This window comes from Cesiribacter sp. SM1, assembly GCF_020178975.1.
GTDB lineage: Bacteria > Bacteroidota > Bacteroidia > Cytophagales > Cyclobacteriaceae > Cesiribacter.
The window spans coordinates 1-115,343 of record NZ_JAHXBU010000043.1 but is presented as its reverse complement, the minus strand read 5'-3'; the positions used below and the strand labels follow the sequence as shown (position 1 = coordinate 115,343).

Annotated in this window: 106 protein-coding genes (1 of these 106 running past the window's edge); 48 read left to right on the top strand and 58 right to left on the bottom strand. The window is 48.2% G+C overall.

Going from position 1 to position 115,343, the window contains the following annotated elements:
- On the top strand, window positions 1-120 hold the end of the coding sequence (locus tag KWJ01_RS07700; RefSeq protein ID WP_224995854.1) for a hypothetical protein. 819 nt of this gene lie to the left of the window's left edge; only the last 120 of its 939 coding nucleotides appear in the window; the start codon falls outside the window, past its left edge; the stop codon is at window positions 118-120.
- A complete protein-coding gene (locus tag KWJ01_RS07695; RefSeq protein WP_224995853.1) occupies window positions 101-3,889 on the top strand; it encodes a metallophosphoesterase in 3,789 nt (1,262 codons plus the stop codon). Before KWJ01_RS07700 ends, KWJ01_RS07695 begins: the two co-directional genes overlap by 20 nt.
- A gap of 59 nt (window positions 3,890-3,948) precedes the next feature.
- Here the strand turns inward: KWJ01_RS07695 and mtaB are convergent, their stop codons facing one another.
- Window positions 3,949-5,280: a tRNA (N(6)-L-threonylcarbamoyladenosine(37)-C(2))-methylthiotransferase MtaB gene (gene mtaB, locus KWJ01_RS07690; RefSeq protein WP_224995852.1), complete on the bottom strand. Its 1,332-nt coding sequence runs from the start codon at window positions 5,278-5,280 to the stop codon at window positions 3,949-3,951.
- Window positions 5,281-5,673: 393 nt separating this feature from the next.
- On the opposite strand from mtaB, the gene KWJ01_RS07685 reads away from it, so the two are divergent.
- The 3 genes from KWJ01_RS07685 to KWJ01_RS07675 all read left to right on the top strand — a co-directional run bounded on the left by KWJ01_RS07685 (window position 5,674) and on the right by KWJ01_RS07675 (window position 8,501).
- Window positions 5,674-6,318, top strand: coding sequence for a response regulator transcription factor (locus tag KWJ01_RS07685; protein ID WP_224995851.1), 645 nt, complete (start codon window positions 5,674-5,676; stop codon window positions 6,316-6,318).
- Window positions 6,319-6,402: 84 nt separating this feature from the next.
- Window positions 6,403-7,416, top strand: coding sequence for a sensor histidine kinase (locus KWJ01_RS07680; RefSeq protein WP_224995850.1), 1,014 nt, complete (start codon window positions 6,403-6,405; stop codon window positions 7,414-7,416).
- Window positions 7,413-8,501, top strand: a complete 1,089-nt coding sequence (locus KWJ01_RS07675; protein WP_224995849.1) for an ATP-binding protein — start codon at window positions 7,413-7,415, stop codon at window positions 8,499-8,501. The genes KWJ01_RS07680 and KWJ01_RS07675 overlap by 4 nt, the downstream gene beginning before the upstream one ends.
- Here KWJ01_RS07675 and KWJ01_RS07670 read toward each other — a convergent pair.
- Both KWJ01_RS07670 and KWJ01_RS07665 read right to left on the bottom strand, forming a co-directional pair.
- Window positions 8,473-8,856: a response regulator gene (locus KWJ01_RS07670; RefSeq protein ID WP_224995848.1), complete on the bottom strand. Its 384-nt coding sequence runs from the start codon at window positions 8,854-8,856 to the stop codon at window positions 8,473-8,475. The genes KWJ01_RS07675 and KWJ01_RS07670 overlap by 29 nt on opposite strands.
- A gap of 47 nt (window positions 8,857-8,903) precedes the next feature.
- A complete protein-coding gene (locus KWJ01_RS07665) occupies window positions 8,904-12,749 on the bottom strand; it encodes a PAS domain S-box protein (RefSeq protein WP_224995847.1) in 3,846 nt (1,281 codons plus the stop codon).
- Window positions 12,750-13,353: 604 nt separating this feature from the next.
- On the opposite strand from KWJ01_RS07665, the gene KWJ01_RS07660 reads away from it, so the two are divergent.
- The 15 genes from KWJ01_RS07660 (at window position 13,354) to KWJ01_RS07590 (ending at window position 30,577) form a co-directional block, all read left to right on the top strand.
- A complete protein-coding gene (locus KWJ01_RS07660; RefSeq protein WP_224995846.1) occupies window positions 13,354-15,675 on the top strand; it encodes a GAF domain-containing protein in 2,322 nt (773 codons plus the stop codon).
- Window positions 15,676-15,683: 8 nt separating this feature from the next.
- On the top strand, window positions 15,684-16,319 hold the full coding sequence (locus KWJ01_RS07655) for a hypothetical protein (RefSeq protein WP_224995845.1): 636 nt from the start codon (window positions 15,684-15,686) through the stop codon (window positions 16,317-16,319).
- A gap of 2 nt (window positions 16,320-16,321) precedes the next feature.
- The gene (locus KWJ01_RS07650) at window positions 16,322-16,639 is read left to right on the top strand and encodes an STAS domain-containing protein (protein ID WP_224995844.1); all 318 of its coding nucleotides are present in this window, start codon (window positions 16,322-16,324) and stop codon (window positions 16,637-16,639) included.
- 2 nt (window positions 16,640-16,641) lie between these two features.
- A complete protein-coding gene (locus KWJ01_RS07645) occupies window positions 16,642-17,007 on the top strand; it encodes a response regulator (RefSeq protein ID WP_224995843.1) in 366 nt (121 codons plus the stop codon).
- Complete coding sequence (locus tag KWJ01_RS07640) at window positions 17,004-19,064, top strand: chemotaxis protein CheA (RefSeq protein ID WP_224995842.1); 2,061 nt, start codon at window positions 17,004-17,006, stop codon at window positions 19,062-19,064. Before KWJ01_RS07645 ends, KWJ01_RS07640 begins: the two co-directional genes overlap by 4 nt.
- A complete protein-coding gene (locus KWJ01_RS07635; protein ID WP_224995841.1) occupies window positions 19,061-19,558 on the top strand; it encodes a chemotaxis protein CheW in 498 nt (165 codons plus the stop codon). The genes KWJ01_RS07640 and KWJ01_RS07635 overlap by 4 nt, the downstream gene beginning before the upstream one ends.
- A gap of 35 nt (window positions 19,559-19,593) precedes the next feature.
- A complete protein-coding gene (locus KWJ01_RS07630; protein ID WP_224995840.1) occupies window positions 19,594-21,264 on the top strand; it encodes a methyl-accepting chemotaxis protein in 1,671 nt (556 codons plus the stop codon).
- A gap of 283 nt (window positions 21,265-21,547) precedes the next feature.
- A complete protein-coding gene (locus KWJ01_RS07625; protein WP_224995839.1) occupies window positions 21,548-23,218 on the top strand; it encodes a methyl-accepting chemotaxis protein in 1,671 nt (556 codons plus the stop codon).
- 60 nt (window positions 23,219-23,278) lie between these two features.
- The gene (locus tag KWJ01_RS07620) at window positions 23,279-24,049 is read left to right on the top strand and encodes a hypothetical protein (protein ID WP_224995838.1); all 771 of its coding nucleotides are present in this window, start codon (window positions 23,279-23,281) and stop codon (window positions 24,047-24,049) included.
- A gap of 50 nt (window positions 24,050-24,099) precedes the next feature.
- A complete protein-coding gene (locus KWJ01_RS07615) occupies window positions 24,100-25,398 on the top strand; it encodes a porin (protein ID WP_224995837.1) in 1,299 nt (432 codons plus the stop codon).
- Window positions 25,399-25,416: 18 nt separating this feature from the next.
- A complete protein-coding gene (locus tag KWJ01_RS07610; RefSeq protein WP_224995836.1) occupies window positions 25,417-26,250 on the top strand; it encodes a protein-glutamate O-methyltransferase CheR in 834 nt (277 codons plus the stop codon).
- 64 nt (window positions 26,251-26,314) lie between these two features.
- Entirely contained in the window at window positions 26,315-27,988 is a 1,674-nt protein-coding gene (locus KWJ01_RS07605) for a methyl-accepting chemotaxis protein (RefSeq protein WP_224995835.1), read from the top strand.
- 245 nt (window positions 27,989-28,233) lie between these two features.
- A complete protein-coding gene (locus tag KWJ01_RS07600; RefSeq protein WP_224995834.1) occupies window positions 28,234-28,938 on the top strand; it encodes a DUF2490 domain-containing protein in 705 nt (234 codons plus the stop codon).
- Between the two features lie 79 nt (window positions 28,939-29,017).
- Window positions 29,018-29,503, top strand: a complete 486-nt coding sequence (locus tag KWJ01_RS07595; RefSeq protein ID WP_224995833.1) for a chemotaxis protein CheD — start codon at window positions 29,018-29,020, stop codon at window positions 29,501-29,503.
- Between the two features lie 9 nt (window positions 29,504-29,512).
- Complete coding sequence (locus KWJ01_RS07590) at window positions 29,513-30,577, top strand: chemotaxis response regulator protein-glutamate methylesterase (protein WP_224995832.1); 1,065 nt, start codon at window positions 29,513-29,515, stop codon at window positions 30,575-30,577.
- A 77-nt stretch (window positions 30,578-30,654) separates the two neighbouring features.
- On the opposite strand, the gene KWJ01_RS07585 is transcribed toward KWJ01_RS07590, so the two are convergent.
- From KWJ01_RS07585 to KWJ01_RS07575, 3 genes are read right to left on the bottom strand one after another with little or no spacing between them, the layout of a single operon-like run.
- Window positions 30,655-31,200 (bottom strand): DUF421 domain-containing protein, encoded by a 546-nt coding sequence (locus KWJ01_RS07585; RefSeq protein ID WP_224995831.1) that lies wholly within the window; start codon window positions 31,198-31,200, stop codon window positions 30,655-30,657.
- 35 nt (window positions 31,201-31,235) lie between these two features.
- Window positions 31,236-31,571 carry a cytochrome c gene (locus KWJ01_RS07580; RefSeq protein WP_224995830.1) on the bottom strand — a complete coding sequence of 112 codons (336 nt, stop codon included), beginning with the start codon at window positions 31,569-31,571 and terminating at the stop codon, window positions 31,236-31,238.
- A 2-nt stretch (window positions 31,572-31,573) separates the two neighbouring features.
- Entirely contained in the window at window positions 31,574-33,031 is a 1,458-nt protein-coding gene (locus KWJ01_RS07575; RefSeq protein WP_224995829.1) for a sorbosone dehydrogenase family protein, read from the bottom strand.
- A gap of 205 nt (window positions 33,032-33,236) precedes the next feature.
- Here KWJ01_RS07575 and KWJ01_RS07570 point away from each other — a divergent pair, with 205 nt between their 5' ends.
- The gene (locus tag KWJ01_RS07570) at window positions 33,237-34,055 is read left to right on the top strand and encodes a glycosyltransferase family 2 protein (protein WP_224995828.1); all 819 of its coding nucleotides are present in this window, start codon (window positions 33,237-33,239) and stop codon (window positions 34,053-34,055) included.
- 235 nt (window positions 34,056-34,290) lie between these two features.
- On the opposite strand, the gene KWJ01_RS07565 is transcribed toward KWJ01_RS07570, so the two are convergent.
- The 5 genes from KWJ01_RS07565 to KWJ01_RS07545 all read right to left on the bottom strand — a co-directional run bounded on the left by KWJ01_RS07565 (window position 34,291) and on the right by KWJ01_RS07545 (window position 37,900).
- Window positions 34,291-34,908, bottom strand: coding sequence for a trimeric intracellular cation channel family protein (locus KWJ01_RS07565; protein WP_224995827.1), 618 nt, complete (start codon window positions 34,906-34,908; stop codon window positions 34,291-34,293).
- A 114-nt stretch (window positions 34,909-35,022) separates the two neighbouring features.
- Window positions 35,023-35,853, bottom strand: coding sequence for a glutamate racemase (gene murI, locus KWJ01_RS07560; protein WP_224995826.1), 831 nt, complete (start codon window positions 35,851-35,853; stop codon window positions 35,023-35,025).
- Window positions 35,854-36,000: 147 nt separating this feature from the next.
- Window positions 36,001-36,450, bottom strand: a complete 450-nt coding sequence (locus tag KWJ01_RS07555) for a DoxX family protein (RefSeq protein ID WP_224995825.1) — start codon at window positions 36,448-36,450, stop codon at window positions 36,001-36,003.
- Between the two features lie 159 nt (window positions 36,451-36,609).
- On the bottom strand, window positions 36,610-37,032 hold the full coding sequence (locus tag KWJ01_RS07550; protein WP_224995824.1) for a thioesterase family protein: 423 nt from the start codon (window positions 37,030-37,032) through the stop codon (window positions 36,610-36,612).
- Between the two features lie 178 nt (window positions 37,033-37,210).
- Window positions 37,211-37,900 carry a hypothetical protein gene (locus KWJ01_RS07545; RefSeq protein ID WP_224995823.1) on the bottom strand — a complete coding sequence of 230 codons (690 nt, stop codon included), beginning with the start codon at window positions 37,898-37,900 and terminating at the stop codon, window positions 37,211-37,213.
- A gap of 61 nt (window positions 37,901-37,961) precedes the next feature.
- Between KWJ01_RS07545 and msrA the strand changes: the two genes are divergently transcribed.
- A complete protein-coding gene (msrA, locus tag KWJ01_RS07540; protein ID WP_224995822.1) occupies window positions 37,962-38,645 on the top strand; it encodes a peptide-methionine (S)-S-oxide reductase MsrA in 684 nt (227 codons plus the stop codon).
- Window positions 38,646-38,755: 110 nt separating this feature from the next.
- Here the strand turns inward: msrA and KWJ01_RS07535 are convergent, their stop codons facing one another.
- From KWJ01_RS07535 to KWJ01_RS07510, 6 genes are all read right to left on the bottom strand, one after another.
- Window positions 38,756-39,094, bottom strand: a complete 339-nt coding sequence (locus KWJ01_RS07535) for a peptide-methionine (R)-S-oxide reductase (RefSeq protein WP_224995821.1) — start codon at window positions 39,092-39,094, stop codon at window positions 38,756-38,758.
- 113 nt (window positions 39,095-39,207) lie between these two features.
- A complete protein-coding gene (locus tag KWJ01_RS07530; protein ID WP_224995820.1) occupies window positions 39,208-39,606 on the bottom strand; it encodes a methionine-R-sulfoxide reductase in 399 nt (132 codons plus the stop codon).
- Between the two features lie 205 nt (window positions 39,607-39,811).
- Window positions 39,812-40,516, bottom strand: coding sequence for a DsbA family oxidoreductase (locus KWJ01_RS07525; protein WP_224995819.1), 705 nt, complete (start codon window positions 40,514-40,516; stop codon window positions 39,812-39,814).
- 140 nt (window positions 40,517-40,656) lie between these two features.
- A complete protein-coding gene (locus tag KWJ01_RS07520; protein WP_224995818.1) occupies window positions 40,657-41,307 on the bottom strand; it encodes an NAD(P)H-dependent oxidoreductase in 651 nt (216 codons plus the stop codon).
- A gap of 111 nt (window positions 41,308-41,418) precedes the next feature.
- On the bottom strand, window positions 41,419-41,712 hold the full coding sequence (locus tag KWJ01_RS07515) for a helix-turn-helix transcriptional regulator (RefSeq protein WP_224995817.1): 294 nt from the start codon (window positions 41,710-41,712) through the stop codon (window positions 41,419-41,421).
- A 239-nt stretch (window positions 41,713-41,951) separates the two neighbouring features.
- Complete coding sequence (locus tag KWJ01_RS07510) at window positions 41,952-43,961, bottom strand: cellulase family glycosylhydrolase (protein ID WP_224995816.1); 2,010 nt, start codon at window positions 43,959-43,961, stop codon at window positions 41,952-41,954.
- Between the two features lie 320 nt (window positions 43,962-44,281).
- Here KWJ01_RS07510 and KWJ01_RS07505 point away from each other — a divergent pair, with 320 nt between their 5' ends.
- On the top strand, window positions 44,282-44,695 hold the full coding sequence (locus tag KWJ01_RS07505; RefSeq protein ID WP_224995815.1) for a Dabb family protein: 414 nt from the start codon (window positions 44,282-44,284) through the stop codon (window positions 44,693-44,695).
- A gap of 86 nt (window positions 44,696-44,781) precedes the next feature.
- On the opposite strand, the gene KWJ01_RS07500 is transcribed toward KWJ01_RS07505, so the two are convergent.
- The 5 genes from KWJ01_RS07500 to KWJ01_RS07480 all read right to left on the bottom strand — a co-directional run bounded on the left by KWJ01_RS07500 (window position 44,782) and on the right by KWJ01_RS07480 (window position 51,121).
- Window positions 44,782-46,176, bottom strand: a complete 1,395-nt coding sequence (locus KWJ01_RS07500; protein WP_224995814.1) for a M28 family peptidase — start codon at window positions 46,174-46,176, stop codon at window positions 44,782-44,784.
- An 82-nt stretch (window positions 46,177-46,258) separates the two neighbouring features.
- Window positions 46,259-47,083, bottom strand: a complete 825-nt coding sequence (locus KWJ01_RS07495; RefSeq protein WP_224995813.1) for an alpha/beta hydrolase — start codon at window positions 47,081-47,083, stop codon at window positions 46,259-46,261.
- A gap of 86 nt (window positions 47,084-47,169) precedes the next feature.
- Window positions 47,170-48,291, bottom strand: coding sequence for a S9 family peptidase (locus KWJ01_RS07490; protein WP_224995812.1), 1,122 nt, complete (start codon window positions 48,289-48,291; stop codon window positions 47,170-47,172).
- Window positions 48,292-48,572: 281 nt separating this feature from the next.
- The gene (locus KWJ01_RS07485; RefSeq protein ID WP_224995811.1) at window positions 48,573-49,100 is read right to left on the bottom strand and encodes a hypothetical protein; all 528 of its coding nucleotides are present in this window, start codon (window positions 49,098-49,100) and stop codon (window positions 48,573-48,575) included.
- A 173-nt stretch (window positions 49,101-49,273) separates the two neighbouring features.
- Window positions 49,274-51,121: an LTA synthase family protein gene (locus tag KWJ01_RS07480; protein ID WP_224995810.1), complete on the bottom strand. Its 1,848-nt coding sequence runs from the start codon at window positions 51,119-51,121 to the stop codon at window positions 49,274-49,276.
- Window positions 51,122-51,347: 226 nt separating this feature from the next.
- Between KWJ01_RS07480 and KWJ01_RS07475 the strand changes: the two genes are divergently transcribed.
- Entirely contained in the window at window positions 51,348-53,528 is a 2,181-nt protein-coding gene (locus KWJ01_RS07475) for a glutamine synthetase III (protein ID WP_224995809.1), read from the top strand.
- 109 nt (window positions 53,529-53,637) lie between these two features.
- Here the strand turns inward: KWJ01_RS07475 and KWJ01_RS07470 are convergent, their stop codons facing one another.
- The 5 genes from KWJ01_RS07470 to KWJ01_RS07450 all read right to left on the bottom strand — a co-directional run bounded on the left by KWJ01_RS07470 (window position 53,638) and on the right by KWJ01_RS07450 (window position 57,567).
- On the bottom strand, window positions 53,638-54,273 hold the full coding sequence (locus KWJ01_RS07470; RefSeq protein ID WP_224995808.1) for a hypothetical protein: 636 nt from the start codon (window positions 54,271-54,273) through the stop codon (window positions 53,638-53,640).
- Window positions 54,263-54,496 carry a hypothetical protein gene (locus KWJ01_RS07465; RefSeq protein ID WP_224995807.1) on the bottom strand — a complete coding sequence of 78 codons (234 nt, stop codon included), beginning with the start codon at window positions 54,494-54,496 and terminating at the stop codon, window positions 54,263-54,265. Before KWJ01_RS07465 ends, KWJ01_RS07470 begins: the two co-directional genes overlap by 11 nt.
- A 44-nt stretch (window positions 54,497-54,540) precedes the next feature.
- Window positions 54,541-55,545 carry a beta-ketoacyl-ACP synthase III gene (locus KWJ01_RS07460; RefSeq protein ID WP_224995806.1) on the bottom strand — a complete coding sequence of 335 codons (1,005 nt, stop codon included), beginning with the start codon at window positions 55,543-55,545 and terminating at the stop codon, window positions 54,541-54,543.
- A gap of 176 nt (window positions 55,546-55,721) precedes the next feature.
- The gene (locus tag KWJ01_RS07455; RefSeq protein WP_224995805.1) at window positions 55,722-56,420 is read right to left on the bottom strand and encodes an SOS response-associated peptidase; all 699 of its coding nucleotides are present in this window, start codon (window positions 56,418-56,420) and stop codon (window positions 55,722-55,724) included.
- Between the two features lie 148 nt (window positions 56,421-56,568).
- On the bottom strand, window positions 56,569-57,567 hold the full coding sequence (locus tag KWJ01_RS07450; protein WP_224995804.1) for a YheT family hydrolase: 999 nt from the start codon (window positions 57,565-57,567) through the stop codon (window positions 56,569-56,571).
- Window positions 57,568-57,763: 196 nt separating this feature from the next.
- On the opposite strand from KWJ01_RS07450, the gene KWJ01_RS07445 reads away from it, so the two are divergent.
- Window positions 57,764-59,485 (top strand): pyruvate dehydrogenase complex dihydrolipoamide acetyltransferase, encoded by a 1,722-nt coding sequence (locus KWJ01_RS07445; RefSeq protein ID WP_224995803.1) that lies wholly within the window; start codon window positions 57,764-57,766, stop codon window positions 59,483-59,485.
- A 104-nt stretch (window positions 59,486-59,589) separates the two neighbouring features.
- Window positions 59,590-60,138 (top strand): ATP-dependent protease subunit HslV, encoded by a 549-nt coding sequence (gene hslV, locus KWJ01_RS07440; protein ID WP_224995802.1) that lies wholly within the window; start codon window positions 59,590-59,592, stop codon window positions 60,136-60,138.
- Between the two features lie 108 nt (window positions 60,139-60,246).
- Here hslV and KWJ01_RS07435 read toward each other — a convergent pair whose 3' ends face one another.
- The 9 genes from KWJ01_RS07435 to KWJ01_RS07395 form a co-directional block, all read right to left on the bottom strand.
- On the bottom strand, window positions 60,247-61,056 hold the full coding sequence (locus KWJ01_RS07435) for a DUF5602 domain-containing protein (RefSeq protein ID WP_224995801.1): 810 nt from the start codon (window positions 61,054-61,056) through the stop codon (window positions 60,247-60,249).
- A gap of 92 nt (window positions 61,057-61,148) precedes the next feature.
- Complete coding sequence (locus KWJ01_RS07430) at window positions 61,149-62,243, bottom strand: acetylserotonin O-methyltransferase (RefSeq protein WP_224995800.1); 1,095 nt, start codon at window positions 62,241-62,243, stop codon at window positions 61,149-61,151.
- A 12-nt stretch (window positions 62,244-62,255) separates the two neighbouring features.
- Complete coding sequence (locus KWJ01_RS07425; protein WP_224995799.1) at window positions 62,256-63,134, bottom strand: SDR family oxidoreductase; 879 nt, start codon at window positions 63,132-63,134, stop codon at window positions 62,256-62,258.
- Between the two features lie 129 nt (window positions 63,135-63,263).
- Window positions 63,264-64,580: a GAF domain-containing sensor histidine kinase gene (locus KWJ01_RS07420; RefSeq protein WP_224995798.1), complete on the bottom strand. Its 1,317-nt coding sequence runs from the start codon at window positions 64,578-64,580 to the stop codon at window positions 63,264-63,266.
- Window positions 64,581-64,582: 2 nt separating this feature from the next.
- The gene (locus tag KWJ01_RS07415; RefSeq protein ID WP_224995797.1) at window positions 64,583-64,999 is read right to left on the bottom strand and encodes a pyridoxamine 5'-phosphate oxidase family protein; all 417 of its coding nucleotides are present in this window, start codon (window positions 64,997-64,999) and stop codon (window positions 64,583-64,585) included.
- A 10-nt stretch (window positions 65,000-65,009) separates the two neighbouring features.
- Window positions 65,010-65,396, bottom strand: coding sequence for a hypothetical protein (locus KWJ01_RS07410; RefSeq protein WP_224995796.1), 387 nt, complete (start codon window positions 65,394-65,396; stop codon window positions 65,010-65,012).
- 167 nt (window positions 65,397-65,563) lie between these two features.
- Window positions 65,564-65,998, bottom strand: a complete 435-nt coding sequence (locus KWJ01_RS07405; protein ID WP_224995795.1) for a hypothetical protein — start codon at window positions 65,996-65,998, stop codon at window positions 65,564-65,566.
- Window positions 65,991-66,458, bottom strand: coding sequence for a hypothetical protein (locus tag KWJ01_RS07400; RefSeq protein ID WP_224995794.1), 468 nt, complete (start codon window positions 66,456-66,458; stop codon window positions 65,991-65,993). The genes KWJ01_RS07405 and KWJ01_RS07400 overlap by 8 nt, the downstream gene beginning before the upstream one ends.
- 11 nt (window positions 66,459-66,469) lie before the next feature.
- Window positions 66,470-67,204 carry a LytTR family DNA-binding domain-containing protein gene (locus tag KWJ01_RS07395; protein WP_224995793.1) on the bottom strand — a complete coding sequence of 245 codons (735 nt, stop codon included), beginning with the start codon at window positions 67,202-67,204 and terminating at the stop codon, window positions 66,470-66,472.
- Window positions 67,205-67,521: 317 nt separating this feature from the next.
- Here KWJ01_RS07395 and KWJ01_RS07390 point away from each other — a divergent pair, with 317 nt between their 5' ends.
- The 3 genes from KWJ01_RS07390 (at window position 67,522) to KWJ01_RS07380 (ending at window position 70,561) form a co-directional block, all read left to right on the top strand.
- On the top strand, window positions 67,522-68,115 hold the full coding sequence (locus tag KWJ01_RS07390; protein WP_224995792.1) for a cytochrome c: 594 nt from the start codon (window positions 67,522-67,524) through the stop codon (window positions 68,113-68,115).
- A gap of 213 nt (window positions 68,116-68,328) precedes the next feature.
- Window positions 68,329-69,060, top strand: a complete 732-nt coding sequence (locus tag KWJ01_RS07385; RefSeq protein ID WP_224995791.1) for a hypothetical protein — start codon at window positions 68,329-68,331, stop codon at window positions 69,058-69,060.
- A 259-nt stretch (window positions 69,061-69,319) separates the two neighbouring features.
- Entirely contained in the window at window positions 69,320-70,561 is a 1,242-nt protein-coding gene (locus tag KWJ01_RS07380; protein ID WP_224995790.1) for an ABC transporter permease, read from the top strand.
- A gap of 209 nt (window positions 70,562-70,770) precedes the next feature.
- On the opposite strand, the gene KWJ01_RS07375 is transcribed toward KWJ01_RS07380, so the two are convergent.
- Complete coding sequence (locus KWJ01_RS07375; protein WP_224995789.1) at window positions 70,771-71,211, bottom strand: hypothetical protein; 441 nt, start codon at window positions 71,209-71,211, stop codon at window positions 70,771-70,773.
- 136 nt (window positions 71,212-71,347) lie between these two features.
- Between KWJ01_RS07375 and KWJ01_RS07370 the strand changes: the two genes are divergently transcribed.
- On the top strand, window positions 71,348-71,569 hold the full coding sequence (locus KWJ01_RS07370) for a DUF3820 family protein (protein WP_224995788.1): 222 nt from the start codon (window positions 71,348-71,350) through the stop codon (window positions 71,567-71,569).
- A gap of 80 nt (window positions 71,570-71,649) precedes the next feature.
- Here the strand turns inward: KWJ01_RS07370 and KWJ01_RS07365 are convergent, their stop codons facing one another.
- Together KWJ01_RS07365 and KWJ01_RS07360 are read right to left on the bottom strand one after the other, a co-directional pair.
- Window positions 71,650-72,681 carry a TerC family protein gene (locus tag KWJ01_RS07365; RefSeq protein ID WP_224995787.1) on the bottom strand — a complete coding sequence of 344 codons (1,032 nt, stop codon included), beginning with the start codon at window positions 72,679-72,681 and terminating at the stop codon, window positions 71,650-71,652.
- A gap of 183 nt (window positions 72,682-72,864) precedes the next feature.
- The gene (locus tag KWJ01_RS07360) at window positions 72,865-73,599 is read right to left on the bottom strand and encodes a PAS domain S-box protein (RefSeq protein WP_224995786.1); all 735 of its coding nucleotides are present in this window, start codon (window positions 73,597-73,599) and stop codon (window positions 72,865-72,867) included.
- 303 nt (window positions 73,600-73,902) lie between these two features.
- Here KWJ01_RS07360 and hrpB point away from each other — a divergent pair, with 303 nt between their 5' ends.
- Window positions 73,903-76,398: an ATP-dependent helicase HrpB gene (gene hrpB, locus KWJ01_RS07355; protein WP_224995785.1), complete on the top strand. Its 2,496-nt coding sequence runs from the start codon at window positions 73,903-73,905 to the stop codon at window positions 76,396-76,398.
- On the opposite strand, the gene mnhG is transcribed toward hrpB, so the two are convergent.
- From mnhG to KWJ01_RS07295, 12 genes are all read right to left on the bottom strand, one after another.
- On the bottom strand, window positions 76,395-76,787 hold the full coding sequence (mnhG, locus tag KWJ01_RS07350) for a monovalent cation/H(+) antiporter subunit G (RefSeq protein ID WP_224995784.1): 393 nt from the start codon (window positions 76,785-76,787) through the stop codon (window positions 76,395-76,397). The genes hrpB and mnhG overlap by 4 nt on opposite strands.
- Window positions 76,780-77,058 (bottom strand): monovalent cation/H+ antiporter complex subunit F, encoded by a 279-nt coding sequence (locus tag KWJ01_RS07345; RefSeq protein WP_224995783.1) that lies wholly within the window; start codon window positions 77,056-77,058, stop codon window positions 76,780-76,782. Before KWJ01_RS07345 ends, mnhG begins: the two co-directional genes overlap by 8 nt.
- Entirely contained in the window at window positions 77,055-77,549 is a 495-nt protein-coding gene (locus KWJ01_RS07340; protein WP_224995782.1) for a Na+/H+ antiporter subunit E, read from the bottom strand. Before KWJ01_RS07340 ends, KWJ01_RS07345 begins: the two co-directional genes overlap by 4 nt.
- 7 nt (window positions 77,550-77,556) lie before the next feature.
- On the bottom strand, window positions 77,557-79,107 hold the full coding sequence (locus tag KWJ01_RS07335; protein ID WP_224995781.1) for a proton-conducting transporter membrane subunit: 1,551 nt from the start codon (window positions 79,105-79,107) through the stop codon (window positions 77,557-77,559).
- A complete protein-coding gene (locus KWJ01_RS07330; RefSeq protein ID WP_224995780.1) occupies window positions 79,076-79,453 on the bottom strand; it encodes a Na+/H+ antiporter subunit C in 378 nt (125 codons plus the stop codon). The genes KWJ01_RS07335 and KWJ01_RS07330 overlap by 32 nt, the downstream gene beginning before the upstream one ends.
- A gap of 10 nt (window positions 79,454-79,463) precedes the next feature.
- Window positions 79,464-80,012, bottom strand: a complete 549-nt coding sequence (locus tag KWJ01_RS07325) for an MnhB domain-containing protein (protein WP_224995779.1) — start codon at window positions 80,010-80,012, stop codon at window positions 79,464-79,466.
- Window positions 80,009-82,324: a putative monovalent cation/H+ antiporter subunit A gene (locus tag KWJ01_RS07320; protein ID WP_224995778.1), complete on the bottom strand. Its 2,316-nt coding sequence runs from the start codon at window positions 82,322-82,324 to the stop codon at window positions 80,009-80,011. Before KWJ01_RS07320 ends, KWJ01_RS07325 begins: the two co-directional genes overlap by 4 nt.
- A gap of 187 nt (window positions 82,325-82,511) precedes the next feature.
- On the bottom strand, window positions 82,512-83,873 hold the full coding sequence (gene nhaA / locus KWJ01_RS07315) for a Na+/H+ antiporter NhaA (RefSeq protein WP_224995777.1): 1,362 nt from the start codon (window positions 83,871-83,873) through the stop codon (window positions 82,512-82,514).
- A gap of 206 nt (window positions 83,874-84,079) precedes the next feature.
- On the bottom strand, window positions 84,080-84,844 hold the full coding sequence (locus KWJ01_RS07310; protein ID WP_224995776.1) for a LytTR family DNA-binding domain-containing protein: 765 nt from the start codon (window positions 84,842-84,844) through the stop codon (window positions 84,080-84,082).
- Complete coding sequence (locus KWJ01_RS07305) at window positions 84,825-85,976, bottom strand: histidine kinase (RefSeq protein ID WP_224995775.1); 1,152 nt, start codon at window positions 85,974-85,976, stop codon at window positions 84,825-84,827. The genes KWJ01_RS07310 and KWJ01_RS07305 overlap by 20 nt, the downstream gene beginning before the upstream one ends.
- Window positions 85,969-87,015 carry a sensor histidine kinase gene (locus KWJ01_RS07300; protein WP_224995774.1) on the bottom strand — a complete coding sequence of 349 codons (1,047 nt, stop codon included), beginning with the start codon at window positions 87,013-87,015 and terminating at the stop codon, window positions 85,969-85,971. The genes KWJ01_RS07305 and KWJ01_RS07300 overlap by 8 nt, the downstream gene beginning before the upstream one ends.
- A gap of 105 nt (window positions 87,016-87,120) precedes the next feature.
- A complete protein-coding gene (locus tag KWJ01_RS07295; RefSeq protein ID WP_224995773.1) occupies window positions 87,121-88,581 on the bottom strand; it encodes a hypothetical protein in 1,461 nt (486 codons plus the stop codon).
- Window positions 88,582-88,920: 339 nt separating this feature from the next.
- Between KWJ01_RS07295 and KWJ01_RS07290 the strand changes: the two genes are divergently transcribed.
- The 7 genes from KWJ01_RS07290 (at window position 88,921) to KWJ01_RS07260 (ending at window position 96,941) form a co-directional block, all read left to right on the top strand.
- Window positions 88,921-91,365 carry an outer membrane beta-barrel protein gene (locus KWJ01_RS07290; RefSeq protein WP_224995772.1) on the top strand — a complete coding sequence of 815 codons (2,445 nt, stop codon included), beginning with the start codon at window positions 88,921-88,923 and terminating at the stop codon, window positions 91,363-91,365.
- 78 nt (window positions 91,366-91,443) lie between these two features.
- Window positions 91,444-91,758: a hypothetical protein gene (locus KWJ01_RS07285; RefSeq protein WP_224995771.1), complete on the top strand. Its 315-nt coding sequence runs from the start codon at window positions 91,444-91,446 to the stop codon at window positions 91,756-91,758.
- A gap of 220 nt (window positions 91,759-91,978) precedes the next feature.
- Window positions 91,979-92,611, top strand: coding sequence for a hypothetical protein (locus KWJ01_RS07280; protein WP_224995770.1), 633 nt, complete (start codon window positions 91,979-91,981; stop codon window positions 92,609-92,611).
- Between the two features lie 873 nt (window positions 92,612-93,484).
- A complete protein-coding gene (locus KWJ01_RS07275) occupies window positions 93,485-94,183 on the top strand; it encodes a cyclase family protein (protein ID WP_224995769.1) in 699 nt (232 codons plus the stop codon).
- Between the two features lie 81 nt (window positions 94,184-94,264).
- A complete protein-coding gene (locus KWJ01_RS07270) occupies window positions 94,265-94,663 on the top strand; it encodes an OsmC family protein (protein ID WP_224995768.1) in 399 nt (132 codons plus the stop codon).
- Between the two features lie 159 nt (window positions 94,664-94,822).
- On the top strand, window positions 94,823-96,025 hold the full coding sequence (locus tag KWJ01_RS07265) for a DUF4861 domain-containing protein (RefSeq protein WP_224995767.1): 1,203 nt from the start codon (window positions 94,823-94,825) through the stop codon (window positions 96,023-96,025).
- Between the two features lie 73 nt (window positions 96,026-96,098).
- Window positions 96,099-96,941 carry an alpha/beta fold hydrolase gene (locus KWJ01_RS07260; RefSeq protein ID WP_224995766.1) on the top strand — a complete coding sequence of 281 codons (843 nt, stop codon included), beginning with the start codon at window positions 96,099-96,101 and terminating at the stop codon, window positions 96,939-96,941.
- A gap of 99 nt (window positions 96,942-97,040) precedes the next feature.
- Here the strand turns inward: KWJ01_RS07260 and KWJ01_RS07255 are convergent, their stop codons facing one another.
- Entirely contained in the window at window positions 97,041-97,340 is a 300-nt protein-coding gene (locus tag KWJ01_RS07255) for a hypothetical protein (RefSeq protein ID WP_224995765.1), read from the bottom strand.
- 793 nt (window positions 97,341-98,133) lie between these two features.
- Between KWJ01_RS07255 and KWJ01_RS07250 the strand changes: the two genes are divergently transcribed.
- Window positions 98,134-99,669 (top strand): M1 family aminopeptidase, encoded by a 1,536-nt coding sequence (locus KWJ01_RS07250; RefSeq protein ID WP_224995764.1) that lies wholly within the window; start codon window positions 98,134-98,136, stop codon window positions 99,667-99,669.
- Between the two features lie 144 nt (window positions 99,670-99,813).
- On the opposite strand, the gene KWJ01_RS07245 is transcribed toward KWJ01_RS07250, so the two are convergent.
- From KWJ01_RS07245 to KWJ01_RS07235, 3 genes are all read right to left on the bottom strand, one after another.
- The gene (locus KWJ01_RS07245; RefSeq protein ID WP_224995763.1) at window positions 99,814-101,478 is read right to left on the bottom strand and encodes a catalase; all 1,665 of its coding nucleotides are present in this window, start codon (window positions 101,476-101,478) and stop codon (window positions 99,814-99,816) included.
- A gap of 188 nt (window positions 101,479-101,666) precedes the next feature.
- Complete coding sequence (locus KWJ01_RS07240; protein ID WP_224995762.1) at window positions 101,667-102,212, bottom strand: HD domain-containing protein; 546 nt, start codon at window positions 102,210-102,212, stop codon at window positions 101,667-101,669.
- Between the two features lie 236 nt (window positions 102,213-102,448).
- Entirely contained in the window at window positions 102,449-103,375 is a 927-nt protein-coding gene (locus tag KWJ01_RS07235) for a halocarboxylic acid dehydrogenase DehI family protein (protein WP_224995761.1), read from the bottom strand.
- A gap of 580 nt (window positions 103,376-103,955) precedes the next feature.
- Between KWJ01_RS07235 and KWJ01_RS07230 the strand changes: the two genes are divergently transcribed.
- The 9 genes from KWJ01_RS07230 (at window position 103,956) to KWJ01_RS07190 (ending at window position 113,364) form a co-directional block, all read left to right on the top strand.
- On the top strand, window positions 103,956-104,294 hold the full coding sequence (locus KWJ01_RS07230; protein WP_224995760.1) for a P-II family nitrogen regulator: 339 nt from the start codon (window positions 103,956-103,958) through the stop codon (window positions 104,292-104,294).
- 61 nt (window positions 104,295-104,355) lie between these two features.
- Entirely contained in the window at window positions 104,356-105,741 is a 1,386-nt protein-coding gene (locus tag KWJ01_RS07225; protein ID WP_224995759.1) for an ammonium transporter, read from the top strand.
- Window positions 105,742-105,908: 167 nt separating this feature from the next.
- On the top strand, window positions 105,909-107,024 hold the full coding sequence (locus tag KWJ01_RS07220) for a porin (RefSeq protein WP_224995758.1): 1,116 nt from the start codon (window positions 105,909-105,911) through the stop codon (window positions 107,022-107,024).
- Between the two features lie 103 nt (window positions 107,025-107,127).
- Window positions 107,128-107,721 carry a DUF4468 domain-containing protein gene (locus KWJ01_RS07215; protein WP_224995757.1) on the top strand — a complete coding sequence of 198 codons (594 nt, stop codon included), beginning with the start codon at window positions 107,128-107,130 and terminating at the stop codon, window positions 107,719-107,721.
- A gap of 351 nt (window positions 107,722-108,072) precedes the next feature.
- Window positions 108,073-108,792, top strand: a complete 720-nt coding sequence (locus tag KWJ01_RS07210) for a 3'-5' exonuclease (RefSeq protein ID WP_224995756.1) — start codon at window positions 108,073-108,075, stop codon at window positions 108,790-108,792.
- Window positions 108,789-110,702 (top strand): DUF294 nucleotidyltransferase-like domain-containing protein, encoded by a 1,914-nt coding sequence (locus tag KWJ01_RS07205; RefSeq protein ID WP_370634664.1) that lies wholly within the window; start codon window positions 108,789-108,791, stop codon window positions 110,700-110,702. Before KWJ01_RS07210 ends, KWJ01_RS07205 begins: the two co-directional genes overlap by 4 nt.
- 221 nt (window positions 110,703-110,923) lie before the next feature.
- A complete protein-coding gene (locus KWJ01_RS07200) occupies window positions 110,924-111,457 on the top strand; it encodes a hypothetical protein (protein ID WP_224995755.1) in 534 nt (177 codons plus the stop codon).
- A 94-nt stretch (window positions 111,458-111,551) separates the two neighbouring features.
- On the top strand, window positions 111,552-112,601 hold the full coding sequence (locus tag KWJ01_RS07195) for a sensor histidine kinase (RefSeq protein WP_224995754.1): 1,050 nt from the start codon (window positions 111,552-111,554) through the stop codon (window positions 112,599-112,601).
- Entirely contained in the window at window positions 112,582-113,364 is a 783-nt protein-coding gene (locus KWJ01_RS07190) for a LytTR family DNA-binding domain-containing protein (RefSeq protein WP_224995753.1), read from the top strand. Before KWJ01_RS07195 ends, KWJ01_RS07190 begins: the two co-directional genes overlap by 20 nt.
- A gap of 24 nt (window positions 113,365-113,388) precedes the next feature.
- Here the strand turns inward: KWJ01_RS07190 and KWJ01_RS07185 are convergent, their stop codons facing one another.
- From KWJ01_RS07185 to KWJ01_RS07175, 3 genes are all read right to left on the bottom strand, one after another.
- Entirely contained in the window at window positions 113,389-113,886 is a 498-nt protein-coding gene (locus KWJ01_RS07185; RefSeq protein ID WP_224995752.1) for an HIT domain-containing protein, read from the bottom strand.
- Window positions 113,887-113,976: 90 nt separating this feature from the next.
- A complete protein-coding gene (locus KWJ01_RS07180) occupies window positions 113,977-114,483 on the bottom strand; it encodes a hypothetical protein (RefSeq protein WP_224995751.1) in 507 nt (168 codons plus the stop codon).
- Window positions 114,428-115,006 (bottom strand): hypothetical protein, encoded by a 579-nt coding sequence (locus tag KWJ01_RS07175; RefSeq protein WP_224995750.1) that lies wholly within the window; start codon window positions 115,004-115,006, stop codon window positions 114,428-114,430. Before KWJ01_RS07175 ends, KWJ01_RS07180 begins: the two co-directional genes overlap by 56 nt.
- Window positions 115,007-115,343 lie beyond the last annotated feature (337 nt).

Here is a 115,343-nt window from a genome sequence, read left to right as displayed (position 1 = left end):
CTGTTCTTACAGCCGGAATCGATCACTTTTTTGCCTAATGGCGATATGCTTATCGGAAACGAAGGGCAGGGGGGCGATCCAACCATTATGTTATTCAAGTATGATAATAAGATCAGGTAGCCTGCTACACTTCTCTGCAGCACTGCTTCTGGCAGCAGGAGTAGCAGCATGTGGCGCCGTTAAACCCTATGTTGCCAAAGAGCAGAAGAACTGGCGCGATATAGCCGCTCCGTCTGCCAGTGAGTTAATGCATTCTGTTTACTTGATTGGTGATGTGGGCGATCCCAGCACCGATGGCAGCCAGGAACCAAGCTTACGCCTGCTGGAGCAGCAGTTGCGTGGCAAGTTCTATTCGGAGCAGGATGGCGGCATTTCCCAGCTGCCCGATTCCCTGAAGGCACTCCTGTTCCTGGGTGATAATATTTACCTCGATGGCCTGTCTCCCCTGGGTGATCCGGAACGGGAGGAGGAGGAAAAGATTCTCCAGGAGCAGATGAGGATCATCAGGGACTGGAAAGGAACTCCTGTTTTTATTCCCGGCAACCACGACTGGAATTTCAGTTCTGAAGGAGGACTGGCAGCCGTGATCCGGCAGGGAGAGTATGTGCGGGAACAGCTGCAAAACCCCCGGGCCTTTTTGCCTTATAACGGCTGTCCCGGACCGGTGGCCCTGCCCATTGGCGATAAAGTGGTGCTGATACTGATAGACTCAGAGTGGTGGCTTACACAACATCGGCGTCCGCAGGGGCCGGAAGGTGCCTGTTATGTAGAGTCGGAGCTGGATTTTATCGTGCAGCTCGATGATATGCTGAACCGCTACAACGATAAACATGTGGTGCTGGCATTACACCACCCACTGCAAAGCAACGGAAACCATGGCGGCCATTACTCTCTTGGCGACCATATATTCCCGCTCAGGCTAAAATACCCCAACCTCTACATCCCTTTGCCGCTCATTGGTTCGATATACCCGCTTGTACGTATGTATGGTGCTTCCCGGCAGGATATTGCCAACCCTAAATACCAGCAGCTGCGAAATGCCCTTGCCAGTATTACCAGCGGAAGAAGCAATGTGGTAATTGCTGCCGGCCACGACCATAACCTGCAGCTGCAGAACATTAATGATGTAATGCACATCATTAGTGGTGCAGGCTGCAAAGAGACTTTTGCTGTAGGAGGCCGTGATGCCTTGTTCGTGCACAAGCATGAGGGCTTTGCCCGGCTCAATTATTACAAAAACGGAGAGGTTTGGGCAGAATTCTGGGTGCCGGAAGAAGAGGGCGCCAGCGGGCGCATGACTTTCCGGATGCCCCTGTATGCCCTGAAGCCAATGAACAATAAGGAGATGCAAAGGGCCGAAACTGTGGATTATACAGATAGTACAAAAGTACTAGCCGCCAACCCCGAATATGCCCAGGTAGGTAAACTGGGCCGCTTTCTGTGGGGAGACCACTACCGGCAGGAGTGGACTACGCCCATACAGGTGCCTTACCTGGATATGAAAACAGCCAAGGGAGGGCTTACACCTGTTAAAAAAGGAGGGGGCAAACAAACCCTTAGCCTCAGGATGATCAATCCCGACAGCCTACAGTACCAGCTGCGTTCCATCGATAAAATGCCCGCAGCAGTATTGCCCGAAGGCCTCCGCACTACCTTTGCTGCAGATGTGGTGCAGGACCAGATCTCTTCGGCCCACCCCTACGGTTTTCTTACCATTCCGCCCATGGCAGATGCTATTGGATTACTGCATACAAACCCCGAGGTCTACTATGTTCCCGCCACACCGCTGCTGGGGCAGTACATTAGCGACTTTGGCGGTATGCTGGGAATGCTGGAAATACGGGCCGATGAAGACCTTTCTGCATTTAAGGATTTTGGCTATACAGAAGATGCAGTGAGCACCCGAAATGTACTAGGCGATCTTCTGGATGATAATGATGACGAAGTAGACTCCGAAGCTTTTGCCATGGCCCGCTTATTCGATATGCTCATAGGTGACTGGGACCGTCACCAGGACCAGTGGCGCTGGGCAGAGTATGAAAAAGAAGACAAAGGAAAGCGCTACGTGCCCATTCCGCGCGACAGAGACCAGGTGTTTGTAAAGTTCGATGGGCTGCTGCCCTGGCTGGCCTCCAGAAAATGGGGTTTGCGCAAATTCAGCCATTTCGATTATGAGTTCGATGATGTGAGGGGCCTGAATTTAAACGCGCTTTCGCTCGACAGGCGCTTGCTTACCGGGCTTAGCCGGGAGCAGTGGGTAGAGCAGGCGCAGCACATTAAAACCAGCCTTACAGATGAAATAATAGAAAAAGCCATCCGCAGGCTGCCTCCGAAGATCTTTGAAATTAGCGGACCGGAAATTATAGGGAAGCTAAAGAGCAGAAGAGACCAGCTGCCAGCTGCAGCAGAAGAGTACTACGAAGCCCTGGCCACTTATGTAGATGTATATGGCTCCGATAAACATGAGTTGTTTCTTGTGGAGCGTTTGGCCAATGGCAATACCCGTGTTCAGGTCTATAAAATGCAGAAGGATGGAGAAGTAAACCAGCGCATTTACGATCGTACGTTCCTGCCTTCTGAAACCAGGGAAATCCGCCTGTGGGGTTTCGATGGGATAGACAAGTTCAGGATCAGCGGTAGGGCAGAGAGCGCCATTAAGCTTAGGGTTATTGGTGGAGAGGAGGATGATGAATACAGAGATGAATCAGCGGTAGAAGGCGGTAATACTATTATTTACTACGACAACGCAGCGGAGGAGAACAAGATAGAAAGCAGCAACGAAACCAACCTGCACCTCTCCGAAAAGGAGTATGTTAATGAATGGAACCAGAACGAATTTTTCTACCCTTACCTGGGGCCCCGGGTTTCGCTGGCCTATAATCCCGATGATGGACTGTTCGTGGGCGGAGGTGTAAATCTGCGTACCTACGGTTTTAGAAAGTCGCCTGCTGCCTCTGACCAGACGCTTCTGGTCAATTATGCTTTTGCTACAGGAGCCTACAACTTCAGGTACAAAGGAGCTTTTTACGACTTGTTTGGCCGCTTTAATGATCTGTTGCTCAACCTCGATTACCAGGGGCCGCAGTATGTAATGAACTACTTCGGGCAGGGCAACGAAACCCCCTACCAGTACCACATCGACTATTACCGCCTGCGTTTCAATAGCTTTAATGCAGAAGCTTTGTATAACAGGCGGTGGGGCAAGCATGTACGCCTGGGGGTTGGTTCACGCTACCGCTGGCTTAGGCTGGAGGAGAACCCTAATACAGTTGCTGACTCGCTGTTTTTCCGAAACAGTGATTTGTTCGATACAGAAGTGCAACTGCTGGGAGGCAGGGCATTCCTGAACGTAGATGCTGCAGACAATGCCAGGATACCTACACGCGGCTTCAGGTTCTTTAACAGCCTCGATTATACCAGCAGCCTGCAGGAAGACCATGTAAGCCTGCTCAGGCTGCAGTCTGATTTCTCCCTATACATAACGCCTAATGCCAGGGGGCTCTTTAAGCCTACCATTGCGCTCCGCTTTGGCGGGCAGCGTAACTGGGGCGATTTTCTTTTCTTCCAGTCTGCCACCATCGGAAACCGCACTAACCTAAGGGGTTTTAGGAATAACCGTTTTGCAGGCAGATCATCGCTGTACCAGAATACGGAAATCAGGGTGCCTATATCAGATATCAGAAGTTATGCCCTGACGGGCAGCTGGGGGCTCTATGGTTTTATAGATCATGGCAGGGTATGGGCAGAAGGCGAGGACTCAGATAAATGGCACCGTGGCTATGGTCCCGGGCTATTTCTGAACTTCTATCAATTCTTTGTGCTAAGTGGTAATGTGGCTTTTTCTGAAGAAGGGCCCTACTACCTGCTTAATGCCGGCTTCTTTTTCTAAAAAAAGAAAGGCAGGGGCAGCAAACGCCGTCCCTGCCTTTCTTGTAGCTGAAAATCTTATCAGTGGGTTATAAACTCGGTGGTTTCTGCAACCTCCATCAAACCCTTGCTGTTAAGGGCCGTGAGCTGTACAGTTTTTAGCTCGTTAATGAGCATGGGATCATACTTGGCTGTAACGCGCACATAGTTTTCGGTAAAGCCATGCATCATGCCTTCTTCCACATCATCTTCAAAAAGCACCGTTGCCTCACGGCCCAGGTTTTCTTCATAGAAGAATCGCTTTTTCTTCTCGCTTAGGCTGCGCAGCATGCGGCTGCGGCGGTTGCGTTCCTTCATGGGCACACTGTTGGCCAGTTCAGCTGCAGGCGTATTTGCTCTTTCAGAGTAGGTAAACACATGCAGGTAGCTTACCGGCAGTTCGTTCAGGAATTTGTAGGTCTCCAGGAAATGCTCTTCTGTCTCGCCGGGAAAACCAACGATAACATCCACTCCAATACAGCAGTGGGGCATCAGCGATTTAATGCTGGCAACCCTTTCGGCATACAGTTCACGCTGGTAACGGCGGTACATTCCCTTCAGTATTTCATTGCTGCCCGATTGCAGCGGTATGTGAAAGTGTGGTACAAAACGTTTCGACTGGGCAACAAATGCTATTACATCGTTGCTGAGCAGGTTAGGTTCAATGGAAGAAATACGGAAGCGTTCAATGCCCTCTACCTCATCCAGTGCCTGTACCAGGTCAATAAAACGTTCCTGGCGGCGGCCTTCCTGTATGCCAAAATCACCTATGTTTACCCCGGTAATCACTACTTCTTTTATATCAGTAGCGGCAATTTCGCGGGCAGAGGCTATGATATTAGCAATACTGTCGGAGCGGCTTTTGCCACGGGCCAGGGGTATGGTGCAAAAAGAACAGTTGTAGTTACAGCCATCCTGCACCTTCAGGAAAGTGCGGGTGCGGTCGCCGTAGGAGTAGGCGTTATTAAAAGCAGTAGCCTCGGTAATTTCACTGGCCAGTACTTTAGCTGGTTGTGAAACCTCCTGTGGTGTTTTCCTGAAAGTACCCAGCAGATCCAGCAGCTGAAACTTTTCTGCAGCGCCCAGTACGGCATCAACGCCGGGTATATCGGCAATTTCCTGCGGCTTTAACTGCGCATAGCAGCCAATAATAGCAATGTAGCCATTGGGGTTAATGCTTTGCGCCTCCCGAACAATTTTACGGCACTTTTTATCCGCATTGTCGGTAACCGAGCAGGTGTTGATGATGAAAATGTCGGGCTGATCCGAAAAATCTACTTTTTGAAAACCACGCTCCTCAAACTGCCGGCCTATAGTAGAGGTCTCGGAAAAGTTTAGTTTACATCCCAGTGTATAAAAGGCTACCTTTTTCATCTGCCTGCAAAATTACATAATCTATAACTCATGAACAACCGGCTTAAAAGTCAGTAAGTTTCCGCCTCCAGTGCTTATAACAGAGGTTGCTCAAGAATATGCTCCTGCTTTGGATGCGCTGTGGAAAAGGAGAACAGCAGCGGAGCAGTAGCCCGGAACAGGCATGCCCTGCTTTAACACTCTATACCATTACACATAATTTATACTCCCGATATGTAAGAGAGCTGTTTTTCAGGAGGGTTAACAATACGTGTTATATGGTGAAACCTTGAATCCCTTAAGTAGGGCTTAAAGTAACACTTGAAGGTTTTGTGTAAGGTAGTCCTCTACTTTACTTGGTAAGTCCTTAAACAAAAAACTACCTTCACATCGTAGAATTTTCAGTCTTGCATCATGAGAAAAGAAGTTAGAATAGTAGTAGCCGATGATCACAGAATGGTGCGAAAAGCATGGGAGTTACTGTTGGCAGAGCGTGACGATTTCAAAGTAGTTGGCCAGGCTGCCAATGGTGCTGAAGTGCTGCAGGTGTTACAGGAAACCCGTGCCGATATTGTACTCATGGACCTGGATATGCCGGTAATGAATGGTATTGAAGCCACGGATCAAATCCGGAACTGCTATCCCTGGATTAAGGTAATAGCCCTTACCATGCAGAAGGAAAGTGCTTATATCAAGAGGTTCTTTGCTGCAGGAGCAAGTGGTTTTCTAACCAAAAATGCATCTGAAGATGAACTGCTCGATGCTGTACAGCAGGTACTGGCAGGGCAGCGTTATCTGTCAAAAGAAGTAAGCGAGGTGCTCAGCAGCAGTTTACTTGCACCCACATCCGATGATGCCAGGTCAAGGCTTGGCGGCCTCTCAGAGCGGGAGGTTGAAATAGTAAAACTGATTGCTGCCGGCAATACCACCAGCCAGATTGCAGATAAGCTGAGTGTCAGCATAAAAACGGTAGAAAGCCACCGCCGTAATATCTTCAAAAAGCTGGAGGTGAAGAACGTGGCACAAATGATCAGCAAGTCTAAGGAAAGAATCATATAAGCTGCTGACTTACCGTATTTTATTCATTTTGTTTCTGCCGGTCTGTTTGTAGATCAGTAATTTTGAGGTTTAGCTTTACCTTTTATGACAGTAGCCGGTTCTGTAATTCTAATTGCCGACAGCGCGTATTTTAAAGCATTATACAATCTGGTGCCCAGCCCGGTGCTTTTGCTGCACAAAGCAGATGGGCTAATACTGGCTGCAAACCCTGCCTTTATTGACGCCTTTGGCCTGCCGGAACTGAAGGCTGATACAGAAGCAGCCAGGCTGTACCCGGCTTCCGGCAGCTTGCCCTGGAATATTGTACAGGGGGAGGAGGGCCAAAAGGTGGCGGCAAAACTTGCCCTGCCAGGCCAGCAGGCACAGGCAGTGGAAGTAACAGTGGCAGAAGCCATGCTGGCCGGTAATAGTGTACTCTTATGTTTTGTGCAGGGCCAGCAAAGCACCCGAAGCCAGCAAACTGCCCTGGTTGCGGCAGAAGCAGAGAAAAAAGCACTGCTGAACGAAGTGTACCACCGGGTAAAGAATAACCTGAACATCATCATCAGCCTGCTAAAGCTGCAACTAAACAGGGTAGAGGACCCTGAGTTCAGAAAGCTGCTGCTGGAGAGTAAGAGCAGAATTTTTACGCTTGCCCTGCTGCAGGAGCGCCTGTACCTTTCTCCCAGGCTCTCGGAGGTAAAAGCAAATGAGTACCTCATCAAACTTGCCGATTCGGTAATACACACCTTTAAAGGCAGGCAGCAAATAAGTTTGAAAACAGATACTGCAGAATGCTGGCTAAAGGTAGACAGCCTTGTACCTTTGGGCCTGCTGGTACATGAGCTGGTATCTAATGCTGTATTGCATGCCTTTACAGAACAGGAGAAGGGTACAATTAGCCTGAGTTTTGGCCCTGCAGGGGAAAACAGCTACCAGCTTACAATTGCTGATGACGGCAAAGGAATGGCCGGGCCAGAGGTATTTGATGCAGGTAAAACGCTGGGCATACAGCTGATCAACAGCCTGACAAAACAGCTAAAGGCCAGCAAACAGCTGGAGACCTCTGCCGGAGCAGGCACCAGAATCATTGTTAAATTTGCAAAACCCCTATCATGAGCGTATCCAGGATTTTAGTAGTAGAAGATGAAGGCATAGCTGCATTATCATTGCAGGAAACGCTTGAGAGCCTTGGATTTGAGGTGACCGCCCTGGCTGCCAACGCCCGCGAAGCCCTGGATGCCGTGCAGGAAAACACTCCGGATCTTGTACTGATGGATATACACCTGGAGGAAAAAGAAGAAGGCATTGCCCTGGGTAAGCAGCTGATGGAGGAGCATTACCTGCCGGTGGTGTTCCTGACCGCCTATGCCGACCCCGACACCCTGGCAAAAGCAAAAGAGGTTTTCCCTTATGGCTATATGGTAAAGCCCTATCGGGAGGCAGATCTTTTGGTAAGTATTGAAACGGCCATTTATAAACATTTAGCCGATAAACGCGAAAGGCAGCTTAACAACACCAAAAATAAGCTGTACTCCCTCATTGCCCATGACCTGCGCAGCCCCCTTGCGGCTTTATCGCTGGCTACCCGAACCCTGCTGAAAAGAAGGCCCTCCATGGCTCCGGAAGATGTGGATGATATGATCACTGAAATTCACCACACCATTGATAACCTTTATAAGTTTGCTGACAACCTCCTGGACTGGGCCAGGATTCACAGCGACCGTATTAATGTAAGGCCAGAGGCTGTGGTCCTTCAAACCCTTGTGCAGGAGGTACAGGAAATGCTGCAGGCCAAAGCAAATAACAAAGGTATAAACCTTGTGAGCAGTGTAGATGCTGATATGTTGGTTTGGTCAGATCGCACCATGCTGCGTTCGGTACTGCTGAACCTGGCCAGTAACAGCCTTAAGTTTACAGCAACAGGTGGTAGCATTGAGATAAGGGGAGAGCAGAAAAACCGGCAGGTTATTATTACCGTAACGGATACAGGCATAGGCATGAGCCAGGAGCAGCTCGATAGCCTGCAGCTGAACCGTATGGTTAAAACCACCCCCGGCCTGCACGAAGAAAAAGGTTCAGGACTGGGCCTGCTCCTCAGTAAAGAGTTTGTAAGCCTAAACGGCGGTACACTGGAAATCAGCAGCATCCCGGGCAGGGGCACCAGGGTGATGATCAGCCTTTCGTTACCGAATGTTCAATAGACTTTAATAATTGCTGCAAATCTGTAAGATTTACCGGTTTCACCAGAAAACCATGCGTTCTGAGGTTCTCTAGCTTGCTTACAGTTCCCCTCTCTGAATTGCCCGTTATAAAGACAACCCTGGGATCGGCTATTTCCTGAATTTTTTTCAGCGTTTCTATTCCATCCCAGCTTCCTCCCAGCTGAATATCCATCAGCACCAGGTCAAATAGCTGCTGCTGTACCATGGCAAAGGCTTCCTCACCACTGCCAGCAGTGGCTACTGCATAGCCCATATCTTCCAGGTCGGCAGCCAGGGCCATGGCAATAATGGCTTCATCTTCAACAAGCAGTATATTCCGTATTTCTATTCCCATATTATACTGTACGAAAAAAAAGCTAAAGCAGGTTAAGGCTGGCTGCATTACACGTGCTGCCATAAGATACTAAACGATGCACCTGTATTGACACCATTGCCGCTTACATTGAATTTACCGCCAATTTGCTGGGCCAGGTTTCTGATTAACTGCATGCCCAGTGTTTTAGCGCTGCAAAGGTCAAAGGTTTCGGGCAGGCCGTTTCCGTTATCTGTTACAGTAAGTGTGTATCCCGAATCGCCCTTCTTAAAGATAATCTGTACCTGGCCGGCCTGCTTGTTTACAAATGCATATTTAAAGCTGTTGGTGAGCAGTTCATTCAGAATCAGGCCGCAGGGCACCGCCTGCACAATATCAAGCTCTGCTTCATCTGCCTCTATTTTAATGTCTACTTCTTTGCTTTTATCCAGGAATGAGCCAGAAATACCTGCTGCCAGCTTATGAATATAAGATTTGAAGTCTATCCTGGACAGGTTGTCATTCTGGTACAGCAATTCGTGGATCAGTGCCATACTTTTTATCCTGGCCTGGCTGTCCTTGAGCATTACCTTTAGTTCCGGATGGCTTACATGGCGGGTTTGCAAAGAGAGCAGACCCGAAATAATAGCCATATTGTTCTTAACACGGTGGTGAATTTCCTTGAGGAGCACTTCCTTTTCCTGTAGCGATTGCTGCAGGCTTTCTTCTGTGCGTACCCTGGCAATTACCTCCTGCCGCATTAGGCGGAGTGCATGGCCCAGTTTAGAAGTTTTTTCTTCTACTTTTTTGCTAAGCTCGTCGTTGAACTCCTTAAGCAGCGTTTCACTAAGCTTGTGTTCTGAGTTGTCTGCCAGTGCGCCAGTTATCCGTACTACCTGGCCGGATGCATTATGTATTGCATAGCCACGGTCTTTTACATATTTATAATTGCCATTGGCACACCTGAAACGATATTCAATTACCCACTCTTTAAGATTATTAACCGAGGTAGCGTGGAAGTTTTCAACTACTCGGGCAACATCATCGGGATGAATGTGTTCTATCCAGACCTCCATGCCGGCATACGAATTGCCAAATGAATGCCCGAAAATGGTTTTATATCCTTCACCATAATAGCAGATCTGCTTGGCCACATCCCAGTCCCAGATGGCATCGTTGGTGGCCTTGGTTACCAGCTGATAACGTTCATTGCTGATGAGCAGGGCATCCTCGGCTTTCCGGCGTTCGGTAATGTCCATTACATTTGCCAGTATTAAGTGCTCCTGGTCATGTTCTATGCGGGAGAGCTGAATCTCTACCGGGTAGCTGCTGCCATCTTTACGAACGTGCAGGGCCTGGCAGCTAATGCTTTTGCTTTTACCACTTAGTACCGGGTATATGTGCTTCCTAAAGGAGTAGCTTTGTGTGTGCGGGTTAATAACTGAGTGATTGAGCTTTAAGATTTCAGCGGCCGTGTACCCCAGGTTTTCCAGTGCCCTGTTATTTACATAGATGAGCTGCCCGTTCTTTGGATTGATGAAATAGATTTCATTTTCACTTTGTTCTACGGCCTGGCTAAGTTTAATAACCTCCTGCTGTGCCTTTTTCTGCTGGGCAATGTCGGTAAAAATGCCACAGAGATATTTAATTTTTCCATTCTGATCCAGGAAGGTATTGGCCCGCAGGTTAAAGTCGCGGCTGTTTCCCGCGGTATCGAAAAGCTGTACGTCACCCTCCCAGCTACCTTTTACTGATAGTATTTCTACAATCTGATAGGGCAGTTCGGGCTGCACAAATATGTTTGGCCATCCAATTTCGTTCAGCTTTTCTGTTGTCCAGCCCAGCAGCCTCTCAAAAGAGTGGTTGGAGTACATTAGTTGCTCCATATCAGAAGCAATGCCAATAGCATCAGAAGTATTGTCTATGGCTATTTTAATGCGCTCTATTTCCTCCAGCTGCATCTTTTGTGTTGTGATGTCCCTGGCAGTAACATAAAACAGGTTCTCATCACTAAGGGATTGCGTAGAGCAGGAGAGCCATCTGTAAGCTCCGTTCTTTGCCAGGCACCTTACTTCAAAAATTTTACACGGCAGCCCCTGGTTTAGTTTTTTCCTGGCATTGTTGATCGCAGGAATGTCTTCGGGATGAACCAGGCTCCGCATTTTTACCGAGCTCAATTCCTCCTCTGTGTAGCCAAGCAGTTGCAGAAAGGCAGGGTTTATTTTCTTGGCATAGCCATCAAAGCCCACAATACATAACAACTCCGGCGATAGGTTAAAGAACCGGTTTAATTCTTCCGTTGAGTTTCTTCTTTCCAGTTCTCCGCCGAGTTTGCTCACCAGCTCCTGCAGCCTGTCAGGATCTACTGAAGGATGGGTACGTTCTGTTGTTGAGAATAGTGCAAATACACCCAGTAGCTTGTTGCGGTAAAGCAGGGGAACTGAAAGTAGTGATTTAAGGCTACAGCTGGCGGCCTCTGCTTTTCTTCTGATGGTCGGATCTGCCTGCATATTTCCGGAAAAGCTCCATTTATTAGAGCCGAGTATGCCTGGCTTATCTGTTCGCATATCGTAGGTTCTGTATTCAGCAGAAGCCTTCATAACCCTGAAACTATCATTCACCCACCAGCTGCTATTCATTTTAACATAGGGCTGCCCGTACATCGGCATCCAGAATTCACCATACTGGAAATCGCCATACTGGCACAGCAGCCTTATTACCACAGCAGTTGCTTCTTTAAGGGAAGGGGTGGTGCTTAGGGCCAGGGTAGTATCGTTGAGCAGCTTAATATCCTTTTCATAGTCTACTTTTTTGCTCACATCCCTGAACTTGATGAAGAAGTGCCTGATCTGCTCCTCTACTTTTACTGGAACTATCACTAAAACGGCACTAAAAGGGGTCTCAAAGCTATCAACTACAGCATTTAGCTCCAGGCTTTTACCCTGCAACAGCATGGGGAGTGCAGTACTGATTTTATCGCGAATGCTGGAGGGGAGCAATTGAAGCACATTTTGCCCTACCAGGTCTTCTTCCTTAAGAGCAGAAAGAGCTACGGCACGCTGGTTTGTTTTGGTGATGATGCCTTTAAGATCGGTAAGAAAAACAGCATCTGTATAATTTTCAATCAGCGTACGATACAGCTTTTCACTCTCTGCCAGTGCTTTTTCGGCATTTTTTCTTTCCGTAATGTCCTGGCAGATAACTACGTTGTGGCTGGGCCTGCCGTCCTGATCATGAAAAGGAACCACTGTGCTATGTACCCAGATGGGAGTACCATCTTTGGTTTTATTCTTCATTTCTCCCTGCCAGGCCTTTCCCTTGCTGAACGCCTCCACAATTTGGGTGTAAACGGCAGGTGAATGGTTTGCTTTATTCAACAAGCCATGCTTGTTGCCAATCAGTTCATTTTCATTATACCTGCTGATGGAGCAAAAATTATCGTTAACCCAGCTAATGTTGCCTTCGGTGTCGGTAACAGCCACCATTGAGGTTACACTAAGTGCCGACTTAAAATCCTCCAGCTCCTTTTGTGCCTGCATGGCCTTTTGCTCGGCATGTTTTTTTTCTGTGATATCGTTGATAAGAACCACCAGCCCTTTTTCAGAGGGATATATTTTCCGCTCCAGCCATTTTTTGATTTTTCCGTTGTAGCCTACATGTTCTGAAAACTGTTGGGTACGCATGGCATGGTGTGCCAGCTCATAAAATGACGTGCCTATCATTTCGGGAAATTCGTTCCACAGGCCCCTGCCAACAAGATCTTTGGCCTGTCGCTCTACCAGTTCACCGAACTTCCGGTTTGTGTAGGTGATGTTCCAGCCGGTATCAACTGCATACAGGCCATCAGACATATGCTCAAGGCAGGTGTACAATGAATCCAGGGAGAGTGGCGAAGTTAAACTGGTATTACTAGTCTGTGCAGCAGTATGATTCATGGTAAGAACAGGATCCTGGTTTGGGTAAGCCGGCTTTCGGCTGATAATCTGCCTGAAACGCAAAAGAGTTCAGTAGCAGGCAGACAATTTTAACTACATGCGCTGTTGTGAGCCATTCAATCTAATGCGGCATGCAGCGCCGGTACATGATAGCAGTTAAGCTGTCTGGCAGCATCTGTTGCTGTTTGCATCAGGCAGTCTTTACACTGGCTGCCCGCCTTGCAATTGCCCCTGCCAGTACTGCAAGTTACAGAACTGTTTCCGTAGCCTGTTGGCCAGGCTTTATATATGCAAAGTTCTATTTTTGGAGCAGTGTTGGCCTCTGCTGTTTTTGATTTTTTCAAATACCTGCTATGCTTTTATAAATAGACCAGGCCAATAAAAGCCGGGTTGGTTTATGCCTTATGTAAAGATATTAAGGCTTTTCTTTATATAAATGTGGGTGTAAGAATTTAAGTAAAGTAACAGGTAAACAGCGGGATAAGGGTTTACCACTAGCTGCTTTAAGGGTATATCTGTAATTATCACAAAAGACTTGTACTTAGCTGAAACAATATACAATGCATAACCTAGATTTGATTAAAAGCTATTGCTAACAAAGCGCATGAATCGAAAAAGTACAAGTTTCATTTTCTGGAAATTTTACTTGCCCCTGGCAGGCCTGTTCTTTGCTGTGCTGTTGAGCTTTTTTATGTTGCACAAGACAAGAGAAAAGCAACAAAGCATTTTAGTGCTGGTGCAGGATATAGAAGAAGTTCAGCAGCATTTGAATACAGTTACTGTTCTGCTGCAAAAAAACGGACAGGCAGCAATACCGGCAGTAGCAGGGCAAATCGGCAGCGGTATTGCTCAGGTAGAAAGCAGTTTAGCAAATAACATAGTAGCAGATAATTACAGAACTGACTGGCAGGTAATACGGGTAGGCTGGCAAAACATTAGTGCAGTAGATTGGGAGGCAGTGCCAGCCACCGGCCAGCAGTCAGCTGGTGTTGCAGCAGCCCCTTTAAAAGAGCTGCAGCTGCAGTGTTTGCGTCTGGCAAATCAGCTGGAAACAGCATTGGAAAGCAACAGCAAGCTGGGGCTCATGGCTCTATGTGCAGGCATCTTTCTGTGCATCTGTTTAGTTGCACATACCTGCTATTTTATTACCCATTACTTACTGCAGCCACTTAAAAAGCTGGAGCAGCAGGTAGGCGGTCTGCTTACAGAAACAGCACCTGCTGCTGCCGGGAGCAATGTTATATATGATCCTTTGTTCAGCAGGCTGCAGCAATATAGCGAGCGGAACGCCTACCTGGCACAGGCTGCAGCCCAGATTGGTGAAGGCAACTTTCAGCAGAGCGAGGAGCAGCTTTACAATAGTGGTGTTTTCGGGCATGCAGTGCTGGGCCTGCGCGATAAGATGAAAGACTATTTTCAGGCCGAACACCGCAGAAACTGGAGCAGCCAGGGTATTGAGCAGTTCACAAAGCTGCTGCGGGAAAGGGGCCAGAATCTTGATGGTTTATGTAAGGGACTGGTATCTGAGCTGGTTCCTTTTGTAAATGCCAGCCAGGGAGCGCTGTTTATCACTGCTGAAGAGCATGAAGAAGAGGTGCTAGAGTTGAAAGCTTCCTATGCCTGGAACCGCCATAAATTCCTGACTAAAACCATCCGCTACGGAGAAGGTCTGATTGGCCAGGTTGCACAGGAGCTTGATCCGCTTATTATTACCGATGTACCGGAAGGTTACATTACCATAGGCTCTGGCCTGGGCAGGGCTAAGCCCAGGTGTATTCTTATACTACCACTGCTTGCTAATGATGTATTCCAGGGAGTACTGGAGCTTGCCTCTTTTCATGAGTTTGAGGCCCATGAGCTTGAATTTCTGAAAAAACTAAGTGAAAGTATTGCTTCTACACTGGCCAATCTTAAATCTACCGACAACACCAAAGAACTGCTGGCAAAGGCAAATGCAGCCAATGCACACCTGCAGGCACAGGAAGAAGAACTGCGCCAGAACACGGAAGAGCTTATGGCCACCCAGGAGGCCATGCGCAAAAAAGAGGTGGAGTTTACTGGCTTATTTTCTTCTATAGATTACAGCTTGTTTACTGCAGAATTCGACCTGAAGGGTAATGTACTGCGTGCCAATGAAAAGCTGCAGGCTGTTGTAGGCATCATTGAGCAGGATTATGGAAACCTGCGTTGCTTCCAGCTCCTGCAGATACCAGACTGGACCGAGAGTGATAAGAAAAAGTTGTTGGATGTGCTGATGCAGGGTAATCCACAGAACCTGGAGTGTAAGCTGAACACGCAGGCAGATACCTGGATATCGGCCTCTTTTACGCCGGTGCTCAATGACCGGGGCAATGTATACAAGGTAATGATGCTGGCCAGCGACATTACCGAAAAAAAGAATGCAGAACTGGCCTATGTTGCGCAGGCCGAGGAGATAATGGTGCAGGAAGAAAAACTGCGGGTGTATACAGCAGAGCTGGAAACGCTGCAGACAAGCCTATCTGAAAGGCTGGCAGAAGCCAGGCAGGAAATGCAGCGGCAAATAGAAGAGATAGCGGCAGAAAAAGCTAAAAATGAGGCTATTCTGGAAGGTTGTGTAGATGGCGTAGTTTCTTTCAATGAAAAGGGCACTGTTGAGTTTTTCAACCATGCTGCCGAAGAAATATGGTCTGCCTCGCGCCTTGATGTGGTAGGCCGCAAGATCAACCGGCTTATTTCCATAGAAATTCAGCATCAGGATGGAGAGCCTCAGGTGTTTTTTGTAAAGAACGGCAGCCGGAAAGCACTGGATATTCGCACGGAGGTTCCGCTGATAAGCGCCAGTGGCGAGGAGATTGAAGCCTTGCTTACCCTTACCCGGGTGAAAGTAGAGAATACATATTTATTTACAGCATTTGTACAGAAAGTAGCAGTGGAGCTTTTCTAATCCCACATATGATAAAGTTTGCAAAAAAAGAATTTACGGAGCGGGTTGTAAGACTGGAAAAGCTGCTGGAGGAAGATTTTAGTGCCCTGGCAACAGCGGTGCGGAATAAACCAGCAGTACAGCTTGATGGTCGTCACAGTCAGAAGATTGTGGAGCAGCTGCAGTACCATGATATTATCCGCCAGAAGATTCAGCACGTAGGGGAGTTTGCGGAAGTACTGGAAACAGAATTTGCACTCTATGGAGAAGAAGGGGATGTGTGTGTATTGCCCGGCTTGCTGGAGCTTTCAATGGCACTGCTACAGTTTGCCCGGCTTGAGTATGACGAGGTACGCCAGGAAATTCAGGTGCAGCTTATTGCCCTTAGCTTAAAGAACATACAGCATGAGGAGAACTATAACTCCTTTCAAAGTGAAATACAGGAGATGATTAAAAGCATAGGCCGGATGTACCTGCAGATCGAATCGCCAAATCAGCCCTGTGATGAGCAGGAGCTAAGTGCAGAAAAGCTAAGAAAGATCTGTCAGTCATTCAGCATGCAAACAGAAAGAGAAATATTCCGCTCTCTTTTCGATGATCTGGTACTGCCCGAAGACCTGCAGGCAACAGAAAATGAAAGTTCGGATGACATAGAGCTTTTCTAGCTATGAGCTACAGCCTCACCACCGATATACAATCAGGCAAACCGGCCAGGCTACAGCTAAGCGGCAGCCTTAACATACGAAATGTCCGCGCGCTGCATGCCGAACTGCTGGCCTACGCCAGCCAGCCGGGCGGAATCCATCTTGAACTCCGGGAGGTAGAAGAGATGGACGTAGCCTTTTTGCAATTGTTGCTGTCGCTGCAGCAGCATCAGCAACAGCATCAGCAGTCTTTTTATCTGCAGTTAAATGTAAACCCGGTATTGACCAGCTTCATACAGTTTGCCGGAATAGAACACATCCTTAAGAAGAACTTCCAATAGCCATGGCAAAATCAATATTAGTTGTAGACGATTCTGAAACCATCCGGGAAGCCGTAAGTTTTACCCTGGAAAATGCGCAGTACCAGGTTCAAAAAGCTGTAGATGGCGAAGATGCACTCCAAATACTGGAAAAAGGCCAGTTTCAGCTGGTTATCACCGACCTGCACATGCCCCGCCTGGATGGCATAGGCCTCATTAAGGCCATTCGTGCCAAGCCTGAACACCAGTTTACGCCTATTCTTTTCCTTACCACCGAAAGCCAGGCCAGCCGTAAAGAAGAAGCACGTGCAGCAGGGGCTACCGGCTGGATCGTAAAGCCATTTGTGCCTGAAAAACTGGTAGGGGTTGTGCAAAAGCTTATCAGATGATTGAGCACCTGAAACAAAAGTACCTGGAGGAAGCCCACGACCTGCTGCTGGAGCTGGAGAAAACGCTTCTTTTACTGGAAGAAAATCCAGCCGACAGTGAGGGTGTGGAGGTAGCCTTCCGGGTAATGCATACCCTGAAGGGCAGCAGTGGCATGTTCGGCTATCAGCAGGTAAGCGAGCTGGTTCACCTGCTGGAGAATGGCTATGACACAATCCGCACCAACAAACAGGCCGTACCGCTCTCTTTGCTTGAGCTTAGCCTGGAGTCTGTAGACCATATCAGGCTTCTTTTAACAGAAGACACCACCAACACACCGGCAACAGAAGGTGCGCACAGGCTGCTGTTAAAAAGAGCGGCAGAGCTGCTTTACGAAATGCCTGCCCCAGAAGATGAGAGAGCCATGCCGGCTGCGCCTGCAGGAAAGTCTCTGCGTACCTGGGCTATTTTCTTTGCCCCGCAGCAGGATATGCTGAAGAACGGATCAAACCCCCTGTACCTGCTGGAAGAACTGGCAGGCTTTGGAGGTTTCAGGTCTTTTAGCTGTACAGGGCAGTTGCCCCCACTTACTGAACTGGATGTACAGCAATGCTACCTCTCCTGGATGTTGCTGCTGGCAACAGAAGCACCTGAAGGCGATATTCGGGATGTTTTCATGTTTGTGGAAGAGCTTTGCCAGCTGCAGCTAGAGCCATTGGGTGAGGGAGACTTACTGGCTGATCTAAAAGAAGAGCAGTTAACAGCTTTAGCCGACAAAATAGCACTGGCGCTCGATAAAGAGTCTTTTGCGGCTTATGTACGTGAGCTGAAAACGACTACCGCCCAAGTTAAACCTGTAGTAAGCCCTGAAACAGCACAGGAGACAACAGCACAGCTAGCTTCCGGTGTAAAAGAGAAAAGTGTAACCAGCATACGGGTTGCTTCTGATAAGCTCGATGACCTCATGAACCTGGTGAGTGAGCTGGTGGCAAACCAGGAACGGCTCTCGTTGCTGGCAGAGCTTAGCATGATGCCAGAGCTGGCAGGGGTAGCTGAGGAGATAGAAAAGATTACGCGTCAGCTAAGGGATAAAACATTCGATATATGCCTGGTGCCCATAGGCAGCCTGCTTACCCGCTTTAAGCGCCTGGTGCGCGACCTTTCCCAGGAGCTCGGCAAAAACATTGCTTTCGAGGCAGAGGGCATGGATACCGAGCTGGATAAAAATGTAATAGACAGTCTCTCCGACTGCCTGGTACATATTTTACGCAACTGTATAGATCATGGCCTGGAGGCAGAAGCAGAACGGATCGCCAAGGGCAAAAATCCGCAGGGAACCATACTGTTGAAAGCCTTTAACTCCGGCACCAACGTGGTTATTGAGATTAAGGACGATGGCAGGGGTATTTCGTCTGAAAAAGTACGCAATAAAGCAGTAGAAAAAGGACTTATCCGCCCCGACCAGGTACTCACAGAAAAGGAAAGCCTGGAGCTGATCCTTATGCCGGGCTTCTCCACGGCACAAAGTATAACCTCTGTTTCGGGCAGGGGTGTAGGCCTTGATGTAGTAAAAAAGAAAATCAAAGAATTACGCGGTGAGGTAAGCATAGCAAGCAAGGTTGGGCAGGGAGCCACTATAACCATAGCACTGCCACTTACCATCTCCATCATAGATGGCCTACTGGTACGGGTAGCAGATACAGACTATGTGCTGCCACTCTCCTTTGTAGAGAAAAGCTATTCCGTAACGCCGGCAGATCTGCTAAATACCAAAAATAACCAGCTGATCCTGGATGGGGAGCCGGTCATATACTTTAACCTGGCAGAGGCTTTTTCTGCCGGTAGCCTTAGCAATAATGCATTTGGTGTAGTGATACACACAGGTACTATGCGCATGGCATTACTGGTAGATGAAATCATCGGGGAATACCAGGCTGTACTGAAACCGCTGGGTAAATTTTACCAGGAGCAGGACTTCCTTTCCGGTGGCAGCCTTATGGGCGATGGTACTGTAGCCCTGGTACTGGACCCACAAAAACTAATTCAGGAAATAACAAAAAACAGAACTATAGACATATGAGCAAAGTGGCAGAACAAACCATTAACTCCTTCCTGTCCTTTAAACTGGACAGGGAAACATTTGGAGTAAATGTAAACAAGGTGATAGAGATACTGGAGGTGCCTCATATTACTAAAATACCTAAGTCACCCGCCTTTATGCGCGGTGTCATCAATCTAAGGGGCACGGTGCTGCCTGTAGTAGATGCCCGCCTGAAGTTTGGGCTTAAAGAGATAGCTGATTCGGTAAACACCTGCATCATCGTATTCAACATACAAGTTGCAAAAGAACAGGTGATGGTTGGCGCACTGGTTGATGCAGTGCAGGAAGTTTTTGATATGGATGAATCACAGCTAATGCCTCCCCCAAGCATAGGCGGGAAGTTCCGTACAGATTTCATTCGGGGAATGGCCAGGAACGAGGATGATTTTGTGATGATGCTGGATGTTGATAAAATCTTTGCCAGTGAGGAGATCATCAATCTGCAGCAGGAGGTAGAGGCTGTAAAGGCTTGATATTAAATAGATAAAGAGGAAAAGTTAACAGGGATATGAAACTCACTATAAAAGCTCGTCTGATTGTTGCCTTTGTCTTGCTGGTTAGCATAGCAGGCACAATGTATTATTTAGGAACCGCCAATACAGAAACTCTTAATAGCAGACTTGGTACTATAATTGACCTAAACGTTCGTCGTATGAACTTGGCAGGTAAAATTGCTGAAGGAGTGCAACTATTAACAAAGCGGGAGAAAGATATGATTCTGACCAGGGAGGCAGACAGGCTGGATTATCTGGTAGAAGAATTTGAAAAGAATCAGAAGATTTTGGAAAGCCGTACAGAAGAATTAAGGTCTATTTCTGATGAGGCAGGCGTTGAAATTGTTGATGATTTCTCCAATAGCTGGGAGAGCTACATAAAGGAATACAAGAAGATTAAAAATCTGGCAGTAACCATCAATAATGATTCTACTAAGGTGGCCGCTGCATTAATCTCGCGCAGTACTGCAAGGGAAAACGCCAGGGCAGCTATAGAAAGCATTAACAAAATAGTAAAAAAGAATGAAGCTGCTTTGGTGACAGCGAATGAGGAAGCAGATGTTCTTTACGAAAGCGGAAAAAACAATATGCTCATTCTGCTGGTGATATCTGTACTGGTTGCAATAGGTGTTTCTACCTGGATCATTGTTAGTATTTCTTCCTCTATAGCAAAAGCAAAAGAAGCACTTAAAGCCGTTTCGGAGGGTAACCTTACTTATGAAGTAGACAACTCCAGCAAAGACGAAATTGGTGAACTGCTCGATTTCCTTAAAAATACCGTAGAGAAGCTCAAGGAGGTAATAGGCTCTGTAACCACAGCAGCCGATAATATTGCCTCTGCCTCCCAGCAAATGTCTGGCTCTTCGCAGCAGATGAGCGAGGGAGCAACAGAACAGGCAGCCTCTGCCGAAGAAGTATCTTCTTCTATGGAAGAGATGGCCGCTAATATTCAGCAGAATACTGATAATGCCCAGCAGACCGAAAAGATAGCCCTACAGGCAGCAGAAGATATTCAGGAGGGTAGCCGCTCTGTAAACCAGACGGTAGATTCTATGAAGAAAATTGCCGAGAAGATCACCATCATCGGCGAAATAGCAAGGCAGACAAATCTTTTAGCCCTTAATGCAGCAGTAGAAGCAGCCCGTGCAGGGGAGCATGGCAAAGGCTTTGCCGTAGTGGCCGCAGAAGTAAGAAGATTGGCAGAGCGGAGCCAGCTGGCAGCCAACGAGATCAACGAGCTTTCGTCCTCATCAGTAGCCATTGCCGATAAATCAGGGAAACTGCTGGAGCAGATTGTGCCAAACATCCAGAAAACAGCGCGCCTGGTGCAGGAGATCACAGCCGCTTCGCTGGAGCAGAATGCAGGCGCAGAGCAGGTAAATGGTGCCATTCAGCAGCTTAACCAGGTAATTCAGCAGAACGCAGCTTCGGCAGAAGAGATGGCATCGGGATCAGAGGAGCTTTCTTCACAGGCCGATCAGCTTAAGGACACCGTTAGCTTCTTCAACATAGGCCACCAGAGCCAGTTCAGCCAAAGCAGAAGCAATAAAAGAAAGAAGCAGCATGTGCCTGTCGTGCACCTGAATGGTAACGGTGTGCCTAAAAAAGCTACTACTGCTAAAACAGGCCTGCAGCTGGAGCTCAATGGCCACGATAGCATGGACAGCGACTTTGAAAGGTTCTAAACAATAAACGAAGTACTTAGAATGAGGGACTGCAGAAGCAATACTGCAGTCCCAATTCTACCAATCATCTCTCCGGATAATAGTATGTGATGAAATACTCATTGTAGGTAAGTCTAAATCTTAATTCATTTCATTAGCTGGTATCAAAATCAGGGAAAGTAATAATATCCTATAAAATGGGTGCGATACTTTTCTGCCGCTATACAGAGCAGTCTTTGAAGCTGAGATTAATGGCTCAATACTGGTATAAAATACATGGATATATTAAACGACTTCTACCATTATGAATCTTAAAATTAGAACTAGATTAATTCTAGCCTTTGTAGTACTAATAGGGCTTATGAGCTTTGTTTACTATTTAGGGGCAGCCAATACTTTTGTGCTCAATGAAAGAATTGATTTTATAGTTTTTGAAAGTTCACAGAAACTATTATTGTCCAGCCAGCTAGCCGAGGACGCACAATTTATCACCAAGCGTGAAAAAGATTTAATTCTCACCAAAGACAAGGCAACATTACAGGAGCTTGTTGGTGAGGTTGATCAGCGCCTAATAGCAATGAATGACAGGCTGGAAGAACTGAAATCTGTTGAAGATGAGGGGGGACGGGAAGATGTGGCTGTTTTCGAAGAGAGGTGGAATGATTACTTAAAGGTTTTTAAAAAAATAAGAAATCTTGCAGTTACTGTAAACACAGATTCATCAAAAGCTGAAGCGTATGAATTATCTACTACAACTGCAAGAGAAACCGCTGCAGCCGCAATTGAACAAGCCTACTCAAGGGTAAAAAACAATAAAAAAGAGCTGTTAGAGGTTTCTGATGATTCTGATATAATTTACGCAGATGGCAAAAATATGATGCTAGCTGCTTTAGTTACAGGGATACTGGTCGCTCTTGTCATGTCTACCTGGATTATTGTTAGCATTGTAAACTCCATCAATCAAGCCAACAAGGCAGTGCAGTCAATATCTGCCGGAGATCTCACGGTAGCCATTGAGGTAAAGAACAAAGATGAGGTAGGTACTTTGCTCCTGAATCTGAAGAGCATGGTGGAGAAGCTTAAGGATGTGATAGGCTCTGTAACTACCGCAGCAGACAACATAGCATCTGCTTCGCAGCAAATGTCTGGTTCTTCGCAGCAGATGAGCGAGGGAGCAACAGAACAGGCAGCCTCTGCCGAAGAAGTATCCTCTTCCATGGAAGAGATGGCCGCTAATATTCAGCAGAATACTGATAATGCCCAGCAGACCGAAAAGATAGCCCTGCAGGCCGCAGAAGATGTGCAGGAAGGCAGCAAGGCAGTGAACCAGACGGTAGATTCTATGAAGAAGATCGCCGAGAAGATCACCATCATTGGCGAAATAGCAAGGCAGACTAACCTGCTGGCCCTTAATGCAGCTGTGGAAGCAGCCCGTGCAGGGGAGCATGGCAAAGGCTTTGCCGTGGTGGCCGCAGAGGTAAGAAGGCTTGCAGAGCGGAGTCAGCTGGCAGCCAACGAGATCAACGAGCTTTCGTCCACATCCGTAGCCATTGCCGATAAATCAGGTAAACTGCTGGAGCAGATCGTGCCAAACATCCAGAAAACAGCGCGCCTGGTGCAGGAGATCACAGCCGCTTCGCTGGAGCAGAATGCAGGCGCAGAGCAGGTGAACGGAGCCATTCAGCAGCTTAACCAGATCATCCAGCAAAATGCAGCATCTGCAGAAGAGATGGCATCGGGATCAGAGGAGCTTTATTCACAGGCCGATCAGCTGAAGGACACCGTTAGTTTCTTCAATATCGGCCATCAGAACCAGAGCAGAACCAGCAGCAGCAAGAAAAGAAAAAGTGTGCCGGTGGTGCACCTGAATGGCAACAGCAGCAGAATATCTAAGAAAGCAGCTACTGCTAAAACCGGGCTTCAGCTGGAGCTGAATGGCCACGATAGCATGGACAGCGACTTTGAAAAGTTGTAGAACTAATCTAAGCCACTGGCTAAAATCGGTGGCTTTTTTTACTTACTTAACTGCAGGCTTATGAGACGAACTTTACTCTTTGCTTTACTTCTCTTATGTGCACCTGCAATGGCTAAAGTAGAAAGTTCTCTAACCGAAAGAATTGGTTTAGGAGAGGCATCACAGCTGGTGCCAGAGAAAAAGTGGGCGCTGGAAGCAGGCGTAAATTTTGCTCTAAACAGGAGCAGTATTTACAGGAACAGCACCTATGGTTTGCCAAGCCTGCTGATAAGGCGTAGGGTTAATTCGTTTTCTGAATTCAGAATCGCCACTGAATATCTTGTATCCAGCCAGTTAGATGAAACTTCTCTGGAAAGAGGAGAATCGCTGGCAGGTTTAAACTACCTCTCCTTTGGTGGTAAGCTGGCTTTGGTTAACGAAGGCAAACAACTGCCACAGACAGGCTTGATAGTGATGCTAGGACTAATGGAAACCGGCAGCAGGCATTATGAGCTTTCAGAGACCCAGTTGTCATTCAGATTGCTCAGTGATAAAACTCTTGATGCAAGGAATACCCTTTCGCTTAACTCAGGCATAAGCAGCACTGCAGGCAGTAAGGGCTGGCAGGGTGATAACACCCTCACCTTTGGCTGCCAGGCAACAGAAAAGGTAGAAGTATTTGCAGAAGCCTGGAATGCCTGGCTACAAGACTATCATGAGCTAGGGGTAAACCTGGGTATGTTTATCAGACCTGTTCCCCATCTTAAACTTGAACTGGTAAGCGGTTTGGGCTACGATGGCAATACTCCAAAGTTTTATCTGAATGGAGGCATAGCCTTCGAAACTAACTAAGCAATTTAGGCTAATGGCCACCTATAAATTCCGGATTTAATGTTCAAAGTATGATTTCAGCTATAACTAAAAATATATACAATGCTGCTCATTTTTCTAAGGCAGTTGTGCTGCTGGGGGCATTGTGCACATACAATACCGATGCATTATTTGCCCAGGAACAGGAAGTAGGCAAAGACTCTGCCAGCATCTGGAAAAAGATGCAGGAGCCTAAGGCCCTTAAGGCTGATGGAAAGAAGATAGAAATTACCCAGAGCCTGCAGCTTTGGAATGTTTATACCTTTGAATCACTTGGTGAGCAGGAACAGGAAAGCAGAAATGACCTGTATATCAGAAGGGGTCGCCTGGGTGTAAAAGGTAAGCTGCAGGAAAACATTGCCTTCAATGTAGCCTTTGCCTACGATGGCATTGGCAGGGATAAGGAAACCGCAGGTAACGGAAGTCCTAACCCTGATGATAATCACGATTTTTTCCTCTGGGAAGCCTTTGTAGCCTGGACCCACAAACCAATGCTCAATCTTGCTGCCGGTTACTTCAGACCACAGGTAGGCCGGGAGCACATGACGGCTGCTTTCAAAACCCCTTCATTCGAGAAGTCACTCTCTAACTTTCAGCCCAGGGCTCATACAATTGCCAGGGGCACCGGCAGGGAGCTAGGCCTTAACCTGGGCGGTTTGCACAAAGCCAGCGGCTGGAGCTTTAACTATAACATAGGCCTGTTTGATATGTCTGGTGAAAAGCTGACCGGTGATGGTGCAGCATCTCTGCCCATGCTGGCTTCAAGAGTGGCTTTTACCCTGGGAGATCCTGAAATGGAAAAATGGGGGCTGGGCTACACCCACTCTTACTATGGTAAACGCAAAGGCATAACCCTTGGCCTCAACAGTACCTACCAGGGCGAAACACAGGTATTTAAGCGTAACAGTTTTTATGGTGCCGACCTGCTGGCTAACTGGGGGGGCTGGGATTTTACTGTTGAATACGACTGGCTGTACAGAAACAGCTTTCTGCCGGTAGAAAACAGCGACCTGGACGAACAGCAGACTGCCTCCACCACCGATAAGGTGTACACCTATAAACTGGGCTACAACTTTGAGCTGAAAAATGGTAAAGTGTTGCAGGCAGCTGCCATGTATTCCGGCCAGCAGGCCAGCGAATTTGGAGATACCTGGGGGCAGAACAGCTTAACCGGCGCTACCGACCAGAAGGTATATGATGTAGGACTCAACTACCTGCTCAACAAGGATAAGCTTAAACTCAGCATGCACTATGTGTGGGGCGACAGGATGGATAAAACACCGGAACACCGCTATGCTTACCTGGGTACAGGCTTTCAATACCTCTTTTAATAAAGCTATAGAGTAAAGATGTTAAGCTATAACTATACAACAGCAAGTTTAAGCCAGCGGGAGTTTGAGCTACTGAGCAGCTATATTTATCAGAACTATGGTATTAAAATGCCGCAGGTAAAAAAAACGCTGCTGCAGTGCCGGCTTCAGAAAAGGCTGCGGGCACTCAACATAGAAAGTTTTGAGCAGTACATAGAGTATGTGTTCAGCCGGGAGGGTATGGAAAAGGAGCTGCAGCACATGACTGATGTGGTTACCACCAACAAAACAGACTTTTTCAGGGAACCTGCTCATTTCGATTTTCTGAAAAACCTTGACTGGACAGAATTTATGGGTGGAGATCCGGCGCACAGAACAGTAAAAGCCTGGAGTTCGGCCTGTTCCAGCGGAGAGGAGCCCTACACCCTGGCAATGGTGCTGCAGGAACTTAAGCTTCAGTACCAGATACTGGCAACAGACCTTTCTACAGAAGTGCTCCAAAAGGCAGCAACTGCAGTGTATGCTGCTGATAAAACCATGCCGGTACCCATTGCCTACAAGCAAAAGTACCTGCTAAAGCACAAAGACCCCAAGAACCCGATTATGCGTATCGTGCCTGATCTTAGAAAGAAGGTGAACTTTCAGCATATGAACCTGATGGATGATTACTATGATGTGCAGGGAAAATTTGACCTGATCTTCTGCCGGAACGTACTCATCTACTTCGACAGAAAAACACAGGAAAGTGTGATCCGCAAACTATGCAGCCATCTGCGGGAGGGTGGCTACCTGTTTATTGGCCATTCAGAGTCCCTGAATGATCTTCATCTGCCGCTGACCCAGGTTAAATCTACAATCTTCAAAAAAGTCTGATTGAAATGTTGTCAAATAACTGCTTCGTCTCTTCTTAAAAACACATCAATAACCAACCAACACCATGAGCCTTACTATCAAAACTAAACTGATTGTAGCATTTCTGATGCTCATTACCCTGTCGGGTACAATTTTTTATGTTGCTGATAAGAACAGCAGCGAATTAAATAGTCAGCTAAGCCAGATAGTAAATAACAAGGCACAGCGGCTTATCTATGTCGGAAGAATATCAACAGACATGCAGTACATCGCAGCAAGGGTGCGTGAGGTTGTACTTTCAGATGACAAGTCTTTTATTGAAGAAAACCTGGACCTGGTTGAAAAGAAACAGCAGCTGGTAGACAAAAACCTGGCGGAGCTCCAGGCGCTTACCGGAAGTGAATCTGCAGAGTTGATTGATGAGTTTATCAGCCTGAGAGAAAAACATACCCGGATCGCCAATCGGATTGTTGCACTAAAGCTGAACCTTACCGATTCTACAGATCTGCTTGCCTCTAAGGTTATTATGGTGGAGTGCCGCCCTATTGTTATAGAGTTTGGCATTATGCTCGATAAGCTGGTGAGACTGAACGAAGACGGAATGAAGCAAACCGCTAAAGAAGCGGACTTGCTGTACGCAGAGATGCGGTTTAACATGATTACGATGCTGGTGCTTAGCATATCCTGCGCACTTGCAGTAGCTGGCTGGATTATCTTTACCATTGCTAAATCACTGGCGAAAGCCAGCGAAGCAATCAAAACGATTGCCGGTGGCGACCTTACTGTTGAAATAGAAGTAGACAGCAAGGATGAGATAGGGGAACTGCTGATGCACCTGAAGAAAATGGTAAGGAAGCTTAAGGAGGTTATTTCTTCAGTAACATCAGCGGCCGATAACCTGTCTTCCTCTTCACAGCAGATGTCTGGTTCGTCGCAGCAGATGAGCGAGGGTGCTACTACACAGGCAGCCTCTGCCGAAGAAGTTTCTACCTCTATGGAAGAGATGGCTGCTAATATTCAGCAAAACACCGACAATGCACAGCAGACCGAAAAAATAGCCCTGCAGGCAGCCGTAGATATTCAGGAGGGGAGCCGTGCAGTAAACCAAACCGTGGAGTCGATGAAAAAGATAGCCGAAAAGGTTACCATCATCGGCGAAATAGCAAGGCAGACAAACCTTTTAGCCCTTAATGCAGCAGTAGAAGCAGCCCGTGCAGGGGAGCACGGCAAAGGCTTTGCCGTTGTGGCCGCAGAGGTAAGAAGGCTTGCTGAAAGAAGCCAGCTGGCTGCCAACGAAATTAACGAGCTTTCTTCTTCCAGTGTAGCCATTGCCGATAAATCAGGGAAACTGCTGGAGCAGATCGTACCAAACATCCAGAAAACAGCACGCCTGGTACAGGAGATTACAGCAGCTTCGCAGGAGCAGAACGCAGGTGCCGGACAGGTGAATGGTGCTATTTTGCAACTGAACCAGATCATACAGCAGAATGCCGCTTCGGCAGAAGAAATGGCCTCTGGCTCTGAAGAGCTATATGCGCAGGCCGATCAGCTGAAGGATACCGTTAGCTTCTTCAACATTGGGCAACACACCCATTTCGGACATAGCAATAGGGGCAATGCTAAAAGAAAGCACATACCAGTGGTACAGCTAAAGGGCGTTCCCGCTTTTGCAAAAGTAGATACAGCTAAAACAGGCCTGCAAGCCGGGTTCAAAGCTAATGACAGCACAGACAATGAGTTTGAAATGTACTCATACTGAAGTCACCGGTTCTGGCCGGTGCCTGATTTACTCTTTTCGATCAATAGAAGGTGTTTCCGGGAGAGCTGCTGAATGTATCAGCAGCTCTCCCGGAATGGTCCGGGTTGATTATCTATAAGATGAAAACAACTTAGTTTAACTGCTTTGTTGCTTGCCAGCCATTAGAGCGGCTGATTGGTATTAACTGTTTTAAACTGATTTGATAAATCATTCAATAAATAAACCGTAACAGAACTTTATAGAACATGTACTTGATGAGATTTCTTTTCGTATTCCTGCTTTTGGGCGCTACAAACTTATTTGCTCAGACTACCGGTGAAGATAAACTGGGTAACTGGCTGATGTATTTTGGGAACAACAAGCTATCAGACAAATATAGTATCCACACAGAGGCACAACTGCGGCTATACGAAACTGCCGGTAACTTTAACCAGCTGTTGCTGCGCGTTGGTTTAAACCGTCAGATTAGTCCACAATCTATGGTAACGCTTGGCTATGGTTATATCCCTACCGAATCTTTTAGCAAGGATGAAACCAAGGTAAATACCAGGGAGCACAGAATATGGGAGCAGCTGATCCTTACAAACAAAGTGGGAAGAGTTTACTTTGAGCACCGCTACCGTTTGGAGCAAAGATGGATCTCCTCCTCTGCCGCCGAAGACAGTTACCTGAACCGTGCCCGCTATCGCCTGCTGGCCAACATACCCCTTAATAATGCACAGATGGATGAGAAAACTCTTTTTCTGTCCGTTTACGACGAAATATTCCTGAATATCAATGATAATCCCTTTGATCAGAACAGGCTTTATGGTGCGCTGGGTTATAAATTCAGTAAATCCTTCAGCATGCAGGCAGGCTACCTCCGGCACAGGCTGGGAAAGGCAAATTTCGACCGGCTGCAGCTGGGGCTCTTCCTGAATACTGATTTCTCTAAATCCTCCGCAAATTAATGCCGGGGGGGTCATAAAAACAGAAGTGGCTTGTAGTACGCTAAAAAGCTGATTCTTAACCTATCTTAAAAGAAATTGATTGGAAACTACAAGCGAAAAACATTATCTGTATCCTGCTGCATTGTTTGTGAGCAAAAAGCCAACCCTGGTAACCACTATATTGGGTACCTGTGTTGCGGTTTGCCTGTACGATCCTGTTCAGCAGGTTGGTGGCATTAATCACTACATGCTTTCTAAATGGGATGGCAATGGAGCGCCCAGTCTCAAATACGGAGATTATGCCATTCAAAAGCTGTTGGAAAAAATGCTCTCTTCGGGAGCAGAAAAGAAGCATCTGCAGGCCAAGGTATTTGGTGGCCTGTGCAAAAGAGCTTCGGCAGATGTGTACAGCATAGGGGCCAAGAACATAAAAGTGGCAGAAACTCTCCTGGCACAGCTGCAGATACCAGTGGTTGCTAAACACCTTGGGGGTTTTTCGCCCCGCAAACTAGTATTTAACACACAAACAGGCACTGTAGACATGAAGCTGCTGTTGCCCGACCTGATAGCAGGAAAGAAAAACTAGCGCACATCTATGGAGAAGATAAAAGTATTCATCATCGATGATTCGGCACTCATACGGCAGGTGCTCACAGATATATTACAGGCAGATCCGCAGATACAGGTGATCGGTACCGCTGCCGATCCTTTTATTGCAGCAAAAAAGCTGGCAGAAGAAGCGCCTGATGTGATTACCCTCGATATTGAAATGCCACGCATGGATGGCCTTACTTTCCTGAAAAAACTGATGGCCCAGCACCCGGTTCCGGTGGTGGTCATTAGCTCTCTAACAGCCCGTGGGTCAGAATCAGCACTAAGAGCCCTGGAATATGGCGCCGTGGAAGTAATGAAGAAGCCTGATATGCTCCGGGGACAGGAAATGGAAGAGGTACGCGTTCGCCTGATCGACAGCATAAAAGCAGCTAAATCTTCCAGGGTTAAACGAAGATCAGGTACCCTTTCTGCGGCTCCGGAGCCTAAACATTCTGCCGATGCAGTTTTGGCGGCTGGTTCCAGGGGTAGTATGTTAAGAACTACGGAAAAGGTGGTGGCCGTTGGTGCTTCTACAGGCGGAACAGAAGCCCTCCGGGTGTTTCTTACTTCTTTACCACTAGACTCGCCAGGCATACTCATTGTGCAGCACATGCCGGAGATGTTTACAAAATCCTTTGCCAAACGCCTGGATGAGCTGTGCAGAATTTCTGTAAAAGAGGCTGAAAATGGTGATACCGTCATCAGGGGCCGGGCCCTTATTGCCCCGGGTAACAAGCACATGCTGCTGAAACGCAGTGGTGCCCGTTACTATGTAGAGGTTGTAGACGGGCCACTGGTAAACAGGCACCGCCCCTCTGTAGATGTGCTGTTCCGCTCAGTAGCCAGCTATGCAGGCCGTAACAGCCTGGGGGTGATTATGACGGGCATGGGCGATGATGGTGCCCGCGGGATGCTGGAGATGAAGCAGGCTGGCGCCTATACCATTGCTCAGGATGAAAAAAGCTGCGTGGTGTTTGGCATGCCCAAAGAAGCCATCAAACATGGCGGTGTGGATAAGGTGCTGGCACTGGAAATGATCTCGGGCAACGTTATGTCTCACTGCTGATTAGGAGTAATAGATTTCCGCTGTTGCGTCGAAAGAAAAACTGCAGGCGGCTGCCTGTACTGAAGGTACATTTTACCTTATTCTGTTTTTCTTTCCTCTTGTTCTATAAGCTCTTTTCCATCAACATCCAGAAGGATATCAGTATCGATAGGAGCATCGGATATAATCACACTTACTGAGCCATCGCGTTCCATAACCACTGCTTTTACATTCATAAAACCGCTTACTCCTTTTTTGCGCAGGCTCTGCCGCAGGTCGGCTTCGGTCATTTTTGCTTTCTGCATGTTTTCAGGTATGATCCTGCCCTCTCTCAGGATAAGAATAGGAGCATTATCCACCAGTTTGCTAAGACCCAAACGCCTGCTTCGGGCCACAAGCCATCTGAGCAAAAAGAGTAAAGAAAGGGCAATAATACCATTAAGAAGCGGAGCTGCCCCTGTTGAGGTGGCACCTACAATGGCGCCAAGGGCTACCGTTACAGCAAAATCAAAAGCAGTTAATTGCGAAAAGCTGCGGGGGCCAATTAACCTGCTGTAAAGAATCAGGGCTACATAAATGATAACAGACGATATTCCAACAATAGCGGCTTCTTTCCATTCTATAGAAAATTCGTTAAGCCACATGCTTTATTGAGATAAAGTAAATTTATGTTCCATCATCAGTCAAGCTTACGGACTGCCTTCATGTAGGCCACTATTTTTTTAGAATCTTCGGGCGGAATAACTTCTTTGCTGAAGGCAGGCATTACCCCAAGGCCGTGGCGTATCTGGTACCTGATGAGGAAGCCCGGAAGTGGCTTGTTGTTAAGAGCTGGGCCAAGGCCGGAGCTACCACCGGGATGGCAGGTATTGCAGTAACGGTCGTACAGTACCTTGCCCTGCAGCACTTCCTGTTCCCGGGTCTGCAGCGGTTCTGTATAGGGCACTCCCTTTCTGGATGAACATGCAGCTGCCATCATAAGCACGAATATCAACAGCGTAAATTTTAATTTCATGGCTACTGCTTTTTGGTCACTTTCCAGATAACACCGGTTTTTTCCCTGGGTTTAGATTCTCCGTTGGTCATGAGCAGAATTCCAAAATCCACGATATACATGGCATCGCCCCCGGGGTTAAAGGTTACGGAAATGGGGCGTTCCAGACCGCCATTCTTAATCCAGCTTGCAGGGCCGGTTTTTCTCCCTTTGTTGGCTGCAAAATCCTGCACATCGCCTGTTTCCACATTTACCCGCACAACCTTATAACCTACCGGCGACCACACCTTGCCAACTGCAGGGGCCATATCGCCAAACTGGGCAACAAAGGCCTCACCCTCATAACCAAAGCTGCTGCTGCGGCTAAAATCAAATCCATTAGAAGAGGAGTGTACGCCCAGCTTTGCCGCCGGACGAGGTGGTTTATTGGGATGTCTTGCCAGCACTGGCAGTGGGGGTTCACTATCCGGCTGATCCAGGCGTGCAAGCGGAATGCCGCCGTTAAAGTCCGGCCAGCCATACCAGGAGCCCTGCTGTATTTTCCATAGTACATCACCGGTGCCCCATACGGGTCGGTTGCCCCGCACGTCGTAGCTGTTTTCTGTAATGTACAGCTCGTTTTGTGGCGAAAGGGCAAGTCCATAGGGGTTTCTTAGCCCCCAGGCTACTACCTCCAGCTCCCCACCCTGTAAGGGCACCCGCATGATGGCACCATTGCAGGGTACCTCGCCTTTGATAACCTGGCCTTCGGTAGTGGCCTGGCCAAAGGGTACGTATGCACCTGTGGTAGCTTTGTCTTCAGGCGTGTTGGTTAAAGGATTGGCAGAGGTGTAGTTCTGGCCGCTAAGCACAATATCTTCGCAGGGCGTATCATGAAAGTCAGGATAACGGTGCAGCCAGCCATAGTCTGCATTATCCTGGCCTACTACGGCAGCGTTGGTAGCAGTGCCCTGTCCAAAATACAGGTAGCCATCCCTGATCACAGGCCCGTTGGTATGGTGATCGCCCATGCTGGGCAGGTTCTCTACCAGCGCGGTAATTTCTCCCTCTGGGCTGATGCGCAAAATTCTGCCGCCCTGCAGTTCTCCTCCTTCGGCTACATAAAAGTTTCCTTCATGAAAGGTAATGCCGTTCCAGGGGCCATTTTTCTGACCTTCTGCAATGGTAGTAGTACTGCCATCACTTTCTATGCGCAAGAGTCTGGGTGTAAGAAACACCTCACCATAAGAGTAACCGGCTTCAACCACATAAAGTCTTCCACTATCATCTACTGTAGCGGCTGTGGGGAAGGTAAGGTTAGTGGCAACTGCCGCTATGGTATACCCCTCGGGCAGTAGAATATCGGAGGGGTTAATTTTCCTGTTTGTGTCAGGTGTGTAGCTGAGCTGTCCGCCACCATGCGACTTCCGTAGTTGATAACATGCAGAGAGGCATAGCAACAACAAAAGCAGCGAACAGCGGGAGAGAGAAAACCTGTTCATGAATCTGTGGTTGAGAATATAGTCAATCAACCAGTTTATAGGTGATTGGTTTGCGGTTCTGCTATGTTTGTATAGCATGAACGTTAATTTTTTGCAGATAGGGGCTGGCCGGGTAAAAGCCACAATTTTTGTTTTACTGATGGGGCAGCTCTATTTTTGATAAAACCGTAATAGATAAAACCTTTTGAGGGATTCATAAAAAAAGATGATCAGCATTATTACTTCTGTATACAACCAGCTGGGAATGAACCAGCTGTTTGTAGAATATTTAAAACGATACACCCAATATCCCTATGAGCTGATCATTATTGACAACAACTCTACCGACGGCAGCAGGGAGTTCTACCAGGAGCATGCCCATGTACTCATCAAGAACAGTGCAAATTATTCTTATCCATACTGCCAGAACCAGGGCATTCGGGCTGCAAAGTACAATTACCTAGCTTTTCTGAACAATGATGTACTGGTGTCGCCCTCCTGGGATGAGCGCATGCTAAATTTTATGGATAAACACGCACTCGATATTGCTTCTTATGCCACAAACGATCACCTGGAGAACCGCCAGGCCCAAAAGGCTGTAAACCGCCGCTGGAAGCGTATTAAGTATCCCGTTCAGGCATTATTCGGACATAGCAAATGGAGCCTGCAGCTTATGGCCCGCCTTATGTACGGCAACTGGGAAAGTTACTGCCGCAAGCGCTATGAGAAGTTTGGTGATGGCATTAAGGAAGGCTTTAGCGGCTCCAGCATTATGATGAAGCGTGAGGCGCTGGAAAAGGTAGGACTGTGGGATGAGCGGATTCAGGGAGCTGATTTCGACCTGTACTTTCGCTCCAAGGAGAGAAGCATTCAGAAACAGGATATAAAGCCTATGATGCTGGCAACCGGCATTTACATACATCATTATCAGCGCCTGACCCTGCGCGGGCAAAAAAAGATACAGATGGCAGATGCTGCGAATATTATTTCCCTAAGAGAGAAGTGGGATGCCAAAGCAAAAGAATATGAGCAGTACGTTCAATAAACCATAGTGGCCTGGCGCTAATGTGCGATAAGCAGTTCTGGTAAAAAATAAAAGCTGTACCGGTTAATGGCCGGTACAGCTTTAGTAGTAAGCGTTGGTTTAATTATGTTTATTGTTTATGCCCTGTAGCAGGTAAAACAGTTTTTCTTTCTGCAGAAGTTAGAGCAGCCCCATTTATGCCGTGGGTGCTTATGCTATATAGACACAGGATCTGGCAAAAAAGTAGGAATGCTGTTTAACTTTCGTTTTTGTAAAAGCGGGGCAGGCTTAGGTTGTAGCGTACAGCCAGCAACCGCAGGCTTATGATAATACTGGCAGAGATAAGTGCATTAAGCTGCCGGTTGACATCGAAAAATATTTCCAGCAGGAGGTAGCTCACCGCACCGCCCAGGCAGGCGCTGGCATAAATTTCTTTCCTGAAAATAACGGGTGTTTCGTTGGTGAGGGTATCGCGGATTACACCCCCCATTACTGCAGAAAACATACCCATGATGGCTGCAATCTCGGGCCTTACGCCCAGGCTTAGCGCTTTTTCAACACCAAGGATGGTGAAAAGGGAAATACCCAGTGTATCAAAAAGCAGCAGGGTACGGCGCAGGCGCTCCAGCAGCCTAAAGAGTACCTTGGTTGCAATAACACCTGCAATAATGGCATACACAAAATTGATATCGCCGATCCACACCAGCGGATGGCTATCCAACAGCAGGTCTCTAAGCGTACCACCCCCTATGGCTACAATAAAACCCATAAAGCTGGCGCCAAACCAGTCGTGCTCACTGTCTTTTACAGCCAGTGCTCCCGAGATGGCAAAAAAGAAGGTGCCGAAAAGTTCTAAGAAATACTGAACATTCATAAGTTAACAGGAGTGCGGATATTGGCTAAAGTAGCAAATTATGCTAGTAATGCCAGCTATGGTTCATGCTTCGGGAGTGGATGTTTTACCGGGCCTAAGCCAGCCGGCAGTCTATCATAAGTGCAGGTACTTTGCGTTTACAGGCTGCCCTAAAAAGATATTTGCTTTACTGTTAAAATCATCCACAGATTCTGTGGTATAAAACTCCCTGCCGCCCCCTTTTGTGCAGAGCGCATCAAGCTCCGGGTGGCGTTTCAGGTAATCTTCCAGGCTGCCGGCCACTATTTCGCCCTGCGGAATTATTTTTATGTGCCCGGGGGTGTGAGCCCTGATCTTTTCCATCAGCAGCGGGTAATGGGTGCAAGCCAGTAAAACAGTATCTATACCCTGCGATTGCGAGAGCAGGTTGTTGAGGTGACGCTTTACAAAATAATCTGCTCCGGGAGAATCATGTTCCCGGTTCTCTACCAGCGGAACCCACATGGGGCAGGCTTCCTGGTACACCTTAACCTCCGGAAAGAATTTCTGGGTTTCGATTACGTACGATTGAGAGCTAACAGTTCCCTGTGTGCCCAATATGCCAACTTCGCCGGACCTGGTAAGCTCGCCCAACAGTTCGGTGGTTGGCCTGATCACCCCCAGCACTCTTTGCAGACTCTTTCTCTTTGGCAGATCTTTTTGCTGAATATTGCGCAGCGCCTTTGCCGATGCCGTATTGCAGGCCAGCACAATAATGTTGCAGTTCAGGCGGAAGAGCGCCTCCACGCACTGCAGGGTGTACTCATACACAGTATCAAAAGAACGTACCCCATAGGGAGCCCGTGCGTTATCGCCCAGGTATACATAATCGTACTGCGGTAGTTTTTTTATGATCTCCTTGAAAACGGTGAGGCCGCCATAGCCGGAGTCGAATACGCCAATCGGGCCTGCTTGCTGAAGTTCCATTGTTATACTAAACCAGGAGGGGGTAAGGATGGTGCCCGCAATTTAGCCCTGTTTTTAAATATAAAGACTTATGCTCTTTGAAAGATGATAGTATCCAGGCCAAGCAATTTGCTGCATGTGACAAAGCCAGCGTAGGGGGTAAGGCCACTACCTGCCTTTAGCTGCTTTTTTCTTGCCAGTGCTCTTGCCTCCACCAATTTTAGCATCCAGCGAATAACGGCCTGCACCGAAAACCAGCAGGGTAATATAGATGAGCAGGTAAAGCAGGGCAGGTTCCTTTCTGGAAAAAGGATCGTCGGCGTGCTGTACAAAAGCAGCTACAGACATGGCAATGGCCAGTGACAGGCTGGCAAAGCGTGTTGCAAGGCCCAGGGCTATGAGCACAGAGCACACTACTTCGGCAAAAATAATCAGAATAAAGGAAGCCGTAACGCCAATGCCAATCGGGTCGCCAAACTGAATTTCGCCACCTGCCAGCAGCTTTTGCAGCTTAGGAATGCCGTGTGTAAGCATAAAGCCTGCTACACAAAGGCGCAAAAGGAGTAACCAGATATCGGCAAGAGATCTGTTATAAGAGGTGCTGAAAAGTTGTTTCATGTTTGTTAAACCAAGGTATAAGGCTGTTTTTTACTCGCTAATTTGATTCAGTGTGCTGAATGAAGTTTAGCGCCCGTAAAGCTAGCACCAGAATTATTTCCAGTAAAGCTTCTTTTCTTTTCCCAGAGTTGGTTTTTGATTTATTCTTCAGATAGGAGGCTATTCGCCGGTGGAGTAGTCGCTAAAGGTGTTGCTGATTTCTTCACTGATTCTCCGGGGGCGCATGGAAGCAGCGTCCAGCAGGCACCAGGTAGTTTTGGCTTCGGCAAGAAGTTCCCTGCTGGCGGCATTATATAGGCTTACATAGCGGGGCATTTTTGCACCCTCATGAGTGCCCACCCAGGTAAAGCCTTCTATTGTATCTCCCATAAAAGCAGGGCGGTGGTAGTCTATCTCGTGGCGAATTACCACCCAGGAGTACTGCTCCTTCATAGGTGCCGGCGCTACAGTATTCCAGTGGGCAGCCGCTACCTCCTGCACCCAGCGCAGGTAAATTACATTATTAACATGGCCCAGTTCATCAATATCTGATTCCTGCACCTGAATGCAGTGGCGGAACTTGTTGGCAGGTTTTCCGGACATAAAAAAGTTTTGTTTTTACAAAGTAAAAATGTTTAACTACCTGCTCTGTAAAATGATTATAAAAGCCGCTGTTCTTATAAAGTGATTTGTAAAAAGGGGTGGGGGAGTTCTGTATGGGCAGCGTGCCTTGGCTTAAAACTTGCGCAACAGGTGCCTTTAGAGGTAAGCTCTATGGAGGTTATTGTGCGGCGATTTTCATCAGCTCCTTTACAGAGCTTTCCTTTTTAAAATTGGTTCTGTTCTCTTTTAAAAATGTGCTGATTTCGTTTTTGCGTTCCGGGAATGCCCGCAATACGTTCTTTTTATTGAGCGGGCTGATTTTCCACTCCTCATCGATCAGGTAAAATTCTTCAGAGATATTTACCAGTAAATCCTCGTATACAGAGGGGTTATAGCGCAGTTTGTCAGTAAATGCACTGCCAATATTTGAAATAGAGGCTGTTGAGCTTTTTGAGCCATAGGCCCCCTCTTGCTGGCGGTCGGCAATTTTTAGTTTGCGGCTAACGGCAAGCGATACTGTTTCATAATTTTCTATAACCTCCAGAAAACCTTCATTATGATATATAAACGTTTTTCCATCAATTTCTACATGATGCAACTGCTCCGGAGACAGAATGGTAAGGGTGTCTTTTTTGTCATCTATAAACTGCATCTGGTCATACAGCATATTCAGGTTAAGCTTTGCAGTGTTAAACCTGCCATTCGGTAAAAAAACCTTGCCGTTTGTAAAGGAGGGAAAGCGGTATAAATGATCTTTCAGTGCGTACTCAATGTTATTATCCTCTACTGTAACCCTTGTTGTTGATTGGGCTAACAAAGGAGTAAAAGCTAGTACAGAAAAAATAAGGGTCAGGGTAAAGCTTTTCATAAATGTTACAGTTTGTATTGGAGGAAGATACAAAAAATGCTTAAAATAATAGTAAATAAACATGCAAAGACCTGCTATTGATCTCATAGATCCTGCTAAGCTGGAGACTGCTACCTTTTCTATGGGCTGTTTCTGGAGTCCGGATGCTATTTTTGGCTGTATGGAAGGCGTTGTTAGCACCCGTGTTGGCTATGCAGGCGGTAGTACTGAAAACCCCACCTACAAGCAGCTGGAGGATCATATTGAGACAGTACAGGTAGATTACGATCCGGATAAGGCCTGCTTTTCAGCTATACTGGACCTGTTTTTTGATAAGCGTACTCCCATTCGGGAGCCCTGGAAAAGGCAGTATGCTTCTGCATTTTTCTATCATGATGATGGGCAAAAACAGCAGATCCTGGAGCGGAAAGGGGCACTGGAGGCTGAATTAGGGCAGAAGGTGTATACAGAGGTAAATGCTTTTGAGGCGTTTTACCTGGCCGAGGAGCGGCATCAAAAGTATAAACTGCAGCGCCAGCCAGAGCTGCTGGCAGAGTTCAGGGCCATGTATCCGGGGCTTGAGGCGTTTGTTAATTCTACGGCAGCTGCACGGGTAAATGGCTATTTATATGGCTGTGGTGACTGTGAGCGGCTAAGCCGGGAGGTGGATAGCTTTGGACTCTCGCCCAGGGGGCAGAAGATACTGCTGGATACTGCCACAAATACCAATGGCATTGCCTGCTCTAAAGTGCTGAAACAGCAATAAGGCAAGCCGGCCGGTACACTGGTAGTCTGGTATGTCTGGTAACTGGTCTGCCCCCGCAAACATAGCACAGGAGCATAAAAAAGCCTGTCCACAGGATAGGACAGGCAGCTTCAAACTTCTTCGCTAATGGCAATGGCTTCTTTGTTGATGCAGTACCGGACTCCGGTAGGGGTTTTTTTATTGGGGAAGAGGTGCCCCAGGTGCTGGCCACAGCTGCTGCACAGGAGCTGAATTCTTTCCCGGCCGTAGGTATCCAGAAACTGTTGTTTTACGTGGTCGTCTATATGCTGCCAGAAACTGGGAAAACCGGTGCCTGAATCAAACTTTGCGGCTGCACTGAAAAGCTCATTGCCACAATTGGTGCAGGCATAGGTTTCCTGTGCAGGAGCTGCCGGTGTTAGCATCTCCTGCTGTTCATTTCTTGTTTTCCGCTCCCTTTTTCTTTGCATTCTGTTCACAAAGCAACTCATAGGCGTTAGGTTGTAGTTCCGGAGATAAGCCGGCTGCTTATGTTGAGCAGCCGGCTTATCTCCTAATGGATTATACCTCTACAGATGCAGCATTACTGATTCTGCAATTCTTCGGTGGGTACAAACTTCAGGGAAATTGAGTTTACACAGTGCCTTACGTTCTTATCGGTGAGGTATTCCCCTTCAAAAACGTGACCCAGGTGCCCCTTGCAGTTGGCGCATACAATTTCGGTGCGCCTGCCGTCTGCATCGGGTACTCGTTCTACGGCTCCTTCAATTTCATCATCGAAGCTGGGCCAGCCGCAGTGAGAGTTAAATTTATCATCTGAACGGTATAACGGGGCATTACATCTTTTGCACAGGTACAGACCTGCAGCAAAATGCGTATCATATTTGCCTGTATAAGGCATTTCTGTTCCTTTGTACAGGATGATTCTTTCTTCTTCGGGTGTAAGGCTATTGTATCCTTCTTTATTTCTGGCTGTTTCCATATTGGTTCTGTATTTAATAGGTGGTACGCGTATATACCGCTCCTTTGTTTCAATTTTCCTGGTGTTAAACTGATGCAGCAGGCTAAGCTGCTTAGGTGCGAGGGCTATAGTGCCGAAAGGGCAGCATGTTACCTGCTGCCCCTTCATTGAATGTTAAATATTATCAGGCTTTGTACAGTAATCAGCAAGCCTTCAAATCAAAAACTTAGCAGTTGCCGTCTTCAATGCTGCAGCTATCGCCACTGGTATCAAGGGGCTGCAGGCTTGGTGTCAGCTGGCTAAATACCTGCCTTAGTGTTTCGGCAGGCTGAGCTCCGCTCACCAGGTATTTATCGTTAAAGATAAAGGCTGGTACACCAGTAATGCCCGACTGCTGTGCCCAGCGTTCCAGAGATTTTACTTCGCTTTTACCTTCATCGCTGCTGAAGAAACTGTCCAGGCGCTCGGCTGGTATGCCGTTGGCAACGCCAATTTCTTTAAGCACCTGCAGGTCGTTTACATTCTGCCCTTCAGAAAAGTTGCTCCTGAAAAGGGCATGAGCCACCGCTTCCTGTACACCATACTGCTCTGCCAGCCAGATAAGGCGGTGGCCGTTAAAGGTATTGTGCACAACATTTGCTTTATCAAAGTTAAACTCGGCACCCTCTGCTTTGCCCATTTTTTCGAGCTGCTTGCTGGAGGCATTCAGGCGGGGCATTGCCTCGGCACCGTAATTCCTGATAAAGTATTCATCTTTAGGTTCGCCCTCCTGGGGGGCATTCGGGTTCAGCTCAAAAGGTTTGAAATGCAGTTCAAACTCATAGGCATCGCCTGATTCCTGAATGGCTTTCTTAAGCCTTTGTTCACCCAGGTAACACCATGGGCAGTTTACATCAGAAACAATATCTATTTTAATCTTTTGTTTATTCATTGGTCTCGCCTTTATTCTCTTTTAACGGAAAAGAAGTACTGCCGTTTAGCGCGGCAGCTCCAGTGTCTGTTATCATCGGGCTCTGTTTAGAGATTCACACTTTAATGTAAGGGCGAATGCTCTAAATAGAGGGAATCTGTTTAGACAACAAGCTCTTTTGCATCCTGCTGGATAAAGAGCTTATCTTTTTCCCTTCTTACTTTAGGCAGCTTCGCCAGCCAGTCCTGATCGGCATCCCTATAGCCAAGGGGCAGCAGCGTAACGCTCTTCAGGCCTTTTTCTTCCAGCCTGAGTAGCTCATCCAGCGCAGCATTGTTAAAGCCTTCCATAGGAGTAGCATCTACTTTTTCTGATGCTGCAGCCACCAGGGCGGTACCAAAGGCTATGTAAGCCTGGCGGGCCGACCACTGAAAGTTTTCTTCTGCCGTGCGGTTTTTGGCCATGTTCAGCAGGCTGCTCTTAAAATCGTTCAGTTTCTCTACCGGCATGCTTCTCACTTTTGCGGTATAGTTTATGTACTCCTCAATATGCTCAGGGGTAACATTGGCCCAGGCTGTAAACACCAGCAGGTGCGAGCTTTCCACAATCTGGGGCTGGTTGTAGGCAATTGGCTGTATCTGCTTTTTCAGCTCCTGGTCTTCGATCACTAATACTGTATAAGGCTGCATGCCCATAGATGATGGAGCCAGGCGAATGGCTTCCAGAATTCTGTCTACTTTTTCCTGTGGCACCTGCTCACCATTCATTCTTTTTGAAGCGTAGCGCCATTCCAGTGACTTTAAGATATCCATAGTCTTTGTTTTAAGGTTGTTTATTTTGAATTTCTATGCTCTGAATCAATAACAGAGTTTGAACATTTATTTGATATATCGAAATGTATCAATATGTGTGCCAAATTTTTTTTAATCTTGTGCTACCAGAACCTGTTTACTCATTGCCTCCAGGTAGGCATCAAAAGTATCCCTGTTCAAAATATACTTATGATTCCTTCCTTCTTTCTGGGCCTCAATCAGGCCAGCCTCAATTAATATTTTAATGTGGTGGCTAACAGAAGGTTGAGCCAGCTCTATGCATTCCTGTATGGCAGCACACTGTCCAATGCCTCCATGCTTTGCAATCAGCTGAAGAATTTTCAGCCGGTTTACATCGCCCAGGGCTTTGGATATTTTTTCAAGTTGTTTAAGTGTTACTGTCATATGTATAGATACATCGAAATATATCAATAAGTTCCGGCTTTACAAATATCAAAGCTGCCATATTGCGCACATCCTGATTGTGCTGCCAGGTTTGGGTGCAAAATAACATGGTATTTTTATTGAGTGGCACATACTAGAGGTTCCGGATCAGGCAATAAAGCCACCTATATCCAACAGCCATAAAACAGCTTTTTGCCAAAATCCGGAGGATAGTTACCCCTGGAAAGGCTTCTCTATTTTTACCTCTTCACAAACCTGTATGTAGCATGGCGGCCGCTGCTTTGGGTTAATCTTATCAGGTACAGGCCTGCAGGCAGGCTGGAGAGTTCGAGTTTTGTACTTTGTTTGAAGCGATGTATAATGCACTGCCTGCCCTGGGCATCCAGCATTTCAATTTTTATACTGTCTGCAGAACTGCTCTCCAGTACCAGGTAATTGGTGCCTGGGTTAGGATAGATTGAAATACCCAACTTTTCTACGCTTTCTTCCAGGCCGGTGATACCTCCCTCATCATCATCTTCTTCTCCTTCTCCCGTAAAAACCGCTGTTTCCAGTATCCTGGCTGTGTCGGCATTGGTAATGTAGAGGTTGTCGAACCATAGCTTAGTGTCGCCAAGTGGAGCGTGTTCGGCAGTAATTTCCAGCCGGTCTATGGCCGACCAGTCGAATTTCCCTTCGGGATTATGCCAGGCATTATCGTGCCAGGTGCCTTGTTCGCTAAACTGGCTTAATGGAATGTGCAGGTGGTGCCAGCGGCTGTCGAAGGCTGTGCGGCTTTCGTCAATCGTAATGCGGCTTCGCCAGGGCAGGTCTTCCGGATCTGTTGTTTTGCTGTCAATAAACCGAATATCGAATGAGGTAACAGGTGCTGCAGCCCTGAAGATAAAGTCCAGGGCGTAGCCAGCTGCCACTAATTGCGATAGATCTTTGTCTGGCCTGAAATCTAATACAATGCTGTTGTACTGATCTGCACCTTCCCATGCCATGGTGTACTGGCCGTTATTTGGTTTGTCTGCAGCGTAGTAGTCCACGAGCCCGTTGCCATAAGTGGCTTCAACAATTTGTGGCCCCAGGTAATCTGTGTAGATGGCAAAGCCGTCGGTGAGGGGCTTTTTAATATATTCTGTTTGTGCTGGCACCTGCAGCCCCAGCGCCTCCAGCAGGGGCAGGTTCAAGTCATGGTCAAACAGTTCACTGCCACCTGCTTTAAACAAGCCATAGCCTCCGTGGTAATCCCAGCTTGTCCAGGCAATTCCCTTTTCTTCCATATAGCTGCGTACCTCCTTGTACCAGTACACCCGGTCCTGCACCGGACTATTAGGCATGTACACGCCAAACTCCCCACAGAAAACCGGCACACCTCTTTGTTGCTGAAAGTTGGCCGCTATGTCAATCAGCTCCTGTACCCTGGCCAGTGTAGCTTCGTTGTGGTAGTTATTGTAAGCATTTTCCAGCCAGCTGCCCTTCAGCGCATCGGGGAAAGGGGGCATATCGGCAGCACGGTAGGGGAATGGCATTCCTGCCAGTGCTTCCATGGAGGGATCTGTCCAGCTGGCGCCCTGGTGGGTAAACAAAAAAGGATCGTAAAAATGAAAGGTATAAAGAAGGTTATCATCCTGATATACCGGCAGATTAGCCAGGTTGTGGTAGCTGTTCCAGTTGGCGGCGCCTACTACAATGGTATGGCGGGTATCGTACCTGCGGATGGCATCAATGGCTTTTTGCTGTATGGGATTCCACTGCGCATCGGCTATGCCATGGGGCTCATTCAGTATTTCGTAGTAGAGTTTTGCCGGGTGATCTTTGTAATGCAGGGCCATTTGCGCCCATACTTTTTCCAGCACAGATCCAACGCCAGGGTCGGTATTCACAGCAGGATCAAAACTGTGGTTATCAAGGATCAGGTGCAGGTCAAGCGCATGGGCCCAGCCAGCGACTTCATCCATAAATTCAAAGAATAAGGGATCGATGGTATAGCCGGGAGCGCCATTGGTCATGTAGTGCAGGTTAATGGGCAGCCGTATCACATCGCAGCCCAGGCTCCTGATCTGCTCGAAATCTTGTTTGGTATATCTGGCAAACTGTATTTGCCTGACATGGGGCGCCTGAAACCAGTTGCTGAGGTTTACACCCCTTTGAAAAGGGGCCTGTTGGGCCCGGCCCGGGCTGGCAGCAAGCAGGCACAACAGCAACAGTATGCAGCGAATCATGTTCAGGTTCCCGGACTTATCGGATGAGTAGTATTTCATGTTCATAACAAAGGTACCTCCTATGATCTGGCTAATGAGTATCTGGCTTTGTTAGTCTACTGCGGGGAGCAGACAGGCTGAAGCCTAAAGTTCTTTGTAGAGCGCATGTACAAGATAGTGTTATTTTACAAAAAAGCTGATGCAAGGGCGTGCATGTAACACTGCCTTAGCTTTTGTGGGAGGTACATTAAAGTAGCCGCTCCGGGCTTTGGGCTTCCTATTGATTGAAATGCCTGGCAAGGAAAGGCGCCTGTTTTTAAGGAGTGCTTGAGCAGTTAAAAGAATATTTGTTACTTTAAGGCTTTAAACCAAAACTTTTTATGCTGGCACAATCAAGACGTAAGTTCATCTCCATGTTAGGCAAGGCTGCTGCTGTAACCGGTTTGGCAACCATAAGCGGAGCTGCTGCTGCGGCCATGCCTCCTAAGAAGGGTTTTGTACACCATGTTTATTTCTGGCTGAACAACCCGGAGAGCGAAGCAGATAAAGCCAAACTGCTGGAGGGTTTGAGAAACCTTGCCAAAGTAAAAAGCATCAGGGAATACCACATTGGCGTACCTGCCGATACGAACCGTGATGTTATCGACAGCTCATATGCCGTATCCTGGATGCTGGTGTTTGATGATAGGAAGGCCCAGGATAGCTACCAGGAAGACCCAATCCACCTCGATTTTGTCAAGAACTACTCTAACCTATGGAGCAAAGTGGTGGTATATGATTCCGTTCCGGCCTAGGGAGAAAGAATCAGCATATAGCAGCAGATACTATAAAAAAACACCGCCCCTGCAGGGGCGGTGTTTTGCTTTGAATAAAGTTGTAACTACTCTCCGAAAGAACCGGCTGCGCCGGGGAACACTACAGGGCTTTCGTAGCCGTCTTTGCTTACGCTGCTAACGCCAAAGAAGTAATTGTCGATGATAACGTTCTCCAGGGTGTGCTGGTCTACATTGCCAACAAACTTGCTATATTCCCAAACAGGAGAGGTGGTAAGGCGGTAGTACACTTTATAGCCTGCCAGGTTCTGTGCATCCTTCCCAGTGGCCTTGTTCCAGCTTAGGGTAGTGCTTGGAGATACGGCACCACTTATTTTTACACCAGAGGGTGGGGCAGGTGCTGCAGCCATGCTGGCCATGGTCACAGCATTGAGGCCTGTAACTTTGGCGGCATAGGGAAAGTTTACACCTTCGATCACATCGCCATATTGAATGCCGTTTTCGGTGCGCAGGTCCTGGTGCTGGCGATTGTAGTTTTCAAAAGCCTCCATGATGCGCACGCCAGGGTAGCCCTGCTCGTTAAAGGGACGGTGGTGACCGCCGCGGCCAAAACGGTCCAGGCGGTAGATCATCATGACATCGAGGCTTGGGAAATACTGATCGGCCAGCACATCTATATAACGGCCAATGTTGCGGGAGGGGCTGTCTACCTCACCACCGGTAAAACGACGCTGGCGGGCCTCCTGCGCTGTCTCCACATCCCGGGTACCCTCGGAAAACACCCGTACCACTGTGTTGTTGATGGTGCCGTTAATGCCTTCAATATTGCCAATCATATCGTTGTTTAAAACTGCCTTGATGCGCCAGTCCTGCTTCCTGGCCCATGTGGCCAGAATTTCGCCGCCAAACAACCCCTGCTCTTCGCCAGACAGGGCTGCATAAACAATGGTGCCGGGAAATTTATGCTTGCTTAGTACGCGGGCAGCCTCCAGTGCACCAGCAATGCCGGTTGCATTGTCGTTAGCGCCGGGAGAGTCTGATTTATAGTTCAGTACATCGGTTACGCGGGAGTCAATATCGCCCGTCATCATCACCACCCGTTTAGGATCCTGCGTGCCCCGCTGTATGGCTATCACATTCACAATGTTTACGGTGCCTGGGATGCGGGGCCTGTTCATGATGGTATCGCTTACATAGCGTACCTCCAGGCAGCCGCCGCAGTCTTTGGAGATGCGCTCAAACTCTGCCTTGATCCAGCGGCGGGCAGCTCCAATGCCGCGGGTGTTCGATACGGTATCTGAAAGGGTGTGGCGGGTTCCAAAGCTTACCAGCTTACGGATGTCTTTCTCGATCCGTTCTGGCGAGGGCGCATCTGCAATCTCCTGCAGTCGTGTCTGGTAAGCAGGTCCTGCCACAGGGCCTCCCGCAGATTGCTGGGCAGGGGACAGGTTTGCCATCAGTAGGAGCAGCGGGAGTAGCAGCAGCTTTTTATGTGCGAGCATGTTGGATTAATTGTTTAAACGTTAATAAACCCTAAAGATAAGGAATCGTGTTAAAAAACAGTGGCTCTTAGGTCAGGGAGTATCAGTTTGGTAGCAGCAGGCGTTGCAGGGAATCCCTGTACTGCCGGTTTTGGTGTATGCTGTTATGGTCCTGCCCTTCAAGGGTAATGTGCCGGGCCGGAAGTTCCAGGTGCTTCTTCAGCTTTACAGAAGATTCATATGGAATTACTTCATCACGGTTGCCGTGGAAAATATATACAGGAGCATTGGATTTTTCGATAAAGGCATAAGTCCTGAACTTATACTTCAGTAAAAAAGAAGGTACAAATGGATAGATACGCCCCAGCATATCCTCAAGGCTGTAATAGGGCGCGAGGAGCAGCAGAATTCCCGGCTTGTGCCTGGCAGCCAGCATAGCGGCAGCGGCGGTACCAATAGAAAATCCGGTCACGGCAATATGCTCCTCCGGGTACTCCTGTGCCATTTGCCGGTAAACAAGCTGTACATCAGCGTAAAACTGCTTTTCGCTCCTAATTTCACCTCCGCTCTTTCCGTACCCGCGGTAATCCATCACAATAAAATCGTAGCCAAGGTTGGTGTAGTAAGGTGCCAGATCGCCCCAGCCGTTAACTGCCCCTGCATTGCCGTGCAGGAAAAAGAGCAGCTTTCTGCCAGATTCATAGGTAGTATCAGCCCTGAACAGCAGGGCGTGCAGTTTTACACCATCGGGGGCAGAGAAAAAACGTTCTTCAAAGTTTCCGTTAAACCGGAAAACATAATCTTCCGGCAGCCTGGCAGGGGCAAACACAAGCTTTTCCTGTTGCCAGTAGAGCAGCAGGCATACTGTTAAATAAATGGCTCCCAGAACAAGTAGCGCAACCAGCAAATCCTTAACTATTTTATGCATACAGTACTACCGCCATAGGCCCCTTATGCAGAAGCGCGCAACGGTAGGTAAAATTCTTTCTAGTCTTAAAACAGCTGTAAACGCAACTATTTTCGCTGTTCGCTCAGCCACATCAGCCCGGGATTATAGACCATATTATGTTCACCATCAAAGAGCACAAGCCTGGCATTGTTAGATGCCCGGGTGTACACTACCGCTGGATCGTCTTCTCCAAAATAAGCATTATCATTAGAGGCACTGATTGCTGGAGGCAGCTCGTGCCGGTTAGCTATGTGCTGCATGTCTTCGTCAGGGAAACGATCCTGCTGGTGGGCCAGCACATTGAAAGCCTTGATGGAATGGGAGGGCAGCACAAGCTGATCGTTGATGCCGTGGGCAATAAAAACAGGCAATCCGCGGGCGTTGGAGAGATGTGTGCTGGGGCTTCTTCTTGTACATTCTTCGGCGGCATCGCTGCCCGCCACGGGAGCCCCGCCGCAGGAGGCGGCTATTTCTTCATCATACGATACGTTGGGCCGCTCTAGGTTATACTGGTACCACTCCACAAGATCATAAATGGGTACCCAGGCCACCACGCCTGCCCAGATGTCGGGATGTCTGCCAGCCAGGCTCAGCGCAGTCATGGCGCCGCCCGATGAGCCAATCAGGTAAATACGGGACTCATCCACATTGGCGTGTTCTTTTGCGTAATTAACAGCATCAACCACATCCTGAATGGCAAGGTCGGAGGCAGTGGCTTCAGGGCGGTCGTACCGGCCCCTGTAGTTGGGGCATATGAATACCCACTCATGTTGCTTTGCCCACTTGGCGTAGGGAATGTTGGTGTGCTGCAGATAGCTGCTGCTCCAGCTGTGCAGCACCACCAGCAGGGGCTTTTCTCCGGGGCTGTCAGGGGCATAAAACAAAGCTGGTTCCTCCCTTCCATCAGCAGTAGACTTTATGCTGATGTCCCTGATCTCCGGTACCTCCTGCTGCCATTTATCCAGGCCCTCGCCCGAAAAGGAAACATAGTCTGCAGAGGTGGTATACTCCTGCATGCGCTCTACGGGGCTGCCGGTAACATCTTGCTGTACCGGTGCATAAGTTTGCTGCTGGTTTTCCCCAGATCCCGGCTTGCCTTCGCTGTTGCAGCCAGTGAGGTAAAAACCTGCCAGCCCCACGAACAGACATACCAGCTTGTATATGTTATTGCCCAGCTTATTCGCCATACATTTAATAGCACTAATCACTTCGCTCAGGTGCCTGCGAAATACTTCACAGCATATAAGTCCTCTCTTTACCTCGGGTGTCTCTCCTGCTGGTAATGCGGTATGCAACAGCAGCAATCATTCCCATCAGAACCACTTAAAATAAACAGACTGCTGTAAAAGCCTGTTTTTGTGGACTGGAAATCAGGTGACAGAGAAAACTAAAACTGTGAGATTTGCCCGGCTTTGTGGCAGCTATTTTATTACTGCAGAATTAATAATCTGAAAATAGCTGCTAATGTTTAGCTGTGGTCTGTAAAACTGGTTTGCAGCCAGTTTGCCAGTTCCGACAGCCTGGAGGAGATCAAGGCTTTATTCTTGCCGCTGATCAGGAATATTTTGCTGCCATCTAACAACTTAGCGTAGCCCCTGTATTCCAGGTTTTTAAAAACAGATGAAGTAGTGGTATGGGCTGTATAAATACGCTGGCTTACCCGGCCGGCATTGATGAATACTTTTTCCACACCCTGGTAAGGATAAGCTTTGCCTGTTCTGATAAAAAGAAAAGAATTGTATTCCCGGTATGTTTGCCTGGCACGGTCAAACTCAACGCCGGCATGCGCGCTAATAATCAGGAAAGCGAGCAGCAGCAGCCCGGTTGAAATGATTGGATGTGTAGCGAAAAAGGCTATTGCAGCAACTATCAGTGCAATGGCAACCAGCTGAAAAGGCCAGGGGAACAACCTTCCGCTCTTAAAGTCCATTTTCGGGGAAACATCATTATTCATCTGGCCGAACAATATTGGTGAAGCAGGCTGTGTATGCTTCAAGTTAATTGTTTGGCTTAATACAGCCAAGCACAAACTCTTTATCGGTCTCCTGCAATGATGGCTGGTTTTAGGGATTTGGGCAGTTGCTAATTACAGCCTGCTTTGTTCCAGGATGGATTGGCTGCAGTAACCAGCGTTTATGATGGCACTTAATTACCTGGTGCCACTGTCTGTTATTTTTCCAGGTAGTCCTGAAATGACTTTTGCAGGAAACCTTTTGCAACTATTTCTTCTGTATTGCCTGCCTTCTCACTTTTTTCGATAAAAAGCTTACCAACATTATCCCAGCTCATATAGCTGCTGTCGGTCATCAGCCCAACACCATCTTTGAAAAAGTAGGGTGCAAATGCATTGGTACCGGGCCTGAAAACATCTTTGCTCCAGGGGTAAGCATCGGCAGGGAGCTCCAGCTGCCCCAGCAGGCTAGCAGCCAGGTCGGTCTGGGAGATGGTGTAGGGCCATTTTTCTCCTTTTTGCTCCAGTGCCCCGCCAAGCCAGAGCATCGGGATATGAAACTTGCTGGGTTCATACACCAGCGACTGGCCAGGTGCGGTATGGCCATGGTCTGCTACAATAATTACCAGGGTATTGTCCCACCAGGCTTGCTTTTTAGCGCTATCTATAAACTCGCCCAGCACACTATCGGTGTAATAGTGGGAGCTGTTGAACATCTCATCATGCGCTTTGCCGGGAAAGCGTGCTCTGGCAGGAGCAGGCAGGTCAAAAGGCTCATGGCTGCTTAAGGTAAGCAGGGTGGTGAAAAATGGCTGCTGCAGGGTATCCAGGTCCTTTAGCATACGCTTTGCCACTACACCATCGTGAGCGCCCCACTTAGAGTTTAGCTCTGCCCCGCTAAAGGCTTCCAGGCTGGTGGTGTGCTGCCAGTCCCCAAAAGAAAGGTAACTCCGCAGGTTGGCAAAGGCCAGTTCGCCACCATAATAGAAAGCAGTGTGGTAACCTTCTGCCGCAAGGTTAGTGCTAAGCTGCGGCAGCTTTTTACTTTTCTGCGGCGATTTAATAATGGTAGTGATGGGCTGTGAGGGATAGCCGCTTAGAATGGCAACAAGCCCTTTGTCGGTTCGGTCGCCGCTGGCATAAACACGTTCAAACAGCAGGCCCTCTTTGCTCAGCTGGGTAAAGCGTGGTGTAACACCTTTCAGGCCGCCCAGGGGCTCGGCTACTTTAGCTGTAAAGCTCTCCCAGATAATCAGGATAATGTTGGGCCTGGTGGTGGTCAGAAGGGGCTTTGGAGCAGCCCCATTATCTGTATACAACTGCTGCACCAGGCTATCGGCCACTGCAGGCTCCAGGTATTTATAGGGATGCTCTTCCCGGCTTTTCCACTTGCTTACCGCATGAAAGAAATTCCAGGGCAGGTTAATGGCAGCCTGGTTGGCAAAATGGTTGCGCGAAAAGTAAGCGCTGCTCTGGTTAATGGGCACCACCTGCAGGCCGCCGCGCAGGGGCAGAATAAGCGCTCCCGTAATAAGCAGCAGCGGTAAAGCCCAGTAAATGCGAACATCGGGAAAAGCTTTTACCAGCGGGTGCAGCTGGTGCCGGTATAAAAAGCTAAAGAACAGGTTAATAATGATGTTGAGCAGTACCAGCAGCCAGATAGGGGCAGAGCCAACGGATACCAGCATTTCTCCAGGTGTGTTCAGGTAATTAAGTGGTGAGGCATCCATGCGAAACCCCCAGATGTTGAACAGCTCCAGGTCTGCTGTGCACAGCAGGGTAACAAGGAAGAGCACCAGGTTATTGTACACCATGAGCGTAAGTGGCAGCCACCGCTGGTAGGGCACCACAGGTGTAAGGGCCACCAGTAAAAAAGGAAGCAGGCTCAAGTAGGCGCTAAAGCTTAAATCCAGGGGCAGCCCATGCCTGAAAATGCCAAAAATAAGACTGCCCGACAGATCGCCGGCCAGGTTATGATGATAGATTAAAAAGACTGCCTTTATAAATATGAAGTACACCAGCCAGTATAAATAATAGCCAGCAAGGTAAGTTACTCTTTGACGCATACGTTTGAACCCTACAACCAAACCAATTTAACGCGCAAATATACTAGGTTTACTACAAGAGATAAAGGAAAGTTTATGCAGGTAGGCCTGCCAAATTTTCTCCTGTTTTTCAGATTCAGAATATATTTTTTGATAATGCTAGGTTAAAAAATGGCATCAGAATTCTGAAATATTAACAATTTGGCTACATTTGGGGTAGAAAATTAACCCTGATCCAAAAGAAACCATGAATTTACGTTTTCAGGCGCTTGAGCAAACCCTTCAGCGGGATTCTGTTAAAGTACAGACTCCCTCTGGCAAAATCTCTGAATACTTTGGCGTAAATGTGTTTGGTACAGAAACCATGCGCGATACACTTTCTGCCGATACCTTCAAGGAAGTAATGAAGACTATCGAGAAAGGTGAGAAAATGGAACCACATGTTGCAGATGCTGTTGCTTCTGCCATGAAATCCTGGGCCATCAGCAAAGGTGCTACACACTACACCCACTGGTTCCAGCCGCTCACTGGTGCTACTGCCGAAAAACACGATGCTTTCTTTGAGCCAAGCCCTGATGGCCGCAGCCTGGAAAAATTCAAAGGATCTGCTCTTGTTCAGCAGGAGCCTGATGCCTCTTCTTTCCCTAACGGAGGTATCCGTAATACTTTCGAGGCACGTGGTTATACTGCCTGGGACCCTTCCTCTCCAGCCTTTGTGATTGACAATGGCGGTGGTAAAACCCTTTGTATTCCTACTGTATTCGTTTCTTACACCGGCGAAGCCCTTGACTATAAAGCACCGCTGCTGAAAGCACTTGCTTTTGTAGACCGTGCGGCAACTGCTATCTGCCAGGATTATTTCGATAAGAACGTTACCCGCGTACACGCTTCCCTCGGTATCGAGCAGGAGTACTTCCTGATCGACCGTGCCCTGTGGCGTGCCCGCCCGGACCTGATCCTTGCCGGCCGTACCGTATATGGCCATGCGCCTGCTAAAGGACAGCAGCTGGAAGACCACTACTTTGGTTCTATTCCTTCCAGGGTGCATGCTTTCATGGTCGATTTCGAAAGTGAAGCCCATAAGCTGGGTATTCCGTTGCGTACGCGCCACAACGAGGTAGCGCCACGCCAGTTCGAGTGTGCGCCACAGTTTGAAGAGGCTAACCTTGCCATAGACCATAACCAGCTCCTGATGGACCTGATGGACCGTGTGTCTGAGCGTCATAACTTAAAGGTGTTGCTGCACGAGAAGCCCTTCAAAGGCGTGAACGGTAGCGGTAAACACAACAACTGGTCGCTTATTACCAACACAGGTAAAAACCTGCTGGCACCTACTTCTAAAGCAAAGGAAAACCTGCAGTTCCTGATCTTCTTTGTAAGCACCATTAAAGCTGTGCATGAGTACAATGGTCTGCTGCGCGCTTCTATTGCTTCTGCCAGCAATGATCACCGCCTGGGTGCTAACGAAGCGCCTCCGGCCATTATGTCGGTTTTCGTAGGAACTGAGCTTAGCAAAGTGCTTGATGAGCTTGAAGAGAACTCAAATATTGAGATCGATAAAGGCGACAATATGTACATTAAGCTGGGTATCAATAAAATACCACAGATCCTTCGCGATAATACAGACCGCAACCGTACCTCTCCATTTGCCTTTACCGGTAATAAATTTGAGTTGCGAGCGGTAGGTTCTTCTGCAAACTCTGCTTCTGCCAACATTGTACTTAACACCATTGTAGCAAACCAGCTTGTTAAGTTTAAAGCCGAAGTGGATGCCCTGATCGAAAAAGGCGATAAAAAAGAACTTGCTATCCTGGATGTGCTTCGTCGTTACATCAAAGAGAGTAAGGCTATTCGTTTTGAGGGTAACGGATACAGCGATGAGTGGAAAGAAGAGGCTGCACGCCGTGGTCTGTCCAACATCACCAACACCCCTGAGGCGCTGGATGAGTACCTGTCTGAAAAAGGCATGAAAGTGTTCACCGAGAACGGCATCTTTAATGAAGTGGAGCTGCACGCCCGCCAGGAGATTCAGCTGGAGGCTTATGTGCGCAAGGTACAGATCGAAAGCCGCATTATGGGTGATCTGGCCCAAAACCACATTATTCCTGCAGCACTGCGTTACCAGGGCGAGCTGATCGACGGCCTGAACGGTATGAAAAACATCGGTCTTGATGTTGAAGATACTGTTGGTTACGAAACAGTGAAGGAGATTACACGCCACCTGAAAGAAGTAAAAACCAATGTAACGGCGATGATCGATGCACGCAAGAAAGCCAACAAACTGGAAGATAACCGGGAAATGGCTGTTGCCTACAAAGACATCAAGGATACTTACTTCGATAAAATCCGTTACCATGTTGACAAGCTGGAGTTCCTGGTAGACGATTCTTACTGGCCGCTTGCCAAATACCGCGAGTTGCTATTCTAAAGTATATTCGAGTACGTAATCATAGTAAAAAAACCTGCTTCATCAGAGGCAGGTTTTTTTGTTCTTAAAGCTTTTACTCCTGATTTGTTGGTGTTGAGTTGTTGCTGTGCTAATTCAGCAGTCCGGAGAGTTTTTCCAGCGTTTCCAGGCTAAATCGGGGAAACTCCTGGTAGTGGTTAATTGGCAGGCGGCGGCTGATCTTGAAAAATGTGTTTTCTGCCAGTTTATGCAATTGCTGCTTTTGTTGCAGTTCCTGCAGGGGGCGATAGTTATCCGGGCGGTAGTGGTATTCCCAGGGGCTGCTGTTTACACATAGCCACCAGTCATCAGCCTTGTCGGAAAGCTGGCCCAGGTGCTGTAGTATAGTCTGCTGATACTCCTGCCAGTACCTGCCGCTAAGGTGCAGCGTGCAGCTGAACCCATGGCCCCACCAGAACATGCAGCGATAGGCAAAGGTAGCCTCCTGCTGAAAAATGCGCGGGTAGTCCAGCACCAGGTAGGGCAGGCCCTCATAATTTTCGCCCCGGCTTATTTTAGGCGGTGTTTCCCAGACAGCAGCCGGTAGTGCCAGCAAGTCTTTGCTTCGGAACAACTGCTTTTGCGTCTGCTCCAGCAGCAGGCGCAGGCTATCCTGTATCCTAAGCTTGGCGCTAAGAAAATCGGTATCCTGCAGATAGCGCAGCTCCTGCTCTCCAAGCTTAGGCGGGTGGCTCATGGCGCCAGCTTTATGTACACTACTTTTCAAGCTTATCGGGGCGCTGTATTACCTGTATCACCAGCTCGTGCACATCGCCATCGCCATCTTCCAGGTGCAGGGTAATCATGGGGTTGTCTATCTGGTAATTTTCTACAGAATCTATGATGCGTACATCTTCACCCAGATCTTCCTGGAGCTTTTTGGTGCACGACATAATGGCTTTTGCTAGCTTAACTTCAAAGATGCTTGGATTGTAGTTCTCGGTTTTCATATGCTCATATTCTGTAAAAGAAATCTGATTGCCGGGGTTTTTGTTTACAAACGAATGAGTGCCGATGCCCATGTAAAGCCACTGCCAAAGGCTGCCAGGCACAGCAACATATCAGGATGCAGCAGTCCTTCCTGTTTTGCCTCACTTAGTGCGATAGGTATAGAGGCTGCTGTGGTATTACCATAGCGCATAATGTTGTTGTAAACCTGGTTGTCGCGCAGCGAAAGTTGTTCTTTCAGGTAGTTGCTGATGCGCAGGTTTGCCTGGTGCGGAACCAGCAGACCTATATCTTCCTTAGAGCAGCCATTGGCATCCAGGGCCTCCATGATCACCTCGTGGAAGCGAACCACGGCATGTTTAAAAACAGCGTTACCATTCATGAAGGCACGTATGCTGCTGCCTTTCATAATTTCGGGATCCACACGCTCCTCGGGCCTGCGGCTGCTGCCGGGGTCTTTTACATAGAGCTCTTCTGCAAAGCGGCCGTCGGAGTGGAGGTGGGTACTTAAAATACCTTTTCCTTTTTCATTAGAAGCCTGCAATACCACCGCGCCGGCACCATCACCAAATATTACTGATATGTTACGGCCCCGGTCGTTCATTTCCATCAGGCTGCTCTGTATTTCGGCACCTACCACTAATATGGTTTTGTACATGCCAGTTTTAATGAACTGGTCGGCAATGGAAAGGGAGTAAATAAAGCCGCTGCAGGCATTACGTACATCTAGCGCTCCAATGCTCTCGAGACCAAGCTCACGCTGCAGTAAAACCCCGGAGCCCGGGAAAAAGTAATCAGGGGTAATGGTGGCCAGTATAATAAATTCTACATCCTGTGGTTGCAGCCCTGCCTGCTCCAACGCCATACGGCTGGCCTTCGCCGACATATTGGCAACGGTATCGGTTTCGGGATTAAAAAAACGGCGTTCTCTGATACCGGTGCGCTCCTGAATCCAGGCGTCGCTGGTATTCATTACTTTTTCTAGATCGGCATTGGTTACCACTTGTTCAGGTACATAGTGCCCAAAGCCGGATATAATGGAATGATACATGCTTAAAAGCTGGTTTGGCTGCTAATATTAACAAATTTTTAAGTGCCCTATGATAAAAGTCATCTTTTTACGAAAATGTTAAGCGCACAGGGAGTTTTGCTGCAGCATTGCATTAGTTTGCAAAGCCGCGGCAGGCCATTGTGTATTAGGTAGTAACAGGTATAAGACCCGAAAGATTAACCAAAGAGGGTATAGTTACCAAACTGGTCGGCGGCGGGTGCGGGCTGTATCAAAGCAGGTGTATCGAGGCTGGCATTGTTTACCTGCGAAGAAACTGTGTAGAAGCGGGTTTTGCTGGCTGAGTAAGGCTTCAGGAGCTCAGTAAGCTCTGCGGGCTCTGTATCAGGGCTAAGCCAGACTTTTTCAGATTGCTTGCTAAGAATAACCGGCATGCGGCTGTGCAGGGACTGCAGTGCATTGTTGGCCTCTGTGGTAACAATGGTAAAGGTGTGCACCATTTGCCCGTCTTCATCCTCATACTCTTCCCAGAGTCCGGCAAAGGCAAAGAGCTCTTCGTGCAAAAGTGTAATGCGGTAGGGCACCTTGCTTTTTTTGCCTACCACTTTCCATTCATAAAATCCATCGGCAGGAATAAGGCAGCGGCGGCGCTTTAAGGCATTGCGAAAAGAGGCTTTCTCCTCCAGTGTTTCGGCACGGGCGTTGATGAGCTTTAAGCTAACGGCTTTATCTTTACTCCAGGCCGGAATAAGACCCCAGTGAAACCAGGAGAGGCCTTCGGGCGATTCTGCAGTAATTACCGGCATGAGCTGGGTAGGAGCTGCATTAAAGCGGGTCTGGTAATTACTGCCTACCTCCACGCCAAAACGTTCCGAAATTTCTTTTGCTGGTTTTACCAAAGTATAGCGCCCGCACATATGCTTAAAAAAGATTAGGATAAAGCAAATGTAGGGAGTTTAAGTACTTAACGCAAAGAAATGTACGGCATAAGATATGCCGGGCTCGGGTAAACATAAGCCTGCCGCTTCCGGCACCCCGCTGGTTGTTGCCGGAGCTTAAAGATTGCTAATCAGTAGCTTGGGTAATGCTGCTGCCCCTGGCTTGCTGGCTGCCAAACACAAACTTAAGTGCCCGTAATTCTGAATAATTGAATTCGCCCGCCTGTGGAAAGCCTACGTGACCACCCTGTTCAGGAGCCTCAAATTTTACATAGGGGTGCCCCTTTAGCTTTTCTGCCGGGTAGCACTCTGCAGAAAGAAAGGGATCGTTCTTAGCATTGAGCACCAGGGTAGGAATGCTGATGTGCTCCACAAACCGGATAGAGCTGCAACGGGTATAGTAGTCTTCAGCACTTTTAAAGCCATGCAGGGGGGCGGTATAGCGGTCGTCGAATTCCCAGAGCGTGCGGATTTCCTCCAGTGGCTTTATATCCAGTGTGCCGGGCTGCAGTAGTGCCTTAGAGCGTATTTTGCGGCGAAGGTTTTTCAGGAATCGCAGTTCGTAAATGCGGTTTTCGCGCATACCAATTTTACGGCTGCTGGCGGCAAGATCTAGGGGTACTGAAAATACCACTGATTTTTGAATCTGCTCCGGCAGCCTGTTAGCCTGCTCCCCCAGGTATTTAAGGGTAAGGTTGCCGCCCAGGCTAAAGCCTGCAAGGATTAGTTGCTTATATGTTTTATGCTGCAGCACATGCTCCACTACCTGGGCAAGATCCTGGGTGGCGCCGCTATGGTAAAAGTGGGGAAGCTTGTTAGATTCGCCACTGCAGCCGCGGTAGTTCCAGGCCAGGGCGTGGCAACCCCGTAACAGAAATGCTTTGGCAAGTCCTTTTACATAAGAGCGCTGGCTGTCGCCCTCCAGGCCGTGGCTGATGATGATGAGGGTATCAGAGGCCGGGGCAGCATTCTGCTGCAGCGAGATCCAGTCAAGGTCCAGGAAATCGCCATCGGGGGTGCTGATGCGTTCCCGCTGGTAGCGCAGCCCGCCCACCTTACGAAAAAGTGAGGGAATTATCGTTTGCAAATGGCCATTGGGTAAGTACCAGGGTGCCTGATAAGTCATGCTATGAAAACGTTTGAAAGCAAACATACTACAATAAAACAGCTAAAAAAGCTCCTTTGGCGGCGACTTTGCAAAACAAAAGAAGTGCCGCGGTATTTACCTTTATGCAGGAGCCTTTTTGGCGAATAAGCAAAAAAGGGTTTATTTTACGCCACCATCACAATATGGCTACCTAATCATTTTTGTAAGTAATACTATGGCAGAAGTTATCCGCATGCCCAAGATGAGCGACACCATGGAAGAAGGGGTGATCGCATCATGGCAGGTAAAGGTAGGAGATAAAATAAAATCAGGAGATGTACTGGCAGAAGTAGAAACCGATAAGGCTACTATGGAGCTGGAATCGTATCAGGACGGTGTGCTCCTGCACATTGGTGTACAGGAAGGCGATGCTGTTCCTGTTAACGCCATCATCGCAGTAATCGGCGAAAAAGGTGAAGATATCAGCAACCTGCTGAAGCAGGAAGGAGCCGCCAATGGTGGCGGTGGCGCCGAAGGTAAAAAGGAAACAAAAGAAGAGCAGAAAGATGCTGCCCCACAGGCAAAGGCTGAAAAGAAAGCTGCCCCTGGCGGGTCGGCTCCTGCAGTTGATGTTTCCAAGATAAAGGCAACGGTAATCCGCATGCCTAAGATGAGTGATACCATGCAGGAAGGCGTTATTGCCGCCTGGCATAAAAAAGTGGGAGATAAAGTATCGAGCGGCGATCTGCTGGCAGAAGTGGAAACCGATAAGGCTACCATGGAGCTGGAGTCGTACGAAGATGGTACCCTGCTCCACATAGGCATTGAAGAAGGCAACAGTGTGCCGGTTGATGGTGTAATTGCCGTAATTGGCGAAAAAGGTGCCGATTATAAAGCACTGCTCCAGGCTGAAGAAGCCGGCAGTGACGGACAGGAAGATAGCGCCGGATCGGACGCCCCAACTACCTCACAGGCCCCTGCAGAAGCTGTAACACCAACCGGTGAGGGTGCTCAGCATACCGGCTCACAAAATGCTGTTTCTGCTGCCAGCGACGACAGCCGCATCAAAGCATCTCCGCTTGCCCGTAAAATGGCACAGGAGAAAGGCTATAACCTAAGCCAGATCAAAGGCACAGGTCCGGAAGGACGCATTGTTAAGAAAGACGTAGAAGAATTTAAGCCATCTGCAGCACCTGCCGCACAGCCACAGGCTGCACCCGGACAAAAAGCTGCAGGACAGCAGCCAAGCATTCAACTGCCACAGGTGGTGGGCGAGGAGCGTTACGAGGATCGCAAGATCTCCCAGATGCGCAAAACCATTGCCAAGCGTCTTGCCGAAAGCAAGTTCACAGCGCCGCATTTCTACCTCACTATGGAGATTGATATGGACAAGGCCATCAGCGCACGCGAAAGCCTGAACCAGATCTCCCCGGTGAAGATCTCATACAACGATATGGTGATCAAGGCAGCGGCCCTTGCCCTGCGCAAACATCCCGATGTAAATGTTAGCTGGCAGGGCGATACCATGCGCTTCAATCAGCATGTAAATATAGGTGTGGCGGTTGCAGTGCCGGAAGGTCTGCTGGTACCGGTAGTACGTTTTGCCGATACCAAAACCTTAAGCCATATTTCTGCAGAGGTAAAAGACCTAGGTGGCAAAGCCAAAAACAAACAGCTGCAGCCAAAAGACTGGGAGGGAAGCACCTTCACCATCTCTAACCTGGGTATGTTTGGTATCGATGAATTCACCGCCATCATCAACCCGCCGGATGCCTGCATCATGGCAGTGGGTGGCATTAAGCAAACACCAGTGGTGAAAGACGGGCAGATTGTGCCGGGCAACATCATGAAGGTAACGCTTAGCTGCGACCACCGGGCGGTAGACGGTGCCGTAGGCGCCGCCTTCCTGCAAACTTTCAAAGGTCTGCTGGAAGACCCGATCAGAATGCTAGTTTAACAGGCATGGGGTGTGAGGTATGAGGTATGAGGTTCTGGTATCGCAGGCGTTCATGGAAACCTCATACCTGATACCCCATACCTCATACCCAAAATTTTTTCAACATGACCAAGATTAGAAGCACTACCGTTTGTGCGGTAAAACATAATGGCAAGGTAGCCATTGGGGCCGATGGACAGGCCACAATGGGCAATACCGTAGCCAAAGGAAATGTAAAGAAAATCCGCAGCCTGCAGGGCGGGAAAGTGGTAGTTGGCTTTGCCGGCTCCACCGCCGATGCCTTTTCGCTGCTGGAGAAGTTCGATGAAAAGCTCAACAGCTATGGCGGCAACCTGAAACGTGCTGCTATTGAACTGGCCAAAGACTGGCGTACCGACCGCTACCTGCGCAAGCTGGAAGCCATGATGATTGCCTGCGATAAGGACGAGGTACTTATCATCAGCGGTACAGGAGATGTGCTGGAGCCTGAAAATGGCATTGCCACCATTGGTTCCGGAAGCATGTATGCCAATGCAGCGGCCATTGCCCTGAAAAAGCATGCACCTGAAAAACTCACGGCCCGCCAGATGGTGGAAGAAGCCCTGCATGTTGCAGCCGACATCTGTATCTACACCAACCATAACCTGGTGATAGAAGAGGTAAGCGAGGGGTAACCGGCATTATGCCGGAAGCGTAAAGCAACGGCAATCATATTTTTGATAGCATAAAGTATTAAGCCCCGCCTACAGCATTAGAGGCGGGGCTTTTTTATGGCTGCTCATTTATCGTTTTATAAGTCCCAGCAGATCTATGGCATGTTCTTTTCTCTTTTCATCATACCTGATGCTGTAGCTGGTGGGGTAGTACTTGCCAGATTGCTGGTAAGCAGCAGGCTGCTGGAGTTCAAAGTTTTTGTTTGGCTTTGAGAGAAGGTAGTCAAGGGTAATCATAGGCTCCAGGAAAATCACCTTTTTGTTGTAAGAACCCCAGAGGAAGGTTTGGGTAAAGTCTGCTCCGTTCAGCTCTGGTGAGGCAGGGTCTACCCAATGTTTGCCCATCATAGGTATGGATCCTGGCAAAGCAATGTAAGAAGCAGGCATGTATTGCGGATCAGGTAAGTTCTCTGCCAGGGGATCGTTAAATCCAATAGATGCCCTTTCATCCTGTGAGATGGTGTAAAAATGCATATCAAAGTGTGGATGGGTGTAGATATGATCAGGTTCATGACCATGGGGGTTCCAGTCCAGCGTAAAATGATCAAAAGGAGTAAGGCGTGCCTTTTTTGGCAGCTGCAGTACATACTCAGTCATTTCATGCGGTAAATTGGTAACTGCTTTATCAGACAGGACCACACCGATAGATAGTGGTTCTCCGTTTTTGCTGATCTCTGCCCTTACCCGGGCTACCCCTCCGCCTACTGGTACAGCAGGGCCGTAATAAGTAGTTGATTTAGTATGAGGATCATAAACACTGTGCTCGTGGGGCATCGAGGGGTCAACTGGTTCGTTTTGCTCACAACTGCTGGCAAGCAGCAGAAACAGACTTGCTAATAAACAGGTAGTAAAGAAAGAAAGATGATTTGCGGTTTTCATGATTGAGAAAAATAATTCAGAATGAAGAAAAGTTAAACTAATGGAATGATGGGCTTTACAAAGTTTAGCCGTCTGACTGCTTAACACTACACCTACTTATAAGCAATTGCAGCGCTGGCAGGGCCTGCTAAGGGAAGCAGCAGGGTAGAACTAAAACCGGCTTCCCTGGCCAGTACATCAAAATCATGCATGCTGAAATCATATCCTGCTTCTGTTTCAATCAGCATGTTCAGCGACATCATCAGACCAAAGGCATTATGCCTTCTGTCGTTGTCTATGATGTTTTCGATCACAATCAGTGCACCACCCTTAGGTAAGGCCTCCCATGCTTTCCTGATCAGCATTTTCTTTACATCGGTGCCCCAGTCGTGCAAAATGTTTCCCATGGTAATGATGTCAGCAGCGGGAAAGTTATCTTCAAAGAAGTTGAGTGATGCTGTGCGGATCTGCTGGCTGAGACCCGACTGCTGAATAAAACGTTCGGCAACAGGAGCTACGGGTGGCAGGTCGGCGCTGATGCAATGCAGGTGCGGATGTTGGCGGGCTACACTAACCGATAGCAGGCCGTTAGCGCCACCAATATCACAGAGGCTGTTGTATGGTGCGAAATCAAACCTGTTGGCCAGGGCAACAAAATTACAGGCCTGTGCACCCGCCATCCCGTTCAGGAATAGCTCCAGTGACTGCGGTTGGGCATAAATAGCCTCAAAAATAGGTCTGTCGGTTGTTTTAGCTTCGTTCTGAGGCTTACCGGTTTTCAGGCCTTCTTCAAGATTGCCCCAAAACGGATATAGCCTGTCGTTGGCCATTTCCAAAATGCCGCCCACATAGCTGGGATAGGTCTTATTCAGAAATAAGCTGGTTTCAAGGGTGTTGCAGTAAACTGCATCTTCTTTGATACCTTTTCTCTCCAGAAAACCCAGGGCAACGAGTGCATCCAGAAAGTCGTACAAGCTGCGGGGATGCAGGTTTAGCTTAGTGCCTATTTCTGCTCCCGATAGGGTACCCTCTCCAAGCAGGGTGAACAGCTCTAATTTAATGGCAGTTAAAAGTGTTTTAGAGGCCCAGAAGGCCATACCGGTTTCCAGGATTTTCGCCGGCGTGACAAAGTTTTCCACTTCTCTGCTGTCTGGTGCAGTTGAGCGTTCGTTTTCTATTTTTGTGCTTTGTTCAATTAAAAATTCCATGATGATCCAGTATCAAATAAGTGTGGGAACAGGTTGAAAAAATGAGAGATGTTCTTCGAGGAAGGAGGCATAGCTTCTTGGAGCCCTGCCAAGTACCGTACTCAGGGTTTTAAGATCTTCTGCAGAGGCAGTTAATCCTTTTTCCTGGAACAGGCGATACATAATCGTCCAGTCGTCTACGAGCCAGTCTGGTAAAAACTGTCTGCTTTGGGCTGCCCAGGATACCAGGTCGTTGCCGGCATAGCTGATGGGGCGTTGCAGCATTTCACTTAGCATTTGAGCGGTTTCTGGTCCGTTCAATACATCAGGACCTGCCAGCGGGATGGATAGGCCATCAAGTTCGGAAGAGATCAGAGCCTTTACGGCTACTGCTGCAATATCGCGTACATCCACACGGCTAAGGCCTATATTGCCGATGGGTTGTGGGTAAATGCCATGCTGCAGAATAGTGTCCTTAAACCAGAAGTCGTTCTGATAAAAGTTATTAGGGCAAACAAAGGTGTATGTTAGTCCGGATTCCTGTATTGCCTCTTCCACCAGCACTTTTGTGGCTACGTGTGGAATTTCCATGAATTCGTGTGCCCTGTGAATGCTTTGGTATACCATTTTGCGTATGCCGGCCTGTTTGGCGGCAGCAATGGCATTTTTTGCCTGCTCAATTTCGGTAAGGCTATGCATGTTCAGCATAAATACCTTGTCTGTGCCTTCAAAAGCAGTGGAGAGGCTTGCCGGTTGGTTAAGATCACCTATTACCGCTTCTACGCCCTGTGGCAGGGCTGCTGCCTTACTTAAGGAGGTGGTGAGCACTCGCACCTGCTGCTGATGCCTAAGCAGCCCTTTTACCACTTCGCTGCCTACTGTGCCGGTACCACCAATCACTAATGTTTTCATGTGCTATGTGTTTCGGTTTAACATAGCGTAAAATTATAGCTGCGCCATTCGTGCTTTTTGAGAAAAGCACGAATGGCTACTTAAAAGGAGTGAATGGCAGTGGTTCTGGCGTAAAAGAAATTTTACGCCTTAGAGGGCTGGAAACAGCAGTTCTATGGTGGTACCTTGTTGGGGCAGGCTAGAAACCTTAATGCTGCCGTTGTTCAGGCGAATGAACTCACGCACCAGGATCATGCCCAGCCCTACACCTTTTTCCTTGGCGGTTCCCTTAGTGCTTTTGCCTTCCCTAAGGCAGAACAGGTACTTTAGTTTTTCGGGCTCCATACCAACACCATTGTCACTGATGGTGATATGGGTATGATCTCCCTGCTGCTGTGCCCTTATTTCAACTTTACCGCCCTGTGGGGTAAACTTAACAGAATTGCACAGCAGGTTTCGCAAGATTGTTAAGGCCGCGTTTCTGTCAGCCATCAGCAGAAGGTCTTCGGGGCAGGTAAAGCAGATGCTGATGTTTTTTGACCAGATCATTTCCTGGTACATTTCAAGCACCTCTTCTATTAATTCCTGTACGGGCAGTGCTTCAATCTTCAGCTGCAGGTCGCCGGTCTGGGTAATCGACCAGTTCAGCAGGTTGTCGAGCATATAGCTGATGTTGTTGGCAGCCCGTGAAATCCGGCAGCCCAGGTTATTAAGCTGCAGAAGATCGCCCTTTTCCTGGTAGTAGCGTATCAGGTCCGTTACGTTTTGAAGGGCGGCAGCCGGGCTGCGCAAATCGTGGCCTATAATAGAAAAGAGGCGGTCTTTGCTGGCATTCAGCTGTTCCAGTTCCTGCTTTTTTGCCTCCAGGGCGGCAGTCCGTTCCTGTACTTTCTGCTCCAGTTGCTCCAGAATAATGGCATTCTGTATAGAAATAGCCAATAGCTGGGAGAGCGTCATCAGGAAGTCCTCATCCTCCCGGCTGAAAAAGTTTACATCTGTACTTTCTGCTGAAAGAACCGCGACCAGCTCATCGTTGGCCAGCAGGGGTATGGCCACCTGGCTTTCTACCTGTTTCAGGGCAGGCAGGGAGTAAACTTTTACGCCTGCTTGTGTTGCGGCGGAGGCCTGCAGGTAGTGGCGCTGCCGGGAAATATTCGTCATTCTTAGCTTACGCTTGCGCAGGGCTACCACGCCTATTACGCCTTCGCCCATTTTTACCTGTGTGCCCAGGCCATGGTCATCGAAGCCACGGCTGGCAAAAACCCGCAGGTATTCGTGCTCCTGGTCAGGTAGTAAAAGCATGCTGTGCTTAAGCCCAAAGCTCTGGTCCAGCATCTCCAGGATGTTATCCAGCTTTTCCTTTAGGGTAGACAAGTGGCTGAGTTCAACAGAAAGCCTCCGGATGATATCATTCTTCTTCTTTTCCTGTTCCAGCTCTTTGGCCAGGGGATTTTGCAGGGTTTCCATGCTTAAGCTTGTTTGCCTCCCTCAAACACCTCTTCAATAGAAAGTATCTTGCAGATAATGGCTGAGTAGAGACTAAAGGAAATATTATCGGGGGTGGAAAGGGCCATCAGCTGCATTTCCATTTCCTCGAAAATAGGGCCTTCCTTTTGCTCTTCCACATACTGCAGCTTCAGCTTCCACATCCTCATTGTATCCGGACTTGTTACGAACGCCAGGCAGGTAGAATTTGCCAGTAGATTACGCCTGGTTTTATTCATAAACTGGTAGGAGATGGCTACGTGCTGCTCATCTACATAAAAAAGGCGCGACATAAAAGTAATGTTAGGTATTCCCTCAGGATCGCATGTGCCCACAACAAAGGGAATAACACCATCCAGAGCGCTACGTAAGGCAGACGAAATGTACTGGTTTGCTGACATGCCTTGTTTGTTAACTGATTTTATTACCGGTACCTACCTTAGGGGTCTGATCGTATACTTCTTCGGATTTCATCCGAATGGCAAGGCTGGGCTCCTGGTAGTAATCTGCAAAGAAAAGCCCCGACTTAACACCAATATCCAGCATGCTTCTGCTAAAACCATAGAAGTAGTTTTTCTGATACTCCGCTTCTTCAGGTGTAGAGGGTCTGAAACCAAGGTATATGCCTTTCACCTGATAAGCCTCATAGGAGAACACCGATGCACAGAGAACACTTATTTTCCGGTTTTCAGCTACATTCTTAAAAAAGGTGCGGGCGTATTGCTCCGGGACCAGTAAGTCCAGGTGTAGACGATCTTCAGCCACCACTATCCCGGAAAGCCGCAGGATATCAGCCATACAATCTGCTGAACTACTCCCTAACCAGATGGAAGAATAGCTGGCATGTAACAGGCTAATTTGATGATCTTTCAAAAGCATCGCTTATTTTCTTTTTCTAATTTACAGGTGTCAGTCTGCTGCCGTCATAGCATCCGTTTACAGGCTTCTTGTGCATTTAGTTAAGTTTATGGCATTTCACTGCCTTCAAATACATTTTCTATAGAAAGCACCCTGCAGATCACGGCCGAACGGAGGCTGAAATTAATATTTTCCGGTGTGGAAAGGGCCATCAGCTGCATTTCCATTTCCTCGAAAATAGGCCCTTCCTTTTGCTCTTCCACATACTGCAGCTTCAGCTTCCACATGGCCATAGTGTCGGGGTTCGTTACCAGGGTCGTGAATATGGGATTGATGTTCAGGTTGCGCCATGTTTTATTCATGAACTGGTAGGAAATGGCTACGTGCTGCTCATCTACATAGAAGAACTGCGACATAAAAGTGATGTTAGGGGTGCCATCGGCCGCGCAGGTGCCGGCTACCAAAGGAATTATCCCATCGAATGCTCGCTGAAGCGACTGCGAGCCTAAGCCTTCTTCTGATATTTTAGATAGATTAACCAATTTTTTTTCCTGTTCCGGTTTTTGGTGTTTGCTCGTATATTTCTTCCGCTCTCATGCGTATGGCAATACCAGGCTCCCGGTAATATTTTACAAAAGCAAGACCGTTTTTCATACCAAGATTTACCCTATGCTGGCCAAAGCCTTCTACATACGCTTTCTGAAGGTTTATTTCTGCTGCCGTACATGGGCGGGTTCCTAAATATGTTCCTTTAATCTGGTAGGTTTCCAGGGTGTAGACAGATGTAAAGAGGCAGCTTAGCTTTACATTCTCCTGAATGTTTTTAACAAATGTTTGGGTATACAGCTCCGGAACAAACAAATCGATGTGCACGCGGTCTTCGTTAACCAGAACGCCAGATAACTTTATAATATCGGTGAGGGAGTTAGCACCACTATATCCTACATAAGTAGAGGTGTAGTGGGCTTGTAAAAGGTCTGTCTGGTGATCAGTTAATAACATATCAGGAGAAGCTATATTGTGGTAAGGTGGGCGTACAAAGCAGCTTTGAACGACTTGCTGACCGGCACCTGCTTGCCGGCAACCTCAATACTGTTCTGCTGGGGGCGTATTTTTTCCACCGCATCCAGGTTCACCAGGTAGGAGCGGTGCACCTGGAGGAACAGCTCCTGTGGCAACAGCTGAATGAGGTTTTTCAGCTGATTATTCAGTAAGTGCTTTTTATCACGGGTATAGAGGTAGCAGTATTTATCATAGGCCTCTACCAGGGCAATGTCCTGTAGCTGCAGTTTTACAAGGCTGTTGCCTTCTTTCACAAAAACTGCCTTCAGGGGTGTTGGTTGCGCCGTCCGGCTGTGGGGTTGGTTTGCCTCTTTTTGCTTTTTGAAAACAGCCAGTTCAATGGCAGCCTGTAGATGTTCCGGATCATAAGGCTTGATGATGTAAGCCTCTGGCATTGTTTCCTTTGCTTTCTTAAAAATGGCTTCCTCCTTATGAGAGGTTACATAAATAACAGGTATATCAGCAGACTCGTTGATTTTTTTCACCAGGTCAATACCGGTTTCTTCTACGCCAAGGTCTATGTCCATCAGCAACACATCTGGCTGGGTAGCCTTCAGCTGGCGAAGCAGCTCTGCAGGTGTATCAACAATATCAATCAGTTCATACCCAAGCCGGTCCATAACCATCCGCAGGGTGTCGGCATGCAGGGCATCATCTTCAGCAGCCAGTATTCTGATTTTTGCCATTGCAGTATAAAGAAGTATTATTCTTAGTTCGAATATACCTTTTTTTTAAAAATACTTCTATATTAAGCTATCAATGTAGAACATTTTGTTTGCAGCCTCCCTGCCGGCAGATGGTACTGCAACCTGTTTTTTTACAGTACCCTAAGGTGCTGTTACAGTTGCTGGCCTGCGGGTTGTTCACTCCCTGTTTGTTGCCGTTCACTCCTTTATTAGAAGCATTCACTCCTTTTGCCTGCTGCCTGTCAGGGTGCCTACTACCTTTGCGTCAACATCAATTTGAACATACTATACTCTTAACTTTTTAGTCAGCATAAGCCATGAAGAAGCTTTTCACATCCAGTTTAGTGCTATTGGCAGCAGCAGGCATGCTGCAGGTTGCCTGTTCATCAACTCCTGACCCCGGTGAAACTAAGGCAGCATCGGTAGGGTACAGCCAGGAACAAATTCTGCGGGGAGAGTACCTGGTGAACGTTAGCGGCTGTCACGATTGCCATTCTCCGAAGGTTTTTGGACCTAACGGACCTGAGCCTGATCCGGAGCGACTGCTTTCAGGGCATCCGGCCGATATGCCACTGGAGGAAGTAGATGTAACAAAAGTGGGGCAGTGGGTGCTGTTTAATGGCCACCTGACTGCGGCGGTAGGCCCCTGGGGTGCTTCCTTTTCTGCTAACCTCACTTCTGATCCTACAGGCGTTGGTAACTGGACGGAAGAGCAGTTCTTTACGGCTATTCGCAAAGGCAAGTACAAAGGAATAGAGGGTGGGCGTAACCTGATGCCACCCATGCCCTGGCCACAGGTTGCCAAAATGACGGATGAGGACCTCCGGGCAGTGTTTGCCTACCTCAAAACGGTAAAACCTATTAAAAATGTGCCGCCAGCTCCCATACCCATGGAGGCTTTAACAAACTAATAAAAGAATATGTAGTTAGATTGATTGCACCTGTGCGGGTACAGGATAAAGGGCTGGTTTTTACACCGGCCTTTTTTGCTTCGCAGCTGTCTGGTTCCCTGCCACTCGCCGCTCTGCCCCGGGTACTCGTACATAACTCAGCTGCACCTGTAGTCATGAACATCTGCTGCTGTTTCCTGCTTAACTTTTAAGCAAATCAATAAAAGCAAGAAGATGACATTGACTCAAAGCCTTCGGTTCTGCCTTAAATTGCTGCCGTGCTTTTTCCTGCTGGCCGGCTGTAAGAGTTTCAGTGAAAATGCCAAATATGAACTGAATAATGGCTACTACAAAGCACGCGAGGAGGAGGGCGATGATCACAGGGTTTATGTGTATACAAACGAAGATACCCTGGTGGCTTATCGGCTTGTGCAGCAGGAGGGGAATAGGCTTATAGATACCACCGGCAGGGCTGCATTGGTGTTTCCTGCAACAAACAGAGGAGCTATACCCACAACCTATACCCTGCACGAATACTCTTTTGACCTCGATGTACTGGCCATCCCTATGAAATACAGGCCGGAAACAGCAGGCGTGCCCAGACAGCTGAATACCCAGTTCAATGGCGCCATTTATGCCGGTTACCGAACCGACCGCTATAGGATATCTTACGAGCCTACACCTCTGGGAATTGCCGATCGTGAAATTAACCATTATGGGTATAGTGTTGGTTATTTTACCGGCATAGGAGTAGAGCCCATTAACCCCTGGGTAACCCATGATCTATACGCGGGTGAGTACGATGGCATAGCCTGGATGAATGGTGTGGCTGTGATGATTGGAATCAATAGTTTTACTTTTGGTTTAGGGGTTGGGATCGATCAGCTGCTGGATGCTAACCGAAACATCTGGATCTACCAGGGCAAACCCTGGCTGGGGCTTACCCTTGGCCTGAATCTCAATTAGCGCAAGATCCTGGATAGTGGGCTTTTCTGCTACAGACAGCTGCTTCGCAGCTGATGGGATAAGCAGGAACAACTGCAGGCATGTGTAGCCGCCTGTTGTAAGCCCTGCAGGCTGCTGCTAAAGAAACCTTCTACTCCTGCCTGGTATGTCAAAACCGCCTGCAGCCCTTTTAGCAATACCTGCAACCGCTGGTATAAAGTAGGTTGAAAGGGAGTAAGAACTTGTGTTAATTTCTGTTAGTACCTTCGGCCCTCCCTTTATGCTAAGAATGATTGGTGTTTCTTTTGTGCTGGCCCTCCAGAATATACGGGCTAATTTTTTACATACCATTCTTTCAGTGCTGGGCATTGTAATAGGAGTGGCGGCCCTGGTGGCTATACTTTCTTTTATCGATGGTATAGAAAAATATGCCAGAGATCAGATTTCCAGTACCAGTAGCCTGCATTCCATCATGATCCAGACCAGCACCACCAGAACAGTAGACGGTGTACGCATGGATAAGGAGGCCTGGGGATATTTTACCCTGGATCGGCTGGAAAGCATGGAAAAGAGCCTTAGCCACAAAGCCAGGGGCTACCTGATCAAAAATAAGCCGCAGCTCATTCAATTGCCTCACAGTACCAATGCCGATAGCACCACTTCATTGGGTATTGTGTTAACAGGCACTGTGGCTGCTGTAGCTCCAAAAGTAGAGTTACTGGCAGGACGTTTATTCAGGCAGGAGGAAGTTCAGCAAGCTGGCAGGATGGTTGTGCTTACAGATATGCTGGCCCGTAAACTAACGGGAACCGATAAGCCAGGAGATGCCATAGGCCGTAGTATTGCATTGCTGGGGCATGATTTTAAGGTTATTGGCGTGGTGAAGGGCGATGCAAAGGGTACTGCACAGGCCATAGTGCCTATAACATTTTTGAGTGATGATGAATTACGGGAGGAGCCTGCTGTTGTTATGGTAGAGGCAGAAGATGTTGAAAAGGTTAACCTGCTAAAGGAGGAGATAGAGGCCTGGTTAAAAGCCAACCTGGCTAAGCAGGACGATGATTTCAGGGTAATCACCAATGAATTCAGGCTGGCACAGTTGGAGCAGGGCTTTGTGATTTTTAAGCTGGTGATGGGCCTGATCACAGGCATTGCAGTGCTGGTGGGTGGCATAGGTATTATGAACGTTTTGTTGATTTCTGTAACAGAACGCACGGTTGAGATAGGCATTAGAAAAGCAACAGGAGCTAAAAAACGTGATATTGTGCTGCAATTTCTTTCGGAATCAGTAACAGTTTCCAGCTTTGGCAGCCTGCTGGGGCTTCTGTTGGGCGTATTGGGAGCTATGGCTGCCGTACCTGTCATTCAGCACCTGTCCAAAGCACCCTTTGAGGCCGCTTTTACCCTTAGTACCATGCTGCTGGTGGCTGTGCTGGCGGTAGTATTGGGTGTTGTTTTTGGAACGTACCCGGCCCTAAGGGCAGCCCGCCTGGATCCTGTAGAGGCCATCAGGCGGGAGTAAGGCCAGCGCTGAGCCTGCTTCTGCTTATTCCATTACAATAGTTGCGCTGCAGGCATTGGTTTAGGGGGCATACAAACAGAAACAGCCCTGCTAACTGGCAGGGCTGTTCTTCACAATATTTATTTTTAGGCACCGGCAGGCTTATGCATGGCTGAGCGCACGTGCTTCACATGATCGTTCTAATACAGTGCGTCCTGTAGTTGCAGGGCTTAACAATCAGCAGGGCTTACCTGTATGCTGTTGATTTCGCCTTCCTGTAACCAGAAATTTACGCCTAACTCATCAATTGCAATAAGCTCCATATCCGGATCTTCGTCTGTAGAAACATCTTCCACATAAGGATCGGTATAGCCCTTTTTTTTCAGGTAAATAAGCAGCTCATCTTTGGTGCTTCCTACCCTTACAGCATTTTCCAGCACAAACTCATCGCTGTCAACTTCAATGTCGCTAAGGGAGAAGTCATCTTCAGAATCAAAGCTCAGATATAGGCCCAGGTCATAGTACATTAAATGAAGACTGGTAGACCCGTCTTCATGCTCCATGGTATCCATCTCGTCAGGCTGGCCAAGTATCTGTTTTACATCATCTTCCGACTGGCCAAATTCTAGTTTACCGATTCCTTTCTCTAAATAAATATTCTTGTCTCTCATGGTGAATGGAAATGAAACAAATCACTCAAATATATAAGCTTCAGCATTAATCGTTTCCAGATCAGGAAAAATTTTTACAAATAAATGAGTTTTTCTAAAAGAGGCTCACTTTAAATCCCTGTTTCTATATTTGCAGATGCAACCTTCTGAACATACCATTCTACTGGAGCTGGTAAAAGCTCAAATGCCTTTTGGTAAATACAAAGGCCGGAAAATTGTAGATCTGCCCGAGGATTACCTGCTCTGGTTTAAGCAGAAGGGTTTTCCGCCCGGTAAGCTGGGCGAGCAGCTGGCCCTTGCCTATGAGATCAGGTCCAATGGACTGGAGTATCTGCTAAAGCCCTTAAAAAGGTTTTAAACCAGCGCATCTTCTCTGCAGCGCGTGATTACTCATGCGCTATAGAGAAGATGCCTTAGCTTTAAGATCTTTAACAGCTTTTAAACTGTTTCTTCTATCTCTTTATTTTGCGCTGTTACTACTGCCTGTGCAGTTGTTTCGTCGCCAGCAGCCCCGGCAACGGCCTTGTTAGATCTGTTAGCAACCATAGAGGCTACCACACCTGCCACCAGCATACCAATAATAATGGACAGCGATGCATAAGTTGGGAACTTATAGTGGTTAGCCAGCATCATTTTAACACCTACAAACCCAAGGATAAACACCAGGCTGTATTTTATATAGCCAAAACGATCCAGGAAGTTAGCCAGGAAGAAGTAAAGCGTACGAAGACCCAGAATGGCAAACACATTGGAGGTAAACACCAGGAAGGGGTCTGTTGTAACAGCAAAGATTGCCGGAATAGAGTCTATGGCAAAGAAAATATCGGTAAACTCTACCACCACCAGTGCCACAAAAAGCACGGTAGCAGTTTTAATGCCGTTAACGCTGATGAAAAACTTTGAACCTTCGTATTGCCAGTCAACCGGGTATAATTTGGTAACCAGCTTAAGGATCGGGTTTTTGCTGAAGTCAGTTTCTTCTTCATCTACAGACAGCATACGCACTGCAGAGTAAATCAGCAGGGCTCCAAAGAGATAGGTAGTCCAGTGGAATGCTTCAATCACTGCAGTACCCACCAGTATCATCACCGCCCTGAAAACCATGGCTCCAATAATACCCCAGAACAACACCTCGTGCTGGTAGCGGGGCGCTATCTTAAAATAGGCAAACACCATGGCTATCACAAAGATGTTATCCAGGCTTAGCGATTTCTCAATCAGGTAGCCGGTATAATAGTTAATGGTTGCTTCTGAACCACTAAGTCCCCTTGTGTTAACACCAAGCCAGTTGGTTTCATAAGCGTAGTACACAAAGCCGCCAAAAAGCACAGCCAGGCCAACCCAGACCATAGTCCAGTAGAATGCATCTTTGTAGCTGATTTTTTGAGGGTTCTTGTGAAATACTCCTAAATCAAGCGCCAGCAGGCCAAGAATCAAAGCAATAAAGATTGCCCAAATAACTAGTTCCATCTATTTGAGGTAAAAGTCAAAGATAGATAAAAGTGAAAGGCACGAACCCTACTTGTAAGAAAAAAGGCAATAGCGCAAAAAACAGGGCTATTTGCAGGGTTTAGCTGGTGTTTATCAAAGGGTTCTGCTAATTTCTCTTTATCAGATTCCCACATGCTGCCACATAGGGCGGGTATTGCTAAGCTATTGGGGTGATTGTTGGTTTTCTACCTCCAGCTCGTAAGTTTTTTCTACTATCTGATGTATGGTTTGATCTAATTCTTTGCATACCACATCCAGCTTTTCAATCACAATACCGTTCATTTCATTAGCCGGATTACGCTTATCGAATAAGTTGATGAGACCCAGGATGCTGGCAACGGGCCTGCGCACATTATGCGACTGCATATGGGCAATTTCCCGCAGTTTATCGTTCTGCGCAAGGATACGTTTCTCTGCTACCAGCTTATCGTTAATATCGAGGGCAAGCACCAGGCGGGCTCTTTTACCATTGAAATGGGTTCTGTGGCTGAAAATACTCACAAAGAAAACTTCTCCGTTCTTGCGCATATGCAGCCAGGTGCCGCTGTTAGAGTAGGTGGGAGACTCCTGTCTGACATTATTCAGTAGCTTTTCGTGTTCGCTGCCGGGGCGCAGCTGTAAAAGTGTCATATTAAGAAATTCTTCCTGGGTATAACCATAGACCTGCAGTGCAGCCTGGTTTACGGCCAGTACTTTAAGTGTTTCAAGTTCATACACCCACATGGGGTTCGGGTTTTCTTCAAACAGACGCTTGTACTGGTTTTTGTTTTCTATAAGGCTTTTATTAGACTGTAAAATAATCAGGTAGAGCAGGAAGGAAGAAGCCGAGATCAGAAAGACTCCCCTGCTCACCTCGGCAGCAAAAGGTGTGGAGTGTTCGCCCACAATCCTGGCCATATAGCTGCTTAACACAAGCAGAACAATGCCTAAGATAAAATATAGTGAAGAGTATTTTAAAGCAGTCTGCCTCATAAAAAGCCTGAAAAAAGAATGCTGCAATAACCCGATCTTTCATTGCTAACTGAAAGATTCGCTAATCCCTGAACATGTAATTAGGCCCAAAATACTATAAGCAACTTATAGATTGAAAGCTAAAGTCCATAAATTGATTTTTTTCTTTGTTGAATACACTGCAATAACCAATATTTTTACACTAATTTTTTGCCTTTTTGAACGGTTTAGCCATACAACAGTCTAGCCATGATCGAAAGTGAACTTCCCATACAAGCTGTACTTCCTGACTTGAAAAAAAAACTGCAGGACCAGTTAACACTTATTCTGGAGGCACCTCCAGGGGCAGGCAAAAGTACGGTACTACCACTGCAGCTACTGCAGGAAAGCTGGCTGGCGGGAAAAAAGGTGTTGATGCTGGAGCCACGCCGGCTGGCAGCCAGGGCTGTGGCACACCGCATGGCCTGGCTGCTGGGAGAAAAAGTGGGGCAGACGGTTGGCTACCGGGTGCGCTTCGAAAACAAAGTAAGTAAAGATACCCGGCTGGAAGTGCTCACGGAGGGAATACTCACCCGCATGCTGGGGCAGGATAATACACTGGAGGGTGTGGGACTGGTGATCTTCGATGAATTTCATGAACGCAGCCTGCATGCCGACCTTGCTCTGGCCCTTTGCCGGGAGGTGCAGGCCGTGCTGCGCGATGACCTGCGCCTGCTCATCATGTCGGCTACGCTGGATGGCAATGCACTTTCCAGCATGCTGGGCAATGCGCCTGTACTCAAAAGCCAGGGCCGCCAGTACCCAATAAGTCTGCAGTACCTGCCACAGGAGCAGCGGGGGGTGCCCGGTGGAGAAGCAATAGCCCAACAGGTAACCAAGGCAGTACGAAAAGCGCTTGCAGAAGAAGAGGGAGATGTGCTGGTGTTTCTGCCAGGCCTGGGTGAGATCCGCAGGGTAGAGGAACGCCTGCAGGAAGCGCAGCCGGAGCTAAGCCTGCACCCCTTGTATGGCGATCTGCCACAGGCAGAGCAGCAGGCAGCCTTGTTGCCCCATCCGCATGGAAAGAGAAAAGTAGTGCTGGCTACCTCAATAGCCGAAACCAGCTTAACGATAGAGGGCATCAGGGTAGTAGTAGATTCAGGCTATTCGCGTGTGCCCAGGTTTGAGCCACGTAGCGGCTTAACCCGCCTGGAAACAGAAGCTGTAACCCGTGCCACCGCCGATCAGCGGGCGGGACGTGCCGGCCGCCTGGGGCCCGGTGTTGCCTATAGGCTCTGGAGCGAAGGCATGCACCAGCACCTGCTAGCCCAGCGCCAGCCCGAAATCATGGAGGCAGACCTGGCCCCAATGGTGCTGGAACTGGCAGGCTGGGGTATTGCAGATCTACGCTCCCTGAACTGGGTAACACCACCAACGGCAGGTGCGGTAGCGGCTGCGTTGGAGCTGCTGCATCAGCTTGGTGCCCTGGAGAACGGCCGCATTACCGATAAAGGCCGGGAAATGCTGAAGCTGCCCACCCACCCACGGCTGGCCCACCTGCTGCTGGAAGGTAAAGAAGCAAATATGGCTGCACTGGCGGCAGATGTAGCCGCCCTGCTGGAGGAGCGCGACCCACTGCAAAAAGAGGCAGGGGCCGATCTTAGCCTGCGGGTAGAGGCCCTGCGCCGGGCACGCAGCTCCAGGCGGGGCCACGCTGCAGAGCGCGGGGGCTTTATGCGCATAGAGCTGCTGGTATCGAACTGGTGCAGGCTCTTTAGCATAGCCCCGGGCACTGAGCCAGTAGCCGACCAGGAGGTAGGTAAACTTATTGCAGCTGCCTATCCCGAAAGAATCGCCAGGCGCGATAGCGGCAACCGCTACAGGCTGGCCAACGGACGTGCAGCACGGCTTCCGGAGGCCGATCCGCTGGGGCATGAGGAGTGGCTGGCCATTGCGCACATGGATGCAGGAAAAGGAGAGGGAAAGATATTCCTGGCAGCGCCCCTGAACCCGAAAGATTTACGTGCCCTGGCAAAAGAGCAGGAGGTGGTGGCTTGGGACACCGGCAGGGGTGAGCTGGTAGCCAACAAGGAATTGCGGATAGGAGATGTGCTGCTGGAGAGCAAGCCCCTGGGTGCCATACCGGAAGAAGAAAGGCTGAGGCTGCTGTGCGGGGCTGTAAAAGCCGATGGTGAAAACCTGCTCTCCTGGACAGAAGATGTAAAGCAGTGGCAGGCCAGGGTATTGAGCCTGCGCCACTGGCGCCCCGGTGAGGCGTGGCCGGATGTAAGCACGCCTGCCCTGCTGCAGGAGCCTGAACAATGGCTGGCACCCTACCTGGCAGCGGTACGCCGCCAGGACGATTTCAGACGGCTGGATTTGTTACAGATCCTGCAGTCGTCGCTCTCCTGGGAGCTGCAGCAGCGGCTTGCCCAGCTGGCACCCCTGAGCCTGGAGGTGCCAACCGGATCGAACATACGCCTGGAGTACAGGGCAGATGGGAGCCCGCCGATCCTGGCTGTTCGCTTGCAGGAGATGTTTGGCCTGCTGGAAACACCTGTGGTCAATGAAGGGCGCACCAGGGTGTTGCTTCACCTGCTTTCACCCGGCTATCGTCCGGTTCAGGTAACACAGGATCTGCACAGCTTCTGGGAGAATACCTATGCTGCCGTACGCAAAGATTTGCGCGGCCGCTACCCCAAACACCACTGGCCCGAAGACCCCTGGACTGCAGAAGCCGTAAGAGGGGTGAAGAGGAAGCATTAATCCTTTACCTCCTCTTCGCTGTTTTTGCCCAGGTACTTTTTTAGGTACTCACGGAATGCTTCCAGCCGGGTTTCCTTCCAGAATGGTACGTTGTTGTACATGGCGGTGCGTGCAATCACATGGGCTGCTACGGGTGCTGTTATAAAGGTAAAGGTGATGATGACGATCACCTTTAGCAACATATCAGCCTGGTTAAAATAGATGGCCATACCCAGGAGTATGAGGCCAACGCCCAGGGTAGCTCCTTTGGTAATGGCCGACATGCGGATGTAAAAATCCGGGAAACGCAGCAGGCCAATGGTAGCGATCAGCATGAAAAGGGTGCCCAGCAGTATAAAGCAGGAACTCACAATTTCGCGCAGCAATAAGTAGTCTGGTTCGCTAGTCATTTTTGTGGGTTCTTTTCATGAGAAAATAGGCAAAGGAGATGGAGCTCAGAAAGCCAAAGAGCGAGAGGATAATGGCAACATCAATAAAGTCTTCGTTCCCGGTTAACTCTGTGTAGATGGCAATGATGCCAATCATGTTGGCTACAAAAAGATCGAAGGCCGTAATGCGGTCGGGCAGGCTGGGGCCAATGGCAAAACGAATGCTGGCCATAACCAGGCAAACACTAAGGCCAGTTAAGGCTATCAAAAGGCTTATGTGAAAAATACTCATGTTGTCAGTTCTAATAATCTTCGTTCAAATCCCCATTTCAGCTTTTGCACAATTTCTTCTGCACCGCCCTCCTCGAGGTAAAGCACATGCACCCAAAGAATCTTTTTATCGTCGCTTACATCCAGGCTAAGGGTTCCGGGTGTAAGGGTAATCATGGCAGCCAGCAGAGTAATTTCCACATCGGTTCTGGCAGAAAGCGGTAGGGCTACTACGGTAGGCTGCATGCGGTAGCGCGGCGTTATGATTTCGTAGGCAATCTTGATGTTGGCAACAAACATCTCTTTCAGGAAAAAGAAGAGAAAGGCCATTGCCTTGGGTAGCTTACGGAAATAGGATGGGTGATAGAACACAGCACTTAGCCAGAGCAAGAGTATAAAAACCAGGAAAACAAGCAGCGCGGTGGCAGCATTGTAGGGCAGCAGACTGCTGTAATCAAAAAACAGGTAGGAGAGTGCAATGGCAATGACAATATGGATGCTAAAGGTTTTCATACTATCCTTACTTGCTTAGTACTACATGAATGTACAGCTCGTGGTTCAGCAACTGCTCGGCAGCTCTGCCGGAAAGGCTGATCAGCTGCTCAGCATAGAGGCCAATGTACAGGATCAGCAGCGTGAGGAAGATCACAGGCACATACATCAGCCTGCGGGTTGTTCTGGCAGCTGCACTTTCCGGCTCCATTTCATGAGTTGTGTTTTCTACCCCGGCTTCAGCAGGCTTTTTCTTCCAGAACACCTCGTTCCAGATCTTGGTCATGGAGAAGATGGTAAAAAGGCTTACGGCCAGTGAGGTGGCTACAATGGTATAATCCTGGGCATCAAAGCCTGCCTTTGCCAGCATAAATTTGCCCCAGAAGCCGGAAAATGGAGGGATACCAGCCAGCGAGAAAGCCGACAACACAAAGAGCAGGGCCAGCACGGGTTGCAGCAGGTAAACGCCCCCCAGCTTTTTGAGGCCGAAGCTGCCATGCCGCTGTGCCACCACACCACTTATCAGGAAGAGGTTTGTTTTTACCAGGATGTTGTGGATGATAAAGAAAATGCTGCCAGCCAGTGCCAGGGGCGTATAGATGGCAAGCCCCATCACCATATAGCCAATCTGGCTCACGATATGAAAGGAGAGAATTTTCCTGAAATCTTTCTGGGCAGCAGCTCCTAACACCCCAATCACCATGGTAAAACCGGCAATAAGCATGATCAGGGGCAGGCTAAGTTCAAGGTTTATGGCAAATATGAGCGTAAAGGTGCGTACCAGTGCATATACCCCTACCTTGGTAATGAGCCCGCCAATAAAAGCCGAAATGGCTATAGGTGGGGTATGGTAGGAGGCAGGCAGCCAGAAAAACAGGGGAAATACTGCTGATTTGATGCCAAAGGCCAGCAGAAAGAACATGCCTGCCATGCTAACCAAACTGGTATCTGTTTCGGGCATGCGCACCAGGCTGGCCAGTTCGGCCATGTTTAGGGAGCCTAAGGTGCCATACACCACGCCAATGCCCATCAGCAGAATGCTGGAGGCAATTATGTTGATAGTTACATACTTGATGGCTCCCTCCAGCTGTGCCTTGGTACCTCCCAGAGAAATCAGAACAAAACAGCAGATCAGCAGCAGCTCAAACCACACAAAGAGGTTAAACAGGTCGCCGGTGAGGCAGGCGCCACCAATGCCCAGCTGCAGCAGGAGCACCAGCGGATAGTACCCAAATCTTTGGCGGGCGCCATCGAGCCCCTGCAGGGAATACACAATCAGGGCAAGGCCAATGATCGAGGAGGAGAGCACCATCAGGCAGCTGAAAAGATCGGCAACCAGGGTGATGCCAAAAGGTGCCGGCCAGCTGCCGATCTGGGTTTTGATAATGCCCGCGCTGTTTACATGCAGCAGCAGGTACAGGCTGGCCGAAACCAGCCCCAGCTGTGCCAGCAGGCTTACTATTTTTTGTGCCCGCGGCCTGAACCAGAAAAACAGGCACAGAATAGCCCCGTAAAGGGGAAGGAGCAGGGGTAATATGAGCAGCAGCTTATTCAAATTCTGGCTTTTCAGGCGTTTCAATCTTTTCGGTGGTGTCCAGGTCGTCCAGATCGGTGGTGCCAAACGACTGGTGCACCCGCCTGATCAGCACAATGGCAAAGGCCTGTATGCCAAACCCGATTACAATGGCTGTTAGCAGCAGGGCCTGGGGAACAGGGTCGGCAAAGGGTTCCAGGGCCACTTCGCTGGTTTCAGCAATAATAGGACTGCCCCCGCGCGTAAGGCGGCCAATTACAAAAATGAACAGGTTGGTAGCCAGTCCAAAGAGCATAAGGCCCAGGATAAGCTTAAAAAAATGGCGGTGAAGGATAAAGTACAGCCCCACCGAAAAAAGAATGCCAACCACAAAACAGAGTAAAACTTCCATATACTGTTCTTTAATCTTCCGACATGATAAAGGTGATTTTCAGCACTACGCCCATCACCAGCAGGTAAACTCCCAGGTCAAAGAGAATAGGCGTGCCTGGCTTGCCCAGGATGGGCAGGTAAAAGTCTGCCCAGAGTGCCGACATATAGGGCCCGCCGGAGAAAAGCATGCCTAAAACACCACTGCTTACCGCCAGTAACAAGCCAGTAGCAATGAGGTGCATGGGTTCCAGCCGGTACTCCCGTGCTTTACGGGCCTCTTTGGGCAGTTTTGTTTGCTTTCTTTGCCAGGTGTTGTTTTTCAGGGTTTGCAGGTAGGCCTGGGTACGGCTGCGGTGGTCGGCTCTGTCTTCTACATACAGGCTGAAATTGAAAAAGAGATGTACTACCTCCTTGGGGCCATAGACCATGGCATAGAAGATGTAGCCGATGGACCCGATAAGCCCGCCAATAAAACCGCCTCCGGGATGGTTGTGCCCCCGGAAGAGAATGTAGAGTGAAAATAGCTGAAAGACAGGCACCAGCAAGCGTATGGCTGTGCCCAGTATGCTTGTTTTCATGGTTTTTCCTCCTTATCCAGCTGAAGTTTAAAAAGCGCCAGGATGCCTATGGCTGCCACTGCCAGCACGGTTATTTCACCCAGGGTATCCATAGCCCGGAAATCTACCAGAATCACATTTACTATATTTCTGCCCTGGCCCTGCAGGTAGCTTGCCTGCCCAAAGTATTCTTTTAAGCGGGAGTCTAGCGGGAACTGTTTTACCAGCAGCAGCACATAGGTCATGGTGCCGCCAAAGAGCAGGGACACCATAATGTATTTTATCTTTGTCTGGATAGAAGTGAGGTTATGGAAAGAAGGGAGCTTGTGCAGCACCAGCACAAACAGCACCACCGTGAGGGTTTCGATGAGGAGCTGGGTAGCGGCAATGTCGGGCGCGCCAAAGAGAATAAAGAACACTGCTACTGAATAGCCAATAATACCCAGGATGGCAATAGAGGTAAGCCTTGACTTGCTGTTGTGCAGCATATAGAGGGCTGCCATGATGAGCAGAATCAGGACAAACTCATACACCCTTATGTTCATGATCAGGGGCAGGCGGTCCGCCAGCTCCAGCGAAGGGCTGTTGGGGATTAGGGCATAAGCCAGAAAACCCAGCAGCGTTAAAATAATGATGGTGATGTAATTGCGCAGGTAGCCGGTTTGAATGCTTCTTGTTAACACACCGGCAGCATCAGGCAGTGCTTTTACCGCTTTATAAAACAAGGTGCCGGGTCCGAAACGGTAAATGCGGGAGAGGCGCGGAACTAAGGCATGAAGCCTGTCGGTAAAACGGTAGAGCAGATAACCGAGCAGCAAGGTTAGCAGGCTTATGAACAGTACCATATTAAAGCCATGCCAGAGCGAAAGCTCAAAAACCTGCTCCTCACCAAGCATGGCCTCTGCCGCACGCCTAAGAATGGGGGTGGCCAGCATGGCAGGAATAAGGCCCAGCAAAAGGCCAAGGCCGGAGAGCATCAGCGGCGGTAGGTACAGCAGCGGTGTGTTGCCATGCTCCAGGGGTGTTTGCCTGCCGGTTTTACGCCAGAAGATACGATACCCCACCACAAGGGCTACAGCCACAAAGATAAGCCCGGAGAAGAAAGTAACAGCAAACATGGCTGTACGGGTGGTGCTCTCTTCCAGCGCAGCTTCGTAGAGTAGTTCTTTGCCAATAAAACCAAAAAAAGGTAGCACGCCTGCCATCGATAAGGCTGCCAGAGCACCAGCCAGGGCAGTTGGCAGCATCTTTTTTCCAAGGCCCTGCAGCTTGTTAATCTCGCGGGTGCCGGTGGCATGGTCTACATTGCCGGCTACCATAAAGAGGGTACCTTTGTAAAGCGCATGTGCCAGCAGAAATACAACCATCGCCTCCAGTGCCGGGGCTGACCCAATGCCTGTCATGGTTACCAGCATGCCCAGGGCGCTGATGGTGGTGTAGGCCAGGATTGCCTTTAGGTCGGTATGCTGAACAGCCAGAAAGGCACCAAGTACTGTTGTGCTGCCCCCAACAAGCATGAGGGTGTACTGCCAGACATCTGTGCCGCCCATTACCGGAGTTAGCCTTGCCAGCAGGTAAATCCCTGCTTTAACCATGGTTGCCGAGTGCAGGTAGGCGCTTACAGGTGTTGGGGCTGCCATTGCATTGGGCAGCCAGAAATGAAAGGGAAACTGGGCAGATTTGGTAAAAGCCCCTATGCAAATAAGGACAAGTGCAGGCAGGTAAAGGGCGTGAGCGCGAACCATTTCACCCCTGTTTAACAGTTCAGTAAAAGAGTAGCTGCCACTGGCATTGCCCAGCAAGAGCAGGCCAGCCATCAGTGCCAGTCCGCCACCACCTGTTATCAGCAGCGCCTGCAGTGCGGCGTTTCGCGATTCTTCCTTTTGGTGCTTAAAACCAATGAGCATGTAGGAGCTAAGGCTCGTTAACTCCCAGAATACAAAAAGGGAGAAGATGTTGCCTGCTGTTACTACCCCCAGCATGGCCACCATAAACAGCATCAGGTAGAGGTAGAAGCGGCCCAGCAGGGGATCACCTTTCAAATACCCACCCGCATAAACCATGATCAGGGTGCCAAAGCCGCTGATCAGCAGGGCAAACAGCAGGCTAAGACCATCCAGGTAAAAATCGAGGTTTATCGCCAGGGAGGGTACCCAGGCTTGGGTTTGCGTGATCAATGCTCCCTCCAGAATGGCTGGCAAACAGCTGCAGAAGTAAACAAAAGCAGCAAGGGCAGCCAGTGCCATAGGCACATAGGTATATTTGCCAGCAACCCGGTGCAGCAGGGGGGCGGCAAATGCTAAAATAAACCCAAGCAGCACTACAATTAACATAAGCGTAGCTGGTTCCTGCTTACAGGGGGTTCGGGGCTTTCCTTAGTACCCCAGCTGATCCTCATACAGGGATCAATGGCAGGCAGTTGAACTGTAAAAAATCTTTTGTATTGTTGGAGCACAAGCCAGGCCTAAGCCCATCCGGCAGGTTAGCTTAAAAGAGTGCTCCTGTTTATTATATGAAAAATTAATGCCTTCCTTCCATTACTTCATCTGCTGCCGGATCAGGTACTGCCGGAAGGGTCATGCGCAAGATTATATAGCCGCCAATACCTGCAATGGTTGAGCCTATCAGAATGCCCATTTTTGCCTCGTTCAGCAGTACAGGATCTGTAAAAGCCAGGTTTGCTATAAAAAGAGCCATGGTAAAACCAACCCCTCCCAGCAGGGCAAGTGCCATGAGCTGTACCCAGGTTGAACCTGTGGGCAGGCTGGCGATTCCAATCTTTACGCTTATCCAGGAGAGGAGGCCTATACCAAGGGTTTTTCCAACCAGCAGGCCAAGGGCAATGTTTAGGGTAAGTGCGCTGCTAAGGGCATCGGCCCCGCCGGCAAGCGCCACCCCTGCATTGGCCAGGGCAAAAATGGGCAGTACAAAATAGGCAACAAACCCATGCAGCGAGTGCTCCAGCTTTTGCAGAGGGGGTTCTACATTTTTGGCAGCAGACCTTACGGTCTCAGCAGAAGAAAGCTGTTCGTAAGAGAGCAGATGATCATCCGGATCATCTTCAAACTCTTTAAAAACCACCAGTCCGTTTTCTACCTCCTCTACAAAATCTCTTGCGTTTATTCTAGAGGTAATGGGTACAGTAAATGCTACCATAATACCGGCTATGGTAGGGTGCAGGCCGGATTTAAGAAAGAAATACCAGATCACCACCCCAACCAGCATGTAGAGTGTTTTCTTACGAACATTGAAGATGTTGAAGGCAATCAGCACCAGGAAAAGCCCAAGGGCAATGTAAAGGGCTGGCAGGTAAATTTCGCCGCTGTAGAAGATAGCAATGACCAGCACGGCACCAATATCATCCACAATGGCAAAGGCAGTAAGAAAGATTTTCATGCTTAGGGGTACCCGTTTCCCCAGCAGGCTTAAGATGCCAAGCGAAAAGGCAATGTCTGTAGCCATGGGAATACCCCAGCCCTCGGCACCGGGCTTTCCGGATTGCAGGAGTACGAAAAGGAGCGCAGGGAAAACCATACCACCAATAGCAGCAAAAATAGGCAGGGAGGCTTTGCGCATCGAAGAGAGCTCTCCCACCAGTACCTCGCGCTTGATCTCCAGACCTACCAGGAAGAAGAAAATAGCCATCAGGCCATCGTTCACCCAGAGGATCAGGTATTTGATCAGCGACCAGTCGCCCCAGGCTAAGCCCACTTTGGTATTCCAGAGATTTATGTAGCTCTCACTCCAGGCAGAGTTTGCCCACAGCAGGGCAAGGGCAGTGAAAAAAATCAGTAAAATACCACCTGAGGACTCTGTTTGTAAGAAGCGCTGAAAAGGCGAAACAATTACCCTTCTGAGTATTTTTCTTGTAGGTGTTGGCATGAATTACATTAAGCTTACTGTAGAAGTAAATTTCTTTCACGCCAAATTGTTATGGCTATTCCTGTTGCAATTGCATTGCCTGGCTTATTTATAACTGGTCTACAGGAGGTTAGTGGTAGGTTTTACAGCAAAGCTGTTTTATGCCTGGCGAATCCAGACAGATAGATAAAAGATCAGGAAGGAGTTTTCTTTATGGCTGCTCCAGTCTATATACCCCCGCCAAACCATTCCTTAAAGGGTGCTACTTTTTCGCGGCTTACAATGATCTCCTCCTTAAAATCGAAGGATGGGTTGATCTTAAGGCGGCTGTTGGAGTAAACCAGCACATCTTTAATGCCGGTGAGGCTCATGATGTAGCTTCTGTTTACCCGGAAGAATTGCTCGGGAGATATCATTTCCTCAATAGTCTCCAGCTTATAGTCTGTGATCATGCGGCGGCCGGCCCCGTTCACCAGGTAGGTATTGCGGCCTTCGGCAAAAAACAGCTGTATTTGCTCGGTTGGCACGGAGTGGATGTGGTCGCCGATTTTAACCAGAAACCTTTCTTTATACTGGGGCTTGCTAAGCTTTTTATAGATATCCTGAATAGACTGCAGCGGATCTGAGAAGGTACCGCTTAGCTGCTTTAGCTTATCGATGCTGGAAGAGAAAGCATCGTAGGTGAGGGGCTTCAGGAGGTAATCAATGCCATTAGCCCTGAAAGCTTCCAGGGCATACTGGTTATAGGCCGTAATAAAGATAACCGGCTTTTTCAGGGGCACCTGGTCCAGGGCTGCAAAGGAGAGGCCGTCGGCCAGCTGTATGTCCATCAGCAGCAGGTCTGCCTGCTGGCCCTTTTGCTGCAGTACATCAACTGCCTCCTGCACACTCTGGGCAGCACCAATCACTTCGGTCTGATCACTGTAGCGCTTTAAAAAATGCACCAGCTTCTCGTATGCGGGGCGTTCATCTTCAATGATGATTACTTTCATGTGGCTGTAGGTTAAGGGTAGGGATGGAGATCTGGTAGTATTCGGCAGCTGCTCCCGGTATACCAGGAGTTGTATGTAAGGGAGTGTCTGCAGTATTTTCCTGTACCAGTTCGGGAGAAGCCGGCACTGGTACAGCTGTACTATGCATTAGTACGGGCGTCCAGTGCAGGTCTTTGCCTGTTAACCAGGCATACTGCTGGTGCAGGGCTTTCAGTATATTTTCAAGTGCGTGCTGGTGTACGAGCGAGAAATTAGGCTTAAAGCTGATGACTAATGCTTCCTCATGCTGCCTAAAGCTTATGATCAGCGGGGCCGCAAAGGAGCTTAGCTGCGATTGGGCAATGGCTTCTGTAAGGCGCACCAGGCTGCCCGGTACTACCATGCTTTCCGGGTTCTGTATATGGGTTTTCAGCTCCAGCCACTTGCCGGAATGGGATAGCAGCTGGTGAAGCTTTTCAATTACAAGCAGTTCATCTTCCAGTGGTACAAGCTCCTCCTGCCTGCGCAGAAAATAGTGGTAGAGCTCGGCAAGCAGGCTTATGCCGGCATCTGCAGCTTCTGTTTGCCCTTCCCTTATTTTCAGGATTACGTGCTCCAGGCCCGAGAACAGAAAATCTGGATGAATGGTATAGCAAAACTGGTAGATCTGCTGCTCCAGCTCCCGGCTCTTTTCTTCTTCGGCAGAAAACTTTAGCTGGTATTGGTGGTGCAGCCATACAAAACCCAGAAAATAGCTCTGGTACAGCAGGGCAATAAACAGAAATATGCCATTGAACACCTTTAGCTCGGTATAAAAGCTAAGGATGTAGTGCATATCCAGCCGGTAGCGAAAGTAGAGGATCAATAACCCGCTGGTGATGAGGGCTGTAAGCAGCAGGGCCAGCACCAGCTTTAGGCTGCTTTTGGTCCAGAAGTCTTTGCGCACCTTAGAAAAGCTAACAGCCAGCAGGCGGTTGGCCTCCAGCACGGCATAGCTCATACCAATGCATACGAGCAGCTCTTCGTTAAAGAAGTTTTCCAGTACACGGCTGTGGGTATCAAATGCCAGCAGCACCAGTAAATAGGCAATGGCACCAAAAGCCAGGGGGGCCAGCAGTCGAAATAAGGGGCGGGTGGCGGGGTTACTATACATAAGCCTCCTTCTTGCTGTTGGTAATGTAGGGCAGCTGCACCTTAAAACTTTCGGAGTTTTGTGTTACCACCACATTTTTGGCTGATAAATGCTGGTAGCGCTCCTGCAGGTTGCGCAGCCCTACCTTGCCCGATTTAAGGTCCTGTGGTGGGCGTGTAATGTTGTTTTCTACTGCAATGCCTTCAGGGTGCGCCTCAATGCGTATGACAACAGGTGTACTGGTGCTGGCAACATTGTGCTTCAGGGCATTTTCTACCAGCAACTGCAGGGCCATTGCAGGAATTTTCTGTTGCAGGCATTTCTGGTTCACAGTTTTCTCCAGCCTTATCCTGTCGCCAAAGCGTACCTGCATCAGGTGAAAAAAGCTATCCACCACCTCCAGCTCCTGTTGCAGGCTGCTTAGCACTTCATTTGGCTTTGCCATAAGGTACTGAATGTTGTGGGCCAGCTTGCGCAGGTAAATTTCGGCACCGGCGCTGTCGTAACTAATGAGGTTGGAGGCAGTGTTGAGTGAGTTAAAAAGGTAGTGCGGGGTTAGCTGTGCCCGCAATACATCAAACTGCAGCTCCTTCTGGCGCCGCTGCGCTCTTGTGCGGGCAAGGGTTTCTGCAGCATAGCGGTAATAGGCATACCAGGAGAAGTCAATAAGGGTAAAGAGCAAGCTCAGCAGCAGGCTTACAATAGCCGCCGTTAAGCGGAATATTTTCAGGTTATCGGGCTGATAGAGGCCGGTTGTGGTAATTATCTCTTCCAGCAGTATGCTAAGCAGCCATGCAGAAGCTACCCCCAGCCCCCAGAGCAGGAGACAGGATAGCGCAAAGCGCAGGCCCGGGTAGTGCCGCCAGGCTATACGCCTGATCAGCGCCTCATACCCCAGCAGAAAAAGAAGGCTCCCTGCTGCTGCTGCACCTAATACAGCCCCAGTTTGATCTGCCAGGGCAGTAAACAGGGTAAGTTTGCCGCCCAAACTGTACAACAGGTAGAAGAACAGCCCAAGGCAAACGGTGAACACAGCAAAAAAGGAGGCAGCTTTATTCATGAGAAAGGGGGGAGGCGTTAGTTGCTGCATAAGATGCGGGAGGGAAAAATTGCCCTCCCGTATGCTAATATAAATATAAAGATGAAGAGATTTTAGTACTGTAAATCACTGGGCACACTTCATTACATTGCCGTAGTTGAAAGTGGAATTAATTGACTTTGCGGCTTCCTGTACCGCTTTCTTTACTTTCTCGCTCTTGCTCTTATGACATACCTGCAGCAGCACTTCTGATTTGTTGTGGTCGCTTTGTATGGTGCTGGCACTGGCAGCTAGTTTTGCCAGCTGGTCATCATTTAAACTGCCTTCGTTCAGGGCAGCCCTCAGTACCTCGCTGCGGTTGTGGTCGCTCCTGATGTTCTGGCTTTCGCGCAGAAACAGGTCGAAGTGCTCCTCGAAGGCCGGGTCGGCTACCAGCATGCGCATAAATTCTGATTTGTAATGATCTGACTGCAGCTTGTTAAGTGTACCAAAGAGGGCTTCGTAGTTTTTAATGCTTAGTTTGTGTGTTTTTATCAGCTTTTTAAGGCTTTCGGTAGCGTAGTGTGCAGAGCCTGTCTGGTTAATGCTGCTGATCACATAGGTTACACCCGCAGGGCTCAGTTCCTTTTGTGTGTTTAGCACCATGGAGATGGTTTCTGTGCGATAGTGGTCGGAGTTAACGGTCTGCAGCAGGTTACCCAGCAAAAACTCCAGCTGCTCGTCGGTAAGCTGGTTGCTCCTGACCATCCGCTTGAGTACCTCAGATTTATAGTGGTCGCTGTTTATGGTGCCAATAAGCTGGAGGGCCTGCTTGTTATACTGTGCAGGCAGGTTTTTGCTAAATGCCAGTTTTACAAGCTCTGTTTTATAGTGATCTGATTGTACCGTATTAATGGCATTCAGGTACTGGCCCATGTTTTGCTGGTTGGCCAGCAGCTTATCGCTGTTGTTTTTAAAGATTTCGTAGCGGTAAAAGTCGGAGTCCACCTGTTTGCCAATTGCTTCTATCACAGAGGGCACTTCGCTTTCCTTTATGTTTTTCTTCAGGAGCAGCTCGGCATATTTTGCCTTAACATGATCGCTTTTAATGTTGCCCATTTCGACAAGCACTGCCCTGACACCACCCCGCTGGTAAAAGCGGTCTACACGACTTTCTGCTCCAATGGTGGTGTTGCGCAGCAGCTCCGGCAGTATATCGGCCAGCCATGCTTTGCCGGCAGGTTCAAAGGGTACTGTACGGCCACCTTCCTTATACTCATGGCTTAGCGTGCCCCCCGTGTTTTTTATAAAGATCTCCCGCGTATTGCCAAAGGTGGTTTTCTTTATTTTCAGAAAGCCACCCTCACTAATGGCAGAAATACTCCTGTCGTCGGGGCCAATGGTAATGGTGCCGTCAATTTCAACATTCAGGCTTTCATTGTCGTTCTGGATCTTCAGTTGGGTAGAAGACTCCCTGTTGGCGCTGTATACCTTTACATTGGAATGCTGATGCTGTGCCTGTACGGCAGATACGAACAGGGTAAAGCTAAGTACGATGCTAAGCAGGAGCCGCAGCGTAATGGAGTAGTATGTTAATGGTACGTACATATCTGTGGTGTTTTTATTTCTGATCCAAAATTGCAATGCTTTGGCAGCGAAAAAAAGCAAGAGGTAACCAGCTGCACGATAGCTGTAGTGAACTGTAAAATTTGTGTAGTAAACTGCTGGCTGCTTTCTTGTTCTCCTGGTAAAATAGGCTAAATCTCTGCCTGATAGCCGTTTTTGGCCTTTTTGCCGCTGTTTTCTATCCTCATGAGCATCTTTGCTGCACAAATCCTGCAGTTCACTACACGCAGGCGGCAGTTGGTTGCAATCTGTTTTTAAAGGTGCGGGTGTCATCCCAACTTTGAGCTATCAACCGAGCAAAAAAACAAAACACCGATAGCGATGACACCATTTTTCCAGCTCTCCATTAAACTAAGCCTGGCCTTACTTTTAAGCGTACTACTAAAACCTTTTGGAGTGCAGGCACAAACAACTTCTGGTATAGAGGGTAAACTAGTAGATGATGCCCAACAACCGCTGCCCTATGCCAATGTAGTACTCTTTAAAGGGGAGGAGCTGGTAACAGGTGTTGTGAGCACCAAGGATGGCAGCTTTTCGCTACCCCTTCAGCAGACGGGCAGCTACTCCATACGCATTACAGCCATTGGCTATAACGATTACACCCTGCCTGCCATTAATGTGCCGCAGCTGCCTTTCCATAAAGATTTAGGGATTATTACCATACAGGAGGCAGTAGAGCAGCTTAATACGGTGGAGGTTGTAGCCAGTAAACCTACCATTCTGCTGGAAGACGATAAGCTGATCGTAGATGTGGAAAGCTCTACCCTGGCAAATGGGGGTACTGCTTTGGATGTAATAAGCCGCTCTCCCGGGGTGCTGGTAGATTCTGACGGCAATATTTCCCTGAATGGCCGCCAGGGCACCATGGTGATGATCGATGGCAAGCCTACCTATCTTTCTGCCGCCGAGTTGCAGCAGTTTCTGGCCAGTATGCCGGCCGATGGTGTAAAGAGCATAGAACTGATCAGCAACCCATCTGCCCGTTACGATGCACAGGGCACGGGTGGCATTATCAACATCAGGCTAAAGAAAAACAGCCTGCGCGGTACCTTTGGCAGCCTTAATGCGGGCAGTGAGTATAATGGAAAGTTCTCTTACTTTGGCGGTGCCAGCCTTAACTACAAGCAGGGAAAATGGTCTGGCTTGAGCAGCCTTGATTACCGCAGCAACCAGCGCGACATTTACCACAGCCTGTATCGCCGCATAGAAAGCGGAGAAGGTACTACCGTAATAGACCAGCACACCAACCGCTACTATGGCACCAACTCCCTTTCCGGCAGAACTGCGCTTGACTTTGAGCTAAAGGAGGGCCACAGCATAGGGGTTGGCGGCAAATACACACAGAACTGGGCAGACAGAAGCTCTTCGGCCCGTGCAGATGTGTTTGCCGGGGGGGCAGAAGACTTCAGCTATACCGCCGATGAAGCAACCGACAGACCATTTAAGCAGTGGGGACTTAACCTGCATTACACAGGAGCGCTCGATACACTGGGCAGCACCCTTAGCCTGGAGGCAGATTTTACACAGGTAGCTTTCGATAACATCAGCCAGTTCCAGAATCACTACTTTGGAGAAGAGAGCGGCAACAGGCCCAGCGAGGAGTTCTACTCCTCAAATCCCGTTCAGTTTGATATTTATTCCATAAAAGCTGATTATAATAAGAGCTACAGCAATGGGGGCAAATGGGAGGCAGGCTTTAAAGGCAGCCGTGTACTAAGCGACAATAACTTCAGGATGTGGGCAGCACCAGGCAGCCAGCTGCCGGGCGGCATCGACAGAAGCAATCATTTTCTGTATGAGGAATCTATACTGGCCGGCTACCTGATAGGCCACTATAAGCTTAGCAAAAGCTTTAAGGTACAGGCAGGCTTGCGGGCAGAGCAAACCCTGGCAGAGGGCTATTCCCGGAGTCTGGAGCAGAAAACGCCCCGTCGCTACCTCGATTTCTTTCCCAGCATGGTGCTTAGCCAGCAGGTAGACAGCAACTACCAGCTAACCTACAGCTACAGCCGCCGCATCAACAGGCCCTCTTATGGCTGGCTCAATCCCTACGTGCTGTATGTAGATCCTTATACCTCCATACAGGGCAACCCCATGCTGCAGCCCGAGTACTCACATGTTTTTGAAGTTAACCAGGTACTGCACCAGGATTACCAGCTAAGCCTCACCTATACTTTGGTAGATGATAATATTGTGCAGGTGCCTTTTCAGGATGACGAAGCTGCCACCACCACCTTCAGGCTGGTAAACCTGGAAAAAAGCCACCAGGCGTCTCTACGGGCAATAGCACCCATTAAATTTGCCCGCTGGTGGACTGTGAATAACACAGGCGTTCTTTCTTACAGCTCCTATAAAGCCTCCCTGGAGGGTTATGTGGTAGACAACAGCAGGTGGAACGGCTACCTGCAGTCGCAGCACAAGTTTACGCTCGCAAAGGGCTTTACTGCAGAAGTTAACGGTACCTACGTAAGCCCCGAAGCCTGGGGTGTGCTGCGCCTGAAAGGCTTTGGCTGGGTGGAAGCCGGTGTAAAGAAATCCCTGTTCAACGAAAAACTTGATGTAAGCCTCAACTTCAACGACATATTTCGCACAGATGTGACCCGCTTTACAGTGGCGTTCCAGGACCAGGATACCCGCATGAGGCAATACGCTAACCTGCAGAGTGTGCGCCTTTCCCTCCGCTATAAATTCAGGAAAGGCGAAAAGTTTGAAGGTCCCGGAAGCAGGGGCAGTAACAGCGAAGAATTGAAAAGAACAGGCGGCTGATCCCAAAGCCACTGTAACCCTCAGCAATCACCAATTATTTCTTCAGTCAGATATTACAAAACTTAAATTTTTGAAATTATGAAAAAGCTATCAGTCCTTTTACTTTTTATCTTACTGGTACCAGCCTTTGCACAAGCCAATGGTACCGAACCCACCGCAGCAAAAAATGCATTAGCAGTAGATGACCCTATCCTGTACATTGACCTGGAGAACAATTTCTGGTTCCAGGAAAAAGTACACATCCACATCAGCGATGCCGCAGACAAAACCCTTGTCAGCAACGCCTACAGCCGTGAAGAGCTTCAGAAAGACAAGGCATTAAAAGACCTGCTCCGTAAAAGCACTCTCTACCTCACCATTGGTGATCACTACTACTTCTTCATGGAAGAATAGGGTACAGGATCTGCCGGGGTTGTATGGTTGCGCCAGCCATCATAGCAGTGAATACTCCTTGTGGCAGAGGTGGCTGGTATTCAGTTACCTCTGCTATTGTTTTGTATGAGCAGCTTGTAACTCGCAGGGCTGGCGAATGATGGCTGTTTATGCTTATGATTATAATAACTTTAAATATTATTTTGTAGTTTAATGGATAGCAGACTGTAACACCACCTATATGAAAAGGATATCCATTATATTTTTCTTCCTTTTGGTTTCTGCGTTTGCGATAGCACAGACTAAAAATTTTGAATTGCTGAATCCTGATGCCATTGAACTAACAGAGGAACAGTTAGCCTACCTGACTACCCGAATGTGGAAAGTAAACAGCGTTGATACGCAAATCAGGGATGAAATAGTAAACACCAAAGGCTGGGCATTTCTGGAGTTTGGTGCAGGCAATGGATTTGAATATGGCGGCAAGAGCGGGAATTGGGCGTTACTTGAAAATAAGTACTTCCGGTATCAGTTGAATAACCCGGAAGATGAAGCCAGGCTTAACTTTGGGGGGATTTATTCAGTAACAAGCTTAACTGACTCAACCTTAGTCTTATCCAAGGTGCTGACCAGTGCCCGTGATATGAAAAGAACAATTCACCTCTACAATTTCAAATACTTTTACGATAAACGGGCGCCAGAAATAAAGTATCCTTACTGGGGGGAAGTGAGTAATAAGGTATTGGATTCAATTAGCCACCTTAGTGAGGAGACTTTACTGAAAGTGGGAGATTTTCATGGATTGCGTTTGGTAGGAGATACCATTCATATCCATACACCAGACACTATCGTCAAGATTAGAAAGAAGGATTAAATGAAGTACAAAGTTGCCGAACCCCACGGGAGCCACCTGCTGCAAGCATAGTGCTCCGGCAGCCCACCCCCTATACAGAAATAGTACTACTTCAGGCGCTCCTTCTGCTGCTCATGCTAACCCTGACGTTTATGGACCAGAATTTTACTCATCTGGCAAGTTGCGGGGGTGTTAAAGGCCTAACAACCAGTTTTAAGGCTGCTTTTTGCCTGTTTTAAGGGTGTATGAATTGTTAAAGATTATTTTTTATTTTAATGATGGGATCTGCTAACTATCATGTAGATTCGCACCATCAAAAGACAATTAGCCTTAACAGTGTTACATGCTGCTGAAGCCTGCCCGGGCAGAAAGCTGTTACCCAACCTAAGGCTGAAAGAAAATCAGGAATTTCAGAGGAGTTTAAAGAAAGCAATACTATGTTTTTGTTGTATGGTTTAATTTGCAGTGCTGTTGCAGCTACTGGCACTTGGTTTATGTATACAAACTACCGCAAGCCAAAGCCTACAAAGACTTTGCAGCGTGTGGAATTTGAAGAGGCGCTGATTGACTTTACTCCCAAAAAAGGGTACCTGCCCTTGTTTGAGAGAAATCACAGGCTAACCTAGTCAATCCAAGACCACAGGTTTGCTTAAAGACAGAGAGGCGACTCCGGGAACATATCAGTACCCGGGGTCGCCTTTTTTAAGCCGGGAGGGTGAAGAAAGCACAGCTCCTAACAAATAATCATACCTTCTGTGGCAACTATGCTGCAGCCAGCTTTTCAGTCAGCTGTTCCAGGGCAATGGCTTTGGTTTTTAGTACTCCTGCATAGCTCTTTTTTTAGGCAGCCTGGCAAACATTTTTTATTTTAACAGTAAAGCAGAGTATTATCAGATGTTTGAGATAATAGACCTAAGCCAGGAGATTTTCTCAGGAATGCCGGTATACAAGGGACTTCCGGAGGTGGAAATAAGCATGCACAGCTCACATGAGGAGTGGGAGGGAATTACAGATGCGGCCACCGTTTCTCCCAGTGTGAATAGACTGGCGCTGAGCGAGCATACCGGCACACATGTAGATGCGCTAAGCCACATGAGCCGCCAGAACAGGGGGCAATCAATCGAAACAATGCCGCTCTCCATGTTTTACACCGAAGGCATTTGTCTTGACTTCTCCCATAAAGGTTTCAGGGAACTGATTGAAGCCTCCGAAATAGCAGAAGCCTGTGCCAAAGCAGGGCTCGAGATCAGGAAAGGTGATACCCTGTTGCTCTACACCGACCACTACAGAAAAGCTTACGGTAGCAGTAACTGGGTAAACGGCCCGGGGATAAGTGCTGATGCAGCCCGCTGGTTAGGCAGCCTTGAAATAGCAGCCTTTGGTGTTGAAACCATGTCGCCCGGGGTATCCGGTCTGAGCAACAGGGAGGTGCACCACATCTGTGGAGAACTTGGTTTTACCCACTACGAAAACATGATCAACCTGCATTTGCTGGTTGGCCGCGGGCGTTTTCGCTTTATAGGACTCCCGCTGAAAATAAGGGGAGGTACCGGCTCTCCGGTGCGGGCGGTTGCAGTTTTTGAGAAAGGCTAACATTTGTGGGCCAAACCAGCTGCCTAAGTATACTTTTTAACATGCATACAAGAGATTGGATCAGTCATAAATTTTTTTGCAATGGAAATAAAGGCGAGAATTGAGAATAGCCTGAACAGCAACCAGGTTTTTGTTGAAACCAATGGCAGGCTTAGTGAACTTAGCATACCATCGAAAGAAAGCGGCCGGGGATCTGCAGTAAACGGAGGGGAATTTTTATGCCTGGCGCTGGCTACCTGTTTCTGTAATGATATTTACCGGGAGGCACAGAAACAGAACATCACCATTACAAAAGTAGTGGTAGAAGCATCTGCCGAATTTTCTGCCGAAGGACAAGCCGGTTTCAACATTGTTTACAGTGCTAAACTGGAAGGTAACGCCAGCCAGGAAGTATTGGCTGAACTAGTACAGCATACCGATAAAGTTGCCGAAATTCAGAACACCCTAAGGGCTGGGGTAGGTGTAAAGTTGCTGCAGTAGCTTAAAGGCGCAGTTCTTTGGTAGGATTTGCATCCCCGGGGCTTGATGCGCTAAAACTTATGCCATTCTTCCTCATTTGCCCGGTAGTTTACCACAGGCATACCGGGAGTAGGATTTTTTTTATACATTGTACATCAGCATGCAACCATATCTCTACAAATGAAAAGAAACACCCAATCCTTTATTTTACTGTTATTGGCCCTGCAACTGTTTTCCTGCCGGCAGGAACATGGGAGCCGGCGTACTTTTACCGTTAAAAATAACCTGGATATGGACAGGCAGCAGGAAACAGTTCGTGTGCCTGCCGAGAAGGTGAGTGATTTGATAGAAAGCTTTGGTGCCGATAATCTACTGATAAAAGAGGAGGATAGCGACAGTGTGCTGGTATCGCAGGCGATAGATTATGATGGAGATGGTAGGGTAGATGAAATTCTTTTTCAGGCCACTATAGGGGCCAATGCCGAAAAGCGCTTTGTAATCCAAGGGGTTGAAAACGGAGCGGCACAGCGGCCCGAAAGCAGGCTCACTACCTACTCCCGCTTTGTGCCGGAGAGGATCGATGATTACACCTGGGAAAACGACCGCGTGGCTTTTCGTACCTATGGTCCCGAGGCGCAGCGAATTACAGAATCTGGCAAGCCTGGTGGTACCCTTACCAGCGGTATGGATGCCTGGCTCAAACGGGTAAACTATCCGGTTATCGATAAATGGTATGCAAATCATCAGCAATCGCCCGGCGCCTACCACATCGATACAGGCGAAGGTTATGATCCCTACCATGTTGGCGACAGCAGGGGCGTGGGGGGTATAGGCGTATGGGAAAACGATTCGCTCTATGTGTCGAAGAACTTTAGCAGTTACAAAACCATTGCAACTGGCCCTATCCGTACCGTTTTTGAATTAAGTTATGCTCCCTGGGTGGCAGCGGGGCGCACAGTCAGGGAAACCAAGCGCATTAGCCTCGACTTGGGCAGTAACCTTAGCCACTACGAAGTATTTCTGGATAGCGAGCAGGCTTTGCCCAACATTGCCGTGGGGCTTACACTGCACGAGGGGCAGGGAGCTGTGAAAGCCAGTACAGAAGAGGGCTGGTTTCGTTATTGGGAGCCAATGGACGATTCCGAACTGGGGGTTGGCCTGGTAATAGACCCATCGGTAGTGCAAGATTACAAGGAGCGCAGGGTAGAAGCAAAAGACCAGAGCCACATATTGGTGCTGGCAAATCCGGAAAACAACAAGCTTAGCTACTATGCTGGTTTTGGCTGGAAAAAGAGCGGGCAGTTTAACTCTCCCCAGGAGTGGGACCAATACCTTGCCCGTTTTGCCAGGCAGCTGGAGGAGCCTCTTATGGCATCCTTCTGAGAAAGAGTAGCGCAGCGTTCAGAAGAGGGAGCAGGACTAAATTATCATTCAGGCCAGATAAAGCAGAAAAAAAATGTACCACCACTCTATTAAAACCTGGGTTAGTTTGTTCTGCTGCCTCTTTATCGCGCAGCCGGCCTTTACGCAGGAAGCAGGTGCAGCGCCAGATGCCGGCACATATTTTACCTCATTTGATGATACCAGGATCTACTATGAAGTACGGGGCGAAGGCCAGCCGGTAGTGCTGCTGCATGGTTTTACCAATACCATAGAGAGCTGGAAGAGTAAAATTCTGTACCAGGCACTGCTTGATAATGGTTTTAAAGTTATTGCCCTGGATTTGCGGGGTAACGGCAAATCTGATAAACCAGAGACCGTTGCAGGCTATGTGCAGGATGCCGAAACCCGCGATGTATCCGGGCTGGTGAGCTTGCTGGGACTTAGCAGCTATCAGCTTGTTGGCTACTCCCGCGGTTCCATAATAGCATCACGGCTGCTGGTGCTTGATAAGCGGGTTTCTGCTGCAGTGTTGGGTGGTATGGGCGATGCCTTAACAAATCCCGACTGGCCCCGCAGAATGGCGTTTTATAAAGCATTGATCGGTGAGGGAGATACAACGGACTTCCAGGGATTTCTGCGCTACGTCGATGAAAGTGGCCTCGATCGCCAGACGCTGGCTTTTCAGCAGCAGGCGCAGTCAAGTACATCACCCACCGATCTGGCTAGCGTAAAAATCCCGGTGCTGGTTATTTCCGGCGATGCTGATCATGAGAATGGTTCTGCCGAAGCGCTGGCAAAACTAATACCCGCTGCCAGGGTTAAAAGAACGCCAGGTGTTCATAATACAGCCCATCAGTCACCACAGTTTTCGCAGGAGGTTTTGAGCTTTCTGCAGCAAAACAGGCATAAACATTAGCACGCTTGTATTGTTAGCAAAGGCTAACGCTTAACCTATAAGTTTCCTTTGTGTATATAGCTGGTGATTACAGGGAAGTACGGCAGGCGCCTTTCAATATTAACTAAGGCTCCTGCCAGCATTGATGGTGTTGTTAAAAATGGGAATGCGCTCTTTATAGTAGCCATCCAGCTCCTGGCGTATGTGCTGGAACGTTTGGTTGTAGTCTAAGCGCCTGTCGGGCATGGTGGTTTTGGCAATTTTAAGGCCCTTATTGTTAGCCTTAAGCGCAGCAGCAGTTGTTGCAGCAGCTGCTACTGAAGCAGTTGCTGCTGGAGTATCTATAGCTGCTGTTGCAGCACTGGCTGCCTGATTACGCCCGGGGCCAGTCCCCTGCAACGTTCTGTTGAAGCTGATCAAACGGAACCCTAACGTTCTCTGCAATAATCTGATTCCACTGTTCACTGATAAACCTAAACTTAGCATCGCACAAAAAATTCTGGTTAATAATCTATTCTATTTTTGTAATTTCTCTGTTCCCAGGCTAGCCTGGCTTTCTTCCACTCATTTGCTTTTTCAGACCAGTACTACTGGATTTTACCCCAGTTGATATGGTGCCGGAAAAAGCTGTTTCTCCAATAAATTATACTCTTGAAGATTTATATATAAGAGCAGGAGCGGCTTACTGTTTGTGCCTACGGTACGGCTTTGCTTGTGCTGCTCCAGATATATATACGTGCAAGTAAGAAAAATGTAAACTGTCAGTCAATAGAAAAATAATACGGGCTAGCCGCTTGGCCCCCGATCCAGGCTGTGGTAATGATGTAAGATGTTGTAAAATAGTTAGTTGCGAAAAGGTTGCAAATATAAAAATTTAATTTTGTCCACAATAAATTTAATTATATTGCTCTTGATGGGCTGCGTTAAGGGTAATATTTCTTCAAATTCAGAGGTAATATAGAGAGGAGAATTTGCTGTAAAATCTGCCTGGTAATGGACTTTAGCAGAATGAATGGCAATAAAAAGCTTGTTTCCTGCTGCTGTTAAAGTTCAAAATAATTGTAATATTGTTAAATTTATTAGTGTTCTGTACGCACCCTCTCCTGCCATAAATTATGGGGTAGCAGATGGAGCTTTTGTAGAGATTCAGGCTGGCTAAGAAAGCAATTGCAGACTTAACCTCTTTTTCAGTAATATTTAAATCCCCAGGCATATGCAACTGGTTTATCTGATCACATTCATTGTAATGTTCTTCCTCCCGGCTCCGCATGAGGCGGAAGAGGCACCGGCTTACAGCAGCGAATCAGCTACGAATAAGGAGCCGTTTATTAGCTATACGGTAGAGCCAAATTTCAGAAGGAGTACTACCATAGATGTTAGCTTTGAATACAGTGCTAACGCTGCGGGAGAACTGCTCCTGAAATATGAAAACAGCTCCTGGGGAGACAAAGACATCTTTAACTGCATAACTAAGTTTAAGGTAAGCCCTGAACCTGTAGCTGTAACATTTATGCCTGATAGCAGCCTGATCAGCATTAAGGCACAGCCTGATCAAAAGTTGCTGGTGAAATACTCTGTGAAGCAGGATTTTAATGAGCCGGTGCAGAATTACCACCGCTACCGGCCTATTGTGCAGAAAGAATACTTCCATGCGCTGGGCATGAGGTTGTTTATTATGCCTGTTGATCTGTTTGCCAGTGATACCAGCAAGGCCAGCATCGAAATTAACTGGAAAGAAGAGATTGGGGCGGGCGTATTTCACAGCAGCTTTGGTGCTAAAAGCAAGCAGCTGCTGCACCTAAGCCGCGAGGAGCTTTATGCCTCTGTTTTTGTGGGCGGAGACTTCAGGAGGTACCGCCTGACTGTTAATGGCAATCCTGTTTATTTTCTTACCAGGGGTGAGTGGAAAGCGTTTAAAGATGATGACGTTACCAGGATTCTGGAAAAAACCATTAGCTCACAGGTTGCTTTCTGGGAAGATCCGCTTGAGGCCGATTTTACAGTTACACTTATCCCTACTTTTGAGGAGTGGACGGAGACTTCCAAATCTTACTCCCTGGGTGGCAGCGGGCTTACACATTCCTTTGCCAGTTTTGCTTCTAACAATGATGGTGCTACGCTTAGCAGGCTTTCCTGGCTCTATAACCATGAGCTGCTGCACCGCTGGATTGGTAATACGATCAGGAATGAGCAGGAAGAAAAGCAGTACTGGTTTTCTGAAGGCTTTACCGATTACTATGCCTATAAGCTAATGCTGAAGCGTGGAGATATTGGTTTGCACGAATACATTAAAACACTTAATGCGGAGGTATTCAAGCCGCATTATAACTCCCCGGTGCGGGAGCTGCCGAACGATCAGCTAAGTGGAGAAAAATTCTGGTCGGATGTTAACTATCATAAACTGCCTTACCGCAGGGGCTTACTGTATGCCTTTTTGCTCGATACACAAATCAAGCAAAAGCATGCGTACAGCAAAAGCCTTGACTACCTGATGAAGGATTTACTGAACCTTGCTAAAAAAGATGAAGGCCTGCGCTTAAATGATAAAGTGTTCGGAACTGTGTTAAGCAAATACCTGGGAGGGGCCGCGCTGGCAGATTTCAGTAAGTATATAACAGAAGGTAAGCTTATTGATTTTAGCCGCAGCCTGCCCGAGGGCTTACTGCTTGATGCCTCGCTTACTTACCCTGCACTGGCGCTTGATGCAAAGGCAGATCCGCAGCAGGTAGTGCGCAATCTATCAAAATAAGCTTACTGGCCATAGTGAGGGGTAGCCAGCTTGCTACTAAGCCTGTAAACAGAAAAGGGCATGCCTGGAGCATGCCTTTTTCTATTATCAGTGAGCTAGAGTATATGCTTACTTACTAAAGTAAATGTTTACAAAAGTAAATGCTTAATAAGGTCTGGCAGAATGGCCTTTTTGTTCAGCCTCTTTAACGGCTTCGGAGGAGCCTTTGCTTCCCATAGGTCCGTCGGTGCCCATCATTTCTTTCTTCATCTTCATCATTTTTTCAGTGGCCATTTTAATGCCCTCTCTCACCCTGCGGCCATAATCCTCATCAGCCTGGGTAAAATATTCAAGCATTTTATCCTGGATGCGCTTATCACAAGTGGCAAGATCGTTAGACAGGTTGGAGATCAGCTCTTCGCGTTCCCAGTCTTCGAAATTGCGGTATGTTTCGCCTGCCTGGCCAAAGGGGTTGGTACGGTCAATTTTCTGCCGCATCAGCTGGGCATTATAGCTTGGCATGTAGTCCTTGCCGGGTCTTGTGGCTTCTTTAAGGCCGCCAATGGTAGAGGGCTCATAGTTGATGTGAATGTTCTGCCCTTCTGCAAAGTCGGTTTTAAAGGACATCATGCCGCCCCGCTGGTTGGTTGCCACCTGTTTCCTGGGGGCGTTGATGGGTAACTGCAGGTAGTTGGCACCTACGCGGTAACGCTGTGTGTCTGAGTAGGAGAAGGTGCGGCCCTGCAGCATTTTATCGTCAGAGAAGTCAAGTCCGTCTACAAGTACACCGGTACCAAAGGCAGAGAGTTCCACTTCGTTGAAATAATCAACGGGGTTTCTGTTCAGGGTCATTTTACCAACCGGCATCCAGGGGAATTGCTCTCTTGGCCACAGCTTGGTATCGTCCAGCGGATCGAAGTCGAGTTCCGGGTGTTCATCGTCACTCATGATCTGCACGTTCAGCTCCCACTCCGGATAGTCGCCGCGCTCAATGGCTTCGTAAAGATCCTGGGTGGCATGGTTAAAGTTCTTGGCCTGTATTTCCTGTGCTTCTTTAAGGGTCAGGTTCTTGATGCCCTGCTTAATTGGCTCCCAATGGTATTTTACCAGCACTGCTTCGCCATCGGCATTCACCCATTTGTAGGTATTTACACCTGAGCCCTGCATCTGGCGGTAGTTTGCCGGAATTCCCCAGGGGGAGTACAGGAAAGTAACCATATGGGTAGCTTCAGGAGTGCCGGAGAAAAAGTCAAAAATCCGTTCTGCGCTCTGGATGTTGGTAACAGGATCTGGCTTCTGCGAGTGGATCAGGTCGGGGAACTTCATAGCGTCCCTGATAAAGAAAATCTTCAGGTTGTTGCCTACCAGGTCCCAGTTACCATCTTCGGTATAAAATTTAACTGCAAAGCCGCGTGGATCCCGCAGGGTTTCTGGTGAGCCGGAGGGGTGGCCTACTGTGGAGAAGCGAACAAAAACAGGCGTTTGCTTTCCTTTTTCCTGAAATAGCTTGGCACGGGTATATTTTGCAACTGGTTCGTCGCCCACTTTGCCATAGGCTTCAAAAACACCATGTGCACCGGCGCCACGTGCGTGTACTACACGTTCAGGTACACGTTCGCGGTCAAAGTGAGATATCTTTTCAATGAAGTGGTAGTTCTCCATTGTGGCGGGACCGCGGTTGCCTACAGTGCGGATGTTCTGATTGTCGTAAACAGGATGGCCCTGGCGGGTGGTAAGGGTGGTGTCTCCCGCTTTACCATTGCCTGCTGTGTTTCCTCCTGCCAGCTTGGACTGACCATTGCCAGACTGACCTTTGTTTTCTTTCTCCATATGTGTTAAAAGTTAGTGTTGCGTTATTAGCTTTTTAACCGGGAGTAAGAATGTTTGTTAGGGAAAGGTTTAAATATCTGGGGAGCTGTTAAACAGCCGAAGGCTAAGATTGTCTGTAAGCGCCCTTAAAGGCTGTTTTGGGCCTGATCTATAAGCATAATCTATGAGGCTATTTAAAAATTCTATGACTAAAGCTTTATCCGTCCTGCTTTTTTCAGTTCAAGTCTTGCTTTGTGTACTTCGTAACAGGCAATCATTAGGAGGCTGAAATTTCCTCCCTGCAGCGCCTCCACAAGGGCTGTCATTTCGGGGATGTACCTTACGGCAAAGTCCTTGTCATTTTTAATGATGTCGCGGGTGTTGTCAATAACATCGGCCAGCTTAATGGTTTTAGCCTCGGGGCTTATGCTTGCCTGGCGCTCTACCTCACGCTTTTTTCTGGCCTTTCGGTTCAGGGAGGGGTAAGCTTCCTTCATGTATTCATCAGTAAGCTCATGCACCAGCGTTGCCACTTCTTTTCCAAAGCGCTTTTCAATTTCCTGGTGGGTAACGGGGGTGTCTTCCACTACATCGTGCAGGTAGGCTGCGCAGATCATAGCGTTGGTATGGGGCACAGTACGCACCATTTCAGCTACCCGCTTTGGGTGCTCAATATAAGGCTCCCCGGTAAACTTTCTCTTCTGTTCTCCATGTGCCTGCCGGGCAAATTCAAGTGCTTCCTGTTGCATGCTCATAAGTTACCATACGGCAATAGCTGTGCTATGGCTGAATTTGCAGGCGCGAAAAAATGTTTTCCGGCTTTGGGGCTGAGCAGCAGGGCCTGTAACAAAGAAGTTTTACCAGTTCCAGAGAGCATTGTAGTGCATGCCTATGGCATAATGGCTCAAGATAGCTGTTAAGTGAGCAGGAGCTCGATAAACCACAGTTAAGGTTCGCTTACTTAGCAGGTCTAATGCGGCTCCTGCACAACCTAGTCTTCATCGCTTACTGCAACGCTGAAGCGGGAGCTGTAGGCTTCTGCGGGGCCATCGAGCATGGCTTTGAAGAGGGCAACATCCAGCAATAATTCAGGAATAAACTTATAGCGGAAAAATGCCAGGATAGCCCTCACTTCTTCACGCTGCTTCTCGTCCAGGGGAATGGCTGCGGGCTGTTCCAGTGGAATTTTGCGCAGGCTTAGCGTGGCCTGGTCTGTGATAAACCCCCGAAGGTTCTCATAGGCAGTACTTCCGATCAGGGGTTTAATGTCGTGCCATGCCTGCTGCAGAAATTCGGGCCAGTTAGCAACGCCTCGGTAATAGGAGGCTACCAGGCTGTGATTGTGGTGTTGTTTGATGTCGGTGAAAAGAGCCTTCACCACCGGGTCGGCACTCTCGGGCTTCATGAGTTCTACTTTTGTTGTGCCGGCTGCTACCCCTGTTTGAATCGGCGAATTATTTACCGGTGCTTCGCCCCGCCGTGTGCGGTAGGCTGGTATGGTGCTGAAGGTTGCTTCGTAAAATATATTGGCTGTAATAAGCAGTTTGGGGAGTACATAAAAAATGGTGTCGTTGAAAGCGCGTAGTTGTTCGGCATTCGGTATTGTGTCCCATCTGCCTTCCGGCATCTCCGGTAGATCTTCCAGTAATGCTTTTTCACGGAGGTTATCGGCTTCCAGCTCAAAGCTGTTGCTGACAAACGCAGGACTAAAATGCTTCCACAGCTGCTCCAGGTAATCGGGATAGTTGGCCAGGGTACGAAAGAGCTGGTTTACCAGTGGTACCCGCAGGGTATTCTGAATGTCCTCATATATGGGCTTTATCTGGCTGTCTGCATCATCAGGCATGATGTCGGGTAGGAGGGCGGCCAGTTGCATGCCCTGACTGATGAGCTTATTTCGTTCCTGCAGGTCTCTCATATAGGATTGCTTTTGTGTAAGGACTGGATAAAGGGCGGTTTGTTCAGGCAAAATAGTTGTTTTCTTCCGCAGTACCATGCATGTAAGCAGGGCTGCTCATTTAGTAAATAACATAGTTTCGGATTGTGCGCCTGAACCAGGCGGAGGCCTTTGCTCAAGTTCTGTGCTGGCCGGGAGATACATAAGTGCGGGAGAGAGGAGTGTTGCTGGAGTTTAGGTGTATGTTAAAGGTGTTTTTGGTAAAATGGCTATGTTAAAAATGTATTACCCTTTAATTTTTGGGTACTATTTGAGAAAAACTACTTAAATTTTTTGAAGTAGGTTGTATATCACGGCAACTTTCATGAAAATATTGAAAATAATTTTTATAGGCCTGAAATAAGTACCGCACTCGTTTGAAAAAATAGCTATAGCTGTAAAACAGCTTAAAAAATAAAGCTGATTCCATTAAAAACATGATAAATATTTTGAGATAGCTTAAAAAACAGAGCATAAATTTTGAAATATGCTGCTATATCAGTAAAATTGGTTAAAGATTCGGGGTGCACCAAAAGAATCGACTACCTAAACCATTATCTGTATGAAAAAAGTTGAGGCTATCATCAGGACTTCCAAGTTCGAGGAAGTTCACTCTGCCCTTTCTGCTTTAGGCATTCCTTTCATGTACTCTATGGAAGTGAAAGGCTTTGGAAAAGAAGCCAGTTTATCGCATACCTACAGGGGCGCACACTATGATGTAGGGTTCATTCCCCGTACCAAAATAGAGGTAGTCGTAACTGAAAATCAGTTAGAGGATGTTGTTGAGTGCATTTTGCAGGAGGCCTCTACCGGAGAAATCGGCGACGGCAAAATTTTTATCTCTGATGTAGAAAGGGTAATCAGAATACGTTCGCGCGAAGAAGGCGCGGCAGCCCTTTAATCCTTTGTATCCAATCTTTTCCCCACACCCCCTAAAACAAAGAATTTAAACACAAAAGCACATGGATGAAGCATTATTTACCGTAAACAACTTGTGGATGATGATCGCCACGATCCTGGTGTTCATTATGCACCTGGGATTTGCCTCATTGGAGTCTGGTTTGGGCCGCTCAAAAAACACTGTAAATATTTTATTCAAGAATACCATTATTCCTGCCATAGGTATCTTAACCTACGTGCTGGTTGGCTTTAACCTGATGTATCCGGGCGCAGACTATGCCGGCGCATTTTTTGGTTTTGCCGGCTTTGGCTTGTCAATGCCCGAGGGCGCAGCAGGTTTAATAGAATATGCTGATGGTAAATATACCTACTGGACAGACTTTATCTTCCAGGCAATGTTTGCAGCCACTGCAGCTACCATTATTTCAGGTGCTGTTGCAGAGCGTGTTAAGCTTAACTCTTTCCTTATCTTCTCTGTGGTCTATGTTGCCATCTGCTATCCCATTGTTGGTATGTGGAAGTGGGGCGGTGGGTTCCTGAACACCCTGGGCACCGATGGCGGCCTGCTTCCTTCTGTACTTGGCAGCCTTGCTGATGGTGAAAATGCAGGTACTCCTTTCTACGACTTTGCCGGTTCTACCATTGTACACTCTGTAGGTGGCTGGGGCGCACTGGCCTGTATTATCCTGCTCGGCCCGCGTATTGGCAAGTATGTAAATGGTAAAGTAAAAGCAATTCCCGGTCATAACCTTCCGCTGGCTACCCTGGGGGTATTCCTGCTCTGGTTCGGCTGGTATGGTTTCAATGGTGGTTCTGTTCTTTCTGCCGATCCGGGCCTGGTTTCTCTGGTGTTCGTAACAACAACCATAGCAGCTGCTGCCGGTGCAATTGGTGCTTTCATCATGTCGCAGGTTTTATTCAAAACAAACGACCTTACCATGGTGCTGAACGGTATTCTGGCTGGCCTGGTAGGAATTACTGCCGGTGCAGACCAGATGGGTGTAGTAGATGCCCTGCTGATTGGCCTGATAGCTGGTGGCCTGGTGGTTTGCGCCGTGGTAATGTTCGACAGGCTGAGAATAGATGATCCCGTTGGTGCGCTTTCTGTACACCTTGTGTGTGGTATCTGGGGTACGCTGGCAGTAGGTATTTTCGGTGCGCTTGCAGGTCCTGCCCAGTTGCTTAGCCAGTTTATAGGTATTGCCAGTGTTGGTGCCTTCTGCTTCGCATTTGCCTTTGTAACATTCGGGGCGCTCAAGTTTACCCTGGGTGTAAGAGTATCTGCTGCAGAAGAAATGGATGGCCTGGATATTCACGAGCATGGTATGCACGCCTATCCTGATATCAACGATAATATGGCTTATGGCACGCCAGAGAAAGAAATGGCTGCCGAACCAGCACTTAGCAGAACAAAAGTATCTGTTGAGCCCCGCCCTGTAGTAAAATAAGATCTCCTTCGTTCTGTGCAGGGCTTTCATTCCTAACCCTGCCTCCCATACAGTAAACTATCCTTTGATGTTCCTTTTGTAGCCGGAGAATGCCCGCCACCACCTGCAGGGGTGGCGGGAGCTATCCCTCTGTGTCAAATTTTATCCCCTCTTCTAAATGAACTTTTATGACAAGAATATCTCTACTGTTAGTTTCGCTGTTCATGCTTTCAGCGCTTACCCTTAGTGCGCAGGATGCACTGGAGGATTCTCTAAGCAGCAAGCCCACACTTACCATCTCGGGCTATGTTGATACCTATTACTCCTACAACCTGAACAGGCCGGAATCGGGTACCAACACCGGCAGGATCTTCGACATTCCACACAACACTTTTTCACTGGGCCTGGTACAAACCGTTTTCAGCTATTCAATCAAAAAGCTTAATGTGGTGGCCGACTTAACCTTTGGCCCAAATGCAGACCTGGGCAACTTCGGTAACGAAGGCACTGCAAAGCTTATTAAGCAGGCATACATCTCCTACGACTTTACCGACCGCTTAACCTTTACTGTTGGCCAGTTTGGTACCCACATTGGCTACGAGCTAATCGATGCACCCCTTAACTACAACTACAGCCTTTCTTACCTGTTTGGTAACGGGCCCTTCTACCATACCGGCGCCAAGCTTAATTACAAGCTAAGCAGCAAGGCCGGCCTGATGGTGGGTGTGGTGAATGGCTGGGATGCACTGGTTGACCCTAATGACAAGAAATCTGTGGTGGCTCAGTTTTCATTGGCCCCTGTGGAAGGCTTCGATGTATACGTAAACTGGATTGGTGGTGATGAATACAACACAGCATCAGCATTTGGCGATACAAAGGGATCTTACACCAGCCTGTTCGACCTTACCACTTCTTACCAGCTTACGCCGGTCTTTAAGGTGGGGGTAAATGCAGCCTACGGCTCATTCTCTTCCGGCAGTGCACAGCCGGAAGTAGACAATCCCTGGTCTGAGGATGCTAGCTGGGGTGGTGCTGCCCTATATCTGAACTACGAATTTAATGACATGGTAGGCCTGGGTGTCAGAGCAGAGCATTTCAGCGATCCTAAGGGCGTTCGTTACTTTGGTCCGCTAGAAGCCACCGCCTTAACAGTAACCGGCGATATCAAACTGGCAGATGGCCGTTTTTTGATCAAGCCAGAAGTGCGCTACGACCAGTCTAAGGACGACTTTTTTGAAGACAGCGATGGAAATCTGAAGAAAAACCAGACAACCCTGGGCGCAGCTTTCATCTATGCCTTCTAGCAATTCCTGATCATTTACCGAAACTTGTTTAAGAATCCTATGTATACTATCTATACATAGGATTCTTTATTTTGGGAGATGATTACTACAAAAGGAAATTGCAATGAAGTTTTTAGGAATGATTCTGCTGTTTGCGTTCATGCCTTTTTTAGGGGAGGATGAACCGCAGTTACCACGTAATTCGGCTGGCAAGATCAGCTTTGAGGAGTTTGTTCAGGTAGATGACCGGGGCAAAGATGCCTTGTTTATCAATGCCATGAACTTCGCTACACGCGTAAAGCGGGTGGATGCCTATGACAAAAAAGTGCACGCAGACTATCAGGGTTCTGTAGTAAACAGGGAAGGGAGCTTTTATGTATACACCCAGGGTCTCTTCACGCCACAGATCCACGGTGAAATTGTTTACAACCTTCGCCTGGAGGTGATGGATGGAGGCTATTCCTACACCTTTACCGACTTTGTGTTTCAGTATTACAAAAAGAACCGTTACGGGCAGTATGCGCCTGTAAGTGGTAAGAAAAAGCCGCTTGAAAAAGAAAAATTTGCGGGCATGAATGATACCTGGCGGGAGCATAAAGAAACTACCCGCAAGCATGTGGAGAGCCACATTCGTGCCCTTAAAAAGAAAATGAGAGAAGAACCACCGGGAGCACGCCTCAATGAAGATGAGCACCATGATGAAATGAACCGGCCATAGCAGCAAAGAGGCTGCTGAGCCAGGCATAAATCTTTTGTATTATCAACGCTGCCAGGTTTAAAATGCCTGCAGCTTTTAGACCTGGCAGCGTTGATAGTATGTTGATTAAGTGAGGGCACTACAAATGAAAGATACAATGAGTGGCAGGTGCAAGCATGGGGGCGTACCCTTTCAGTAACAGTATTTTTTAGCTCCTTTTTTCCTTTTTCAGATCTTTAAAAACAGGCAGGTACAGCCCTTGAGGGCATTGCACCTGCCTGTTTTGTTTCTGATAGGTGTAGCATATGTTGTCTTTGAAAATCTTTAAGCAGGCTAATACATTTTGAATATTAGTTTAGGTATTTTGGTGTTGTGAAAGATTACCTGCTGTTTGTAGATACCGAAACTTCCGGTCTGCCAAAAGACTGGAAAAAGCCCTATTCTGAAGTGGGTAACTGGCCTTATATTGTGCAGCTGGCCTGGGTGGTGTACACCAAGGCAGGAGAGGAGGTAAAGTCAGAAAACCATTACATAAAGCCACTGGATTTCAGCATCAGTGAAATATCCAGGGAGATCCATGGTATTGGTGATGAATTTTTGATGGAGCATGGCAAAGCACGCAAAGAGGTAATGCAACTGCTGCACAAAGATCTGCAGCACTACCAGCCCCTGGTTGTGGGGCACTTTATGCAGCTCGATTACCACATGATGGGTCTTGGTTTTTACAGGGCAGGCCTAAGCAACCCGCTGTATTCGCTGCCTGCATTCTGTACCATGCAGCTCACCAATAACTTTTATCGTGAAACCGGCTATAAATACATGCGTCTGGATCAGCTGTACTACAGGCTTTTCGGTATTCAGCTGAAACAACAGCATAATGCACTCGTAGATGCAACAGCAACAGCGCGCTGTTTTTTTGAATTGTGGCGCAAGGGTGAAATTACCGAGTCTGTGGTTGCAGAGCAAAAGCAGTCTTATGCCCTGAAGGAAAGAAAGCCTACTGAAGGTGCCGGCAGGCGCTTTGCAATTTTACTGGTGCTGGCTTCTGTAGCAACACTGCTTATCTATTTTTTAAGTAACTGGTTAACATGAACGAATCTGAACGTTTAGCTTTTCTTAAAACAGTTAAGCCTTTTCACCTGCTGCCCGAGGAGGTGTTAATGGGGGTGGTAAACCTGCTGGAAGAGGTGCGCCATACCAAAGAAGCAGTGATTTACCAGCAGGATGTTTCTAAAATGCGTGGCGTTGATATACTGGTTGAAGGGGAGTATAATGCTTTCTTTTATGACAGCAGCCAGAACAAACGCCTGCCCGAAAGCTATGGCAGGGGTTTTTGCTATGGAGGCTTTTCTGTACTGCTCAATAAAAAGAGGTCTATCCGAACGGTAATAGCTAAGAAGGGCACGGTGGTTTACTTTTTGCATCGCAGCCATTTCAGGGCTTTGTGCCAGGCTTACGAAGATTTCTTCCACTACTTTACCCTGGAGTTTGCCAGGCGTATGCTCAACGATGAGTATGCCCATTTTGTAAAGCCCTCCAACACCCTGGACGAAAATTACATAGCCGCCGATAAGTTTTATTCCCGCAAGCTGGAGACGGTGGAGATCAGGGAGCTCATTAGCTGCCCTGCAGGCACCCCGGTGCATGAAGCTGCCAGCACAATGGGCAGGCACAGGGTAAGCTGCCTTTTTGTTGAGGATGAGCAGCAGAGGATCATTGGCTATGTAACCGACATTACCCTGCGTGATAATGTGGTTGCCCGGCAGGTAAGCCTGCAAACACCTATACGGGAGGTAATGGATGCGCCCATTGTATCCATTAGCCCCGATGCCTATGTATATGAGGCCATGCTGCTGATGTTTCGCACCAAAACCCGTTACCTGCTTATTGGCGAGGAAGGGAATTATTCAGGCTTTATCAGCCGTAATAAACTATTGAGCGACCAGTCGCAGTCTCCTTTTGTGTTCATTCAGTCGGTAAAACTGGCCCTTTCGGTAGAGGAGCTCCGCAAGAAGTGGCAGAAGGTTCCGGAAATTGTGTACCAGCTCCTAAACCGCGGTGTAAAGGCCGAAATTGTAAACCAGGTGATTACTACAGTGGCAGATACCATTGCCCAGAAGGTGATTGAAGGTGTCATAGACGAAATGGGGCCGCCGCCGGCCAAATTTGTGTTTATGGTACTGGGCAGCGAAGGCCGGAAGGAACAAACCCTTAATACCGATCAGGACAATGCCATTATTTACGAGGATAAGGCCAACGAACAGCGTGAACTGGTGCGGGATTATTTTCTGAAATTTGCCGAACAGGTATCGGAGCAGCTCAACACCATTGGCTTTAGCTTTTGCGAAGGTGGCTTTATGGCTAAAAACCCTAAATGGACACACTCCCTCTCGCATTGGAAACGCAATTATAAAACCTGGATCGGGGAATCCAGCCCGGAGCGGGTAATGAACTTTGCCACCTTCTTTGATTGCCGCTTCCTGTATGGTGAGCCTGCCATTATGGAGGAGCTAAAAGAATTCCTGAACGAAGAGTTAAAGTCTGTGGGCGAGATTTTTATTTACCACATGGCTAAAAACGCCCTGCAGTACGAGCCGCCCCTTACCACCTTTTTCAAAAACATTAAAACATTCAGCAAAGGCTCCCAAAAGGTGTTCAATATTAAAAAGACCATGACACCCATTGTGGACCTGGTGCGTGTGTATGCGCTCAAAAACCGAATTTTTTTATCCAATACCGGCGAGCGCCTGGAGGCTCTGAAAGATCTCGGAGTTTTCAAGGAAACAGAGTATCGCGAGTTGCTGCAGTCGTACTACTACCTGATGGGCATGCGCCTGAAAAACCAGGCTGTGCAGATCATTCATGACAAGACTGATGCTGATAACCTGCTCGACCCTAACAAGCTAACCCAGGTAGAGCAGGTAACACTTAAAGAAATCTTTAAAGTGATTGCCGAATTTCAGGCCAGAATAAAGCTGGTGTTTACACGGCAGCTTTACTAAGCTAAGCATGGTTCCCCGGGTTAAAGTCCCGAGCATTTGCGCCTGCGCTATAAGGTAACATCAATCACCTATCGTCTCAACCCCTGTTTTTTACACTTCACACTGCCTGTTCTGCACCTGGCAGGCTTTTTTATTCCTGGCTTAGAGGCTGTGCTGCATCTTTGTAACATGTTTTGCAAAAAGCGAAGTTTTTCATCCGAACATCTAAAAAATTTTAAGCCATGATAGAGGTTAACCGTGACCTGGCCGATGCTGTTGTACTGGTGCTTACACTGGTATCTGCCCTGCTTTATGCTGTTTGGCTATCCAGGCAGCCCGGGTATTCATCCAGAAAAGGCGTTACTTTTTTTCTGCTGTTTCTGGCTTTGTACCCACTGCTGAACATGGTGGCGCATCTGATTGCCGTAGGTATATTTTCCTACATACGCGTGCAGGCAGGGGTTTTTAGGTACGATATAAAGTTTTATACCCTTGTTCAGTTCGGACTGCTGCTGATTCTGATCAACGCTTACCTGTTAAACCGGATCAGGCAAATCTGCTGTGGTAACTGGCTGGTGTACCGTCAAATTATAGTTGCTTCTTTACTGCAAGTTGCCATTGTGCTGCCCCTGTTCCCATTCAACCCGATTAGTCTGCTGCCCGTGACTACTTCTGTGCTATTGGTAGGAAGGCTGGCCCTTGCCCGCAGGGGCAGAGCAGTAACTGAGGCTGTAGCTGATTTGCAGCGGGTTGAGAACACTACGGTTGCTGCCTAACACAGAAAAGGTGTTGGGCTCCCAAATCCTTAGCACTTTCCCTGATTATGTAATAATTTATGCCTTGATTGGTGCAGCAACACACCGGCAGCAGATGGAGAAACTTAACGATGCCAGGCTCTGGACCTGGGGCATGCTCATCCAGAATATTATTTTCTTCCTGTTCTTTTACCTGCAGCAGATACTGGTAGGAGATCAGCCGGCGGGTAAAGTAATAGGCTGGCAGCTGCTTTTTACCTTTGTAATGTGGGAGGCTGCGCGCCTGGCCATACGCCTAAGCAGGTCCAGGTATCCGGGACTGCAGCAGATCAAAGCCCGTTTGCTTTGCCTTGCTGGCCTGCTTTTGCTGGTGGCAATAGTGGTGGGCTCCTGGCATGTGTGGATGGAAGTGTGGCTTGGGTTTTGGCTGCCCGATGAAATCACTCTTTTCAGCTACCTCTACAGCATTGGCATGACGCTTTTCTTCTGCCAGCTGATTGCCGGTGTCTATGAGGCGCTCTACTACCTGGAGCAGTGGAAAAAGTCGGTGAAGCAGACCGAAGCGCTGGAAAAGAGAAACCTGCAGAGCCAGCTGGAGTCACTCAAAAACCAGGTAACACCGCACTTTCTTTTTAACAGCCTTAACTCTTTATCTGGGCTGGTAGAGGAAGACCCCCCAAGGGCTTTGCGCTTTATAGAAGAGCTTTCGGGTATTTACCGCTACTTGCTGCAGAGCAATGAAAAGCAGCTGATCTCCCTGGCGCGGGAGCTGGAGTTTATAGAAGCCTACTTTTACCTGCTGAAGACCCGCTTTGAGGGAGGCCTGTTTTTGGAGAAAAAGGTAGCACCTGGCCTGGCCGACTGGCTGCTGCCGCCGCTTACCCTGCAGATATTGGTTGAAAATGCAGTAAAGCACAACATGATTTCAGAAGCAATGCCCCTGCGCATTAAGATCTATACAGATGAAGCAGGCAATCTGATTGTGCTGAACAATCTGCAGAAGCGCAAAACATCGGTGCCCTCCAATAAAATGGGGCTGGTAAACATATCTGCCAAATACCAGCTGCTAAACCAGCCGGATATCATCATCAATGAAACTCCTGATCACTTTCAGGTAATAGTGCCACTGATAAGCCATAAGCAGCATGAACTTAGTCATCGTTGAAGACGAATCGATAGCAGCCCGCCGTATTCAGAAAATGGTGCAGGCGCTGGAGCCCGGCAGTAATGTGCTGGCAGTGCTCGACAGTGTGGCAGGGGTTGTAAAATGGCTGCAGCAACACCCGGCTCCCGACCTGTTGCTGCTGGATATAGAGCTGGTAGACGGCCAAAGCTTTGAAATTTTTACACAGGTAGAGGTAACCTGTCCCGTAATATTCACCACTGCCTATGATGAGTATGCCATCAGGGCCTTTAAGGTAAACAGCATAGATTACCTGCTCAAGCCCATACAGGAAAAGGAGCTGCAGCAAAGCCTTCAGAAATTCCGGAACCTTAAAAAGGTATTTGCGGGAACAGAACCTGTTTTGGTAAATATAGAGCTACTCCTGCAGGAACTGCAACAGCAGCGGAACCACACAGTGAGCAGCAGGCGCGACAGAATACTGGTAAAGCAGGGGCAGCGTATGCTTCCCCTTACCACCACAGAGGCAGCTTATTTTTTTACCCGCGATAAGCTTAACTATGTACGCACCAGAAGTAATCAGCAGTACCTGCTCGATTATACCCTCGATGAGCTGGAGAAGTCACTTAACCCCAAGAATTTCTTCAGGGCAAACCGACAGTACATCATTGAGTTCAGCTCGGTTGTTCGGGTACACCAGTATTTTAACAGCAAGCTAAAAGTGGAGCTTACGCCAAAGCCCGAGGAAGATGTGGTGATTAGCCGCGAAAAAGCAGCGGATTTCAGGCACTGGCTGGGCGAGTAGGCTCACGGTAGGTGAATGGCGGCCCTACTCCACCTTCTGCTGGAGCAAGGCCGATTTTGTGGGAGCCGGCTTATACTTTTCCGGATCTATCATTGGCCCCACATTAGCGCCGCCATACAGGTGCAGGTGTATGTGAAACACCGATTGCCCTGCATGCTCATTGGTGTTCATGGCCACACGGTATCCGCTTTCTGCAATTCCGTAGCGGGCTGCCATTTCTTTGGCTACCAAAAACATTTTGCCTAAAACCGCCTGGTCGGCAGGGCTTGCATCATTTAGTGTATTGATCCTCTTCTTTGGAATGATGAGCAGGTGCACCGGAAAGCTTTTGCTAAGCGGCTCGATCACAAACACCTCTTCATCCTGGTAAAGAATGATGTTGGGATCGTTCTTTTCTATGATTTCCTCGAAGGGGGATTTTCTGGAAAGCTTATCCTTTTTCTTTTGCGCGTAATCAGTGCCCTGAGCCAATGCGGCAAAAGTTAGCAAAACAAAAAAGATTGAGAAGAGGGGTTTTATCATGTCAATATTTTTAACAGGAACAAGCAGCCCCACGCTCAATACTGCGGCATGGGGCTGTTGATAGTTGGGGTAATATCAGGTTTTTTTTAGTTAATCAAAATGCTCAACCGGCTTACGCTGTATTCTGGTGAGGGCCAGCTGCATTTCTGCCGACTCCAGCATCAGGTTTTCCAGCTCGGTCCAAAGGTTCTGGATCTGTTGCAGCGGAGCCATATGATAAGCCGCCAGCTGGTTTTTGAACACATTGTTCTTGAACCGGCTATAGTAATCGATACTGGCCATTTGCTCATCTACAGTGGCCAGCGTTTGTTCCAGGCTGGCAAGGTGGGCATTCCATTGTGGTGCCAGGGCTTTTAGTTGCTGGTCCATATAGGCTATTCTTTTAGCTTGTGCTGCAAGCCTAAGCTCCTTTACCAGCTTAGGTTCTTTGTTGGAGACAACCTGCTGCCTAAGGTGGCTGGGCACCAGTGGCACTTTTTCATACTCCTTTTGCTCCCACTCCCAGACCTGGCTGTTATGTTCGCTTACCTTCTGACGGATCTCAGCTATTTTTTTGCCATAGCTTGGTGTAGGAGGAGGGCTCAGGTCCGGTGCCATTCAGTTGAAAGGATATTTCGCCCATCGTTTCCAGTACGGCTGTTACCTCTTCGTCTTCAGCTCCGTTGAGTGTGTTGTTCTGCATTGCGCTTTGCGCCATAATTTGCTGTGCTTTCATGGCAAACGCCATTTTCTCCTCCTCGCTCATGGCCTCGAGCTTTTTCTGAAATTCAGGATCCTGCATTTGCTTCATCAGGGCTTCCTGTTCGTTCGATGTAGCACCCACATTGGCGCTTAATACAACTGTTGAGGCTTGTAGCTCCTCAATAATGCGCTGGCTCTTAGCTTTTAGCGCAGTAAACGATTCGGTAGGGGCCATCTTTTGCTGATCTTGGTCTAAGGCAACAACCTTGGCCATTTTATAGGCTTCAGCGGCAGAAGTGGGCAGAGCAGGCAACTCTTTGAGAAGCGGGGAAACGGGCTTGCTGTAAAGCGCAGAATTTTGTTGTGCTACAGCAGCGGTACAATAGCAGAACAGGCAGAGGTACAAAATAGCTGCTGTTCTAAAAGTTGTGGCTTTCATGTATGGAATTGAAAAAATATAAGCAAAAATATAATTATTTAGGCTTATGACAATAAGAAGATTATTTTTTATTTAATTCATACCCACTGCTTTAGCGTAATAACAGCGTGTGTTTGGCCAAATAAAACATTCATGATATAGCTATCACAAAGGAGCATGAAAAAGGTTTATCCATCAAGGATGAACCTTTTTTCATTATGGAGCCTCAAGTTTCATTTCCCCAGCTTATCGCCAGAGGATGTGGACTGGATGTTCACAAGAACCTCATTGTTGCCTCGGTTTCAGGAGAAGGCCTAGAAGAACAGACCAGAGAGTTTAGCGCCTTTACCGAAGACCT

Bases quoted from the DNA above. Each gene is read 5' to 3' on its own strand.
- KWJ01_RS07695 (WP_224995853.1), top strand. From the start codon at position 101: ATGATAATAAGATCAGGTAGCCTGCTACACTTCTCTGCAGCACTGCTT.
- mtaB (WP_224995852.1), bottom strand. From the start codon at position 5,280: ATGAAAAAGGTAGCCTTTTATACACTGGGATGTAAACTAAACTTTTCC.
- KWJ01_RS07685 (WP_224995851.1), top strand. From the start codon at position 5,674: ATGAGAAAAGAAGTTAGAATAGTAGTAGCCGATGATCACAGAATGGTG.
- KWJ01_RS07680 (WP_224995850.1), top strand. From the start codon at position 6,403: ATGACAGTAGCCGGTTCTGTAATTCTAATTGCCGACAGCGCGTATTTT.
- KWJ01_RS07675 (WP_224995849.1), top strand. From the start codon at position 7,413: ATGAGCGTATCCAGGATTTTAGTAGTAGAAGATGAAGGCATAGCTGCA.
- KWJ01_RS07670 (WP_224995848.1), bottom strand. From the start codon at position 8,856: ATGGGAATAGAAATACGGAATATACTGCTTGTTGAAGATGAAGCCATT.
- KWJ01_RS07665 (WP_224995847.1), bottom strand. From the start codon at position 12,749: ATGAATCATACTGCTGCACAGACTAGTAATACCAGTTTAACTTCGCCA.
- KWJ01_RS07660 (WP_224995846.1), top strand. From the start codon at position 13,354: ATGAATCGAAAAAGTACAAGTTTCATTTTCTGGAAATTTTACTTGCCC.
- KWJ01_RS07655 (WP_224995845.1), top strand. From the start codon at position 15,684: ATGATAAAGTTTGCAAAAAAAGAATTTACGGAGCGGGTTGTAAGACTG.
- KWJ01_RS07650 (WP_224995844.1), top strand. From the start codon at position 16,322: ATGAGCTACAGCCTCACCACCGATATACAATCAGGCAAACCGGCCAGG.
- KWJ01_RS07645 (WP_224995843.1), top strand. From the start codon at position 16,642: ATGGCAAAATCAATATTAGTTGTAGACGATTCTGAAACCATCCGGGAA.
- KWJ01_RS07640 (WP_224995842.1), top strand. From the start codon at position 17,004: ATGATTGAGCACCTGAAACAAAAGTACCTGGAGGAAGCCCACGACCTG.
- KWJ01_RS07635 (WP_224995841.1), top strand. From the start codon at position 19,061: ATGAGCAAAGTGGCAGAACAAACCATTAACTCCTTCCTGTCCTTTAAA.
- KWJ01_RS07630 (WP_224995840.1), top strand. From the start codon at position 19,594: ATGAAACTCACTATAAAAGCTCGTCTGATTGTTGCCTTTGTCTTGCTG.
- KWJ01_RS07625 (WP_224995839.1), top strand. From the start codon at position 21,548: ATGAATCTTAAAATTAGAACTAGATTAATTCTAGCCTTTGTAGTACTA.
- KWJ01_RS07620 (WP_224995838.1), top strand. From the start codon at position 23,279: ATGAGACGAACTTTACTCTTTGCTTTACTTCTCTTATGTGCACCTGCA.
- KWJ01_RS07615 (WP_224995837.1), top strand. From the start codon at position 24,100: ATGATTTCAGCTATAACTAAAAATATATACAATGCTGCTCATTTTTCT.
- KWJ01_RS07610 (WP_224995836.1), top strand. From the start codon at position 25,417: ATGTTAAGCTATAACTATACAACAGCAAGTTTAAGCCAGCGGGAGTTT.
- KWJ01_RS07605 (WP_224995835.1), top strand. From the start codon at position 26,315: ATGAGCCTTACTATCAAAACTAAACTGATTGTAGCATTTCTGATGCTC.
- KWJ01_RS07600 (WP_224995834.1), top strand. From the start codon at position 28,234: ATGTACTTGATGAGATTTCTTTTCGTATTCCTGCTTTTGGGCGCTACA.
- KWJ01_RS07590 (WP_224995832.1), top strand. From the start codon at position 29,513: ATGGAGAAGATAAAAGTATTCATCATCGATGATTCGGCACTCATACGG.
- KWJ01_RS07585 (WP_224995831.1), bottom strand. From the start codon at position 31,200: ATGTGGCTTAACGAATTTTCTATAGAATGGAAAGAAGCCGCTATTGTT.
- KWJ01_RS07580 (WP_224995830.1), bottom strand. From the start codon at position 31,571: ATGAAATTAAAATTTACGCTGTTGATATTCGTGCTTATGATGGCAGCT.
- KWJ01_RS07575 (WP_224995829.1), bottom strand. From the start codon at position 33,031: ATGAACAGGTTTTCTCTCTCCCGCTGTTCGCTGCTTTTGTTGTTGCTA.
- KWJ01_RS07570 (WP_224995828.1), top strand. From the start codon at position 33,237: ATGATCAGCATTATTACTTCTGTATACAACCAGCTGGGAATGAACCAG.
- KWJ01_RS07565 (WP_224995827.1), bottom strand. From the start codon at position 34,908: ATGAATGTTCAGTATTTCTTAGAACTTTTCGGCACCTTCTTTTTTGCC.
- murI (WP_224995826.1), bottom strand. From the start codon at position 35,853: ATGGAACTTCAGCAAGCAGGCCCGATTGGCGTATTCGACTCCGGCTAT.
- KWJ01_RS07555 (WP_224995825.1), bottom strand. From the start codon at position 36,450: ATGAAACAACTTTTCAGCACCTCTTATAACAGATCTCTTGCCGATATC.
- KWJ01_RS07550 (WP_224995824.1), bottom strand. From the start codon at position 37,032: ATGTCCGGAAAACCTGCCAACAAGTTCCGCCACTGCATTCAGGTGCAG.
- KWJ01_RS07545 (WP_224995823.1), bottom strand. From the start codon at position 37,900: ATGAAAAGCTTTACCCTGACCCTTATTTTTTCTGTACTAGCTTTTACT.
- msrA (WP_224995822.1), top strand. From the start codon at position 37,962: ATGCAAAGACCTGCTATTGATCTCATAGATCCTGCTAAGCTGGAGACT.
- KWJ01_RS07535 (WP_224995821.1), bottom strand. From the start codon at position 39,094: ATGCAAAGAAAAAGGGAGCGGAAAACAAGAAATGAACAGCAGGAGATG.
- KWJ01_RS07530 (WP_224995820.1), bottom strand. From the start codon at position 39,606: ATGGAAACAGCCAGAAATAAAGAAGGATACAATAGCCTTACACCCGAA.
- KWJ01_RS07525 (WP_224995819.1), bottom strand. From the start codon at position 40,516: ATGAATAAACAAAAGATTAAAATAGATATTGTTTCTGATGTAAACTGC.
- KWJ01_RS07520 (WP_224995818.1), bottom strand. From the start codon at position 41,307: ATGGATATCTTAAAGTCACTGGAATGGCGCTACGCTTCAAAAAGAATG.
- KWJ01_RS07515 (WP_224995817.1), bottom strand. From the start codon at position 41,712: ATGACAGTAACACTTAAACAACTTGAAAAAATATCCAAAGCCCTGGGC.
- KWJ01_RS07510 (WP_224995816.1), bottom strand. From the start codon at position 43,961: ATGAAATACTACTCATCCGATAAGTCCGGGAACCTGAACATGATTCGC.
- KWJ01_RS07505 (WP_224995815.1), top strand. From the start codon at position 44,282: ATGCTGGCACAATCAAGACGTAAGTTCATCTCCATGTTAGGCAAGGCT.
- KWJ01_RS07500 (WP_224995814.1), bottom strand. From the start codon at position 46,176: ATGCTCGCACATAAAAAGCTGCTGCTACTCCCGCTGCTCCTACTGATG.
- KWJ01_RS07495 (WP_224995813.1), bottom strand. From the start codon at position 47,083: ATGCATAAAATAGTTAAGGATTTGCTGGTTGCGCTACTTGTTCTGGGA.
- KWJ01_RS07490 (WP_224995812.1), bottom strand. From the start codon at position 48,291: ATGGCGAATAAGCTGGGCAATAACATATACAAGCTGGTATGTCTGTTC.
- KWJ01_RS07480 (WP_224995810.1), bottom strand. From the start codon at position 51,121: ATGCGTCAAAGAGTAACTTACCTTGCTGGCTATTATTTATACTGGCTG.
- KWJ01_RS07475 (WP_224995809.1), top strand. From the start codon at position 51,348: ATGAATTTACGTTTTCAGGCGCTTGAGCAAACCCTTCAGCGGGATTCT.
- KWJ01_RS07465 (WP_224995807.1), bottom strand. From the start codon at position 54,496: ATGAAAACCGAGAACTACAATCCAAGCATCTTTGAAGTTAAGCTAGCA.
- KWJ01_RS07460 (WP_224995806.1), bottom strand. From the start codon at position 55,545: ATGTATCATTCCATTATATCCGGCTTTGGGCACTATGTACCTGAACAA.
- KWJ01_RS07455 (WP_224995805.1), bottom strand. From the start codon at position 56,420: ATGTGCGGGCGCTATACTTTGGTAAAACCAGCAAAAGAAATTTCGGAA.
- KWJ01_RS07450 (WP_224995804.1), bottom strand. From the start codon at position 57,567: ATGACTTATCAGGCACCCTGGTACTTACCCAATGGCCATTTGCAAACG.
- KWJ01_RS07445 (WP_224995803.1), top strand. From the start codon at position 57,764: ATGGCAGAAGTTATCCGCATGCCCAAGATGAGCGACACCATGGAAGAA.
- hslV (WP_224995802.1), top strand. From the start codon at position 59,590: ATGACCAAGATTAGAAGCACTACCGTTTGTGCGGTAAAACATAATGGC.
- KWJ01_RS07435 (WP_224995801.1), bottom strand. From the start codon at position 61,056: ATGAAAACCGCAAATCATCTTTCTTTCTTTACTACCTGTTTATTAGCA.
- KWJ01_RS07430 (WP_224995800.1), bottom strand. From the start codon at position 62,243: ATGGAATTTTTAATTGAACAAAGCACAAAAATAGAAAACGAACGCTCA.
- KWJ01_RS07425 (WP_224995799.1), bottom strand. From the start codon at position 63,134: ATGAAAACATTAGTGATTGGTGGTACCGGCACAGTAGGCAGCGAAGTG.
- KWJ01_RS07420 (WP_224995798.1), bottom strand. From the start codon at position 64,580: ATGGAAACCCTGCAAAATCCCCTGGCCAAAGAGCTGGAACAGGAAAAG.
- KWJ01_RS07415 (WP_224995797.1), bottom strand. From the start codon at position 64,999: ATGTCAGCAAACCAGTACATTTCGTCTGCCTTACGTAGCGCTCTGGAT.
- KWJ01_RS07410 (WP_224995796.1), bottom strand. From the start codon at position 65,396: ATGGCTGATATCCTGCGGCTTTCCGGGATAGTGGTGGCTGAAGATCGT.
- KWJ01_RS07400 (WP_224995794.1), bottom strand. From the start codon at position 66,458: ATGTTATTAACTGATCACCAGACAGACCTTTTACAAGCCCACTACACC.
- KWJ01_RS07395 (WP_224995793.1), bottom strand. From the start codon at position 67,204: ATGGCAAAAATCAGAATACTGGCTGCTGAAGATGATGCCCTGCATGCC.
- KWJ01_RS07390 (WP_224995792.1), top strand. From the start codon at position 67,522: ATGAAGAAGCTTTTCACATCCAGTTTAGTGCTATTGGCAGCAGCAGGC.
- KWJ01_RS07385 (WP_224995791.1), top strand. From the start codon at position 68,329: ATGACATTGACTCAAAGCCTTCGGTTCTGCCTTAAATTGCTGCCGTGC.
- KWJ01_RS07380 (WP_224995790.1), top strand. From the start codon at position 69,320: ATGCTAAGAATGATTGGTGTTTCTTTTGTGCTGGCCCTCCAGAATATA.
- KWJ01_RS07375 (WP_224995789.1), bottom strand. From the start codon at position 71,211: ATGAGAGACAAGAATATTTATTTAGAGAAAGGAATCGGTAAACTAGAA.
- KWJ01_RS07370 (WP_224995788.1), top strand. From the start codon at position 71,348: ATGCAACCTTCTGAACATACCATTCTACTGGAGCTGGTAAAAGCTCAA.
- KWJ01_RS07365 (WP_224995787.1), bottom strand. From the start codon at position 72,681: ATGGAACTAGTTATTTGGGCAATCTTTATTGCTTTGATTCTTGGCCTG.
- KWJ01_RS07360 (WP_224995786.1), bottom strand. From the start codon at position 73,599: ATGGCCAGGATTGTGGGCGAACACTCCACACCTTTTGCTGCCGAGGTG.
- hrpB (WP_224995785.1), top strand. From the start codon at position 73,903: ATGATCGAAAGTGAACTTCCCATACAAGCTGTACTTCCTGACTTGAAA.
- mnhG (WP_224995784.1), bottom strand. From the start codon at position 76,787: ATGACTAGCGAACCAGACTACTTATTGCTGCGCGAAATTGTGAGTTCC.
- KWJ01_RS07345 (WP_224995783.1), bottom strand. From the start codon at position 77,058: ATGAGTATTTTTCACATAAGCCTTTTGATAGCCTTAACTGGCCTTAGT.
- KWJ01_RS07340 (WP_224995782.1), bottom strand. From the start codon at position 77,549: ATGAAAACCTTTAGCATCCATATTGTCATTGCCATTGCACTCTCCTAC.
- KWJ01_RS07330 (WP_224995780.1), bottom strand. From the start codon at position 79,453: ATGGAAGTTTTACTCTGTTTTGTGGTTGGCATTCTTTTTTCGGTGGGG.
- KWJ01_RS07325 (WP_224995779.1), bottom strand. From the start codon at position 80,012: ATGAAAACAAGCATACTGGGCACAGCCATACGCTTGCTGGTGCCTGTC.
- KWJ01_RS07320 (WP_224995778.1), bottom strand. From the start codon at position 82,324: ATGTTAATTGTAGTGCTGCTTGGGTTTATTTTAGCATTTGCCGCCCCC.
- nhaA (WP_224995777.1), bottom strand. From the start codon at position 83,873: ATGCCAACACCTACAAGAAAAATACTCAGAAGGGTAATTGTTTCGCCT.
- KWJ01_RS07310 (WP_224995776.1), bottom strand. From the start codon at position 84,844: ATGAAAGTAATCATCATTGAAGATGAACGCCCCGCATACGAGAAGCTG.
- KWJ01_RS07305 (WP_224995775.1), bottom strand. From the start codon at position 85,976: ATGTATAGTAACCCCGCCACCCGCCCCTTATTTCGACTGCTGGCCCCC.
- KWJ01_RS07300 (WP_224995774.1), bottom strand. From the start codon at position 87,015: ATGAATAAAGCTGCCTCCTTTTTTGCTGTGTTCACCGTTTGCCTTGGG.
- KWJ01_RS07295 (WP_224995773.1), bottom strand. From the start codon at position 88,581: ATGTACGTACCATTAACATACTACTCCATTACGCTGCGGCTCCTGCTT.
- KWJ01_RS07290 (WP_224995772.1), top strand. From the start codon at position 88,921: ATGACACCATTTTTCCAGCTCTCCATTAAACTAAGCCTGGCCTTACTT.
- KWJ01_RS07285 (WP_224995771.1), top strand. From the start codon at position 91,444: ATGAAAAAGCTATCAGTCCTTTTACTTTTTATCTTACTGGTACCAGCC.
- KWJ01_RS07280 (WP_224995770.1), top strand. From the start codon at position 91,979: ATGAAAAGGATATCCATTATATTTTTCTTCCTTTTGGTTTCTGCGTTT.
- KWJ01_RS07275 (WP_224995769.1), top strand. From the start codon at position 93,485: ATGTTTGAGATAATAGACCTAAGCCAGGAGATTTTCTCAGGAATGCCG.
- KWJ01_RS07270 (WP_224995768.1), top strand. From the start codon at position 94,265: ATGGAAATAAAGGCGAGAATTGAGAATAGCCTGAACAGCAACCAGGTT.
- KWJ01_RS07265 (WP_224995767.1), top strand. From the start codon at position 94,823: ATGAAAAGAAACACCCAATCCTTTATTTTACTGTTATTGGCCCTGCAA.
- KWJ01_RS07260 (WP_224995766.1), top strand. From the start codon at position 96,099: ATGTACCACCACTCTATTAAAACCTGGGTTAGTTTGTTCTGCTGCCTC.
- KWJ01_RS07250 (WP_224995764.1), top strand. From the start codon at position 98,134: ATGCAACTGGTTTATCTGATCACATTCATTGTAATGTTCTTCCTCCCG.
- KWJ01_RS07245 (WP_224995763.1), bottom strand. From the start codon at position 101,478: ATGGAGAAAGAAAACAAAGGTCAGTCTGGCAATGGTCAGTCCAAGCTG.
- KWJ01_RS07240 (WP_224995762.1), bottom strand. From the start codon at position 102,212: ATGAGCATGCAACAGGAAGCACTTGAATTTGCCCGGCAGGCACATGGA.
- KWJ01_RS07235 (WP_224995761.1), bottom strand. From the start codon at position 103,375: ATGAGAGACCTGCAGGAACGAAATAAGCTCATCAGTCAGGGCATGCAA.
- KWJ01_RS07230 (WP_224995760.1), top strand. From the start codon at position 103,956: ATGAAAAAAGTTGAGGCTATCATCAGGACTTCCAAGTTCGAGGAAGTT.
- KWJ01_RS07225 (WP_224995759.1), top strand. From the start codon at position 104,356: ATGGATGAAGCATTATTTACCGTAAACAACTTGTGGATGATGATCGCC.
- KWJ01_RS07220 (WP_224995758.1), top strand. From the start codon at position 105,909: ATGACAAGAATATCTCTACTGTTAGTTTCGCTGTTCATGCTTTCAGCG.
- KWJ01_RS07215 (WP_224995757.1), top strand. From the start codon at position 107,128: ATGAAGTTTTTAGGAATGATTCTGCTGTTTGCGTTCATGCCTTTTTTA.
- KWJ01_RS07205 (WP_370634664.1), top strand. From the start codon at position 108,789: ATGAACGAATCTGAACGTTTAGCTTTTCTTAAAACAGTTAAGCCTTTT.
- KWJ01_RS07200 (WP_224995755.1), top strand. From the start codon at position 110,924: ATGATAGAGGTTAACCGTGACCTGGCCGATGCTGTTGTACTGGTGCTT.
- KWJ01_RS07195 (WP_224995754.1), top strand. From the start codon at position 111,552: ATGGAGAAACTTAACGATGCCAGGCTCTGGACCTGGGGCATGCTCATC.
- KWJ01_RS07190 (WP_224995753.1), top strand. From the start codon at position 112,582: ATGAACTTAGTCATCGTTGAAGACGAATCGATAGCAGCCCGCCGTATT.
- KWJ01_RS07185 (WP_224995752.1), bottom strand. From the start codon at position 113,886: ATGATAAAACCCCTCTTCTCAATCTTTTTTGTTTTGCTAACTTTTGCC.
- KWJ01_RS07180 (WP_224995751.1), bottom strand. From the start codon at position 114,483: ATGGCACCGGACCTGAGCCCTCCTCCTACACCAAGCTATGGCAAAAAA.
- KWJ01_RS07175 (WP_224995750.1), bottom strand. From the start codon at position 115,006: ATGAAAGCCACAACTTTTAGAACAGCAGCTATTTTGTACCTCTGCCTG.